This is a genomic window from Aeromonas rivuli, from assembly GCF_000820045.1.
GTDB classification, from domain to species: domain Bacteria; phylum Pseudomonadota; class Gammaproteobacteria; order Enterobacterales; family Aeromonadaceae; genus Aeromonas; species Aeromonas rivuli.
In genome coordinates this window covers 120,398-206,939 of the sequence record NZ_CDBJ01000054.1, presented here as the reverse complement: position 1 = coordinate 206,939, position 86,542 = coordinate 120,398, and the positions used below count along the sequence as shown (strand labels likewise).

At 58.7% G+C, this 86,542-nt stretch carries 83 protein-coding genes (1 of these 83 only partly in view); 50 read left to right on the top strand and 33 right to left on the bottom strand.

The window, feature by feature from the left end; genetic code table 11:
* Positions 1–29 precede the first annotated feature (29 nt).
* A complete protein-coding gene (gene rne, locus BN1130_RS13105; protein WP_042042501.1) occupies positions 30–3,311 on the bottom strand; it encodes a ribonuclease E in 3,282 nt (1,093 codons plus the stop codon).
* Between the two features lie 413 nt (positions 3,312–3,724).
* On the opposite strand from rne, the gene rluC reads away from it, so the two are divergent.
* Positions 3,725–4,669 carry a 23S rRNA pseudouridine(955/2504/2580) synthase RluC gene (rluC, locus tag BN1130_RS13100; protein WP_232301982.1) on the top strand — a complete coding sequence of 315 codons (945 nt, stop codon included), beginning with the start codon at positions 3,725–3,727 and terminating at the stop codon, positions 4,667–4,669.
* Positions 4,666–5,313 (top strand): HAD family hydrolase, encoded by a 648-nt coding sequence (locus BN1130_RS13095; protein ID WP_042042499.1) that lies wholly within the window; start codon positions 4,666–4,668, stop codon positions 5,311–5,313. Before rluC ends, BN1130_RS13095 begins: the two co-directional genes overlap by 4 nt.
* Before the next feature lie 186 nt (positions 5,314–5,499).
* On the opposite strand, the gene BN1130_RS13090 is transcribed toward BN1130_RS13095, so the two are convergent.
* Positions 5,500–6,081 (bottom strand): Maf family protein, encoded by a 582-nt coding sequence (locus BN1130_RS13090; protein WP_042042498.1) that lies wholly within the window; start codon positions 6,079–6,081, stop codon positions 5,500–5,502.
* 118 nt (positions 6,082–6,199) lie between these two features.
* On the opposite strand from BN1130_RS13090, the gene yceD reads away from it, so the two are divergent.
* From yceD to BN1130_RS13020, 15 genes are all read left to right on the top strand, one after another.
* A complete protein-coding gene (gene yceD, locus BN1130_RS21735; protein ID WP_084218212.1) occupies positions 6,200–6,721 on the top strand; it encodes a 23S rRNA accumulation protein YceD in 522 nt (173 codons plus the stop codon).
* Between the two features lie 19 nt (positions 6,722–6,740).
* The gene (gene rpmF, locus BN1130_RS21730; protein WP_005908717.1) at positions 6,741–6,908 is read left to right on the top strand and encodes a 50S ribosomal protein L32; all 168 of its coding nucleotides are present in this window, start codon (positions 6,741–6,743) and stop codon (positions 6,906–6,908) included.
* A gap of 9 nt (positions 6,909–6,917) precedes the next feature.
* Complete coding sequence (gene plsX / locus BN1130_RS13080; RefSeq protein ID WP_042042497.1) at positions 6,918–7,937, top strand: phosphate acyltransferase PlsX; 1,020 nt, start codon at positions 6,918–6,920, stop codon at positions 7,935–7,937.
* A 7-nt stretch (positions 7,938–7,944) separates the two neighbouring features.
* Positions 7,945–8,904: a beta-ketoacyl-ACP synthase III gene (locus BN1130_RS13075; protein ID WP_042042496.1), complete on the top strand. Its 960-nt coding sequence runs from the start codon at positions 7,945–7,947 to the stop codon at positions 8,902–8,904.
* Positions 8,905–8,984: 80 nt separating this feature from the next.
* Positions 8,985–9,920: an ACP S-malonyltransferase gene (fabD, locus tag BN1130_RS13070; protein WP_042042494.1), complete on the top strand. Its 936-nt coding sequence runs from the start codon at positions 8,985–8,987 to the stop codon at positions 9,918–9,920.
* Between the two features lie 13 nt (positions 9,921–9,933).
* Complete coding sequence (fabG, locus tag BN1130_RS13065) at positions 9,934–10,668, top strand: 3-oxoacyl-ACP reductase FabG (RefSeq protein WP_042042493.1); 735 nt, start codon at positions 9,934–9,936, stop codon at positions 10,666–10,668.
* A gap of 157 nt (positions 10,669–10,825) precedes the next feature.
* Positions 10,826–11,062 (top strand): acyl carrier protein, encoded by a 237-nt coding sequence (gene acpP / locus BN1130_RS13060; protein ID WP_042042492.1) that lies wholly within the window; start codon positions 10,826–10,828, stop codon positions 11,060–11,062.
* A 79-nt stretch (positions 11,063–11,141) separates the two neighbouring features.
* Positions 11,142–12,383: a beta-ketoacyl-ACP synthase II gene (fabF, locus tag BN1130_RS13055; RefSeq protein ID WP_042042490.1), complete on the top strand. Its 1,242-nt coding sequence runs from the start codon at positions 11,142–11,144 to the stop codon at positions 12,381–12,383.
* A 72-nt stretch (positions 12,384–12,455) separates the two neighbouring features.
* The gene (pabC, locus tag BN1130_RS13050) at positions 12,456–13,262 is read left to right on the top strand and encodes an aminodeoxychorismate lyase (RefSeq protein ID WP_042042489.1); all 807 of its coding nucleotides are present in this window, start codon (positions 12,456–12,458) and stop codon (positions 13,260–13,262) included.
* On the top strand, positions 13,252–14,253 hold the full coding sequence (gene mltG, locus BN1130_RS13045) for an endolytic transglycosylase MltG (protein ID WP_042042488.1): 1,002 nt from the start codon (positions 13,252–13,254) through the stop codon (positions 14,251–14,253). Before pabC ends, mltG begins: the two co-directional genes overlap by 11 nt.
* Complete coding sequence (tmk, locus tag BN1130_RS13040) at positions 14,253–14,879, top strand: dTMP kinase (RefSeq protein ID WP_042042485.1); 627 nt, start codon at positions 14,253–14,255, stop codon at positions 14,877–14,879. The genes mltG and tmk overlap by 1 nt, the downstream gene beginning before the upstream one ends.
* Positions 14,864–15,811 (top strand): DNA polymerase III subunit delta', encoded by a 948-nt coding sequence (gene holB / locus BN1130_RS13035; RefSeq protein ID WP_042042484.1) that lies wholly within the window; start codon positions 14,864–14,866, stop codon positions 15,809–15,811. The genes tmk and holB overlap by 16 nt, the downstream gene beginning before the upstream one ends.
* Positions 15,812–15,827: 16 nt before the next feature.
* Positions 15,828–16,607: a TatD family hydrolase gene (locus tag BN1130_RS13030; RefSeq protein WP_042042483.1), complete on the top strand. Its 780-nt coding sequence runs from the start codon at positions 15,828–15,830 to the stop codon at positions 16,605–16,607.
* A gap of 427 nt (positions 16,608–17,034) precedes the next feature.
* Positions 17,035–17,976: a site-specific integrase gene (locus BN1130_RS13025; protein ID WP_042042514.1), complete on the top strand. Its 942-nt coding sequence runs from the start codon at positions 17,035–17,037 to the stop codon at positions 17,974–17,976.
* A gap of 283 nt (positions 17,977–18,259) precedes the next feature.
* Positions 18,260–18,544, top strand: coding sequence for a RepB family protein (locus BN1130_RS13020; RefSeq protein ID WP_042042481.1), 285 nt, complete (start codon positions 18,260–18,262; stop codon positions 18,542–18,544).
* A 204-nt stretch (positions 18,545–18,748) separates the two neighbouring features.
* On the opposite strand, the gene rsmF is transcribed toward BN1130_RS13020, so the two are convergent.
* The 5 genes from rsmF to BN1130_RS22295 all read right to left on the bottom strand — a co-directional run bounded on the left by rsmF (position 18,749) and on the right by BN1130_RS22295 (position 24,631).
* Complete coding sequence (gene rsmF, locus BN1130_RS13015; protein ID WP_042042480.1) at positions 18,749–20,185, bottom strand: 16S rRNA (cytosine(1407)-C(5))-methyltransferase RsmF; 1,437 nt, start codon at positions 20,183–20,185, stop codon at positions 18,749–18,751.
* A gap of 168 nt (positions 20,186–20,353) precedes the next feature.
* Positions 20,354–22,906 carry an MlaD family protein gene (locus BN1130_RS13010; protein ID WP_042042478.1) on the bottom strand — a complete coding sequence of 851 codons (2,553 nt, stop codon included), beginning with the start codon at positions 22,904–22,906 and terminating at the stop codon, positions 20,354–20,356.
* A 51-nt stretch (positions 22,907–22,957) separates the two neighbouring features.
* Complete coding sequence (locus BN1130_RS13005) at positions 22,958–23,560, bottom strand: paraquat-inducible protein A (RefSeq protein WP_042042477.1); 603 nt, start codon at positions 23,558–23,560, stop codon at positions 22,958–22,960.
* A gap of 45 nt (positions 23,561–23,605) precedes the next feature.
* Complete coding sequence (locus BN1130_RS13000; RefSeq protein ID WP_042042476.1) at positions 23,606–24,244, bottom strand: paraquat-inducible protein A; 639 nt, start codon at positions 24,242–24,244, stop codon at positions 23,606–23,608.
* A gap of 63 nt (positions 24,245–24,307) precedes the next feature.
* Positions 24,308–24,631, bottom strand: a complete 324-nt coding sequence (locus BN1130_RS22295) for a hypothetical protein (protein WP_157014007.1) — start codon at positions 24,629–24,631, stop codon at positions 24,308–24,310.
* Between the two features lie 32 nt (positions 24,632–24,663).
* On the opposite strand from BN1130_RS22295, the gene BN1130_RS12995 reads away from it, so the two are divergent.
* From BN1130_RS12995 to BN1130_RS12985, 3 genes are all read left to right on the top strand, one after another.
* Positions 24,664–24,954 (top strand): YebG family protein, encoded by a 291-nt coding sequence (locus BN1130_RS12995; protein ID WP_042042475.1) that lies wholly within the window; start codon positions 24,664–24,666, stop codon positions 24,952–24,954.
* 496 nt (positions 24,955–25,450) lie between these two features.
* Positions 25,451–26,707 carry a tyrosine-type recombinase/integrase gene (locus BN1130_RS12990; protein ID WP_042042513.1) on the top strand — a complete coding sequence of 419 codons (1,257 nt, stop codon included), beginning with the start codon at positions 25,451–25,453 and terminating at the stop codon, positions 26,705–26,707.
* Positions 26,708–27,110: 403 nt separating this feature from the next.
* Positions 27,111–27,323 carry a hypothetical protein gene (locus tag BN1130_RS12985; RefSeq protein WP_042042474.1) on the top strand — a complete coding sequence of 71 codons (213 nt, stop codon included), beginning with the start codon at positions 27,111–27,113 and terminating at the stop codon, positions 27,321–27,323.
* 79 nt (positions 27,324–27,402) lie between these two features.
* Here the strand turns inward: BN1130_RS12985 and BN1130_RS22290 are convergent, their stop codons facing one another.
* Positions 27,403–27,555, bottom strand: coding sequence for a hypothetical protein (locus BN1130_RS22290; RefSeq protein ID WP_157014005.1), 153 nt, complete (start codon positions 27,553–27,555; stop codon positions 27,403–27,405).
* Positions 27,556–27,694: 139 nt separating this feature from the next.
* Between BN1130_RS22290 and BN1130_RS22285 the strand changes: the two genes are divergently transcribed.
* Together BN1130_RS22285 and BN1130_RS22280 are read left to right on the top strand one after the other, a co-directional pair.
* Complete coding sequence (locus tag BN1130_RS22285) at positions 27,695–28,030, top strand: hypothetical protein (RefSeq protein ID WP_157014004.1); 336 nt, start codon at positions 27,695–27,697, stop codon at positions 28,028–28,030.
* A gap of 483 nt (positions 28,031–28,513) precedes the next feature.
* On the top strand, positions 28,514–28,807 hold the full coding sequence (locus BN1130_RS22280) for a hypothetical protein (protein WP_157014003.1): 294 nt from the start codon (positions 28,514–28,516) through the stop codon (positions 28,805–28,807).
* A gap of 283 nt (positions 28,808–29,090) precedes the next feature.
* Here BN1130_RS22280 and BN1130_RS12975 read toward each other — a convergent pair whose 3' ends face one another.
* On the bottom strand, positions 29,091–29,273 hold the full coding sequence (locus BN1130_RS12975; RefSeq protein ID WP_042042472.1) for a hypothetical protein: 183 nt from the start codon (positions 29,271–29,273) through the stop codon (positions 29,091–29,093).
* A 126-nt stretch (positions 29,274–29,399) separates the two neighbouring features.
* On the opposite strand from BN1130_RS12975, the gene BN1130_RS22900 reads away from it, so the two are divergent.
* The 10 genes from BN1130_RS22900 (at position 29,400) to fabA (ending at position 37,188) form a co-directional block, all read left to right on the top strand.
* Complete coding sequence (locus BN1130_RS22900; protein ID WP_042042471.1) at positions 29,400–30,536, top strand: phage/plasmid replication domain-containing protein; 1,137 nt, start codon at positions 29,400–29,402, stop codon at positions 30,534–30,536.
* Between the two features lie 79 nt (positions 30,537–30,615).
* Positions 30,616–30,900, top strand: coding sequence for a hypothetical protein (locus tag BN1130_RS22275; protein WP_157014002.1), 285 nt, complete (start codon positions 30,616–30,618; stop codon positions 30,898–30,900).
* Positions 30,901–30,911: 11 nt separating this feature from the next.
* The gene (locus BN1130_RS12960; protein WP_042042469.1) at positions 30,912–31,205 is read left to right on the top strand and encodes a single-stranded DNA-binding protein; all 294 of its coding nucleotides are present in this window, start codon (positions 30,912–30,914) and stop codon (positions 31,203–31,205) included.
* Between the two features lie 64 nt (positions 31,206–31,269).
* Complete coding sequence (locus BN1130_RS12955) at positions 31,270–31,476, top strand: major capsid protein (protein ID WP_052448230.1); 207 nt, start codon at positions 31,270–31,272, stop codon at positions 31,474–31,476.
* 17 nt (positions 31,477–31,493) lie between these two features.
* Positions 31,494–31,802, top strand: coding sequence for a hypothetical protein (locus BN1130_RS12950; RefSeq protein ID WP_042042468.1), 309 nt, complete (start codon positions 31,494–31,496; stop codon positions 31,800–31,802).
* 72 nt (positions 31,803–31,874) lie between these two features.
* A complete protein-coding gene (locus BN1130_RS22270) occupies positions 31,875–33,113 on the top strand; it encodes a virulence factor TspB C-terminal domain-related protein (RefSeq protein ID WP_198135279.1) in 1,239 nt (412 codons plus the stop codon).
* Positions 33,114–33,383, top strand: coding sequence for a DUF2523 domain-containing protein (locus BN1130_RS12945; protein ID WP_042042466.1), 270 nt, complete (start codon positions 33,114–33,116; stop codon positions 33,381–33,383).
* On the top strand, positions 33,380–34,378 hold the full coding sequence (locus tag BN1130_RS12940; protein ID WP_042042465.1) for a zonular occludens toxin domain-containing protein: 999 nt from the start codon (positions 33,380–33,382) through the stop codon (positions 34,376–34,378). The genes BN1130_RS12945 and BN1130_RS12940 overlap by 4 nt, the downstream gene beginning before the upstream one ends.
* 196 nt (positions 34,379–34,574) lie before the next feature.
* Positions 34,575–36,551, top strand: a complete 1,977-nt coding sequence (locus BN1130_RS12935; RefSeq protein WP_042042464.1) for a Lon protease family protein — start codon at positions 34,575–34,577, stop codon at positions 36,549–36,551.
* Between the two features lie 76 nt (positions 36,552–36,627).
* Positions 36,628–37,188 carry a 3-hydroxyacyl-[acyl-carrier-protein] dehydratase FabA gene (fabA, locus tag BN1130_RS12930; RefSeq protein WP_042042463.1) on the top strand — a complete coding sequence of 187 codons (561 nt, stop codon included), beginning with the start codon at positions 36,628–36,630 and terminating at the stop codon, positions 37,186–37,188.
* 81 nt (positions 37,189–37,269) lie between these two features.
* Here fabA and rmf read toward each other — a convergent pair whose 3' ends face one another.
* The 14 genes from rmf to BN1130_RS12865 form a co-directional block, all read right to left on the bottom strand.
* On the bottom strand, positions 37,270–37,446 hold the full coding sequence (gene rmf, locus BN1130_RS21725) for a ribosome modulation factor (RefSeq protein WP_005905568.1): 177 nt from the start codon (positions 37,444–37,446) through the stop codon (positions 37,270–37,272).
* A gap of 162 nt (positions 37,447–37,608) precedes the next feature.
* Positions 37,609–39,258 (bottom strand): DUF3466 family protein, encoded by a 1,650-nt coding sequence (locus tag BN1130_RS12925; RefSeq protein ID WP_042042461.1) that lies wholly within the window; start codon positions 39,256–39,258, stop codon positions 37,609–37,611.
* An 8-nt stretch (positions 39,259–39,266) separates the two neighbouring features.
* Positions 39,267–41,180: an ATP-binding cassette ATPase Uup gene (gene uup / locus BN1130_RS12920; protein ID WP_042042460.1), complete on the bottom strand. Its 1,914-nt coding sequence runs from the start codon at positions 41,178–41,180 to the stop codon at positions 39,267–39,269.
* Positions 41,181–41,265: 85 nt separating this feature from the next.
* The gene (locus tag BN1130_RS12915; protein ID WP_042042459.1) at positions 41,266–41,490 is read right to left on the bottom strand and encodes a glutaredoxin family protein; all 225 of its coding nucleotides are present in this window, start codon (positions 41,488–41,490) and stop codon (positions 41,266–41,268) included.
* Positions 41,490–43,634, bottom strand: coding sequence for a bifunctional 23S rRNA (guanine(2069)-N(7))-methyltransferase RlmK/23S rRNA (guanine(2445)-N(2))-methyltransferase RlmL (gene rlmKL / locus BN1130_RS12910; protein WP_042042458.1), 2,145 nt, complete (start codon positions 43,632–43,634; stop codon positions 41,490–41,492). Before rlmKL ends, BN1130_RS12915 begins: the two co-directional genes overlap by 1 nt.
* Positions 43,635–43,903: 269 nt before the next feature.
* Positions 43,904–44,440, bottom strand: coding sequence for a cell division protein ZapC (locus BN1130_RS12905; protein ID WP_042042457.1), 537 nt, complete (start codon positions 44,438–44,440; stop codon positions 43,904–43,906).
* Positions 44,441–44,539: 99 nt separating this feature from the next.
* Positions 44,540–45,550, bottom strand: a complete 1,011-nt coding sequence (pyrD, locus tag BN1130_RS12900; protein ID WP_042042455.1) for a quinone-dependent dihydroorotate dehydrogenase — start codon at positions 45,548–45,550, stop codon at positions 44,540–44,542.
* A gap of 47 nt (positions 45,551–45,597) precedes the next feature.
* Entirely contained in the window at positions 45,598–50,439 is a 4,842-nt protein-coding gene (locus tag BN1130_RS12895; protein ID WP_042042454.1) for an NAD-glutamate dehydrogenase, read from the bottom strand.
* A gap of 272 nt (positions 50,440–50,711) precedes the next feature.
* Positions 50,712–50,933: a DUF2835 family protein gene (locus BN1130_RS12890; protein ID WP_042042453.1), complete on the bottom strand. Its 222-nt coding sequence runs from the start codon at positions 50,931–50,933 to the stop codon at positions 50,712–50,714.
* 106 nt (positions 50,934–51,039) lie between these two features.
* Positions 51,040–53,664, bottom strand: a complete 2,625-nt coding sequence (pepN, locus tag BN1130_RS12885; RefSeq protein ID WP_042042452.1) for an aminopeptidase N — start codon at positions 53,662–53,664, stop codon at positions 51,040–51,042.
* Between the two features lie 131 nt (positions 53,665–53,795).
* Positions 53,796–55,814, bottom strand: coding sequence for a carboxy terminal-processing peptidase (gene prc, locus BN1130_RS12880; protein WP_042042451.1), 2,019 nt, complete (start codon positions 55,812–55,814; stop codon positions 53,796–53,798).
* Positions 55,815–55,822: 8 nt separating this feature from the next.
* A complete protein-coding gene (gene proQ / locus BN1130_RS12875) occupies positions 55,823–56,464 on the bottom strand; it encodes an RNA chaperone ProQ (RefSeq protein WP_042042450.1) in 642 nt (213 codons plus the stop codon).
* A 102-nt stretch (positions 56,465–56,566) separates the two neighbouring features.
* On the bottom strand, positions 56,567–57,025 hold the full coding sequence (msrC, locus tag BN1130_RS12870; RefSeq protein WP_042042449.1) for a free L-methionine (R)-S-oxide reductase MsrC: 459 nt from the start codon (positions 57,023–57,025) through the stop codon (positions 56,567–56,569).
* 85 nt (positions 57,026–57,110) lie between these two features.
* On the bottom strand, positions 57,111–57,572 hold the full coding sequence (locus tag BN1130_RS12865; protein WP_042042448.1) for a hypothetical protein: 462 nt from the start codon (positions 57,570–57,572) through the stop codon (positions 57,111–57,113).
* A 289-nt stretch (positions 57,573–57,861) separates the two neighbouring features.
* Between BN1130_RS12865 and ccoN the strand changes: the two genes are divergently transcribed.
* From ccoN to ttcA, 11 genes are all read left to right on the top strand, one after another.
* Complete coding sequence (gene ccoN, locus BN1130_RS12860; RefSeq protein WP_042042447.1) at positions 57,862–59,286, top strand: cytochrome-c oxidase, cbb3-type subunit I; 1,425 nt, start codon at positions 57,862–57,864, stop codon at positions 59,284–59,286.
* A gap of 17 nt (positions 59,287–59,303) precedes the next feature.
* Entirely contained in the window at positions 59,304–59,918 is a 615-nt protein-coding gene (gene ccoO, locus BN1130_RS12855) for a cytochrome-c oxidase, cbb3-type subunit II (RefSeq protein WP_042042446.1), read from the top strand.
* An 11-nt stretch (positions 59,919–59,929) separates the two neighbouring features.
* Complete coding sequence (locus tag BN1130_RS12850) at positions 59,930–60,109, top strand: cbb3-type cytochrome oxidase subunit 3 (protein ID WP_042042444.1); 180 nt, start codon at positions 59,930–59,932, stop codon at positions 60,107–60,109.
* Positions 60,109–61,095, top strand: coding sequence for a cytochrome-c oxidase, cbb3-type subunit III (ccoP, locus tag BN1130_RS12845; RefSeq protein WP_042042443.1), 987 nt, complete (start codon positions 60,109–60,111; stop codon positions 61,093–61,095). Before BN1130_RS12850 ends, ccoP begins: the two co-directional genes overlap by 1 nt.
* Before the next feature lie 122 nt (positions 61,096–61,217).
* A complete protein-coding gene (locus BN1130_RS12840; RefSeq protein WP_042042441.1) occupies positions 61,218–61,706 on the top strand; it encodes a FixH family protein in 489 nt (162 codons plus the stop codon).
* Positions 61,707–61,708: 2 nt separating this feature from the next.
* Entirely contained in the window at positions 61,709–64,081 is a 2,373-nt protein-coding gene (locus tag BN1130_RS12835) for a heavy metal translocating P-type ATPase (RefSeq protein WP_042042440.1), read from the top strand.
* Positions 64,082–64,190: 109 nt separating this feature from the next.
* Complete coding sequence (ccoS, locus tag BN1130_RS12830; RefSeq protein WP_042042439.1) at positions 64,191–64,379, top strand: cbb3-type cytochrome oxidase assembly protein CcoS; 189 nt, start codon at positions 64,191–64,193, stop codon at positions 64,377–64,379.
* Positions 64,363–65,049 carry a sulfite exporter TauE/SafE family protein gene (locus BN1130_RS12825; protein ID WP_042042438.1) on the top strand — a complete coding sequence of 229 codons (687 nt, stop codon included), beginning with the start codon at positions 64,363–64,365 and terminating at the stop codon, positions 65,047–65,049. Before ccoS ends, BN1130_RS12825 begins: the two co-directional genes overlap by 17 nt.
* Before the next feature lie 68 nt (positions 65,050–65,117).
* Entirely contained in the window at positions 65,118–65,873 is a 756-nt protein-coding gene (gene fnr / locus BN1130_RS12820) for a fumarate/nitrate reduction transcriptional regulator Fnr (protein ID WP_042042437.1), read from the top strand.
* A 136-nt stretch (positions 65,874–66,009) separates the two neighbouring features.
* Positions 66,010–66,957 (top strand): universal stress protein UspE, encoded by a 948-nt coding sequence (gene uspE / locus BN1130_RS12815; RefSeq protein ID WP_042042436.1) that lies wholly within the window; start codon positions 66,010–66,012, stop codon positions 66,955–66,957.
* Positions 66,958–67,024: 67 nt separating this feature from the next.
* A complete protein-coding gene (gene ttcA, locus BN1130_RS12810; RefSeq protein ID WP_042042435.1) occupies positions 67,025–67,933 on the top strand; it encodes a tRNA 2-thiocytidine(32) synthetase TtcA in 909 nt (302 codons plus the stop codon).
* A gap of 101 nt (positions 67,934–68,034) precedes the next feature.
* Here the strand turns inward: ttcA and BN1130_RS12805 are convergent, their stop codons facing one another.
* On the bottom strand, positions 68,035–68,706 hold the full coding sequence (locus BN1130_RS12805; RefSeq protein WP_042042434.1) for a DUF2987 domain-containing protein: 672 nt from the start codon (positions 68,704–68,706) through the stop codon (positions 68,035–68,037).
* Between the two features lie 9 nt (positions 68,707–68,715).
* Positions 68,716–69,456 carry a DUF2189 domain-containing protein gene (locus tag BN1130_RS12800; RefSeq protein WP_042042433.1) on the bottom strand — a complete coding sequence of 247 codons (741 nt, stop codon included), beginning with the start codon at positions 69,454–69,456 and terminating at the stop codon, positions 68,716–68,718.
* Between the two features lie 302 nt (positions 69,457–69,758).
* On the opposite strand from BN1130_RS12800, the gene BN1130_RS12795 reads away from it, so the two are divergent.
* From BN1130_RS12795 to BN1130_RS12765, 7 genes are all read left to right on the top strand, one after another.
* Positions 69,759–70,376 carry a glutathione S-transferase family protein gene (locus BN1130_RS12795; RefSeq protein ID WP_042042432.1) on the top strand — a complete coding sequence of 206 codons (618 nt, stop codon included), beginning with the start codon at positions 69,759–69,761 and terminating at the stop codon, positions 70,374–70,376.
* Between the two features lie 201 nt (positions 70,377–70,577).
* Positions 70,578–70,997: a D-ribose pyranase gene (rbsD, locus tag BN1130_RS12790; RefSeq protein ID WP_042042431.1), complete on the top strand. Its 420-nt coding sequence runs from the start codon at positions 70,578–70,580 to the stop codon at positions 70,995–70,997.
* Between the two features lie 17 nt (positions 70,998–71,014).
* Positions 71,015–72,538: a ribose ABC transporter ATP-binding protein RbsA gene (gene rbsA / locus BN1130_RS12785; protein ID WP_042042430.1), complete on the top strand. Its 1,524-nt coding sequence runs from the start codon at positions 71,015–71,017 to the stop codon at positions 72,536–72,538.
* Positions 72,535–73,500 (top strand): ribose ABC transporter permease, encoded by a 966-nt coding sequence (gene rbsC, locus BN1130_RS12780; RefSeq protein ID WP_042042429.1) that lies wholly within the window; start codon positions 72,535–72,537, stop codon positions 73,498–73,500. Before rbsA ends, rbsC begins: the two co-directional genes overlap by 4 nt.
* 45 nt (positions 73,501–73,545) lie before the next feature.
* Positions 73,546–74,421: a ribose ABC transporter substrate-binding protein RbsB gene (gene rbsB, locus BN1130_RS12775; protein ID WP_042042427.1), complete on the top strand. Its 876-nt coding sequence runs from the start codon at positions 73,546–73,548 to the stop codon at positions 74,419–74,421.
* 104 nt (positions 74,422–74,525) lie between these two features.
* Entirely contained in the window at positions 74,526–75,449 is a 924-nt protein-coding gene (gene rbsK / locus BN1130_RS12770; RefSeq protein ID WP_042042426.1) for a ribokinase, read from the top strand.
* Entirely contained in the window at positions 75,449–76,450 is a 1,002-nt protein-coding gene (locus tag BN1130_RS12765) for a substrate-binding domain-containing protein (RefSeq protein WP_042042424.1), read from the top strand. The genes rbsK and BN1130_RS12765 overlap by 1 nt, the downstream gene beginning before the upstream one ends.
* Positions 76,451–76,565: 115 nt before the next feature.
* On the opposite strand, the gene BN1130_RS12760 is transcribed toward BN1130_RS12765, so the two are convergent.
* The 8 genes from BN1130_RS12760 to pheT all read right to left on the bottom strand — a co-directional run.
* Complete coding sequence (locus BN1130_RS12760) at positions 76,566–78,212, bottom strand: GGDEF domain-containing protein (protein ID WP_232301981.1); 1,647 nt, start codon at positions 78,210–78,212, stop codon at positions 76,566–76,568.
* Positions 78,209–78,700, bottom strand: a complete 492-nt coding sequence (locus BN1130_RS12755) for a putative pterin-binding protein (RefSeq protein ID WP_052448229.1) — start codon at positions 78,698–78,700, stop codon at positions 78,209–78,211. Before BN1130_RS12755 ends, BN1130_RS12760 begins: the two co-directional genes overlap by 4 nt.
* Before the next feature lie 138 nt (positions 78,701–78,838).
* Positions 78,839–79,612: a Sir2 family NAD+-dependent deacetylase gene (gene cobB, locus BN1130_RS12750; protein ID WP_042042423.1), complete on the bottom strand. Its 774-nt coding sequence runs from the start codon at positions 79,610–79,612 to the stop codon at positions 78,839–78,841.
* Positions 79,613–79,685: 73 nt separating this feature from the next.
* On the bottom strand, positions 79,686–80,333 hold the full coding sequence (locus BN1130_RS12745; RefSeq protein ID WP_042042421.1) for a GNAT family N-acetyltransferase: 648 nt from the start codon (positions 80,331–80,333) through the stop codon (positions 79,686–79,688).
* Complete coding sequence (locus tag BN1130_RS12740; RefSeq protein WP_042042420.1) at positions 80,334–81,575, bottom strand: response regulator; 1,242 nt, start codon at positions 81,573–81,575, stop codon at positions 80,334–80,336.
* Entirely contained in the window at positions 81,559–85,584 is a 4,026-nt protein-coding gene (locus BN1130_RS12735) for an ATP-binding protein (RefSeq protein ID WP_198135278.1), read from the bottom strand. The genes BN1130_RS12740 and BN1130_RS12735 overlap by 17 nt, the downstream gene beginning before the upstream one ends.
* A gap of 45 nt (positions 85,585–85,629) precedes the next feature.
* The gene (gene ihfA, locus BN1130_RS12730) at positions 85,630–85,929 is read right to left on the bottom strand and encodes an integration host factor subunit alpha (protein ID WP_005908994.1); all 300 of its coding nucleotides are present in this window, start codon (positions 85,927–85,929) and stop codon (positions 85,630–85,632) included.
* Between the two features lie 3 nt (positions 85,930–85,932).
* Positions 85,933–86,542 carry the final stretch of a phenylalanine--tRNA ligase subunit beta gene (pheT, locus tag BN1130_RS12725; RefSeq protein ID WP_042042418.1) on the bottom strand. The gene runs 1,790 nt beyond the window's last position, so the window shows 610 of its 2,400 coding nt (coding positions 1,791–2,400); the start codon falls outside the window, past its right edge; the stop codon is at positions 85,933–85,935.

Genomic DNA, 86,542 nt, shown 5'->3' with positions numbered 1-86,542 from the left:
CTATTTCAGGACTAGACACTAGCTAATTCTTATGGGCGGCCAGCCGGGCTATGGGCCTTGTTGACCGCAGCCGTGCTACCCGCGTGACGACCCGAGCTGTTCACATCGGTGCGCACCAAAGGAGCGCTGTCGACGTGCTCGGCAACCGGCAGGGCAGGTACCTCGGCCGGGGTGGCCATGGGGGCAGATGCCTTGCGAGCCTGGGCCAGCAGACCACCGGCGGAGCGTACCGCCGGTTTGGCAGCGGGCTTGGCTTGAGCCACAGGGGCGGCAGGGGCAACCACAGGGGCTTGCTCTGCGACCACAGCCACGACAGCAGGGGTCTCGACCTCGACGGGGGTCACCACTGGCGCGGCTTCCACCTGAGCTTCCACCTTGGTTTCCACCTGAGCGGCGACAGCGTCGGCGGTCACTTCAGCCTGAGCGGTCTCAACCATGGCCGGCGCTGCTGGCTGAACGATCACCTCATGCACCTCGGCAGGGGCCTCGGTCACAACCGGAGCCGCAACAGGAGTCTCAACCAAAGCCTCAGTGACGACAGGGGCGGCGGTGTCAGCCACCTCGACCGGCGCTGGCTCTGCCATCACCACGGGGGCGGCCTCGACCATCTCGACCGGGGCAGCCTCAACGACGGCAACTGGCGCTGCCTGCTCGATCACCGGGGCGGCCGGTTCGTTGATCACAGCCTTGCTGGTATCAACGAAAGGCACTTCCGGCAGGTGGTGATCGTTGTCGATCACGGTGTGCTCGACCAGTGCGGCAGAGGCCTGAGTCGCGGCGGCAACGGCATCATGGCTCAGGGGAGCAAGCTGGGTCAGGGGCTCATTGCTCTCGACCTGGGGCTGTTCCTCTTCGCGCTGGCTGCGGGCATCTTCGTTGATGCGCTTGCGACGCTGGCCTTCGCTGCGTGAGCCACGGGGGTTGCGACGGGAGCGGCGCTGGCCGTCCTGCTCATCACCCTGCTCGGCGGGCGCAGCATCTACCGATTCAACCGGCAGATCGCTCTGAGGTGCATCGACACGGATCTGCTTGCGCATCTGGCGACGCTCGCGACGCTCGGCAACAATCAGCTCCTTCTCCTGGTGGATCTCTTGCGGAGTCTCAACCGGGGTCTGCAGCGGCTCGGTGGTGTTGATAGCCTGAACCTCAAGCTCGGCGCGGGGTTCGCGGGGCTGGCGAGGTTCACGCTCACCACGAGGCTCACGGGGCTGACGTGGTTCACGGGGCTGGCGAGGTTCACGTTCGACACGGGCTTCGCGATCCTGACGTGGTTCACGCTCGCCGCGAGGCTCACGGGGCTGGCGAGGCTCACGTTCCTGACGCGGTTCGCGCTCGGTACGTGGTTCACGTTCGACACGGGGTTCACGCTCAGTGCGAGCTTGATCCTGACGCGGCTCACGCTCTTTGCGCGGACGACGGGCACGATTGTCACCCTGCTCGCCACTCTTGGCATCACGGCGCTGCTCATTGTTGTCGTTGCGATTGCGGTTGCCCTGGCCTTGGCGGGGGCGGCGCTCGTCACGCTGATGGCGATGAGGCTCTTCCTTGCGCGCGTCGGTCTGCGCCGGTGCCGCAGGTTTGGCATCGGTGGCAGCCGGGCTGCTGGCGAAGATGCCGGCAATGGCCTTGAACAGTTTGCTGACCAGACCCGCTTCTGCCACGGCAGGGGCGGCAACAGGTGCAGCAGCCTGAGGGACAACGGCGGCAGGCGCTGGCTGGGCTGGCTGGATGAAGCCTTGCAGCAGCGGCTGTTCCCGCTCGACCACATTGGTCTGCTTGGGTTGATAGACCGGCTTGGCCACTTCGGTTTTCAGCTCATAGCTCACGGCTTCGGCGATCTCATTCTTGCGAATGCGGGTCACTTCGTAGTGAGGGGTTTCCAGATGCTGATTGGGGATGATGTAGAGGCGAACCTCGTTACGCTGCTCGAGGCTGGCGATGGAGCTGCGCTTCTCGTTGAGCAGGTAAGCGGCAACATCCACCGGCACCTGGGCATGAACCTGTTCGGTATTGTCCTTAAGCGCCTCTTCTTCGATAAGACGCAGGATAGAGAGGGCCAGTGATTCGTTGTCACGGATCACACCCTGACCCTGGCAACGGGGGCAGATATGGCTGCTGGATTCGTTGAGGGAGGGGCGCAGACGCTGGCGGGACATCTCCAGCAGACCGAAGCGGGAGATGCGGCCCAGCTGGATGCGGGCGCGGTCCTGGTGTACGGCTTCACGCAGACGGTTTTCCACTTCGCGCTGATGGCGAACCGGGGTCATGTCGATGAAGTCGATGACAATCAGGCCACCCAAGTCACGCAGGCGCAGCTGGCGAGCAATCTCGTCGGCCGCTTCCAGGTTGGTTTGCAGCGCCGTCTCTTCGATATCGCCGCCCTTGGTTGCCCGGGAGGAGTTGATATCGATGGAGGTCAGCGCCTCGGTCGGATCGATGACGATGCTGCCGCCGGAAGGCAGACGCACTTCACGCTGGAAGGCAGATTCAATCTGGCTCTCAATCTGGAAGTGGTTGAACAGCGCCACGTCACCTTGATACAGCTTCACCCGATTGAGGAAATCGGGACGAACCAGTTCGATGTGTGCCTTGGCACGCTCGAAGATGACGGGGTTGTCGATCAGGATCTCGCCGACATCGCGACGCAGATAGTCACGAATGGCACGCACGATCACGTTGCTTTCCTGATGGATGAGCACGGGGGCGTTACGTTGCAAGGAAGCCTTGTGAATGGAGTCCCAGTGGTTGAGCAGGACGTTCAGATCCCAGGAGAGTTCCTCAGGGGATTTACCCACACCGGCGGTACGCACGATCAGGCCCATGCCTTCCGGCACGGTCAGACCCGACAAAGCCTCTTTCAGCTCGGTACGCTCATCACCCTCGATACGGCGGGAGATGCCACCGGCGCGGGGGTTGTTCGGCATCAGCACCAGGTAGCTACCGGCCAGACTGATAAAGGTAGTGAGGGCCGCACCCTTGGTGCCACGCTCTTCTTTATCGATCTGAACGATCACTTCCTGGCCTTCGCGGACCACTTCTTTGATGTTGGGACGACCCTGATAGGAGTAACCGGAGGGGAAATAATTGCGGGCGATCTCCTTTAACGGCAGGAAACCGTGGCGCTCGGCGCCGTAGTCGACAAAAGCAGCTTCGAGACTGGGTTCTACGCGGGTGATTCGGCCCTTGTAGATGTTCGCTTTCTTCTGCTCGTGTCCCGGACTTTCAATATCCAAATCATAGAGCTGTTGTCCGTCAACCAGCGCTACGCGCAACTCCTCTTCCTGAGTCGCGTTGATTAGCATTCTTTTCATTGAGTTCTCATTATTTTGTCATTTTGATTTCCTCCACAGGATCCCGCCGGCGCCGGCCTCGGGTCTTCAGCATACTTGGGCAACCTCCCGGTTGGGGTATGCATGAGGCGCAAACTAAGGGCGCTCTGGTTCAGCCTTCTCGAGAAGGGATGAATAAGGGATGCCGGTGTGGAGACAAATAGCCGATTTTGTTTGCGTTCTCCATGCGCTGTACCTCGCCCCCGGGAACCGTCATGTTCTTGTAGATACGGCGTTTTGGGATTGGGTGGCATAATTCTTGGCCACTTAGTACAAGGCTTGAACACAATGACAAAACCTTGTTTATTATCCCATTTAAACGGCTTTTATAGCAAGGTGCCATTTTTCAACAAAGCATGGAGCCAAGGGGCCCGTGGGGTGTTAAAATCCGCGCCATGACACAGATACAACAACAAGTGCAGCTGCTCACCATCGAAGCTGAGCATGAAGGGCAGCGCATCGACAATTTTCTCAAGACTCAGTTAAAGGGCGTCCCCAAGAGCCTGATCTATCGCATCCTTCGCAAAGGGGAGGTGCGCGTCAACAAGAAGCGCATCAAACCTGAATACAAACTCATCTGCGGTGACGAGGTGCGGGTACCCCCCGTGCGCGTTGCCGAGAAAAACGAACTGCCTTCGGCCAATCTTGGCAGCATCCAGCGCCTGGAGAGTCAGATCCTGTTCGAAGACGACGCCATGATAGTGCTCAACAAACCGTCCGGCATGGCGGTGCACGGCGGCAGTGGCTTGAGCTTTGGCGTCATCGAGGGGCTGCGGGCCCTGCGCCCGGAAGCGCGCTTCCTGGAGCTGGTGCATCGCCTCGATCGCGATACCTCCGGTGTGTTGCTGGTCGCCAAGAAACGCAGCGCTCTGCGCAGTCTGCATGAACAACTGCGCGTCAAAACCATGCGCAAGCAGTATCTGGCGCTGGTGCGTGGCCAATGGCAACCTCACGTCAAGGTGGTCAATGCACCGCTGCGCAAGAACGATCTGCAATCCGGCGAGCGGGTGGTGCGGGTCACGGCCGATGGCAAGCCCTCCGAGACACGCTTTAGGATCGCGCGACAGTTTGCCGAGGCCACCTTGGTTGAATGCAGCCCGATCACCGGTCGTACCCACCAGATCCGGGTGCATACCCAGCATGCGGGTCACCCCATCGCGTGCGATGATAAATATGGTGAAGCGGCCTTTGACGAGAAAATGCGGAGCCAAGGGCTAAAACGCCTGTTCTTGCATGCCTGGAAGCTCACCTTCACCCATCCGGTCGATGGTCGTGAGGTATTGATCGAGGCGCCGCTGGCACCTGAGCTCGACAGCTTCCTCAATAAATTGGCTCGCTGATGGCTATCCGGCTCGCCATTTTTGACTGGGATGGCACCCTGATGGACTCCATCGGGCGAATTGTCGCTTGTGTGGAGCTGGCTGCCAGCGACTGCGGCTTGCCATTGCCAACGCAACAGCAGATCCAGCAGATCATTGGTTTGAGTCTGGGCGTGGGGCTGGCGGGGCTGTTTGGGCTGGAGGAGGGGAGTGAGCCCTGTGATCGGTTGATTGACCGTTATCGCTATCATTATCTCCATGACGATACCCCCAGCCCCTTGTTTGCTGGCGCCACTGAGTTGCTCCATGACTGGCACGGGCGCGGCATCTTGCTGGCGGTCGCCACCGGCAAGTCACGGCGAGGGCTGGACAGAGTCCTGGACGAGACAGGGTTAAGACCCTTGTTTGCTGCCAGTCGGGGCGCCGATGAGGCGAACTCCAAACCCGATCCTCTGATGTTGAGTCAGATCTTGGCCGAATTGGGCGTCGCGGTAGACGAGGCGGTGATGATAGGGGATTCCATTCACGATCTCGGCATGGCCAAGGCGCTTGGCATGGCGAGTATCGGTGTGACCTGGGGTGTCCATGACAAGGCGCGTCTGGCCGAGTTTGAGCCTCTCCTGATGGCCGACACCATGGCGCAGTTGCGTGCAGCCCTCGATTAGGCTCACTTGGTAACGGGATTGAGCTACAACATGACCTATGACAAGAGAGCGCTTCGGCGCTCTCTTGTCATTCAGGTCGTCTCGAATCTCTTCTTCTTTATACAGCAGGACCCATGTCAACCGACATGATCAAGGCTGCAACGCCATCAATGATCAAAATGCGGTGATGGCATGAGTGACTATGGGTCAGGGGAGCGAGAGGCCGTGGCAGGCCAGCAGTTCAACCAGACCGATCAGCGGCAGGCCGATCAGCGTATTGGGATCGCGTCCCTCCAGTCTCTGAAACAGCACTATGCCCAGCCCCTCACACTTGAAGCTACCGGCGCAATCCAGGGGCTGCTCGGCCTCGACATAACGACGGATTGCCGCCTCATCGAGGGAGCGGAAATGCACGGTGAAGGGTTCGACCAAGCTGTGACACTGGCCCGTGGCCGCATCGATCACCGCCAAGCCCGTATAGAAGGTGACACTTCGACCTTGGGCTGCCAGCAGCTGCGCCACGGCGCCCTCGACAGTGCCGGGTTTACCGAGGATCTTGTCCTGGCAGACGCACACCTGATCCGAGCCTATGATCAGACCCTGATCATGCAGATTGGCGACGGCCTGTGCCTTGGCGATGGCCAGCCGCAGCACCAGTTGCTGGGCTGATTCTCCGGGCTGGGGAGTCTCATCGACCGCGGGGGCCTGGCAGTCGAAAGGGAGGCCTAGCTTGGCGAGCAGAGCCTGCCGATAGCGAGAAGTAGAGGCGAGTATCAGCTTTTGTGTCATAATCCGCAGCCGGTGGGGATGAGTTCTGCCATGTTAAGGACTTTTGTCGTTAAAATCATCGGTGGTAAGGACTTTTTCCTTTGACTATCCCTTGTTGGACCTATAATATTCGCGCCCTATGCAAAAGGTGAAGTTGCCCGTTAAGGTTGATCCAGTCCGTAATGCCTTGAAGCTACTCGACTATGTCGGAATAGTGGAAAAGTCGCAGATGCCCAGATTGGAAGCATCAACCGCAGGCTTGCGAAGTGATGTGGATGTAACACTGCACTTTGGCAAAGATGTCCAGAAGTTGACCGTTATGGAAGGCACTGCCCATGCCGAGGTTGACCTGGTTTGCCAGCGTTGTGGAGATACATTTCAACACCTTTGTGAAGCTGAATTTATCTACACTCCGCTGTTTGAGAAAACAAACGAGGAAGAACTGCCGGAAGCTTATGAGCCCATTGAGTTGGACGAAAACGGCGAGATAGATCTTCATAAAATCCTGGAGGATGAACTTATCCTCTCGTTGCCTCAGGTCGCCATGCATCCGATGGATGCTTGTCCCAGGGGAAACATGGAGATGACATGGGGTGATATCGAACCTGCTGATGAGCGGCCAAATCCCTTTGCAGTTCTTGAAGAGCTTAAACGTAAGTGAATCTAGGAGTTAGCCTACCATGGCCGTACAACAGAACCGTAAAACCCGTTCCCGTCGTGGCATGCGTCGTTCCCACGATGCATTGACCAGCGCAGCACTGACTGTTGATCAGACCAGTGGTGAAATTCATCGTCGTCACCACGTGACTGCCGATGGTTTCTACCGCGGTAAAAAGGTAATCGCTTAAGGATTGCCTTTGTCTACGCTCAACGTCGCGCTAGACATAATGGGGGGAGATTTTGGCCCCTCTGAAACAGTGCCTGCCGCCGTGCAGGCACTGTCTCTTCTGCCCCAGCTCAATCTGATCCTGGTCGGCAATCAGACCAGCGTCACTCCGCTTCTGCGCCAACACGGCCTGCTCAATCATCCCCGCGTTCGTTTCGTGCATGCCTCCCAAGTTGTTGGGATGGGCGATAAACCGATCGTGGCGTTGCGTACCCTCAAAGATTCTTCCATGCGGGTCGTGCTGGATCTGGTCAAGAGTGGCGCGGCCGACGCCTGCGTCAGTGCCGGCAATACCGGTGCCCTGATGGCCATGGCCAAGTGTGTGCTCAAATCCCTGCCCGGGGTGGACAGACCGGCGCTGATCAAGGCGTTGCCAACCGTGGCGGGCAAGCGCACCGTCATGCTGGATCTGGGCGCCAATGTGAGCTGCGATGCCGATACCCTGCTGCAGTTTGCGGTCATGGGGTCCGTCGTGGCCGAACGGGTGGAGGGTATCGCGACGCCCCGTGTCGCGCTGCTCAACGTGGGGGAGGAGGAGATCAAAGGCAACGATTTGGTCCGTCATAGCGCCGAGCTGCTGCGTCAGTGCCCGGCCATCAACTTTACCGGCTTTATCGAGGGCGATTGCCTGTTCACCGGCCAGGCGGACGTCATCGTCTGCGATGGTTTCGTGGGCAATGTGGCGCTCAAGACGGCGGAGGGGGTGGTCCGTATGATGGGGCAACTGGCCGGCTATCCACGTAAAAAACGCACATTTCTTGGCTTGATCGCTGGCTTTATGCTCAAACGGCGTTTTTCTTACCTGAACCCCGACCAGTATAACGGCGCAAGTCTGTTAGGATTGCGCGGCATTGTGGTAAAAAGTCATGGGCGGGCCGAACGTCGCGCCCTCTGTACTGCGATCCTGCTGGCCGCACAAGAGGCCAAGCATCAACTTCCATTGCAAATAGCAGATCGCCTTGAATCTGTCTTTTCCGACAGGGATCTATAAGAACTCTATGCATAGCAAAATTCTGGGTACTGGCAGCTATCTGCCGAGTTCAGTGCGTACCAACGCCGATCTTGAGCAGATGGTTGAGACCAGTGATGAGTGGATCGTGGCACGCACTGGCATCCATGAGCGTCGTATCGCGGGTGAAGGCGAGACTGTCGCGACCCTCTCACATCAAGCCGCTCTGCGCGCACTGGAAGCCGCAGGCATCCAGGCCGCGGATCTGGATATGATAGTGCTGGCCACCACCAGTGCCGAAAATGCCTTCCCGGCCGCCGCCTGCGAGCTGCAAAATCTGTTGGACGTACCGGGGATCCCGGCGTTTGACATTGCCGCCGCCTGCGCAGGCTTCACCTATGCCCTCGCGGTGGCCGATCAGTTCATCAAGTCAGGGGCGGCGCGCCATGTGCTGGTCGTTGGCGCCGATGTGCTGTCGCGCATGTGCGATCCGCAAGATCGCGGCACCATCATCCTCTTCGGGGATGGGGCTGGGGCCGTGGTGGTCGGGGCCAGCGAGTCTCCTGGCATTCTCTCCACCCATCTTCATGCCGATGGCCGTTACGGCGATCTGCTCAAGCTGCCGCAACCGCGCCGTGGCCTGACGGGCGCAGAGCTCGAAGCCTACATGTATATGAAGGGCAACGACGTGTTCAAGGTCGCGGTGACGCGCCTGAGCGAGATAGTGACCGAGACCCTGGCGGCCAACGACATTGAGCCCAGCAAGCTGGATTGGCTGGTGCCTCATCAAGCCAACTTCCGTATCATCAGCGCCACCGCCAAGAAGCTTGGCATGGGGCTGGACAAAGTCATACTGACCCTGGACCGACACGGCAACACCTCGGCCGCCTCCGTGCCTATCGCCTTCGATGAAGGGGTGAGAGATGGCCGCATTCAACGCGGTCAGCTGGTGTTGCTCGAAGCCTTCGGTGGCGGTTTTGCCTGGGGCTCGGCGCTGATCCGTTTCTAATTTTCTTGCAAGAGCAGGGGGCGACACCGGTTGATAAACCGCTCGCGCCCGATTGATGTTTTCGCGTAAAGGAATTCATGATGACCCAATTTGCCATCGCTTTCCCGGGACAAGGCTCCCAGGCTGTCGGCATGCTGGCCGAGCTGGCCGAGCAACATGCCATCATCAAAGAGACCTTCGCCGAGGCGAGTCAGGTACTCGGTTATGACTTGCTCGAACTGGTCCTGCAGGGACCGGTCGAAGAGCTGGGCAAAACCTGGAAGACACAGCCAGCCCTGTTGAGCGCCTCAGTCGCGCTGTGGCGTCTGTGGCAGCAACAGGGTGGGGCAGTCCCCTCCGTCATGGCCGGTCACAGCCTGGGGGAGTATTCCGCCCTGGTGTGCAGCGGCGCCCTGGGCTTCACCGATGCGGTCAAGCTGGTTGAACTGCGCGGCCTGGCCATGCAGGAAGCCGTGCCGGAAGGGACGGGCGCCATGGCGGCCATCATCGGTCTGGATAACGAGGCCATTGCCGCCAACTGCGAACTGGCCGCTCAGGGTCAGGTGGTGTCGCCGGTCAACTTCAACTCCCCGGGCCAGGTCGTGATCGCCGGCCACAAAGAGGCGGTTGAACGGGCCAATATTCTGATGAAAGAGTCCGGCGCCAAGCGAGCACTGCCGCTGCCCGTCTCTGTGCCTTCACACTGCGCCTTGATGAAACCGGCTGCCGAAAAGCTGGCCGCGGCGCTAGATGGGATCGAGATCAAGGTTCCAAGTATCGCCGTCATCAATAATGTCGACGTTACCTGTGAACAGGATCCGGCTGCCATCAAGCAGGCGCTGGTGCGTCAGCTATTCAGCCCGGTGCGTTGGAGTGAGACGGTCGAGCGGATGGCCAACGATGGTGTCACCCTCGAGATCGAAATGGGTCCGGGCAAAGTACTGACCGGCCTCGCCAAACGTATCGACAAGCGCGTAGAAGGCATTCATGCCAATGATGCTGCCTCATTCGAGCAGGCGCTGGCCCAGTCCAAGTAAACAGGAGTAGAGCATGAGTTTTACCGATAAGGTTGTGTTGGTGACAGGTGCCAGTCGTGGCATTGGTCGCGCAATTGCCGAGACCTTCGTGGCCCGTGGCGCGAAAGTGGTAGGGACCGCGACCAGCGAGCGCGGCGCCGAGGCCATCAGTGCTTACCTGGGTGAGCATGGCTGCGGTCTGGCGCTGGATGTGACCAGCCCCGAATCCATCGAGGCCGTCTTTGCCGCCATCAAGGCGCGCTTTGGCGACATCGATATCCTGATCAACAACGCCGGTATCACCCGTGATAACCTGTTGATGCGAATGAAGGATGATGAGTGGAGCGAGATCATCGACACCAACCTCACCTCCCTCTATCGTCTGAGCAAGCCGGTGCTGCGTGCCATGATGAAAAAGCGTTATGGTCGTATCATCAGCATTGGTTCAGTCGTGGGCACCATGGGTAATGCAGGTCAGGTCAACTATGCCGCCGCCAAGGCGGGCCTGGTTGGTTTTACCAAGGCCCTTGCCCGTGAAGTGGGCTCCCGTGGTATCACGGTGAATGCCGTGGCTCCCGGTTTTATCGAGACCGATATGACCCGTGCCCTCAATGAGGAACAGCGTGCCGGTATCATGAGCCAGGTGCCTGCCGCCCGTTTGGGCGATCCGAAAGAAATTGCCGCCGCTGTGGTATTCTTGGCATCTGATGACGCCGCTTATATCACTGGCGAAACCCTGCATGTTAATGGCGGGATGTACATGGTGTAATCAATTTGTCGTCAGTTCTGCTCAAATTTGCGATAATACGCCGAAGTTTGGCACTTTTCGTGGTTTGACCAGCAGCAAGCTACTTGCAAACTAACGTCAATTGCATAAACTACCCCAACCAGACGCAATAGCGTATTTTTAAAGGAAAATTCAGGTCATGAGCAACATCGAAGAACGCGTAAAGAAAATCATCATCGAACAACTGGGTGTTAAAGAAGACGACGTCAAGAACGCTGCCTCTTTCGTCGACGACCTGGGCGCTGACTCTTTGGATACCGTTGAACTGGTAATGGCGCTGGAAGAAGAATTCGATACCGAAATCCCGGATGAAGAAGCCGAGAAGATCACCACTGTTCAAGCGGCTATCGATTACATCACCGCTAATCAGGAATAAGTTCCTGAACTAAAAGAAGCGGCCCAAGGGCCGCTTCTTTTATATCTACCCTCCTAAAAAAACACCTCGGAGTACCTCAGTGTCTAAACGCAGAGTCGTGGTGACCGGCTTGGGGATGCTTTCCCCGGTGGGTAACACCGCCGAATCCAGCTGGCAAGCCCTGCTTCAAGGGCAAAGTGGCATCAGCCTCATCGATCACTTCGATGCTACCGATTACGCCACCCGTTTCGCAGGCCTCATCAAAGAGTTCGATCCGGAACAGTACGGTATCAACCGTAAAGAAGCGCGCAAGATGGACCTCTTCATCCAGTACGGTGTCGCAGCCGGCATGCAGGCGCTGGACGATGCGGGGCTCGAGGTCAATGAGCAGAATGCCGAACGCATTGGCGTGGCCATCGGCTCTGGCATCGGTGGCCTGGGTCTTATCGAACAGAACCACAACAGCCTGATCGCTGGCGGCCCGCGCAAGCTGAGCCCCTTCTTCGTGCCGTCCACCATCATCAATATGGTGTCCGGTCATCTTTCCATCATGCGCGGATTGCGTGGCCCCAATATTGCCATCACCACCGCCTGCACCACGGGCACTCATGCCATCGGTTTTGGTGGTCGCATGATTGCTTATGGCGATGCGGATGTCATGGTCGTGGGCGGTACCGAGAAAGCCTCTACCCCGATGGGGATGGGTGGCTTTGCGGCGGCCAAGGCGCTCTCCAATCGCAATGACGAACCTCAGAAGGCGAGCCGTCCTTGGGACAAGGACCGCGATGGTTTCGTGCTGGGTGATGGCGCTGGAGTACTGGTGCTGGAAGAGTATGAACATGCCAAGGCCCGTGGCGCCAAGATGTATGCCGAGCTGGTTGGTTTTGGCATGAGTGGTGACGCCTACCACATGACGGCTCCTCCTGCCGATGGCAACGGTGGCGCTCGCGCCATGACCAATGCCATCAAGGATGCCGGCATAGCCCCAGAGGCTATTGGTTATATCAATGCCCACGGCACTTCGACTCCCTTGGGGGATGTGGCCGAGCTGCGCGGCATGAAGCAGGTCTTTGGTGAACACGCCAAGCAGCTGATGATCAGCTCCACCAAGTCGATGACGGGTCATCTGCTGGGTGCGGCGGGCGCCATCGAAGCCATCATTACCGTGCTGGCGCTGCGCGATCAGGTTGCGCCGCCCACCATCAATCTGGATAACCCGGATGATGAGTGCGATCTGGACCTGGTGCCCCATGTGGCCAAGGCGGGTCACTTCGAGTACGCCTTGTCCAATTCCTTTGGATTTGGCGGCACTAATGGCTCCCTGATCTTCAAACGCGTATAATTCGCGCCAGGGCAATATTCAATAGGCCCGATACGATTTCGTATCGGGCCTTTTTTATCGGAGGGATCCCGCTTGCTCATCAATGGTGTGTCCGACACGTTAATATCGGCCCGGGATCGGGGTCTGGCCTATGGGGATGGTCACTTTACGACTCTGCTGATCCGGGAGGGCAGGGCGTTGGCCTGGCCCGAGCACCTGGCCCGGTTGCAGCAAGGTTGTGAACGGCTAGCCATCACCGCCCCTGATTGGCACCAGCTTGCGGCAGAACTCGACACCCTGATCGCCGATCAAGCCCTTGGGGTCGCCAAGGTAGTGCTGACCCGGGGCGTAGGAGGGCGAGGTTACGATGGCACCGATTGCCATCAGACCACCCGTATCCTCTCGCTGTCCCCCTATCCTGACCACTATGCAGGCTGGCAGCAGCAAGGGATCGCCATCGGCGTCTGCCAGCAGCGGATCGGCGACAGCCCGATGTTGGCGGGGCTCAAGACCCTCAACCGTCTGGAACAAGTGTTGCTCAAGAGCGAACTTGCCAAGCAAGGCGCGGTCGAAGGAATAGTATTGAATTGCCGGGGATTTCTGGTTGAGGGTGTCAGTGCCAATCTGTTCTGGCGCCGTGGCATGACGGTGTTCACACCGGATCTCAGTCATGGAGGGGTCGATGGCATCATGCGTCGCCTGGTGATGGCGGCCCTGCGCAAGATGGGCGTGGAACTGCGCATTGTCGAAGCACCGCTGGAATCCCTCTGGCAGGCTGAAGAGGTCTGGCTGACCAACACCCTGATGGGCGTGGTCCCCATTACCCGAATTGAACATAAAGAGTACAGCGCACCGCTGTTAGTGCGCCGTTTACAGGAGCGTTTGCTAATTGAAGTTTAAGCGGCTTTACACCCTGATCGCAGGAGCAGCCTTGACCGCCGCATGTGCTGGCGGTTACGTCTATTACAAATGGCAGCAGGTGGAGACCCTGACCAACAAGGGGCCAACCAGGCTGTATACCGTCGAGAAAGGTTCCCATGCTGCCGGTCTCATCACCGAACTGGCCGAGGGAGAGGTCACTCCCTGGGCACTGCGGCTCTGGCTGCGTGGTCACCCTGAACTGGTGGCCATCAAGTCCGGTACCTACGAGATCAAAGAAGGGGAGTCCCTCAAGGAGACCCTCTCCCTGTTCGCCTCCGGTAAAGAATTTCACCTGAGCCTTACCTTCGTCGAAGGCTCCCGCTTCGAGGATTGGCAGAAGCAACTCGCCAGCGCCCCCTATCTGGAACGAGTCACCCTGGAGCAGGATGAGACCGAGCTGGCCCATGAGCTCGGCATCGACAATGGCAAACTGGAGGGATGGTTCCTGCCGGAAACCTATGCCTATACGGTGCATGCCAGCGATCTCTCCGTGCTGCGCCGCGCGCACCAGGACATGGAGGCTGTCTTGCAACATGCCTGGGAGAAACGCCAGCCCAATCTGCCGTACAAGACCCCTTACGAGGCCTTGATCATGGCGTCGATCATCGAAAAAGAGACCGGGGTACCGGAAGAGCGGGCCGAAATAGCGGGCGTCTTCGTCAATCGGCTGCGTCTTGGCATGAAGTTGCAGACCGATCCGACGGTGATCTACGGGGTCAAGGATCGCTATGACGGCAACATTCGCCGCAGCGATCTCACCGATGTGAATCCTTATAACACCTATGTGATCGATGGCCTGCCACCGACCCCCATTGCCATGCCGGGCAAGGCCTCCATCGAGGCGGCCCTCAATCCCAAGGCGAGCGACTATCTCTATTTCGTCGCCAAGGGGGGCGGAGCCCATTACTTCTCCAAGAGCCTCGAAGAGCATAATCAAGCGGTTCGCCAATACATTTTGAAGAAATCCTGATGTCCAAATTTATCGTGATCGAAGGTCTGGAAGGGGCGGGCAAGAGCTCCGCCGTCCGCTATGTGACCGACTACCTCAAGCGCCACGGAGCAGGGCAGATCGAATCTACCCGCGAGCCTGGCGGTACGCCGCTGGCCGAACGGATGCGGGCCATTGTCAAAGAGATCCATGACGAGCGCCTGACCATCGAAGCCGAGTTGCTGCTGATGTATGCCTCCCGGGTGCAACTGGTCGAGACGCGCATCAAGCCGGCCCTGGCCGATGGCATCTGGGTGGTGGGAGACAGGCACGATCTCTCCTCCCAGGCTTACCAGGGCGGGGGCCGCGGCATCGCGGCAAGCCTCATCAAGGCCATCAAGCAGGCGGTCCTCGGCGACTTCAAGCCGGACCTGACCCTCTACCTCGACATAGATCCGGCTCTGGGTCTGCAGCGAGCCCGCCATCGCGGCGAGTTGGACCGCATCGAACTGGAGCAGATCGGTTTCTTCGAGCGCACCCGGGCTCGCTATCTGGAACTGGCCGCCGAGGATCCCAGCATCTTGGTGATCGATGCCAGCCAGACCCCGGACAAGGTAAAAGCCTCTATCGAGGCGGCCCTGGATGCCCGTCTATGTATCCCTGGCTGATCCCCCATTGGCGGGCGCTGAGCCAGAGCGCCGAGGCTGGCCGGTTGGGTCATGCCTGGTTGCTGCAAGGGGATGCCGGGCTTGGCAAGGAGCAGCTGGCGGATCGGCTGGCCCGCTTGCATTTGTGTCATCAACCCCAAGGGGGCGAACCCTGCGATCATTGTCACTCCTGCCAACTGATCGACAAGGGTAATCACCCGGATCTGGGGGCCCTGCCGAGCGAGAGCAAGACCATTGGGGTGGATGCGGTTCGGGAGTTAAGTGCCAGGTTGCAGCGCTCCGCACAATTGGGTCATGGCAAGGTGGTGATCATTCCCGATGCCGAGCGGATGACGGAGGCGGCAGCCAATGCCTTGCTCAAAACCCTGGAAGAACCCGCCGGCGACAGCTTGCTGCTGTTGATTGCCTCGCAAGTATCCCGCCTGCTGCCGACCATTCGCAGCCGTTGCCACAAGCATGTCTGCCACATCCCCCCGGAAGCCGTCACCCTCAACTGGCTGGCCGAGCAAGGTCATCAAGGGACCCTGGCCCAGGTGCGGATCTGCCAGGGTGCCCCGCTGCGGGTACTCCATTACCTGGAGCAGGATCAGGACAAGGCGCGCCAGGAGTTGCTCGGCGGCTTCGTGCAGCTCGTACAGGAGCCGACCAGAATAAGCGGGCTCTGCAGCCAGTTGGGCCAAGATACCCAGGTCAGGTTGCACTGGTTACAGCTGCTGCTGTGTGATGCGCTCAAGACCCAGGGGGGCTGTGGCCATCAGCAGCTGGCGATGCCGGATCTGGCCGCCCTCAGTCACGAGCTTGCCGAGCGCCACTCCAGCGAACAGTTGCTCGATGCCGAGCAGCGACTGGTCGAACTCAAAGCGGCCTGTCAACCGGGGCAGTTATCCAACCCGACCATACATTTGATGAACTGGCTCAGCCATTGGCTGTGAACAGAGGAAAGTATTGATGTTACTCGTAGATTCCCATTGCCACCTGGACAGGTTGAGCTATGGCAGCAAGCAGACTGACTTGGCCGATGTGCTGGCCAAGGCAGCGGCCCGCCAAGTGGGGTACTTTCTGTGTGTCAGCGTGACCCAGCAGCAATTTCCCGGCATGTTGGCAGCCATTGCACCCTATCCACAGATATTTGCCTCTTGTGGCGTGCACCCCCTCAATCAGGATCCCGGCGTCGACGGCCCCTTGCTGCTAGAGCAGGCCAGGGATCCCCGGGTGGTTGCTATCGGCGAGACGGGGCTCGATTACTTTTACAGCCCTGAGAACAAAGAGGTGCAGCAAGCCTCTTTTCGGGAGCACATTCGCGTCGCGCGCGCCCTCAATAAACCGCTGATCATCCATACCCGTGATGCCCAGGATGATACGTTGCGGATCATGCGCGAAGAGGGGGCTGACTCGGTGGGCGGCGTACTGCACTGCTTCACCGAGTCCCTTGACATGGCCGAGGCCGCCATGGCCATGGGGTTTTATATTTCCATCTCGGGGATAGTGACCTTCAAGAGTGCGGCGGCTCTGCAAGAGGTGGTCAAGGCACTGCCGCTTGAGCGGTTATTGGTCGAGACGGATTCCCCCTATCTGGCGCCAGTGCCGCACAGGGGGAGGGAGAATGAACCTGCCTTCGTGGTCGAGGTGGCTCAGTTTATTGCCGACCTGCGCCAGATCCCCCTGTTGGAACTGGCCCAAGTGACCAGTCGCAACTTCTTCGCGCTTTTCTCCCTGGCAAAAGCCTGACCAGCAGGCCCCAACTATCGGGGCCTGTTTCTTCAAATACCCGCTACATTGTCACAGATTGAAGAGAGAATAGCGGGCCGTTATCTCTAACTTTCTGTTGAACTATCTCGCAATCCAATGTCAATAGGTGCTACCGCCCTGACCATCAGGGGGAAAACGGATATATACCAAAAGCCACTTCTTTGTCGCATCAATGATGAAACGGGGGTTGATTGATGCCACGGAGTTGCCCTCATTAATGACTTTCCATGAGTATCGATAATATTCATTATCGATACTTGATGATGTGAGAAGATCCTGTAAGATCCCTGAAACTTCACATGAAATCATATGGTTATCAGTGGCTTCTTCTCTTTTGCCAACGGCAGCTCCCCAGGGATTACAATCCGTCTTCGATACTCGGCTCAACAGTCGGGCACGCCGCTTCCTGCGCAGCGCCAAGGCCGAAACCACCCTCAACGCCTATCAGGCAGACACCCGCATCTTCGTGTACTGGTGCAAGTTACAGGGGCTGGATCCCCTGGCCACGACGCATCTGGACATCATGAACTTCCTGGCGGATCAGGCTGATGGCGTATTGGCGCACTGGGTCTGGCTCGACAAGGAGCGGGGCAGGGGAGAACTGCGTAATGGTGAACCGAGAAAACCCGCGACCCTGGTTCGACGGCTGGCCGGTATTCGGTATGCTTTTCGTCAGAAGGAAATAGAGCCCATGCCGACCGAACACAGCGAAATCAAGGAGATGATGCGCGGCATAGTACGGCTTGGGGATACTCGAAAACGCAAAACCGGGGCCTTGACCCTGCAACCATTGGCACAAGTGCTGGACGCCATCGACACAGACACCCTGGCCGGTTTGCGGGATCACACCCTGCTGCTGCTGATGTTCAGCGGGGCATTGCGTCGTTCGGAAGCGGCCAGGGTAGAGGTTGACGATCTCGATTTCGTCGGTCAGGGGGTGAGGCTGCGGCTCAAACCCAGCAAACATCAGTTGCACGAAACCGAGATAGCCTTGATCCCGGGTCAGCAATATTGCCCCGTCAGGGCTTTGCGCCACTGGCTGGTGATGAGTGGTATCCAGCAGGGAGCACTGTTTCGGCGCATGACTCGCTGGGGGCAGCTCATGCAGGAACCACTGGGTCCGCAAGGCATCAATCTGATGATCAAGCGCCGTACCGGCATGGCCATCGATGATCTCTATGTCAGTGGTCACAGCCTGAGGCGGGGTTTTATCACCTCTGCCGTCACCGCGGGCAAACCCATGAACAAGATCATTGAGGTCACCAGGCACAAGGACATGCGCACCCTGCAGGAGTACTTCGACGATGCCAACAAGTTCTCTGATCATGCCCTGCAAGGGTTGCTCTGAATCTTTACATGGTCACTTCGTGACGCCATTTGTTATGTTAAATAACCAGTGATGGTAAGATTGTTGCAACGGCATCTGGCAGGGGAGTCCATGGGGCAACCCACATTTTCCATCGGTACTTTTCTCTGATCCCCATAGCCCTTACTATCTGAAACCCAGGCAAAGAAATTGCAGCTCCCGGATTGAGGTCCGGCCACGCCTCTCCATGCATTGGCACGATCACCGGAGAGCAATAGCCGTAAGTGAGAGATAACATTTACATTTTTGGAGTTTAAACCTACCCATGACCACACCAGTGAATCACCAGGATAAGCAGGCTGAGCCCCTGGATAATGCCCAGCGTCAGCGTCAACATGTGAAGCGAAAGCAGGAGACCCATAGCCGCCTGCAATGCTGGATCAGTCAACGTCATGCGGACAGGCTGGCCGAACTCGGTGTGCGCCTCGAAGACAATCAAGCCTCACTGATAGAGCAGGCGATCGATCTGCTCTATCAACATGAGTCAGCCCCCGTGTCGGCCGAGATGCCCCATGCCGAGCTGGCCGAGTGTGAACCCGAGTCGGCTTGAGGGGATGATAAAAATAAGTATCGGGGTGATTGGCAGATATCAAAGGGCAGAATAAAAAGAGCCAGGTACGAATTCCATGTACCTGGCATAGGGGAATTGGCTCTTTGCAGAGCCGTGCGCTAACTGGTCGCAGATAAAATAAAGCGTAGCCAAGGCAGATGGCTTTGCAAGATCTGGAAAAACTTTCAACCAGTGTGTAGGTTTTTAAGACTCAAACAGGTTTGTGTCACGCACCAGGTCTCGGGGCAGGGCATTCTTGATGCGGCTGCCGACCCACTTGCCCAGTCCCAGGGCATAACCCTGATACCTCAGGATCACTTCACCCTGGCCGCTCTCGCCATCCGGATGCAGATCCCGGCCCATCATGAACTCCCGCGCCTGTTCGCTGTCGAGCTCGACCCACCCCTTGCGGGCCAGATGTCCCTGGGCCAGGGCCCATTCATGAGTCAGTCGATATCCCTTCTTATGGGTCTGCGCCAACTTGAGGCCGATGCGATCCAGCCTGATCTTGTTCATCAGCCGGGGAGCGAAGGGCAGGGGGAACAGCCATATTTCGTCATCGCGCACGAACAGGCTCCCCTGTGGGATCAGGCCATAATCGCGGTCCAGTTCGGCGATCAAGGTCTCGGCATCCCGGCTGTCCATGGGCGTGAACGGGAACTTGCCCAGACGGCCCGGCTTGAACATGGGGTTGGCGACCGAGTGATGCTTGCGCAATCTGGCAACGAAAAATCCTTCACTATCATATATTTGTGGCCAGACATGCAGGTACCCCTCGGCGGTGGTGGCCTGCTCTGCGCCGGGGAAAAGATCCGCCAGCGATTCAACGCTCAGGGCATCCCCGAAGCGCTCGCTCATGAAACGGCAGATATCCTGATTCTCTTCATGGCTGAGGGTACAGGTGGAGTAGACAATGACGCCCCCTGGTTTCAAGGCATGGAAGGCACTCTCGAGCAGGGTTCGTTGCACCTCGGCAATGTCGTTGATGCTGGCCAGACTCCAATTGCGAAACGCCTGATCGTCCTTGCGCACCGTGCCTTCCCCCGAGCAGGGGGCATCGAGCAAGATGGCGTCGAAGGTCTCCGGCAACCACTGACCGAATACCTTGGCATCGAAGTGGCTGAGCCCGATGTTGCTCACCCCGCAGCGCTGAACATTGGCGGCCAGCACCTTGACCCGGCTGCTGGAAAACTCATTGGCCACCAACATGCCCCGGTTCTCCATCAGCGCCGATATCTGGGTACTCTTGGAGCCGGGGGCCGCCGCCGCGTCGAGCAGCAACTCCGCCTCCTTCACACCGGCCGCCGCAAAGAGTGCCGTTACCGGCAACATGGAGCTCGCCTCCTGGATATAGAAGAGTCCGAGCAAGTGTTCGGCCGTGTTACCCAGGGGCACGGTGTCTTCATCGGGGCGGGTCAGCCAGAAGCCTGTCTCGCACCAGGGGACGGGTTCGAGCAACCAGCCACGGCCCTGCATGCGGATCATGAAGGCATCTACCGTGATCTTGAGGGTATTGACCCGAATGCTGCGGCGCAGTGGCCGGCGGCAGCTCGCCACGAACTCATCCATGGAGAGATGTTCGGGCATGATGGCGGCAATGTGAGTCAAAAACGCGTCAGGAAGTAGGGTATTGTCGTGCACTTGGCATCTCGCTGGCCCAAAAACAGGGGCGACATCATAGCACAAGTCATGGCTGCAACCGAACGGCAGCGCCATGACGGCGATGCTATCATCTCGGCGATCAGGGCTACCCGCAGACCGCCAATAAAAAGCCCGGCACTGGGGCCGGGCTTGGATCCTGATCGCCGATCAGGGCAGGAGGCGGGGGCTCCAGCCTAGCCACTCTTCATCGGCCTTTTCATAGAGAGGGAAGCTCTGGCCGCTGCGCACGCGAGCCCCCACGTTCTTCTCGGGGGTCGTGAAGGCAATGCCGCCCGCCACCAGGCTCTGCAGGGTCTCCACCTGGATGCTGCCACCGGTCAGCCCTATGTCAGCCTTGACCCCGGACACATTCCAGAAACGGCTGTTTTCCCGCACCAGATAGGCGTATTCCGGCTCGACCTGCACCTTGACCCTGACCTCGCTACCATCGGGGGCGAGTGCCACCTGGCTCACGCTGCCGACCACCATCTTGCGAAACAGCAGCGGGCTGCCAACCGCCAAGCCATTGAGGGCCGGGCTCTTGAGGGTCAACATCAGGCCGGATTGCAGGGACTCATTCAGGGGGAAGCTCTGCTTGTTCGCTCCCTGGCCTGGCGCCGCTTCGATAAAGGATCCCTTCACCAGGGTATCGAGATTGGCCACGCCACCAAAGCCCAACTTGGCCTGCACCAGGGTAAAGCTGGCGCCAGATTGCAGGAAGCGGTCGGCATACTGTGCCTCGAGCTGAGCCTGGAAAATGACCTTGCCCAGGGCCGGATCCAATTTGACCGAGGCAATTTTGCCGATGTTGACCCCGCGATAGCGAATGGCGGAGCCAGCCCCGAGCCCGGGATTGCGATCGGCTATCAGGGCGAGGGGGCGCACCAGGGCCTGAGCCTGCTCCCTGTCTTCAAACAGCTGGCCATTGCCACGAGTTGCGGGAGAGTTCGCAAACTCTATGCCGCCACGCAGCAGGGTGGCCAAATTGCCCGCCTTGATCCGCACGCCATCCAGGCCGATATGGGTGTCGATGGCCGCTTTTTTCCAGAACTGGGTCTGGTTGCCGATGAGGGGGGCATAGATGGCGTCTATCTCAAGGCCTATGCGCACCTCGCCCTCACGGACCTTGAGCTGACTCACCTTGCCCGCCTGCAACCCCAGATAGAGCACAGGGGTGCCGAGGGAGAGGCCATCGGCCTGGCTGGCCGTCAACCACCAGGTCTTGGCCTTGGCCTTGGGTGAGCCGAGCAGAGCCAGTTGCTCATCCGGATAGAGCAGATCAATGCGCGGTCCCTGACTCGCCTGTACCAGCTTGATACCGCCGGCGAGCCAGCTGGCAGCTGGGCTGGTCTCCACCTTGATGCCACTGAGATCGGCCTGGATCTGCAAGGGCGCGGCCCGGTAGAAACGGGCACGATTGAGCAGCCCCTTGTATGGCTCCTCTATGGTCAGTTTGACTTGGGCATTGCCGCTGGCATCCAGGGTGAGGGTGCGAATGTTGCCCACCGTCAACCCCTTGTACCAGACGGGAGCCCCTTCGCTCAGACCGGACAAGTCATCCGTTTTGAGGGTCAGCGCCTGGCCACTGGCCGCCTTCTCGGCGCTCAATAGCAAGGTCCTGGCCCTGGGACCTGCCACATAATCGAGGCGGATGGCCGGGCCCGCCAGCAGGCGGTCACCATGTTCAAGCCCTGCCAGTGACAGATTGACGCTCTCCCACACCAGTCGGCTGGACTGAGTGATGCGAAACGCCTGCTCCGGGCTTATCAGGGCGCTGACCTCCCGACCATGATCGGTCAGACGAATGGGATCGACTCGGCCAATCTCTATTCCCTCATAGAGGATGGGCATCCCCTCTTTGACCGGCAGATCGCCCACCGACAAGGTGATGCGCTCGCCCCGGGCCGCCTCGGCCAGCCCCTTGTAGAGACTGAAAGTCTGACCGCGCTCAGCCTGGGGGGAGTCCGAGGGGGAGTCGAAGGCAATGCCTCCACTCAGGATGGAGGAGAGGCTGCCCGCCTCGACACTGACGCCAGCCAGGCTGAAGTTGCCCTTGATGCCACTGATGTTCCAGAAACGGGTATCGGCCTTGATCAGGTGCTCGAAGCGCGGCTCGATGACCACATCCAGCACAACCTGCTTGTCTCCCTCATCGAGGCGGGTATTGATGACGCTGCCCACTTCCAGACCGCGGAAATAGAGCTTGGCACCAATGCCGACTGAACCGAGGGAATCGGCGCTCAGGTGCAGGGTGCGTCCCTGAGCCTGATAGCCCGGGGGAGGGCCGTCGAGGGCATCGAACTCGTCATCGGGAGGATTGCTCTCCTTGCCCGGCATGACATTGATGTAATTGCCCGATACCAGGGTATCGAGTCCCGAGATCTCGGTCAGTGACGCCTTGGGGCTCACCAGCCAGAAGCCGGTGCCTTTGCGCATCAGCTCCCGTGCCCGGCTGTCGATTTTGGCAAGCACCGTTATCTTGCGGCCATCCTCGGCCAGGGCCAGCTCCTGCACGACGCCAATGGCGACCCCTTGATAACGCAGTTGGGTTTTGCCCGGCAAGATACCGTTGCCCTGCTCAAAGTTGACACGGATGAGCTGACCACTGCTCTGATACTGCTGATAGAGAAATCCCCCCGCCAGCAAGAGCGCGATGAAGGGGAGCAACCAGACCGGTGATAACCAGCGATGTTTCTTGATGACGGGTTCAGCCCCGACCATACCGACTCCTTATGGGCCGCAATGACGACCATCCAACGAAAAACTGACCCATCAACGCGCCGCCTTGTCCCACAGCAGCCGGGTATCCAGCATGCGGGCCGACAACATAGTGAGCAAGACAACACAGGCAAAGGCGGTGGCCCCCGGGCCTGCCCGCACATTGAGCAGCACGCCGCGATCGACCAGGGCAACCATGAGCGAGATGACAAACAAGTCCAGCATGGACCAGCGGCCAATGAAATCGATGATGCGATACATCACCAATTGACGACGACGGCGCACCGGCTTCTTGCGCTGCAATTGCCAGCAGATCCAGCCCAGCCCCAGGATCTTCATGATGGGCACGATGATGCTGGCGGTGAGCACTATGGTGGCGATGCCGGACATCTTACTGCGATAGAGGGCCATGATACCGCTGAAAATGGTGTCCGATTGCAATAACCCCTTATTGTAGAAGTGGGTAATGGGCAGGAGGTTGGCCGGCAACAGCATAAAGGTCGCCAGGGCCAGCAATCCCCATGACCAGAGCAGGGAGTGCGGGGTACGCACATGCAGGGCACTGTGGCAACGGGGGCAGAGATGACCCGCCTCGAAGCGCACCAGCAATCCGCAGTGGTGGCAGCGGCACATGCCGAGTTCACGGGCGCTGGTCATCGCTCCCCCTCGGCACAAAACTGCCTGGCAGGCATGCCCACGGATTCAAGGCTCCCCATCATGCTTGACCTCAGTGCGGGGCTTATCGAGCTCGACTTTTTCCCAGTAAGGGGCGGGATTGAACAGGATCAGCAGCGTCATGTTGAGCAACATCAGGATAAACAGGCTGAGCAGGCCACCGCCCAGGCGCACATCCGCGATGTCGATCAGCTTGAACAACGCCACCAACAGGCTGACCAGGTAGACCTCCAGCATGGCCCAGTGACGAAACACCGCCACCGCTTTGAGGGTCGGGGAAATGGTGCCAAGCCGTGTGGCCAGCCCGGAGGCGAGGGCAAAGATGCCGACCAGCAGCCCGGTCGGCGCCAGCACAGCGCACCAGAACACCAGGGATGCGACCAGATACTCATTGGCCTGCCAGAGCATATGAATGCCCCGCAGCAGGGTCGCCTGGGAGTTTTCGCCAGCGAGTCGCAAATAGAGCAGGGGTTCGAAAAATGCCGAGGGCAGCAGCAGCAACCCTGTGATGCTAAGCGCCATCAACTGGGAGGGACGAAACGCATAGCGACCATACAGATGCTGATGGCAACGGGGGCAATGGGCGTGACGGCGCAGCGGCAATAACTTACGTTCGATCAGTAAGTCACAGGCCGGACAGACGATCAGGTTATTGGGATCCGACATACGTTTTAACCTGTTGAAGGAGTTGGTGAAATTTACCCTAAAACCGGGTTGCTGTCTTGCCTGTCACATCAGTGCCACGAAAGTACCATCAAGGTCAGCCCACAGGGCTCCGCAGATAATCGAAGCCAACACAGGAAAGGAGCCATGATAGCCAGCCCATCCCTTCGGCCGAGAGCTTCTTGCCAGCCCCAATAATGTTGAGCTGTCGCCCATGGCCAACCCCACGACGCTGCGGTTCACCTCTCCTTGCTGGTGGACAGATGCCGTTGACGCTTTACGTCGGCTGAACCGGTGCAGGAGAGGGGCTTTTGAATCCAGGCTTTCCCCCCATTGACTCAATGAAGGCGCTTTTGGAAAGTCATGTTGCACCACTGTATATTCATACATATACTTTCCCTACCATCGATGAGGAGAAGAGCATGGCCGTTGAGATCAAATACGTTGTCACACGTGGGGGAGTAGAGAAGATGACCTTTGCCAGCAAGAAGGAGGCCGATGCCTATGACAAGCTGCTCGATACCGCGGACGAGCTGATGTCACTGCTGGGGGGCGCACCGATTGCACTCGATACCGCCCAGCAGGAGAGTCTGGCTTTCTACCTGGCCGAACAGCGAGATCTACTGCAGAACATATTGCGCGGCGGCAAGGCCCAGCCAGTCGTGACGAAAGAGGAGAAGAGCAAGGAGAAGCCGCTCAAGAGCGTCGCCTGACAGGATGGGGGGAGGGGGATGCTCATCTTGTCCCCCGCTACCCGCTCGAGAAGCGGCCCGCTTCCTCTCTCTTTTGCTTAACGCCCCTGCCGCTTAATGACTCACTCATTTGACACGCTGCCATGTCACACCCAGTAGCCAACCGGCGGGAGAGTCACCGGTGGCGAGCAGTAAACACTGAGCCACCCTTCGGCCAGGCCGGGAGCGCCCTCCCTCATGCCGCCGAACCAGGCCGCTCACCCATGACGATCAGCACGCGGCCGTCCTGTGGCAGCCAGTCCGCCCATTCGCAACCGTGAATATGCACACCATTGCATTTATCATCATTTTTAAAGCTATTTACCCCGAGAATTTTCTAACCAAAGCGCATTTATAATCACCAAGTTGCATATCAGTGGCACTCTGTTTCGCAGAAGCGGCTGTTCAGCGAGGGTTGGTTGTATTTCCGCTTCATTCAGGCAAAGACATGCAGATACCGATCCCACTCCCGCCCGCCATGCCCCTGTTCGACGGGCTCGCCTATCTGGAGGCGGGTAATGCCCAGGTAAATCTCCACCTGGCTCAGCTCAGTCTCAATCAGGTGCCAGATGCGGGCCTCGTCTACGAGCTTGCCGTCGACTGGCTGCTCGAACAGCGTCACAGTGAAAACAACTACAAGACCTATCGCAGCGAGCTCACCACCTTCCTGCACTGGTGCTTCAGCGAGCTTGCCGTCAGTCCGAAGGATCTGACCCGCCGCATCATGATGCGCTATCTCGACTACTGTCAGGCGCCGCCCCAAGCCCTGATCGCCTATCGCAATGTGGCGCAGTTTGTCAGCGACAAGGAGTGGGGGGAGCGGTTGCCCAATCCTCAATGGCGCCCCTTTCTCGGTAAACGTGAACTGGGCCGCGAGTTGCCTTACCGCCTGAGCGAGCAGGCCATGAAGACCAAACTCGCCATCCTGTCGGCCTTCTTCCAGTTCCTCATCCAGGAGGAGTACATGGAGAGAAATCCGGCCCTGCTGCTGCAGCGGGTCAAGCGTCCCACATCCTGCGATGCTGGCGAGCAGGCTCAGGCATTCAGCGAGTTGCAATGGTCCTATGTGATGCAGGCCGTCGATAAATTGGCCCAAGAGCAGCCCGATCAACACGAACGGACCCGCTTTCTGATCTGCCTGATGTATGCCTGCTATCTGCGAATTTCTGAAGTCGCGGCCCGGCCCGGCTTCACCCCGGTCATGAGCCAGTTTCGACGGGATACCAAGACGGGGGTCTGGGGTTACTTTATTCCCCGCAGCAAGGGTGGAAAACGGCGCACCGTGGCCGTCTCCCAGGCACTGCTTGAGGCTCTGACTCGCTATCGGCGCTTCCTGGGCCTGAGCCCTCTGCCCACTCCCGACGAGCAGATACCGCTCTTTGTGCGCCACAAGGCCGCCGCCCATGGCCGCGAACAGGGCGAGCTCAATGCCAACCTCGGCATTCGCCAGCTGCGCGATCTGGTCGATGCACTCATAGGCGCGGCGGCCGACTTGGCCGAAAATGATGGGTTTGCCCAAGATAGCGCCGAAATGCGCGTACTGACCGCGCACTCCATTCGCCATACCGGCATCACCCATGACATCAATCTCAATGGACGGCCTCTCTCCCATGTGCAAGCCGACGCGGGCCACGACAGCATAGATACCACCTCCAAATATTTGCATACCGCCAACAGTGAGCGCCATGAGAGCGCGGTGAGCAAGCAGCTCGACCGCCTGCAAGGTGACAAGTAGGGATGCACACAGCCGTGAGAGATAACCATTTCAAGCAATGGATACTGCAGAGCATGATGCCATGAGTGCAGATGATGAGATGGGTAGGGCGAACAGAGATGTCCGGCTGAGCGGTATTCGGTTTAGACGAGCCGTGGCAGGGAAGAGTAGCCACCTCCATCCTTTACCCTGAAAAATAGGCTCAAGGGTTTCGATGACTGGGGAAGGGGGAGCGCCACAGCGCCGCACAGGTCTAAGCCCCCCGGGAAGTAATACGGGGGGGAATTCAATCCTCACATGTTCAACTCAGCCACAGGGCAGGGGGGTTATCTTTTACCTTGTAGATTTTTGTTATTAAGGGGTTGTTTTATGAACAGCAATCCCAATATCCGTATGGAGCATCTGGCTCGGATAGGAGATACATATGGCCAAGAATATTCGCGGTAATGGGGATGGCCCGAACGGTGAAAACCAAACCTACACGATTCCTGGGCGAGGGGTTGTATCTCGCAGGGAGCTGACTAGGGAGATTGAGCAAGGGAAACATCCTGATTTTCACAATTACGAGCGTGATGGGATCGATTACGCCCGAGCAAACCCTGATGGGGCCAAGTCGAACAATATCGATAAGAAATAGCTCCGTTGATGCCGATAAATCCAGTTATCGGCGTTAAAAATCGAGGGGCTACCACAGCCCCTTGTTTCATTTTCCGATGTCAGGGGGGGGTCTTCAAGTCCTTCTTTTTGTTCTCCAGCATTTCTTCCAACTTCCGGATCTTCTTTTTCTGGTGCCAAAGGTAGAGCTTCATTGCGATTGTGATGACTGTTGCTATGGCTGCTGCAATCCTAAGCCAGCTCTCGATTGACATGTAATCTCCTGTTTAAAAAATGAGTGCACCTTTTAGTGCGCCATGTATTAGTGAGAGAGGAACGCATTGTGTTTGTTGTCCTCGTCTGGTTGTGCGGCAAACCTTGCCCACAACAATGCTTTAACCCAAGGATATTTCCATGACTACCAACTATACCGAACGAGACTCTAAGCTGACATTTTTGTTACCAGAAGCGTTTGATGTCAGCCGTTTCGGGCTTGTTGAATATCGCTCCACAACTGTGATAAATCGCACACGATACCCAGACCATACGCACGTTTTTACGTTTACACAGCTAGACGCACAGCCAGGCTCTCGGTTCAATCAGGCTTTGCACAACGCCATCCGTGACAAGACAATTGTGCAATTAAGAGTGACCCGCAATGGTTCAGTCATTCGTGATCTGAATGTTGTTGTGAGTGAATCAGCGACTGAAGAACCCAATGACTACCGCCTGAGCGTTGTGAAAGCGTGAAGATCAACCATCTAGGGGGCCTCCGGCCCCTTTGTCATACCCCTCAACCAGACTTCGCATAATGTCCTGTGGTTATGTTTAGCGCTGCCCGCCTGCTAAGTTGCGCAGCAGCAGGCGGCCCCAACGGGGGCGTTTAATATAACCCGCATTATGCGAAATCTTTTTAGTAACTGTTACCATATTCCCTTGCATTAATAGTAACTGTGACCCATAATCTATTTACGGTAACTGTTACCATAAATAGATGAGCGGAGGTTAATTATGGGTCGCGCTTGTTCTGTCTATCTTGAATGCCTTAAGACCACATATCGCTTTAATGCAGGGCAAATCTATTTCGTATATTACGAGACTGATACTCACTGGTTTAAGCAACATGAGACATGCGTTAGCCAAATTCGTAAATCTGATGGTGCTCTTGTTGGTTGCGACGATGAGCCCTTCATTGACAGGAACCAAACTTCATTCATCCTGGTGGATTCCGACATGAAAGACAAACACGACACTCAGACCAAAGAGCTCATTTCTACCAAGCGGGTCAGGGGTCGCCCCGTTACTGGCAAGGCCCTTACTCCAGCAGAGAAACAAGCCGCCTATCGTGCTCGCAAGGCTCAAAAATCCGTAACCGTTACCTTTAATCGTGATGCGGTCGATGTCCTTGAGAATCACGTTCGTGCCCTGGTTGCTGGCCATGATGTTCCGATGTCTCCGGATATGCTGGAATCCATCCTTGAATCCATCCGTTCTGCCACCCAGAGCCAGCTTGTTCAGGGGCGCTAGCCCCTATAAGGCGGCTCGCTTTCGTCCATGTTCGTGATGTAGGTGGGCCCGCCGCAACTTCTTTGGATTCTCTCCCTGTGGCAGTGTCCACCCCCTTCCTGCCAAACCGGTCTTTACTGCCCCGATAGAACGTCCACCCCTGAATCCTCCTGTCGTAGACAAGCGACTCTTCCAGGCTGCGATTTTTGGGCATGAAAAAACCCCAGCTTGGGGCAGGGGCTTTTGACTGGTCGAGGTCCGGGGGCCAGTGACACCCGGACTTTACCGTAACAACCTACGGTAATTACTTCCTCTTCTTCTTTAAGTACTCAAGATAATCATCCTCGGTTACGTTGGCTAACCCCTTAAGAATCAATATCTTAAGCACCTCTGTGTCCTTTAGAGCCGCCCTGGTTGTTGTAACTGCTTTGACAGTCTCAGTTTCAACCCTCCTCCATGTGGCGTCATCGATGTGTTTTGTTGGCATTTTGCTCGGCCTGTTGGTACGTCATCCCTACATTCTAACAAATTTGTTTCTGAGAACTCGGTTTTCTTGACTTATCAGAACTTAGAATCCAAGATTATCGCAATTCCTAATTTCTGAGAAAATCAGATGTTTTTTGACTGGTTAGCAATAGAACAAGATTTCGGCTTCCAGCTCCCACTGCTCGACGGGAACGCTTATGCCCGTCTTGTGATAGAGGAGGGGGAAGTGGTGGAAACTGGCTCGCTTTGCTCACCTGCCTACTCCCATAAAGGCTCTTTCTGCGACAGCGTCCTGATTAAGGTGAGTGGTTCATCTATTCGTATGTCTGGCAATCCCTCACGCTGGGGTCGCCTTGATAACGTCTGGGGCTTCCGCACCGTTGACGCCTGCGTCGCCGTATACAACCAGATTCTTGCTGATATTTATGGTCACTGTGACCGGATACCCAAATTCACCAAATGCACGAAGGTATTTTATGGACAAGGTACAGCACTCGAACACGTTGGCACCGATGGAGCGATTATTCGGGAATTACACATTACTGAAAATGTATCTGTGGGCGGTGGTAATGAGCGCGATTATATTAGCGGCCTTTCCACTCTTCGCTATCGCAACTCTATTCCTCGACTTCATAGCAATGGCTTTTCAGTAGATTGGCTCTCAAAGCAGGGCAATGCGGCCCTGATTTACCCAACCGTCTACGCAAAAGGCAATGAACTCGAGTTGCATTCCCTCGGTAAAATCGCCCGTAATTTCGGTGATGATTCCGACGAAATGCGCCATATACAAAACCTGATTTCATACGCCTATGCCGTTGGCATGGTACGGTTTGAACTCAAACTTAAAAATCGATTTCTCAAACGCGCAAACTTACTTTATTGGGGCTTATCAGACTACACCCAACTCGAATCACTTATAACCGAATTTACTCAAATAGACCAAAAGCTGAGTGTGACCGCCATGGACTTTGAAACTATATCAGGGCGTCTTCTTTCCTCTGGAATTGTTGAGACTACCCGCGCCGCAAACACGACTGCCATGTATGCCATTCAGTGGATGCACGGTCACAGCTTTGACATTGACAAGAAGGCTGTTCAAACACACCGCGCCCGACTCCGCAAAATCGGCATTGATATTGCGTCGCGCTGCAACGTGTCCAAATTCAGCCCGATATTTGTTACCGCTTGCCGTGAGGTTAAATCCAATATCCTCACCCCGCCGAGCTGGTACGAAATGCCCGTTACCATGAGGGCCGTAGCATGACCTCTCTCGCTATCTTTCTGCTAATCGGTATAGCCGCTTGCTTGCTTGTTGCTTTTATCAAACATAACGGGGAGAGAAAATGAACAGATATTGCAAATGCTGCCACCTCATTATTATTGGTAACGGTGACGATTATTGCTCCCGCCAGACCTGTGCCGATGTTCGCGCCGCTGCCGAGCATCAGAAACATATTGATGAACACGGTAAATACATTCTCCAGTGGGAAACCTATGACGCTAGAACGGAAATGCTCCGTTTTAACGACGAGGGCGAGTGTTATTACCATGCCTCATTAATCCGCGAACAAGTCGCCGACCTGTTCGTAATTAACCCTGACGGCTCGTCCGTTGAACTCCGCCAATAAGGTACTCGCACATGAAAATCGAAATCGTATCCGACAAAGTCACAGTCAAATCTGGTATCTCACAGCGCACCCAAAAGCCGTACAGCATCAACAAGCAGGAAGGTTTCTTCTTCGCTGCTGCGGACACTAAATATCCTGTTCGCTTCGAGTTCAACCTCGCCGAGGGGGCAACCGCCTTCGCGCCTGGCATGTATAAGTTCGACGACTCCAATTTCTACGTTGACCGCTTCGGCTCCCTGTCAATCTCCGGCCAGCTCGTTCTGCTGCCCCTGAATGCCAGCCAGCCCGCCACTCGCGTGGCCTGATTTACCCGTCTTTTGCCCTCGGTCAGGGCAGGGGACTTAACCAACCCAATAGGGAGATATGACCATGAAAAAATCCATCCTGTTCATGAAACGTGCCGCTGCTGGTCTTGCTGTTTCCGCTGTCTGCGCAACTTCCGCCCTGGCTGCCGTGCCCGCTGAGGCTGAAACCGCCATGGCTGATGGCCTTACTGACGTTCAGAAGTTCGGCGTTGCCGCGCTTCTCATCGTCATCGGTATCGCCGTCTATAAGTACATGAAGCGCGCTGTCTGACGCTTCTGGGGGTCTCCATGACATACCAGTACAAAGGGGTTTGTTATGGCGACCCCGATTCACTTCTAGCAGCGATGGCGTCCGATATGTCGGGCGTCTCCATTGGTGAAAACGGACAGCCTGTTTATTACCAAACCGCAGTTCAGGGCGAGCAGCTCATTACCTCTAGTACCGCTGGATTTTCGGTAACTGTTACCCCTCAACTTTATGAATGCCAGCTCGTCACTATTCAGGATGCCGCCATTTATAACGGTGGCGTAATTCTCATGTGGGTCACGGCTTTTGTGTATGTCGCCCTGGCTCGCTCTGCAAGCGCGGGGAATTGATATGACCGTTGACGCTATATACCTATCAATCGGCCTCCTTGGCGCTGCCGCAATTATTCTATGGAGGATGTGATGCGCTTATTACTCCTTCTTTTATTCACTTGCCCATCCGCATTTGCCGCATACACCACTATGACTATTGAGGGCGTTCAGCAAGCCAATGGCGTATGGACTGCCGCTGGCGTGATGGATACTCAGGGGTTTGTGCGCAAAACCGGACAAGTCGCCGTTATGGGGCAGACTCGCAACTTACCCGTTGCCCTGGCTGCTGATACCGCTGCCGCTGGCGCCTTACTTAAGGGGGCTGCTAGATTGGCTGGCCCGGTTGCCTTAGCTGCTGCGGCTTATGATGTTTATGAATGGGTCAATTCAGATGATGACATTGAAGCTTCTGGCGGGGAATGGGTTCAATCTTCTGGCACCGTTGAAAACTGGGGCTTTTACTGGCAGGCTAATGACTCTGTTCGCACTTGCCGAGAATCCTCGCATCAGCAAGCAGCTAATTGCCTTGTCGCTTTAAAAGGCTCTCATTATGAGACCCCAACCTGCGTTTACTCAACCCCCGATTCCTATTATTGCACTGCAAAAAACAAATTAAACCCTGCGGCACCAACAAGCTTTAATAGCAATAGAAAAACTTGTACCAGTTCAATTCCCACTGAATCTTGCGGAACACCTCCTTTAGCTGATGGTAATTGGTTTAATAACAAACTTGACCAACCCTCAATACCTCTTATTATTTCCGGCTGGAACAATATCCCAGCCCTTTCAACCCAACCAACCCCAATCACCTCCACTGATTTCACTCCTTTTTCAGACTGGATGGGGCAGCCTTATTTTAAAGACGGCAACTGGTTCCGAGATAGAATGGATGTTTCTCCCGCACCCACATCCAGCCAACCTAATCGAGTTCGTGTCGATATTGGCCCAATTAAACTTGATGGCATGACAGACCCCAATGTTAAACCTGATGACACACCAGCAAGTGGCTCAACTGCACCTAAAGAGCAAACCAAGTTTTGTGATGATAACCCTAACTCCATTGCTTGCGCTGAATTAGGGACGCTTGAGGACGAGCCAATTACCCCCGTTGAGATACCATTCCAAATTACACCACAGTCACCTTGGGGCTCTGATAACGCCAATTGCCCAGCACCAAAAGTTATTAGCCTTAGTACTGGCGGTGTCGTTGAAATTACCTATCAGCCAACTTGTGATTTTCTTGCAGGCATACGCCCTGCTGTACTCGCGCTTGCGTTTTTGGCGGCACTTTATATTGCGCTAGGAATCCCAGTAGGGAAGGGGGACTAAATGCCACTTGCAGCCTGGTTGCTTTCAATTGCATCACCGATAGTCATCCGGGTTCTCACTCAGCTCGGTATCGGTATTGTTTCATTTGTCGGTGTTGAGGCCGCCGTTAACCAATTTATTTCACTTGCACAAACCCATTGGCTTGGCTTGCCTGCCAACGTGCTCCAGTTCATGGCTATAGGTGGCTTTAACACAGCCCTTGGCATCATTGCGGGTGGCATTAGCGCTCGCTTAACCCTGATGGTATTCAAGAGGTTCACACTCAAATGATAACCCTCATTACAGGCGTTCCCGGTGCTGGAAAGACCCTTTACGCCGTTGACCAAATACTCGTTCCTGAAAGCAAAACTGAGCGCCCCTTGTTCATTGATGGGATACCTGACTTGCTCATTCGCCATGAGCCCGCACCAGACCCCTTAGATTGGCCTAAGTGGGCCCCTGAGGGCGCTCACATCGTCATTGATGAGGTTCAGCGCATTTGGCGTCCAGAGGCTGCTGGCAGGGCCATTCCAGATTCTATTGCCCAACTTGAGACCCATCGGCATAGGGGTCTCGATTTCACTATCATGACTCAGCACCCCAGCTTGCTACACAGCAACGTTCGTCGCCTTGTTGGTCGCCATATACACGTTCGTCGGACACCACTTGGCGTCTATATCTATGAGTATCCAGAGTGCATGAACTCCCCGGATACCGCTTACAAGAATGCCCTTACTAAGGTTCGTTGGCCGCACCCCAAACGCTCCTTTGGTGTATATAAGAGCGCATCTATTCATCAAAAGGTTAAATTTCGCATACCCAAGCCGCTAATTGTGCTCATTTTCTGTATCCTCGGATTAGCCTATTTGGGCTTCAGCATCTTTCAAGACCATTTTGGTGACAAGTCCGTTAAGGCTATTCACCCTCAGGCACAACCAGCTCAACCATCAATTCAAACCGCCCAGCCTTCACCATCAGCGCCCATTTCCACACCCGAAAAGGAGGTTGATATTCGAGAGCAATTTATCCCGCGCGTCCAGGGTGAACCTAACACAGCTCCAGCTTATGACCACCTTCGAAGCGTGGTCACAATGCCCGTTGTTGCCGCCTGTATTGCAGATGACCACCGTTGCATGTGCTACACCCAGCAGATGACCAAGGTTGAAATGGCAGATGCCCAGTGCCGTGAGCGTGTAACTCGCGGGTCGTTCGACCCGTACCGAGATGCGACGAAGGAGCGCGCGGTGCGGGGCGAACCCACCAGAGTAGAGCAAACGGAATCGTAGTGCTCTGTTATCTCTAACTTTTCACCCTGACGCCGATAACCCAACTTATCGGCGTCTTCTTTTTCGTGTTCCTGGCCAACTGGGTGAATGCGCATAATGTATATTATGTTAAATTGCATATTCCATTTCCTGTTACGTATATCTGAACTGTGTATAATGGCAACAATTGCTTCCTCTCTCCGACCGGATGTCTTAAGTGGCTGAATTAAAATCAGAACAACTGAAACCCGCTTTTGCGATTGACCGTTTTGTTCCCTTGAGCGAACTCGAACCTATTCCCTTCGCCGCCTTGCAACCCAGAGCCATCTCCGCCATCAAACGCCTGGCCAGTTTCGATGGCGATTGCCCGGTGATGCTGATCAACGGCTTCCCCGGCGCAGATTACGAGCAAGTGTGCCGCATCCTGATTGCCGATACCCATGGCAAGGATGGCGATCTGTTTGACCTCTGCTACACCGAGAATCTCAACAACCCGTACAAGCCTATCTGGCTGCGCCTGCAACCTGGCTCCGGGGTCGAGTTTTGCGAAATGGTTGGCGAACTGCTCAAGTTGATGGGCCATCATCTGGATGCCGAGCGCCTCGTCACTCGCATCATGCGCAAGCAGAAAAATGACCCCAAGATAGCCGATTTTCTCTCGGACTTAGCGGCGCATGTCGCCCTCGGCCTCGAATTTCAGCACCCTGTACTCATCAACCTGCTTATCCATCACGACGAGCAGCAAGCCCCCGTGGTCTATGGCCGCGATCTCAACTGGGACACGCTGTTTGGCTCCATCAACTATCAGACTGAGCAAGGCTCCGTCTATGCCAACCAGCACCTGCTGGAGCCGGGTCTGATGCGTGAAGCCAATGGTGGTTATCTCATCTTGCAACTCGATGAGCTGCTCGATCAGCCCCATCTCTGGTTCAAGCTCAAGAATGCCATCTTCAAGGGCGAGCTGGACTGGAATGCCTATCAGGAAGGCAAGACGCTGACGCCTTTCTTTACCCCTGAGGCCACCCCCATTCGGCTCAAGCTGATCCTGGTGGGCGACAGGCTCGAAGTGGCCGAGTTCCAGATGCTGGACAGAGACATGTCCGAGCGGATCTTCCTGCGGGCAGACTTGGTTTCCGAGGTCGAAATCGACGATGAACTGCCCGACTTTCTCGGCTATCTGGCCTGGATCCGGCAACGCTGGTCGCTGCTCGACTTTACCCCGGCAGCCCAGGCCGCACTCTGTCGCCATGCCAGCCGACTCTGCGACCATCAGGAGTGGCTCTCTCTCTCAGAGGTACAGCTCACGGCCCTGATGCGTCTGGCCGACAGCCTGGCCCGGGAGTTCGAGGCCCAGATCATCGACCATGACCATATTGTGCACGCCCTGGCCGAGCAGGATTATCGCCTCAACTATCTGGTCGAACAGTCCGATCAGGGGGTCATCGATGGCCAGATCCTGTTGCAGACCGAAGGGGAAGAGATTGGCCAGATCAATGGCCTCTCCGTCATTCAGGTCGCCGGCCACCCCTATGATTTTGGCGAACCAGTGCGCCTCACCGCCACCGTTCACCTGGGGGATGGCGATGTGGCGGATATCGAACGCAAGGCGGAGCTGGCTGGCCATATCCACGCCAAGGCGATGATGATCATTCACGGCTACCTCTCCAACAAGTTTGGTGCCGAGAACCCCTCCCCGCTGTCAGCCAACCTGGTGTTCGAGCAGTCTTATCATGAGATTGACGGCGACAGCGCCTCCCTGACCGGGCTCTGTGCCCTGCTCTCCGCCCTCGCCCGTCAACCCATCTATCAGCACTTCGCCGTCACCGGCGCCGTCGATCAGTTTGGTAATGTGCAGGCGGTCGGCGGGGTCAACGAGAAGATTGAAGGCTTCTTCCGGGTATGCCAGATCCACGGTCTCAATGGTAAACAGGGGATCTTGCTGCCGGGCACCAATGCTCAGCAGCTCAACCTCTCCGACGAGGTGATCGCCGCCGTCGAGCAGGGCCTGTTCCATATCCACCCGGTGGATCATGTGGAAGAAGCCATCGAGATGCTGACGGGCTGCGTGGCTGGCGAGCCGGACATGGCCGATACCCTGTTTGGCCGGATCCAGCAGCGGCTGGACGATCTTAACGGCACCTTGCCAAAAACAGGCATAATGCGCACCATACTGGGCCGTCTGTTTGGCCATTAACAAGTGATCGGAGTTGTTTAGCGCACAAGTGTACGCTAGATTGGCTCCGCTTTGACTCATATGAAGGATACACAGCGTGACCCAAGATAAAACCGCCTCCGCAGCTCCCCTCTCCCTGTGTGAACAAGGCAAGAGCTCGTTCTCTCGCGAAGAGCTGCTCGCTTGCAGCCGTGGCGAACTGTTCGGTGAAGGCAACAGCCAGTTGCCCGCCCCCAACATGTTGATGATGGATCGCATCGTCACTATCAACGACAACGGCGGCGAGCACGGCAAGGGTGAAATCGTGGCAGAGCTCGACATCACGCCGGACCTCTGGTTCTTCGATTGCCACTTCCCGGGTGATCCCGTCATGCCGGGCTGTCTGGGTCTGGATGCCATGTGGCAACTGGTTGGCTTCTTCCTTGGCTGGAAAGGTGGCCCCGGCAAAGGCCGCGCCCTGGGCGTGGGTGAAGTGAAATTTACTGGCCAGATCCTGCCGACCGCCAAGAAGGTCAGCTACAAGATCACCTTCAAGCGTGTCATCAACCGCAAGCTGGTAATGGGCATTGCCGATGGCGTGGTCGAGGTGGATGGTCGTCCCATCTACAGCGCCACCGATCTGAAAGTGGGTCTGTTCAAGGACACCACCAGCTTCTGATATCGCCGCCTTGCGCGCACGATACGCAATGCAAAGGGGCCTGTCGGGCCCCTTTCCTGTCTTTGAATGGTGATGAAGTCACTACTTCATGAAGAGTCCTGAACTCCGTCCTTCCATGGCATCACGCCACCCTCCCAGCCAATGGCCACGAGCGTCCAGACACTGATACGGACAAGATTCGCTATTTTTACCGACAACGCCTGCCTGATAACCGCGAGCGCGAGCTCTTTCCAGACGGTCCCGTTTTTGTCTCTTCATATTCTACAACCCTCTTCGTTGAACGAAAAAAGCGACCAATTTTTCATCGGTCGCTTTCATCATTAACGCAAGGGTAAAGGCAGGTCAAACAAAAATTCCGATGCTAATCAGGCCATGTGACACAAGACACTGAACTCCATTAAATTTTTATGACTCACTTTTTTAGCCTCGACGACGTAGCCAGGCAAAGGGCAGACCCAACAGAGTCAACCAGAACAGGCTGCCACCACCACCGCCCTCGTCACCATCCTGACCAGTCTGGTTGACGACCGGAGGATTGGAGACAACGCGATTCGCCGGTACACCTTCGTAGTTGGTGCTATCCGGGCTCATCTTGATGCTGACTACGCTCGCATTGATGCGGTTATTCAGATCGCTCTCATTGGCGTAACGGAAAGCCGTCGCCGCTATGGTGCCATCGGGGCTGATGCCGCTGGCATAAGCGATATGGTAATAGACACCATTCTGGCTGCAGCTCTTGCTGCCGGCATCATTCAGACCACAGATGAGATCGTTCAGGTACCAGTTGTTGCCATTGGCGGCGCTCAGCAGGAAGGCCTCCTGCATGCGGTTGGTACCGCCGGTCACCGGCTGGGTCTGATGGCGGGAGTCACGCCAGCCAACCACCATGTTGTGATCGTTGATGGCGGCCGCTTCCGAGTTGGCACCGTTGATCGGCTTGTCCTTGAGGGGCACGCTGGCGTTGCTGCTCGGGCTGTTCAGGTTGAAGACAAACATCTCGGTCGGGCGGTTCTGGCCCTTGTTGGTGCCAAAGCGCTGGTTACCGATGACGTAGCCATTGGCGTTGACGCCGCTCGCCCAGCTGCCGCGCAGGCTGGCATCGCTGTCATCAGGCTTGCCCTCTGACAAGGGGATGGCGGTGGTGGCGCCAGTACTCTTGCTGGCCAGATCCAATGTCCAGTAAGTGGCCAGATCCAGGCTGTGCTCCGACACTTCCTCGTCGGTGGCAGAGTAGCCCACGGCAACCCAGCTGCCATCCTTGAGCTTGACGGCCTGAGCGGCAGAGGCGGTCTGCACCATGTTGCTGTCATTGTCGTAATAGCTGCCCGGCTGGAACAGGCTCACGGCACCATTGTCCACCAGCCAGAAGGCGGCCTGGGTGTCGGTACCGGGGCAATAACGGTAGTCACCGAAGTTGTCGTCATCACCGTTGAAGCAATCTTTGTATTCGTCGGTGTCGACCTTGCGGTTTTTGCCGGTGGCCGCAGTGCCGGTGATCAGATACTGGCTGCCACTGACCTGCGCCACACTGGTGGCACTGCTCAGCACGTTGGTGCTGTTGACCTTGTAGTTACCTTCCAGAGCCACCTGATTGCCGCTATCGATAACGGCAAAGGCGGTGCGGCTATTGGCCAAGTTGTTGACCGCATTCTTGCTCGCCTTGTAGCCGACGTAGGTGCCGCTCTCCGGGCCCATGGCCACGGCAAGGCCATCGGTCTCGCTGCCAGAAACCCCTATGCTGTCGCGCTGGGAGGTGGCATCGAGGAAATCACGGCGCCAATCAAAGCCAAAGTTCGCGTTGTCTTCCCAGAAGGCGTCACAGACATCCCCAGAGAGGATGCAATCCTGCTCGAAGCGGAATCTGTCCACCAGGAAGTCGGAGAAGGGAGTGGTCGAGAAGAAGTTTCCCGCATCATTCTTCGACTTCACCGCCAGCACACTGTTGTCCGCGCTGATCCCGGTCGCATAGCCCTGCCCCACTTCCGTTATCTTGAAGAAGGGGTTCTGTGCCGCCTGCGCATTGAGGCTGGCGCCGACCAGTACGGCCAGTATGGATAATTGCTTTTTCATCTACGTCCTTAGTCCTGATGTTTCAACGCTTCCAACTCCTCCCAACGGGAGAAGGCCTGATCCAGTGCTGCTTCAGCAGCACTCAGGGCATTTAGCTTCTGCTGTGTCTGCTCGGCACTGAGCGAGAAGAAGCCGGGCTCATTGACTTCGCCCTGCAATGTATCAAGTTCGGCTTCAAGTTGCTCCAGTTTTGCTGGCAACTCATCAAGCTCCAACTGCACCTTGTAGGAGAGCTTGCGGGCCTTCTTGACGGGCTCGCTCGCCACTGCGACCGTCTCTGTCACCTGCGCTGCTTTACTCGCCGCCTTGGCAGGCTGCGCCGCTTGCAGGGCACGGGTATCCATCATGTCGGCATAACCGCCCACATAATCGCTGATGCGGCCATCCCCTTCAAACAACCAGCAACCGGTGACCGTATTGTCGATGAAACGACGATCATGGCTGACCAGCAGCAGGGTGCCGGGATAGTCCGCCAGCAGCTCCTCCAGCAATTCCAGCGTTTCGACATCCAGATCGTTGGTTGGTTCATCCAGAATCAACAAGTTACTGGGCTTGAGGAACAGTTTGGCCAACAGTAGACGGTTTTTCTCACCCCCTGACAAGGCCTTGACCGGGGTACGGGCCCGCTTGGGTTCAAACAAGAAGTCCTGCAGGTAGCCCAGAATATGGCGGGAGCGGCCACGCACCATCACTTCCTGCTTGCCCTCCCCCACGTTGTCCATCACCGTCTGCTCGGGATCGAGCTGATCGCGATACTGGTCAAAATAGGCCACTTCCAGCTTGGTGCCGCCCTTGACCACGCCGCGGCTGGGCTCGAGTTGACCGAGCAGCAGCTTGATAAGGGTCGACTTGCCACAACCGTTGGGGCCCACCAGGGCAATCTTGTCGCCACGCAGCACTTGCAAGTCCAACCCCTGGAACAGGGTGCGATCGCCAAAGTCCAAGCCAAGCCCTTCGGTCTCGAACACCAGCTTGCCGGAGCGATTGACGTCGTCCATCTGCAGCTTGGCCTTGCCCTGCAGCTCGCGGCGCTGACTGCGCTCCATGCGCATGGCTTCGAGGGCGCGAACCCGGCCTTCGTTACGGGTACGGCGGGCCTTGATGCCCTGACGGACCCACACCTCTTCCTGGGCCAGCTTGCGATCGAACTCGGCGTTCTTCAGCTCCTCGACCCGCAGCCACTCCTCTTTCCCGAGCAGATACTGGTCGTAGTTGCCGGGCCAGGAGGTGATCTCGCCGCGATCGAGATCGATGATCCGGGTCGCCAGCTTGTGGATGAACTCCCGATCGTGAGAGATGAACACGATGGCGCCACGGAAATCTTTCAGGAACTCTTCCAGCCAGTTGATGGCCTCGATGTCCAGGTGGTTGGTCGGCTCATCGAGCAGCAGCAGATCCGGATCGCAGGCCAGGGCGCGGGCCAGGGCCACTTTACGCAGCCAGCCGCCGGAGAGGCTGTCCAGGGTCGCGTCGGGGTCGAGGTTGAGCAGGGTCAGCACCTGGCTGATGCGGGTCTCGAACTGCCAGCCATTCTGGTAATCGAGCTGCTCTTGCAACTCGCTCATGATGCGAATGTTGGCGTCGGAGGGATCGTGGGCCAACTCCATGGAGATATGGTGATACTGCTTGAGGATCTCGCCGACCCCGGCCAGCCCTTCGGCGGTGTAATCGAACACCGTCAGATCGCTGGAGGCGGGGGGATCCTGCTCGAGGCGGGTCACCTTCAACTCCTGCTGCTGCACCATGCGGCCGTCATCGAGGGGCAATTCGCCGGCGATGACCTTCATCAGGGTGGACTTGCCCGCCCCGTTGCGGCCCACCAGACAGAGACGCTCACCGCGCTCTATGCTCAGTTCGGCATTGTCGAGCAGCGGGAAATCACTGAACGACAGACAAGCGCCGTGCAATGTTAATAAAGCCATGTCTTTTCCTTAATTCTTCATGAAAAAGCGGGACAGACCCGGTCTGCCCCACTCTCAATATCACAGGTACACAATAGTGATCCGTTTACGCCTTCACCCAGTCGTCAAGCTCGGTCAGGGTGAAGGGCCAGCCAAGCTCTCGGCCGGCCTCATCTCGCAGCACCGGGATGCGCACCCGGTAAGCGGCCAACCAGTCGGCATCCTCCATGATGTCGCACTGGCGGGTTTGCGCGGCCAATCCCGCCTCCTCCACCAGCTGCCAGGCCTGCTCGCACAGATGACAACCGTCGGTATGAAACAGGGTCAGCATCAGCCGGCATCTACCGGTGTGTCGGCGTGGGTGATCAACCAGCAGTTGTGGATGTGCACGTTGCGTTCGAAATCTTTTGGCCGGGTCTTGCTGGTGATGTTCTGCGCCTTGAGGCCCGCGGCTTCCAGACCGGCCAGATCCATCTTGAAGTGACGCTTGTTGTTGGAGAACACCAGGGTGCCGTCCGCCGCCAGCAGACGCTTGAGGTGTTGCAACAGCAGCAGGTGATCGCGCTGCACGTCGAAGCTCTCGTCCATCCGCTTGGAGTTGGAGAAGGTGGGCGGATCGATGAAGATGAGATCGTATTGTCCATCGGCCTCGGAGAGCCATTTCAGGCAGTCGGCCTGCACGAACTTGTGTTGACGACCGACCTGGGAGTTCAGACGCATGTTGTCCTGCGCCCAATCCAGATAGGTGTAAGACATGTCGACCGTGGTGGTCTCGCTAGCCCCCCCCAGCGCCGCGTGCACGGTGGCACTGCCGGTATAGGCGAACAGGTTCAGGAAGCGCTTGCCCTGGGCCATCTGGCCCAACATGCGGCGGGTCTGACGGTGATCCAGGAACAGGCCGGTATCCAGGTAGTCATAGAGGTTGACCCAGAGGCGGGCACCGTACTCCTGCACTTCCATCCGGTGCTGCTCGGTAGAGAGCTTCTGATACTGCTGCTTACCCTCCTGACGCTCGCGCACCTTGAGGATCACCTTCTCGCCGTCCATGCCGGTCACCTTGATGGCGGCCTGCACCATGTCGAGCAGACGCTGACGGGTCTTCTGGGCGGGGATGTCCTTGGGCGCGGCATACTCCTGCACCACCAGGTAATCCTGATAGCGGTCGATGGCAGCGTTGTATTCCGGCAAGTCCGCATCGTAGATGCGGTAGCAGTCGATGCCCTCTTTACTGGCCCACTTCTCCAGGGTCTTGAGGTTCTTGCGCAGGCGGTTGGCGAAATCCTGGGCCACCTCTTTCTGGGAGGCCACGGAGTCCAGGGCAATCTGGTAGTTGCGCAGCTGACACTCCAGCGCACCGTTGAACAGGCGATACTGCTTGTCGGCCCGCAGGCGCAGACAGCTCAGCAGCTCCGGCGAGGCAGACAGAATGGAGACGCGCCAGCCCTGGAAGCTGCGACGCAGGGCATCGCCCAGCGCCTGGTGCACTTCGAGCAGGGCCGGGAATTCACCCAGACGCTCGCCATAGGGCGGGTTGGAGATGAGCATGCCCACCTGACGGGCCTCGCCTTCTACCGCTGGCATCGGCAGCGGGTTCTCCAACGCGGTCACGTCGGCCTGCTTGAAGGTGATGAAATGATCCACCCCGGCCGCCTTGGCGTTGTCGCGGGCCTTCATCAATACGCGAGGATCGGCGTCACAACCAAACAACTTGACCTCGCAGCGCTGCATGCCGCGCTTGGCACGCACCTGGGCTTCCATCATCAGGCTCTGCCACAGCTCGGCATCGTGTTGCAGCCAGCGATCGAAACCAAACCGCTCGCGGCGCAGGGCCGGCGCCATGTCGGCGGCGACGAAGGCCGCTTCGATAAGCAGGGTGCCGGAGCCGCACATGGGGTCCATCATCGGCTCACCGGCCCAACCGCTGCGGGCTATCATGGCCATGGCCAGGTTCTCTTTGAGCGGCGCCTCGCCGGTGCCCTGGCGATAGAAACGCTGGTGCAGGGCCGGGCCCGACAAGTCCAGGGTGATATTGGCCTTGCCCTTGCCCAGGTGCGCCATGATGCGAATATCCGGCGACTTCTTGTCGATGTCCGGGCGCACATGGCCGCGCTTGGTGAAGCGATCGACGATGGCATCCTTGATCTTCAGCGCGCCATATTGGGTATTGCGGATGGCGGGGTTGGTACCGGTAAAGTCCACCGCTATGGTGGCGGTACCGGGGAAGTGCTCTTCCCAGGCAATGGTGTGGGCGCCCAGATAGAGATCCAGATCGTCATTCATCTGGAATTCGGAGAGCACCAGCACGATGCGGGAGGCAAAGCGGCTCCACAGGCAGGCCTTGTAGCCAATGACCAGTTCGCCTTTGAAATGGACGCCGGCCACGGTCTCACGGACCTGCTCTGCGCCCAGGGTGGTCAGCTCATCGGCCAACAGGTTTTCCAGCCCCTTGGGGCAGGTTGCAAAGAATTCTTTCATCACGCTCACGGGGATGCCATAAAAAGTGCCGTATTATACCTCATTCACGGCCAGCTTGGCGCCCCGATCATCGCCCCCTCCCCCTCAATTCATCACCAATCGCCCAGAAGTGCAGCAACGGCGACCGTCATATGCTCCGAAGCATCATCCGGAGCGCTCACTCAAGGGGGATGGAACCGTTCAGCGCGAGGGGGGATGGGGGCTATCGGGTGGCTGTTGCACCAAGAGAGCGAGTCATTGAGCAGGAAGCGGCAATGGGGGGATGTTAATCAACTGACCTGGCGCAGCGCCGGCGCGGCTTGATGGTAGTGACCGAAGCGATTGTTCATCACCTTGATCACCGCAAAGCGGGGCATCAGCTTGTTGCCGCTGAGCATCAGCTCCCCGGTGAGATTGAGGCAGACACTGGCCTGCTCCCCGGCCTCGATCACCATGAAGGTGCCTTGACCATCCTGGGTATGCATGATGACCAGTTCCCCTTGTTGCGGCGCCATCAGTTGGCCCAGTTCAATAAAGAACCAGCTTTGGGGCATCAGGGGTTTATAGAAGCGGTGCACAGCGATGGCATTTAATACCAGCTGCACCTGTTGAGGGATGCTCCAATTGAGATCGGCTGCATGATCCATCAGCTGGTAATAGAGGGACGCATCTTCGACACAAAAAGCTTGAGTAGCAAATGAGGCGGGCACCAACTGACGACCTTGATATTCTGTCGCGAATACCATGTCATCGCTCAGCTCCAACATCAGGCGGTCGGACTTCGCATCATAATGCCATTGCCATTGATCATTTGGTTGGAGAAACATGAGGCGCCCTTCCTTGCTACTGTAATTCGACTTTATTATATGTCGATAATTTCAGCAACGTTAATTCGGGGCGCCCTTATATTAAATTGACTAAATGCGTCAGATATTGGTCACGATCTCTTTGACCAAGGCCGGTCCTTTATAAATAAAGCCGCTATATATCTGAACCAGCGTAGCCCCCGCCTGCAGCTTCTCGCGGGCGGCCAGGGCACTGTCCACTCCTCCGACACCGATAATAGGCAAGGCACCTTTTAATTCCTGTGCCAATAGACGGATAACCTCGGTGCTCTTGTGTTGCAAGGGACGACCACTCAATCCACCCATTTCACCAGCATGGGGCATGTCATAGATCATGTCACGGGCTAGCGTGGTATTAGTGGCGATGACCCCATCGATCCCATTTTTAATCAAGGATCCTGCAACTTGCTTAATTTCATCCAGACTAAGATCCGGTGCAATCTTGACCGCCACAGGGACATACTTCTTATATTGTGCCGCCAGGAGCTGCTGACGTTCCTTGAGGGCTGCCAGTAGATCATCCAGCGCCTCCCCATACTGCAATTGACGCAGGCCAGGTGTATTGGGAGATGAAATATTGACCGCAATATAACCGGCATGATCATAAACCTTGTCCATGCAGATCAGGTAATCATCCTTGCCATTCTCAATGGGCGTATCTTTATTTTTGCCGATATTAATACCGATCACCCCCTGGTATTTCGCGGCCTTGACCCGCTCGACCAGGTGATCAACCCCCAGGTTATTGAAGCCCATACGGTTGATGATCCCCTCTGCCGGTACTACCCGAAACAGCCTGGGCTTGTCATTGCCACTCTGGGGCTTGGGGGTCACAGTCCCCACCTCGATGAAGCCGAACCCCATGGCGCCAAAGGCATCTATGCACTCGCCATCTTTATCGAGCCCCGCGGCCAGGCCCACCGGGTTGGCAAAATTAAGCCCCATACAGGTGACGGGGCGCGTTGGCAGGGATTGACGGAAGAAGATATCGAGGGGCGTGCCATGAAGGCGGGAGAGCTGTTTGAGAGAGAGTTCGTGAGCCTTTTCCGGATCGAGCTTGAACAACAAATGCCTGGCGAGGGGGTAAAACATCTTTGCTCCTTAAAAAAAGCCCCGGCAACTGGCCGGGGCTTTCATGGTTATGCCGATGCTCGGCAATTCAACTGGAGCAGGTTCAACTCCCGCAAGGCCACCGAGAACTTGGCGAACTCGTGAGTACTGGTGGTCTTGAAGTCGGCCAACATATGGGTCCAACGGGACAAGAGTTGCTCATGCTCCGCAATCCAGTTGGCCAGTATGGTATCGCATTCTCCCTGATCTTTGCACCCTTCCAATACCACTGAGGTGAGACTGCGTTGCTGCCAGTCCAGATCCTCGCGGAAGGAGGCCCGCGCCATCGCCTGCCAGTGGTTGCCCACCGGCTGATGGTTGACCTGCTCCAGGAACCAGTGCAGATCCAGCTTGGCACCGAGCCGGTAGTACACATTGGCCACCCGCAGTATGTCGCTGTGCTGATCCGCCGCAATCTGAGCCAGATCCAGCGAAGAGAAGAGGCTGCTCATGTGGGCGACCTGACGGGCGATATGCTCAGGCACCTGTTTGGCCACCAGGGTTTCGACGGCCTGGCGATGCTCGGCCACTTCGCTCTCCTCCATCACCTCGTAGAGGTGCTCGCCCAGGGTCTCGAAGGCGGGACGGAAGAAGGCGATGTTGTCGCTGATGCTCCAGCTGCGGTTGCGGGCACGCAGGAACCAGCGGGTGGCGCGGCGCACGATGCGGCGACTGGCAAACATCAACTCGAGCTGAGTCTCGGCACTCACCTGGTTATCCAGGGATTCGATGTCCCGCCACAGGGGGTCGAAACCGAACACTTCGCGGGCCATGGCGAAGCAGGCGGCCACTTCGGCCACCGAGGCGCCGGTCTCATCCTTCATCCGGGTCGCAAAGTTGAGCCCCATGTCGTTGACCAGCATGTTGGCCACGCGGGTGGCGATGATCTCGCCGCGCAGCGGATGCTGAGCCAGGGCCTCGCCGAAGCGCTGCTGCAACTGCTCGGGGAAGCTGGTGACCAGCATGCGGGCCAGGAAGGGCTCATCGGTGATCTCGGGGCAGTTGAGCTGCTCCTTGAGCACCATCTTGCCGTAAGCCACCAGCACCGCCAATTCGGGGCGGGTCAGCCCCTGCCCTGCCGCCATCCGCTCGGACAACTCCTCATCCGATGGCAGGAACTCCAGCGCCCTGTCCAGCTTGCCTTCACGCTCCAGCCCCTGGATGAAACGCTGCTGCTCTTTGAGCTGATCCGCCGCGCGGTAACTGGTAACCGAGATGGACTGGGATTGGCGATAGGCGTTGGTCAGCACGATATCGGCCACCGCATCCGTCATCTCGTAGAGCATCTGGTTGCGCTGCTTGAGGGTCAGATCCCCTGCCGCCACCAGCTGGTTGAGCAGTATCTTGATGTTGACCTCGTTGTCGGAGCAATCTACCCCGCCCACGTTGTCGGTAAAATCGGTGTTGATGTGGCCGCCCTGGCTGGCGTATTCGATACGGCCCAGCTGCGTGAAGCCCAGGTTACCGCCCTCACCGACGATACGGGCACGCAGGTCGCGACCATTGACGCGCAGGGCATCGTTGCTGCGATCGCCCACCTCGCCATCGCTCTCTTTGTGGCTCTTGACGTAGGTGCCGATGCCGCCGTTCCAGAGCAAGTCCACGTTCAGGCAGAGCAGTGCCTTGATCAGCTCGTTTGGCGCCATGCTGGCCTTGTCGGTGCCAAGCAGGGTCTGAATTTGCGGACTCAGCTTGATGGACTTGGCCGAGCGCAGGAAGATGCCGCCCCCTACGGAGATAAGCTCACGGTTGTAGTCGTCCCAGCTCGAACCCGGCAGCTCGAACAGACGCTTGCGCTCGGCGAAGGTGCTGGCCGTATCCGGGGTCGGGTCGATGAAGATGTGCATGTGGTTGAAGGCGCCCACCAACTGGGTGTGCTCGGAGAGCAGCATGCCGTTGCCAAACACGTCACCGGCCATGTCGCCTATGCCCACGCAGCTGAAGTCGGTGGTCTGGCAGTTGATCTCAAGCTCACGGAAGTGGCGCTTGACCGACTCCCAGGCGCCCCGCGCCGTGATGCCCATCTTCTTGTGGTCATAACCGACCGAACCGCCGGAGGCGAAGGCATCGCCGAGCCAGTGACCATATTCATGGCTGATCTCGTTGGCGATGTCGGAGAAGGTGGCGGTGCCCTTGTCGGCCGCGACCACCAGGTAGTAATCATCCTCGTCGTGGCGTACCACCTGTTTGGGCGGGATCACCTCCCCCTGGAGGATGTTGTCGGTGACATCGAGCAGGCCGCGGATAAACAGGCGATAGCAGGCCTTGCCCTCTTCCTGAATGACGGCGCGGGCGGCACCCACCGGCATCTGCTTGCAGTAGAAGCCCCCCTTGGCGCCGACTGGCACTATGACGGTATTCTTCACCTGCTGCGCCTTGACCAGACCCAGCACCTCGGTGCGGAAATCTTCCTTGCGATCGGACCAGCGCAGCCCGCCCCGGGCCACCTTGCCCCAGCGCAGATGCACCCCTTCTACCCGTGGCGAGTAGACGAAGATCTCGAACTTGGGCAGAGGCTGTGGCATGTCGCTGATACCGGACGGCGCCAGCTTGAAGGAGATATAGGGCTTGATGTTGCCTTGCGCGTCCGGCTGGTAATAGTTGGTGCGCAGGGTCGCCTCTATCATCTCCATGTAGCGGCGGATGATGCGGTCATCGTCCAGGTTCGCCACCAGATCCAGCTTGGCCGTCAGGGTGTCGTGTAGCGTCTGCAGCGCCGCGCCATCCTGGTTCAGTGCAGGATCTAGGCGAGCCTCGAACAGGGAGAACAGCAGCTGGGCCAGCTCGGGATAACGGGTCAGGGTCTCTTCGATATAGGACTGGCTGAAGGAGACGCCGGTCTGGCGCATGTACTTGGCATAGGCGCGCAGCACCGAGACCTGACGGCCGGTGAGGTTGGCGCCCAGCACCAGGCGGTTGAAACCATCATCTTCCAGGGCCTTGTTCCAGACGCTGGCGAAGGCCTGCTGGAAGCGCTGCTGGCTCTTGGCCAGGCTGAAAGGCTGATCGCCACGCAGCAGCATGGAGAAGTCGAGGATCCAGAACACTTCACCATTCGGGGTCTTGACCTCATAGGGAGTCTCGCCGATGACCCTCAGCCCCATGTTTTCCAGCATGGGCAAGACATCGGACAAGTGGATCGGCTCGGTACGGTGGAACAGCTTGAGGCGCACCCGGCGATCGTTCTCCTCTTCCTGAGCACGGTAGAACAGCATGCCAAGGGGCTCGGCTTCGCTCAGGTTCTCCAGGGCGATGATGTCGGCCACGGCGGAGCCCGGCAGCACATCTTCTTTATAAGCACGGGGGAAGGCATCGTTGAAGCGGCGGCTCAGTTCATTGCCCTGGGCCTCGCCATAGTGGGCAAGCAGCACCGAATCCAGGCGATCGTCCCAGCTGCGGGCGGCTTCAATCAGGTTGTTCTGCACTTGGTTCACGTCCACATCCACGTTGTTATTGTTCACTCGAACTATGTAATGGGTCCGGGCCAGCACGCCTTCGGAGAAGTAGACATTGAACTCCACCTCTTCGTTGCTGCCGAAATGCTGTTGCAGGATCTGCTGGGTCTTGACTCGCAGCGCCGTGTTGTAGCGCTCCTTGGTGACATAGACCATGCAGGAGAAGAAGCGGCCATAGACGTCACGGCGCACGAACAGGCGCAGCATGTCGCGCTCCTGCATGGCCAACACCCCGAGACCGGTGGCGAGCAGCTCCTCTTCCCGGGCCTGGATCAGCTCATCACGGGGATAGGTTTCCAGCACATTGAGCAATGCCTTGTAGGCGTGGGAACCCTTCTCATGGCCAGAGGCCACCATGATGCGCTCGAGGCGATGGCTGATGAGGGGGATCTGGGTGGCGCTGGTGTTGTAGATGGAGGAGGCGTAGAGACCGATGAAGCGATCTTCGCCTATCACCTTGCCATGTTCATCGAAGCGTTTGATGCCGATGTAATCCACGTAGGCCGGGCGATGCACCCGGGACTTGCTGTTGGACTTGGTCAGGATCAGCAGATGATTGGAGAGGGCCGCATGACGGGCACTGGCGGGCATGGTGCCCAGACGCTGGCCCTCGTCCTTGATGGAGTTCTTCATCAGGCCAAGGCTCGAATCGGGCTGGGGCAGGATCTCGTGATCCCCCTCTATCGCCTTGACGTCATAACGGCGGTAACCCATCAGGGTGAAGTTGTGGGCAGCAACCCATTTGAGGAAGGAAACCGTGGACTCCACCTCTTCCTTGCTCACCGGACTGTTGCGTTTTGGCAGATCCTCGATGATCTCGTTGAGGCGCGCCAGCATGGGCTGCCAGTCACCTACCGCCAACGCCACTTCCCCCGCGACCGAATCGAGTTCGGCGGCCAGGGCGGCCATCTGTTCATCCGAGGTCAGGTGATCTATCTCGATGAGGAAGGCGGTCTCGGCCGATGTCTGCTGCGCCGTCTGATCCAGATCCAGAATGGCCTCTATCTTGCCATCCTTGCTGCGAATGAGGTGCAGAGGTTGATGCAGCATCATGTGCGCCGTGATGTTGAGACGCTTGAGGGTCATGCGGATGGAGTCCACCAGGAAGGGGGAGTCCTGCAAGATGACTTCGACTATGGTGTGCGGTGACTGCCAGCCATGACGGGTCAGCTCCGGGTTGTAGACCCGGATATAGGGCGCCGTGCTGTCCCGCTGGTTGAGGGCATTCCACAGGCTCAAGGCGGCGCCATACAGATCGCTGTCATTGCGATCATGCAGGTCATCGCTCGCCATGTTGCCGTAGAACTTGGCAACGAAGCGCTCGACCAGGGAGGCACTCTTCTGAGGCAGTTTTTGATGGATCAGGTTGAGAACGTTTTCGAGCAGAACTGAGGTAGGGGCGTCTTTCAATGCCATTGCTATATTCCTTATCGGACCGACATCACCGACAGAGACATCCACCCTGGATGCCCACTGGTACAGAGTTGTGCGAAGTGTAATGGGTCGGATCCCGGAAGGCGAGCAAAGCTGATAATGGAATGTTAAAAACTAGCGGCAGATCACGGCTCAAGCTGTCATAAATTTTGCCATCGGCGTAAAAAACAGAAAATACCACTGATAAAATGCGTTTTAACCTGATAGTTAGTGACTTTAAGCAGATAATTACGCGGTTTACTGTTTGGTTTTTGTTAATTTATGCGTTCCAGGCCGATAAAGCGATGATCGTCCTGAGTCTTGAGCAAGAAACGACCATGAACCCCTTCCTGCCCGACGAAAGGGCGGATTTTATCCAGTCCCAGTTCCAGCGTCAGTCCCTGATCAGAGCGCACCACCAGGCGCCGGGCATGGCCCTGATACATCAGCAGTATCTCGTCTCGCGACAGATGTAATCCGAAGGTGAATTGCTTCATACCCTTGCCCTCCTCTACCACAGTTCAGCTCGCCTCGTCTGGAGGCTGATTCACGACAAACAACAGGGCCGGACATGCGCCCGGCCCTGTTTTTCTTAGCAACAACTTACTGGGCCAGCGCCTTGGCCACCTTCTCGTAGAGATCCCGGGCCAAGTCGGGCAAGGCCTGCAACCGCAGCAGTTCGGTACGGATCAGGCGCTTGCGCTCCTCATCCAGTCGCTTGAACTGGATAAGCGGGGTGATGAGGCGCGAGGCCACCTGGGGATTGATGCTGTTGAGCTCAATCAAGATGTCGGTCAGGAAACGGTAACCCGCGCCATCTCTGGCATGGAACTGCACCTGGTTGCCCATGGCAAAACTGCCGATCAGCGCCCGCAGTCGATTGGGGTTGCGAATGCTGAACATCGGGTGGGCCATGGCCTGCCTGATCTCGCCGAGTACATCGGCGGCGGGCTTGGCACCGACCAGACGCAACCAGTTGTCCAGCACCAGGCCATCTTTGGCCCACTTGCCTTCAAAATCGGCCAGCAGTGCGGCCCGGCATGGTAGCAGATGCTGGTTGGCAATCTGCAGGGCGGTCAGGGTGTCGGTCATGTTGTCCGCCCCCTGGTATTGCTGACGCACCAGCCGATCGGTCAACTCGTCATCCAGACGCGCCAGATAGCCCAGCACCACCCCCTTGAGGGCCCGTTTGGCCATGTCATCGTGGACCACCCGATAACCATCGAGCAGCAGGCTCTGGTAGCTGGCGAGCAGGCGATCGCCAAATGCCTGGGCCAGGGCTGTGCCTATGGCACCCCGCACGGCATGAATGGCGTCGATGTCGGCCACCTCGAACAGCTCGGCCAGAGTAGCCTCCCCCGGCAAGGCCAGGATCTCGGCCTTGAGGGCGGGATCCAGCCCGGCTTCGTCCAGGATGGCCACGAAGGCGGCAACCAGATCCGATGACAGCGTCACCTCTTTCCCCAGCTGATGCGCGGCCACATTGACGATCACCGCCTTGTTGATCAGCATCTGGGCGGCATCCCAGCGGGCAAACTCGTTGCGGGCGTGGCGCATCAGGAAGGCGAGATCCCTGTCGCTGTAGTCATAGTGCAGCTTGACCGGCGCGGAGAAGTCCCGCAGCAGGGAGATCACGGGTTTGGCAGGCACCTGATCGAAGACGAAGGTCTGCTCTGCTTCCAGCACGTCGAGCACGTTGCCGATGGCCTTGCCCCGGTTCTGCAGCGGGATCACCGCACCCTCGGCATCATACAACTCGATATCGAGGGGGATGTGCAGCGGCAGCTTCTGGGGTTGATCCTGAGTCGGCGGCGTGTGCTGGCTGACATGGAGGCGATAGACGCCGGTGGCGGCATCATAGTCGTCACGGACTGTCAGCTCAGGGGTGCCGGACTGACTGTACCAGCGGCGGAAACGGGTCAAATCGACCCCGGAGGCATCCTCCATCGCCTGCACGAAGTCGTCGCAGGTGGCGGCCGAGCCGTCGTGACGCTCGAAGTAGAGGCCCATGCCGGCCTGGAAGGCAGCTTCCCCCAACAAGACATGCAGCATGCGGATCACTTCCGAGCCCTTCTCGTAGACGGTCAGGGTGTAGAAGTTGTTCATCTCGATCACCACATCCGGGCGGATCGGGTGGGCCATGGGGCCGGCATCTTCGGCAAACTGGGGGCCGCGCACGGTGCGCACGTTGTTGATGCGGTTGACACCGCGCGAGCCCAGATCCGAGGAGAACTCCTGATCCCGGAACACCGTCAGTCCCTCTTTGAGGCTGAGCTGGAACCAGTCGCGGCAAGTGACTCTGTTGCCGGTCCAGTTATGGAAGTATTCGTGCCCTATGACCCGCTCGATGCCGTGATAGTCGCTGTCGGTCGCGGTCTGCGGATTGGCCAGCACGAACTTGGAGTTGAAAACGTTGAGTCCCTTGTTCTCCATGGCACCCATGTTGAAGAAATCCACCGCGACGATCATATAGATGTCGAGGTCGTATTCGAGGCCGAAGCGCTGCTCGTCCCAACGCATGGAGTTGATGAGGCTCTCCATGGCAAAACCGGCGCGGTCCAGGTTGCCCTTGTCGACGAAGATCTCGAGGGCCACCTCGCGCCCGCTCATGGTCACGAAGTGATCGCGCTGCACGTCGAAGTCACCGGCCACCAGGGCAAACAGGTAGCTGGGTTTGGGGAAGGGATCCTGCCACTGCACGAAGTGGCGGCCGCCATCCAGATTGCCGCTCGCCACCTTGTTGCCGTTGGAGAGCAGATAAGGGAATTTCGCCTTGTCGGCGGTGATGCGGGTGCTGTAGCGGGCCAGGATGTCGGGCCTGTCCAGGTAATAGGTGATGCGACGGAAGCCCTCCGCCTCACACTGGGTGCAATAGGCATCACCAGACTTGTAAAGTCCCTCGAGGGCCGTGTTGGCGGCGGCATCCAGGTCGGTGACTATGGTCAACACGCACTCGGCGGGCAGGTTGCTGAGCCGCAGCTGGTTGTCGGTCAGCTCATACTGCTCACAGGCTACCCCGTCGATGCTGATGCTCACCAGATGCAGATTTTCGCCATCCAGGATCAGGGCTTCATTGTGCTCGCCGTTGCGGCGGACTCGGGAAATGGCGGTGACCCGGCACAGGGGTTCCTCGAGCTGAAAGTCGAGATCTATGCTGTCGATCCAATAGAGAGGGGCTTGATAATCCTGGCGATATTTGGCCGTCATGGCCTGATGGTGATCGGTCATTATTATGTGCTTCCACGCTTGTTATGGGCGTAACGAGGCTGTCACAAGCCCATCCTTGGGTCAAATGGTTTACATTCAGGCAAGAAAAAGGGCGACTGTGATGTCGCCCTTTTCGTTATAGCTATGGGTCACTAACCGCGTTTTGGCTCCATCTTGACCAGGTCTGCCGTGATATTGGCAGACTCAAGCAAGAACTCATCCGGCGCCTCAAAATCGGTGGGCAACTCGTCCAGGCTCTTGATGGCAGGCTTGCCCATCCGCGCCAGGCGCTCGTTGGCCCGCAACAAGGCCAGTGCATCTTGCTTGTCCTGCTCGGCGCGGCGATCCGCTTCGTTCAGGGAGAGGGATTTCTTGTCCTTCTCGGCGCGATACTCCTTGATGTCCTGCAACACGTAGGCGAACTCCGGATCTGTCTCGATCCGCGCCTGGTGTGCCGCCGCCAACTTGGGCAACAAGCTGGTGAAGCTACCTATCTTCTGGTAGTCCGCCGAGGCTATCTTGTCCCAAGGCAGGGCGTGGAACTCACGGCTCTCCCCCGTCTCTTCCGGGGTGACCGGGGTCGGGAAGCTGATGTCCGGGGCGACACCCTTGTTCTGGGTGCTGCCGCCATCGATGCGGTAGAACTTGGCGATGGTGTACTGCACGTGACCCAGGGGATGATCGTAGAAGTCATACACCTTGGCCAGGCTGCGATGCTGCTGCACAGTGCCCTTGCCGAACGAGTTCTCCCCCAGGATCAGGGCACGGCCGTAATCTTGCATGGCAGCGGCAAAGATCTCGGAGGCCGAGGCACTGTACCTGTCGATCAGCACCGACATGGGGCCGCCGTAGTAGACTTGACCATCATCATCGCCATTGACCGAGATGCGACCCATGTGATCGCGGATCTGTACCACGGGACCGCTGGCGAAGAAGAGACCGCTCAGGGCAGAGGCTTCGGTGAGGGCACCGCCGCCGTTGCTGCGCAGATCCACCACCAGGCCGTCCACTTTCTGCTTGTTGAGGCTGGCCAGCTCCTTGATGACATCATCGTGCAGGTTGACATAGAAGCTCGGGATCTCGAGTACCCCTATCTTCTTGCCCTCGGCCTTGATCACCTTGGACTTGGCGGCCCTGTCTTCCAGACGCACCTTGTCCCGGGTCAGCTCGACCTGTTCTGTCTTGACGCTGGCACCCTTGCCACGCTGGATCTCGAGGCGCACCTTGCTACCCTTGGGACCCTTGATGAGTTCGACCACGTCATCGAGACGCCAGCCAATCACATCGACCACCTTGCCATCTTCCTGACCCACGCCGACGATTTTGTCATCAGGCTTGAGGTTGTTGGACTTGGCGGCCGGCCCCCCCGGGACCAGGGAACGGATCACCGTGAAGTCATCGTCCGCCTGCAACACGGCACCAATGCCTTCCAGCGAGAGGTTCATCTCGGTGTTGAAGCGATCGGCGTTGCGCGGGGAGAGATAACTGGTGTGAGGCTCGATGGCGCGGGAGAAGGAGTTCATGAACAGCTGGAACACGTCCTCGCTCTCGGTCTGGGACATCCGCTTGATGGCGTTGTTGTAACGCTTGCCAAGCAGCTCCTTGATCTCGGGCCACTCCTTGCCGCTGAGCTTGAGGCTCAGGGCATCGAACTTGACCCGCTGACGCCACAGCTCATTGAGCTCGGCTTCATCCTTGGGCCAGGGCGCCCCTTCCCGGTCAAAGATGTATTCATCTTTCTGGGTGAAATCGAAGGGGGTATCGAGCAGTTTGAGGGCGTATTCGAACCGCTCATAGCGCCGCTGCTGACCGAGATTGAACATGTCGTAGGCGGGCGCCAGACGACCACGCTCCAGATCGGTATCGAAGCCGTCGCGGTATTTGTCAAACCGGCGAATATCAGAAGCCAAGAACAGGTTGCGACTGAAATCCAGATTCTCCAGATATTTGTCAAAGACAACTTCCGAGAAGGCATCATCCAGCTTGAACTGCTTGTAGTGGGAGCGAGTAAACAGATTGGCAATTCGCTTGCTAGCCGTAGCATGTTGGCTCTCTTGAGCCAACACAGGCAAATCACTTTCCTTGAGCACCGGCTCGATGGCCTGTGCAAGCCCGGCAATAGCCAGGCTACAGGCGACGAGGGAGAAACGAATTACGCCATGCTTCAACATTTGTCTCCTTAGAGAACCAGATGCTCGAATTTGACGCGCAGCATCATGCCGGTCTGCAGCTGAACCTGCACATCATCCTTGGTAATTTCCTTGATGGTCGCCGGGACAGGAGACTTACCCAGTACCACATTGACGGTTTGCTCAACTTTCAGCTCACCCGCCTCGGCCTGACGATACTGCTTAGGAGCAGCGGCAGGTGCGGTCTCGGTCTTGCGCGGAGCAGGACGACGAGGCTTCTTGGGTTTATCTTCGCGCTTGGCATCGGCCTTGGCCTCGCCGGTTGGCTCTTTCTTGTCGTCTTTGGCACGACGGCTGGCGAAGACTTTGTCTTTGCTCTCTTTCAGCGCTTGCTTGGCGTGCTCGATATGCTCTTCGGTCAACAATTCGCCCGGGTTACCATCGAGGTCGACGCGAGCCTGGCCAGCTTTGAGGCCGTGCAGGTAACGCCAGCTGGAAGTGTATTGACGCAGAGCAGAGCGCAGCATGGTCTTGGAGACCCTCTCGTCGTCAGCAAGACGCGCTGCCAGATCCTGGAAGATGCCAATCTTGAGTGGCTTGGCCTCTCCTTCTGCGATGAAGCAGGCCGGGAATTTCTCGACCAGGTAGGCGACGATCTCTTTACTGTTCTTCAGCTTTTCAGTGTTTTCCATGTATAACCTTGGCTTTCATATAAACGCACGGGCAACCCCGGGCACAACAAAGGCCCCATTATAGAGAGCTTGGGACCTTTTGCGAACCATCTCGCACTTAACTTACAGCAGGCGTTCCAATATTTTGACCGTTTCTTCCAGTCCAAGCCGGTCAATTTGGTCAAAACGGTTGAAAACGGGACTGTCAATATCCAATACCCCGATGATGACACCCTCACGACGCAGCGGGATCACTATCTCCGAATTGCTGGCCCCATCGCAGGCAATGTGCCCTTCGAATTGATGAACATCATCGATGAGCTGTGTCTCGCCTGTTGCCACCGCAGTGCCACAGACCCCGCGGCCAACCGGGATCCGTACACAGGCGGGCTTGCCCTGGAAGGGCCCCAGTACCAGGGTCTCTCCCTGCAACAGGTAAAAACCGACCCAGTTGATCTCGGTCAGTTCCTGATTGAGCAGGGCGCTGAGGTTGGCGAGAGTGGCGACAAGATCCGGCTCCCCTTCCAGCAGTGCCTGGGCCTGCTGGTTGAGCAGTCGATAAAAGTTTTGTTTTTCAATCATGATGAAATGGTCTTGATTCCCTTAATAATCAGAGCAAGGTACCGCCCTGCCTGAAAAATTCAAATTAAATTTGCGACAGCTCCCCCTAACGGGTCACCGAGAGCGCCATCTGCTGGCGCTGGCCATTGCTCCATTCAATGGTAAGCAGCCACACCATGCGGTGGCTGGTGCAGGCCCCCACCTGCGTGCTGGCCTGCCACTGCCCCTCCCCTTGCTGGCTGAACAACACCGGGATGCGGCCCATGAACATCTCCTGCCCCTCCAGCCAGCTTTTGATGGGTGTCACCCCCGAAGCCACCCCACTGAGTTGCAACTGGAAGTCATGTTCGGGGTGAATGGGTTGGTCCTCAAGTGACACTGTCAGCGACGAATCGGCGATGGTGGCGCGGCAGGGGCTGTGGGACAGATCACAGATCTGATCATTTTTCTGGCTGTCCGAGGCGGCTGGCGCCCCATCAAACCAGGTGCGATAGGCCATCAGCCCCAGCAAAATGGTCATCACTATGAGTAGATGAGCAAATTTGCGTGAAGTCAGTCTCTCTTTCATTAAAAAACAACCTTGTAAGCTAACTTTTAAATGCCATTTTCGTGATCTTACTCATGGTAAAAACGACACGATGCGACTCCGGGCGGAGCCAAATATATCACTGTTTATACTGTTATTTTACCTGCCGGTTCAGTATCATTCCCATCGAATTTTTCATTTAGCTACTTTTTGCTTTTCCTTTCGTTAACAGACATTAACAACCGGAAGGCAGTCGCTGATGAATTTAGTTGTCAGTCCTTGTCACAGGACAAAAATCAAACAACAGCAGCATCGGAAGCGGAATACAACGATGAGCCATACAACAAACCACCCTGAGTACAACTACAAGGTTGTCCGTCAGTTCACCGTCATGACTATTGTCTGGGGAATTGTCGGCATGTCGGTAGGGGTACTGATTGCAGCCCAACTTATCTGGCCTGCCCTCAACTTCGATACCCCCTGGCTGACCTACAGCCGCCTTCGCCCCCTGCACACCAACGCGGTTATCTTCGCCTTCGGTTGCAGCGCCCTGATGGCGACCTCCTTCTACGTGGCACAGCGCACCTGCCAGACCCGGCTATTTGGTGGCCCCTTGGTCGGCTTCGTGTTCTGGGGTTGGCAAGCCATCATCATCGCCGCTGCCATCTCCCTGCCCATGGGGTACACCAGCTCGAAAGAGTACGCCGAACTGGAGTGGCCCATCGACATCGCCATCGCCGTGGTCTGGGTCTCTTACGCCATCGTCTTCTTTGGCACCCTGATGAAGCGCACCACCTCCCACATCTATGTGGCGAACTGGTTCTTCGGCGCCTTCATCATCACGGTGGCCGTGCTGCACATCGTCAATAACCTGGAGATCCCGGTCAGCGGAATGAAGTCCTACTCCGTCTACTCGGGCGCCACCGATGCCATGGTGCAGTGGTGGTATGGCCATAACGCGGTCGGCTTCCTGCTCACCGCCGGCTTCCTGGGGATGATGTACTATTTCGTGCCCAAGCAGGCCGGTCGTCCGGTCTACTCCTACCGCCTCTCCATCGTGCACTTCTGGGCGCTGATCTCCCTCTACATCTGGGCCGGTCCGCACCACCTGCACTACACGGCGCTGCCTGACTGGGCACAGTCATTGGGGATGGTGATGTCCCTCATCCTGTTCGTGCCCTCCTGGGGCGGCATGATCAACGGCATCATGACCCTGTCCGGCGCCTGGCATAAACTGCGTTACGATCCGGTGCTGCGTTTCCTGATCGTCTCGCTGTCGTTCTATGGCATGTCCACCTTCGAAGGCCCCATGATGGCCATCAAGACCGTCAATGCCCTCTCCCACTACACCGACTGGACCATAGGCCACGTCCACTCCGGCGCCCTGGGCTGGGTTGCCATGATCTCCATCGGTGCCGTCTACCACCTGATCCCTAACCTGTTCGACCAGGGGCGGATGTACAGCGTGCGCCTGATCAACATCCACTTCTGGCTGGCCACCGTCGGCACCGTGCTCTACATCGTCGCCATGTGGATTTCCGGCGTGATGCAGGGCCTGATGTGGCGTGCGGTCAACGATGACGGCACCTTGACCTACAGCTTCGTGGAGGCACTGCAGGCTTCCTATCCCTTCTACTTCGTGCGCTTCCTGGGTGGCTGTTTCTTCGTCACCGGTATGCTGCTGATGGCCTACAACGCCTATCGCACCATTACTGCGCCCAAGGGTTCCCTCGAACCCATCGCGCAGCCAGCCTGATCTGAAGGGGTTAAAGCATGAGCAATAATAATCGTCACGAAATCTTTGAAAAAAGCGTCCCCATGCTGGTGATAGGCATCATCTTTGCCATCAGCCTGGGAGGCCTGGTCGAGATCACGCCGCTGTTCTTCCAGAAGCAGACCAATGAGCCGGTGGAGGGCCTCAAGGCCTACACCGCCCTGCAGATGGAAGGTCGTGATATTTACATCCGCGAAGGCTGTACCGTCTGTCACAGCCAGATGATCCGCCCGTTCCGCGCCGAGACCGAGCGTTACGGTCACTACTCGGTCGCCGGAGAGAGCGTCTGGGAGCACCCCTTCCTGTGGGGCTCCAAGCGTACCGGCCCGGATCTGGCCCGGGTCGGCGGTCGTTACTCCGATGACTGGCACCGCGCTCACCTGATCAACCCGCGCGACGTGGTCCCCGAGTCCAACATGCCGAGTTTCCCCTGGCTTGAAACCAATGTCTTGAGCGGCGAACTGACCGGCAAGAAGCTGGCGCTATTCCGGGATCACTTCGGTGTGCCCTATACGGATGCAGACATCGAGGGTGCCAAGGACGCGGTGAAAGGCAAGAGTGAGCTCGATGCCCTGATCGCCTATCTGCAATCACTGGGCCATGCCTTGAAATAAGGAGTATGGAAATGGATTACGGCACTTTTCGCGGACTCTACACCCTGCTGCTGATGCTGATGATGTTTGGCATCATCGGCTGGGCTTACAGCAAGCGCCGCAAAGCCTCCTTTGACGAGGCCGCCAACCTGGTTTTTGCCGACGACGAGCAACCCAGTGCTGATAACAAGAACGCAGGAGCGAAGCAATAATGAGCACTCTGTTAAGCATTTTTGTGACCTTGGTGTCACTGGGTACCATAGTGGGCTGCTTCTTGCTGCTCATGTGGTGTCGCAATGACAAGATGGGTGTCGAAGAGGGCCAGTCCATGGGCCACGCCTTCGACGGCATCGAAGAGCTGAACAACCCACTGCCCAAATGGTGGACCTACATGTTCCTCTTCATGATAGTGATTGGGCTGCTCTACCTGCTCGCCTTCCCGGGACTGGGTAACTGGAAGGGGCTGCTGGGCTGGCAGAGCTCCCACCAGGACATCCGCTCCCTGGCGCAAGGCAAGGCCGCCGCCGAGGCTGCCAAGAGCAATGGCAGTGCGGTCGAGTATGACCGTGAGCTGGCCAAGGCGGATGCCGTCTACGGCGCCAAGTTCAAGGAGTTGGCCTATCAGGCCGATGGCAAGACCTATAAAGCCATCGAGGAGATAGCCGCCGATCCTGAGGCTCGCAAGGTTGGTCAACGCCTCTTCTTGCAAAACTGCGCCCAGTGCCATGGCTCGGATGCCCGCGGCGGTCGCGGCTTCCCGAACCTGACCGATGCCGAATGGCAGTGGGGCGGCAAGCCGTCCGACATCAAGACCACCATCATGAATGGCCGTCAGGGCATCATGGCAGCCTGGGGAGATATCCTGGGCAAGGATGGCGTCAAAGAGGTGGCCTCCTATGTGCTGAACCTGTCCGGTCGCAAGGTCGACATGGTGGAAGCCAAGAAAGGGGAGACACGCTTCGCAGTGTGCGCCGCCTGCCACGGCCCGGATGCCAAGGGTGGCACCGCCTTTGGCGCCCCGGATCTCACCAACACCACCTGGCTCTATGGCGGTTCCCGTCAGGTCGTCGAGGAGACCATCACCCATGGTCGTCACGGCGTGATGCCAGCCTGGAAAGATATCCTGGGTGAAGACAAGGTGCAGCTGCTCGCCTCCTATGTGTACGGTTTGTCCCACACTGGCGAAAGCGCGCAATAACAGCAGTAACATGTGATAAACACGTGATTACTCAGCAAAAAGCCTCGACTCTTCGAGGCTTTTTGTTATCTTGTTTTGTCTAAAAATCCTCAGTTTCGTTAATCATAGGTTTCGGTAGCACTATGACTCAACCCTGGTATCGCCAATTCTGGCCCTGGTTCATCATCGCCCTTCCCGCCACTGTCGTCGTCGCCGGCATTGCCACCGCCATCATTGCCAGCAAGGATGGGGTCAATCTGGTGGCGGAGGACTATTACAAGCAAGGGAAAGAGATCAATCAGGATCTCAGCAAGTTTGACCGTGCCGAGGCGCTCAACGTCCACATCGCGTTGAACCTTCAGGAGAGCGAACTGACCCTCAAGCCGGTGAGCGGCGATCTGGTCCCCAATCAGGCCCTGCGCCTTTCTCTGTTCCACCCGACTCTGGCGGGTCGTGACAGCGACTATCTGCTCACCAGCGATGCCAGCGGCGTCTATCGCTTGCACCTCGACCAACCCCTCACCGGCAAGTGGCATATCCGGGTCGATGCCTTCGACCATGAGTGGCGCTTGCAAGAGACAGTACATTTCCCCCTGGCAGCGCCGGTCGAACTCGATCCCAAGGGACGCTAGTCATGACGGGCTGTTTCCACTGTGGCGAGCCGGTACCTGCCAACAGCCAGTATGCCTTCGAGATAAAAGGCATTCTCCGCCCCATGTGCTGCCCTGGCTGCCAGGCCGTGGCCCAGACCATCATGGAGTGCGGCCTCGCCAGTTATTACGAACACCGCACCGCCCCCGGCGCCAAGGGGGAGCTGATCCCCGCCGAACTGGCCGCCCTCAGCCACTATGACTTGGCCGAGGTACAGCAGGAGTTTGTCACCGACTCCGGGACGCTGCGGGAGATCCAGCTCAGTGTCGAAGGGCTCAGCTGCGCCGCCTGTGCCTGGCTCATCGAACGCCATCTCAACACTCTCGATGGCTTGAGCTACATCGTGGTCAACAGCACCACCCACAGGGCCCGCATCAAGTGGGATCCCTTGCAGCTCTCCCTGAGCGACATCCTCAAGGGGTTCGCCCGGATAGGCTATCGCGCCTACCCCTTCCAGACCCATCAACAAGAAGCCCTCTATGCCCGCGAGGTGAAGAGCTACCTCTATCGCATGGGATTGGCGGGTCTGGGGTCCATGCAGGTGATGATGTGCGCCGTAGCCCTCTATATGGATCTCTTCATCAGTGTCGAAGAGGAGTTCATGATCTACTTCAAGTGGATAAGCCTGCTTCTCTCCACCCCCATCATGATCTACTCGGCCCAGCCATTTTACCTGGGCGCCTGGCGCAGCCTGCGCCAAGGGCAGCTCTCCATGGATGTGTCGGTATCCCTGGCGCTGATCGGTGCCTTCGTCGCCTCCATCTGGGCCACCGTCTTCAACACCGGTGAGGTCTATTACGACTCCATCACCATGTTCGTCTTCTTCCTGCTGCTCGGCCGATTTCTCGAGTTGCGGGCCAGGCGCAAGGCCTCGGAGTCGAGCTCCAACCTGGCACGTTTGGTACCCATCATGGCAACCCTGGTCGATGAGCAGGGCGACCATGAGGTGGCCGCCAAGACCCTCAAGGTAGGGGACAGCGTGCGGGTGCTGGCCGGTGCCACCCTCCCCGGCGATGGCATCATCGTCGAGGGAGAGGCCAACGTGAACGAGGCCATGCTGACCGGAGAGCAGTTACCCCTGTGCAAGCGCCGTGGCGACACCGTCTATGCGGGCACCATCAATACCGACGCCCCGCTGCTGGTGCGGGTCAATCAGCCCATCGCCCAGTCTCGTATCGCCCAGATCATGCGCCTGCAGGATGAGGCACTCATCGACAAACCGGCCATCGCCGAGCTGGCCGATACCCTCTCCCGCCACTTCATCCTGGTGTTGCTGATCATTGCCGCGCTGGTCTGGACTTACTGGCACCTCCATCAACCGGATCAGGCCTTCTGGATAGCCCTGGCGGTCCTGGTCGCCACCTGCCCCTGCGCCTTGTCGCTGGCCACACCGACCGCGCTCACCTCGGCCACGGCCCACCTCACCCGCACCGGCATATTGCTGCGCCGCGGCCATGTGCTCGATATCCTGACCCGGGCCAACCGGGTGGTGATGGACAAGACAGGCACCCTCACCACCGGGGAGGTGCGCCTCGCCGCCATCCAGCTGCTTGGCAATCAGGATGAGGCTCGCTGCCTGGCCATCGCCCGGGCGTTGGAGTCCCAATCCGAACACCCCATCGCCCGCGCCTTTCGCGCCCCGGGAGAGGTACTGCTCGCCACTCGCGACATCCAGCCGGTGATCGGCCACGGCGTCGCCGGCCTCATTGCCGGGCAGTCCTATCGACTCGGCAGCGCCCGCTGGCTTGGTATTTCACCGGATGAAGAGGTGCCAGGCCTGAGCGTTTATCTTGCCGATGACAAGGGCCCCCTCGCCCGCTTCTTGTTGGAAGACAGCCTGCGCCCGGATGCCCTGGCCCTGATCCAGGCCTTCAAGGCCGCCGGGCTCAAGACCACCATACTCACCGGCGATGGTTCCGCTCAGGCCGACGAGGTGGCACGTACCCTGGGGGTGGACGAGTTGGTGAAGGGCGTGACCCCGGATGGCAAGCTGGCTTATCTCAAGGCGTGCGAAGCGAGGGGTGACATCAGTATCATGGTGGGGGACGGCATCAACGACGCCCCCGTGCTGGCCGGGGCGCACGCCTCTTTTGCCATGGCGGGGGGCACGGATCTGGCGAAAAACAGTGCCGATGCCATCCTGTTGGCCGATGATCTCACCCGCATGCTGGAGGCCCGCACCCTGGCGCTGCGGACCCGCAGGATCATCAAGGAGAACTTCGCCTGGTCCATCGGTTACAACCTGCTGGTATTGCCCCTGGCGGCCAGCGGCTGGCTGCCCCCCTATCTGGCGGCGGCAGGGATGTCCCTGAGCTCCCTCATTGTGGTCACCAACTCCATGCGCCTGAACCGGTGAAGGAGATTGCCCATGCAAATGCAGTTTCACGACTCACTGCGTCAAGCAGGATCTTGGCTGACAACTCGTTTACCATGACCCCGGCCACTCCCATCGCAAGGCTTGCCCCATGAACATCATCTTCATTCTGATCCCCATCGCCATCCTGTTCGTGGTCATCGCCGTGTTCGTCTTCTTCTGGGCCATACGCTCGGAGCAGTTCGAGGATCTCGATCGCCAGGGCTCCAACATCCTGTTTGATGAAGACGCCACGTCAACCACAACCAGCAAGCGCCCATCCGATGACCACCAACCTTGATCTGCTGGGGGCTCTGCTGGTCGGACTCGCCGGGGCAGGCCACTGCATCGGCATGTGCGGCGGTGTCTCGGCTGCGCTCTCCATGGCCATTCCGCCAGCGCAGCAGCATTTCACAGGCCGGCTCAGCTATCTGCTCTATTACAATCTGGGTCGCATCCTCAGCTATGTGATGGCTGGCGCCCTGGTGGGCGGTCTGCTTGCCACCACGGGGGAGTTGGGGGCGGGCAAGCAGGCTCTGCTCTATCTGCGCTTGTTCGCCGGGGGGCTCATGATAGCCCTGGGGCTTTATTTGGCTGGCTGGTGGCAGGGAATATTGCTGCTCGAGCGGCTCGGCGCCCGGCTCTGGCCCAGGCTCAGGCCACTGGCAGGCAAGTTCCTCCCCTTCCGCCATCCACTCCAGGCGCTGCCTTTTGGCATGGTGTGGGGTTGGCTGCCCTGCGGCCTGGTCTATTCCATGCTGACCTGGAGTGCGGCGGCAGGCTCCGCCACCAAGGGCGCCCTCATCATGCTCTGTTTCGGCATAGGCACACTGCCCACCCTGTTTGCCCTGGGTGGCCTGGCGGACAGACTGCGATATTGGCTCACCCTGCGCAGCCTGCGTCTCACCGGCGCTTTGCTGTTGATTGCCTATGGTCTGCACACCCTCTGGGTCGGCCTGGCATCCCTTTGAAACCCTATCCAAAATGGATGGGTTGGTGGTAGACTTGATTGATATAAATCAATTATTCAAATGAGCCTATGATCCCGGACAAGAAACCTGGCAGACGTATTCAGAGCGGTGGCTGTGCAATTCATTGCCAGGATTGCAGCATCAGCCAGCTCTGCATTCCCTTCAGCCTCAATGACAGCGAACTGGATCAGCTCGACAGCATCATTGAGCGCAAGAAGCCTATTCAGAAAGGTGAAGAGCTGTTCAAGGCTGGCGACGAGCTGAAATCCCTCTACGCCATCCGCTCCGGGACCATCAAGTCTTACACCATCACAGAGCAAGGGGACGAGCAGATCACCGCCTTCCACCTCGCGGGTGATCTGGTCGGGTTTGATGCCATCAACAAGCACATCCATCCCTCCTTCGCCCAGGCGCTGGAAACGGCCATGGTGTGCGAGATCCCCTTCGATGTCCTCGACGATCTTTCCGGCAAGATGCCCAAGCTGCGCCAGCAGATCATGCGGTTGATGAGCAACGAGATCATGGGGGATCAGGAGATGATACTGCTGCTCTCCAAGAAGAATGCCGAGGAGCGCCTCGCGGCCTTCCTGAGCAACCTCTCCCAGCGCTTCTCCGAGCGTGGTTTCTCCGCCAAGGAGTTTCGTCTCTCCATGACCCGGGGCGACATCGGCAATTATCTGGGGTTGACCGTCGAGACCATCAGCCGGCTGCTGGGTCGCTTCCAGAAGTCAGAGCTCATTGCGGTCAAAGGCAAATACATTACCGTGCTCAATCACAATGCCCTCGCCACCATGGCCGGCACCCCTCGCCAGCCCTGCGCCTGATCACAGACTCTTCTCTTGCGCCGGATCAAGTTGACCCCAATAATTTGATCCGGCCCACGTCATTACTGCTTCTCCTACGCTAAGCTATAAAAGCTAAAGGCCTGTCATCATTGGTCTTTTGTCCAAGGAGGAGCCCATGGTCAAGTACCGAAAAATCCTGGTAGTTATCAACCCGGAACAAGAGCGCCAAATTGCACTCGAGCGCGCAGTCAAAGTAGCCGAGCTGGAAACAGACGCACAGCTGACCCTGTTATTGACCATCTACGACTTCTCGTATGAGATGACCGCCATGCTCTCGAGCGAGGAGCGTGACGAGATGCGCGCCGGCGTCATCAGTCAACGTCAGGAGTGGCTGGACGAGATCCTCACCCCCTATCGTGCCAGGGGCATGCAGTGTGAGGTCAAGGTCATCTGGCACAGCCGTCCCTTCGAGTCCGTCATTCAGGAGGTGCTCAACGGCAAACATGATCTGGTGGTCAAGGCGACCCATCACCACAACTTCCTGCAGACCTTCATCTTCACCCCCACCGACTGGCATCTGCTGCGCAAGTGCCCCTGCCCGGTATTGTTGGTAAAAGAGGGTCATTGGCAGCGGGGCGGCAATATCATCGCCGCCATCAACTGTTCGAGTGATGACAAGGAGCAGCAGGATCTCAATGATCGCATCACGGAGGAGGGGATGGGGGTCGCCGACCTGCTCGGCGCCAGCCTCTATCTGGTCAATACCTTCCCTGGCACCCCTGTCAATGTCGCCATCGAGCTGCCCGAGTTCGATCCCCACGCCTACAACGAGGCGATCCGCCGGCATCATGAGTCCCTGCTGCTCGCCCATGCCGACAAATATCAGATAAACCACCTCTGGACCAAGGTCGCCGAAGGCTTGCCCGAAGAGGTGCTGCCGGATCTGGCCGAGGAGCTCAAAGCGAGTCTGATGATCATGGGCAGCGTTGGCCGTACCGGCCTCTCGGCCGCCTTGCTCGGCAACACGGCCGAGCAGGTGATAGACCGCTTGCCCTGCGACATCCTGATCCTCAAGCCGACCGACTATCAATGCCCGGTCGAGACGAAGTCGAGCCAACCGTAACGCATCCTTGCCCTCCCCCGGGACATGGCTATAATAAGCCGCTTATTTTTGTCCCGGGTTTGAGGTCATGGTGCAAGAGCTGAACACCAAAGATAAATACAGTTTCAACAAGCTGCAGAAGCGCCTCAGGCGCAACGTAGGTCAGGCCATCGCCGACTTCAACATGATTGAAGAGGGTGACAAGGTGATGGTCTGCCTCTCTGGCGGCAAGGACAGCTACGGTATGCTCGACATACTGCTGAGCCTGCAGGCCAGTGCCCCCATCCATTTCGACCTCATCGCCGTCAACCTGGATCAGAAGCAGCCAGGCTTCCCAGAGCACATACTGCCCGCCTATCTGGCTGAGCTGGGTGTTCCCTTCGAAGTGGTCGAGGAAGATACCTACGCCATCGTCAAAGAGAAGGTGCCCGAAGGCAAGACCACCTGCGCCCTCTGCTCACGACTGCGTCGCGGCATCCTCTATCGCCGCGCCCTGGAGCTGGGTTGCACCAAGATAGCCCTCGGCCATCACAGAGACGACATTCTCGAGACGCTGTTCCTCAACATGTTCTACGGTGGCAAGCTCAAGTCCATGCCGCCCAAGCTGGTGAGTGACGATGGCAAGAACGTGGTCATCCGCCCCCTCGCCTACTGCAAGGAGAAGGATCTGGCGCGCTACGCCGAGATCAAGGAGTTCCCCATCATTCCTTGCAACCTCTGTGGCTCCCAGGAGAACCTGCAGCGCAAGGCGATCAAGCAGATGATGCAGGATTGGGATCGCCGCTTCCCGGGCCGTATCGAAACCATGTTCACCGCCATTCAGGATGTGGTGCCGAGTCACCTGCTCGATCACAAGCTGTTCGATTTCAAGAGCATCAACCGCGACTCCGGCATCATAGATGGCGGCGACAAGGCATTCGATCCCCCCGAGCTGCCGACGGCTCCCCTGCTCAACATCGACGAGATGGACAGGCTGGATGTGATTGAGGTTCGCTAGGCGCGGCCCTTGGCACTCACGCTGTTTCAGAGCAGCATCAGCCTGTCAAAAAGGAGCGCCGAGGCGCTCCTTTTTTACTCTCACAACTCACCGGGCCATGGTCAGCCCTTGTGCAACCAGGGAGTGAGCCGGATCAGTTCACCATTGGGTTGCAGGGTGCCCCCTTCGAACGCAGACAGCTGGGCATTGCCCAGCAGCAGAGAGCCCTCTTTCCAGGGCAGAGCCAGCTGCTCACTCCCCTTGTCCAGATAGGCGGTGCCGCTCACAGGTGCAAGGGATACCCGCACGCCAGCCACCTCGGGCAGAAAGTGTTTGCCGACCATACCCGCCATCTTGTCGAGCAGGGCCTGCATGTCCCGCTGGGCGGCCGCGATCTCGCTCAGGGCAACCCGCCCTTCACTGTCAGGCTTGAGACTGGCCATCACCTGTACCGACAGATCGCAGCGCTCATGGGGCGCGTCCATCTCGAGCAGCACCTTGCCCTTGTCGAGATAGACCTGCTCATCAAACGGCAGAGTCAGGCCACCGTCGGCTGCGACCTCCGCGGGCCTGTCCCTGTTGTCGCTGTGGATGCGTACCGACTGCGCCAGACAGGGTTGCCCCGTCTCCGAGTCCCGCAAATAGAAACCGAGTCTGGCCAGGCCGAAGTCAGCCTTGCGCTCCGTCTTCATATGGCCATAGAAGGTGCCGTAATCGAGCACCAGGGATTGCGCCAACAGCGGCGCTGGCAGCAAGGCTCCCCCCACCATCAGGCACGTTAAAAGCCTTTTCATGTCAAATCCTTATGCATTGAAATGATCCGCCGCCGTGGGCGCCTCGCTCACTTCCACCGCGACGCCGCACAGCTCCCGGTAGAGGATGCCTTTGCAGTTGAAATAGAGGGGGGCTACCCAGATAAGCCCCAATCCCATGGGGATCATGGCCAGCAGGCAGAGTCCCAGCATGATGCCGTGGAGCAATAACAGCGAGGGCCAACCGCGCGCAAACACCTTGAGCGACACCAGGATCGCCTGAGCCGGACTCAGACCCCGCTCCAGCACCAGCGGCACGGTAAACAGCAATCCCATGCCAACCAATGCGGAGGGGATAAGGGCCAGCATCATGGGCAGTCCCAACAGATCGAACAGGGGGCCAAACAGACTGGTCAACAGGCTGCCGAGCAGGCTGAGCAAGGCTAGACGCAGAAAGTGACGGAAGAAATCGAACACCTGGCTGGCGCGGGCCCGCACCCCGATCGCCTGCTGCAGCCCCAGCATATCGAGGGCCGAGCTCATGGGTGCCATCACCACTGTGATCAGCAAGCTGATAAACATGGCGCTATCGAGGCCCTCCTTCTCACTCTCGAGCAAGGGGGCGAGCAGCACATTGCTGAGCAGGATCCAGATTGCCATGACGCCCATGATGGCCAGCAACATCCCCAATCCATTGCTGCGGGTCTGTTGCCAACTCTCTTGCAGTATTGCCCTTACATCGAGCCGATACCCTTTGCTCATGGACTCCTCGAGAGAGCCGCCGATCCGCATTCTATTACTCAATTGACTATCCAACATCGAAAACCACTGATCCAAGGTGGCACATTATAGCGATTTGACCGGGCATGCGTAGCCGTTTTTCCTGTTATCTGCCGTTCATAAAGCCATTGATTTCACAGGCCAACGGCCGAGCGGCTCACCATTTTGACCGTTCGATGATCAGCCAGATTAATGGTGTTCGTCAGCGCCGACTTGGCCCCTGCCCGGCATGGGGGTAGCATGCCCAAGACCCATTTGATGGTCGGCGTCCCCCAGCCTTGTGCGCCCAGCCCCCTAACCCAAGGAGAACAGCAATGTCTGAACTGACCCTCTATCTCGCCCCCGGCACCTGTGCCATGGCGGTACGTATCGCCCTGGTGGAAGCCGGTGCCCCACACCAGATCAAGCAGCTTGATCTCGCTGCCGGTGAGCAGCGCAGCCCAGAGTATCTGGCCATCAACCCCAAGGGGCGGGTGCCGGCTCTGGTCACCGAGCATGGCGTCTTGACCGAGACCCCGGCCCTGCTGCTCTATGTGGCGCAGCGCTTCCCAACCGCGAAGCTGGCACCACTGCAGGACTTTTTCCTGCTGGCCAGGATGCAGGAGGTCAACCTCTTCCTCGCCGCCACCCTGCATATCTCCCATGCCCACGGGCGCCGTGGCAGCCGCTGGGCCGATGACGAGCATGCCATCGCCGCCATGAAGGCCAAGATGCCGCAAAACATGCGCGATGGTTTCGCCGAGATAGAAAACCACTATCTGGTCGGTCCCTGGGTGCTGGGGGAGCAATTCAGCCTGGCCGATATCTATCTGTTCGTGGTGGCCAGCTGGCTCAAGAGCGATGGCGTGGCCATCGATGAATTTCCCAAGGTGGCGGCGCACAGTCGCCGGATGCTGGCCCGCTCTGCCGTGCAGCAGGCACTTGCCATCTGATCCCCAGCGCGGGAGCCTGCGTGCGGGCACCCGCTTTTTCACCTCGAATCCCCCACCATTGAGATCGTTTTCACACTTTCGTTACTGATCACTGGATCCAGCAACGATTAACGCCTACCTTCCACCCACCACGCAACCGGTTGCGTAACCGGTTGCCTACTTCAACACAGAGACGCAGGCTCTCGCCTGATGAGGTGCTGTATGAAACGAGGCAAGCTGCTCAATGCCCCCCTGAGCGCCCTGGTGGCCCGGATGGGGCATACCGACGAGATAGTGGTGTGCGACGCCGGACTCCCCATTCCCCTGGGCCCGGAACGTATCGACCTGGCGCTGATCCCCGGCACCCCGAGTCTGGAAACCGTGCTCGGCGCCCTGCTCACCGATCTGGTGGTGGAGCGAGTCCTGCTCGCCAGCGAACTCAAATCGGTCAGCCCCCTCACCCATCAGGCGCTGCTCGATCAGCTGGAGGCCCATGCGCGGGATCAGGGCAAGCCCATCACCATCGACTACCTCTCTCACGAGGCGTTCAAAATCCGTAGCCAGGCCAGCAAGGCGATAGTGCGCAGCGGCGAGGTCACTCCCTACGCCAACCTGATCCTCTGCGCCGGCGTCGCCTTTTGACTGCCCAAGGAGCCAAGATGAGCACAACCCCTATCCCCATCCTCGAGCTTGGCGGCATCGTCAAGACCTTCCCCGGAGTACGGGCCCTCGACGAGGCGGGGCTCAAGGTCTATCCCGGTGAGGTGATGGCCCTGCTCGGCGAGAATGGGGCGGGTAAATCCACCCTGATGAAGGTGCTGACCGGCATCTATCAGGCCGACAGCGGCACCCTCAGTTATCGCGGTCAGCCGGTACGTTTCAAGGGGCCCCGCGACTCCCAGGATCAGGGGATCAGCATCATCCATCAGGAGCTGAACCTGCTGCCGGAACTCTCCATCGCCGCCAACATCTTCCTCGGCCGCGAGCCCCGCACCCGCTTTGGCAACATTGACCATGGCCAGTTGCGTGCTCGCGCCGGCGCCCTGCTGCAGCGGCTCGGGGTCAAGCACAGGCCGGACACCCGGCTCGGCAACCTCTCCATCGGCGAGCAGCAGATGGTGGAGATAGCCAAGGCCCTGTCGTTCGATGCCAGCGTCATCATCATGGACGAGCCCACCGACGCCCTCACCGACACAGAGACGGCGCAGCTGTTCACCGTGATCCGCGAGCTGCGCGCCCAGGGCTGCGGCATCGTCTACATCTCCCATCGTCTCAAAGAAGTCTTCGAAATCTGTGACAGGGTCACGGTACTGCGCGATGGCAAGTGGATTGGCGAGCAGCCGGTGAGTGAACTCGACGAAGACAGGATCATCGAGATGATGGTCGGCCGTCGCCTGGAAGAGCAGTACCCGCGTCTTAGCCGCGATCTTGGCCCCGTCAGCCTGATGGTCGAGGGCGTGGCGGGCCCCGGGGTGCGCGAGGTGAGCTTTACCCTGCATCAGGGTGAGATCCTCGGCTTCAGCGGCCTGATGGGATCAGGGCGCACCGAGCTGATGAAGCTCATCTATGGCGCCAGCCCTCTGAGCGCCGGCCAGGTCGAGGTCGACGGCCAGCCCCTCCGGCCCCGCAGCCCGGCCGATGGTCTGGCCGCGGGCATTGCCTATATCTCGGAGGATCGCAAGGGTGATGGCCTGGTGCTGGAGTTATCGGTACGGGAGAACATGAGCCTGTGCGCCCTTGGGGAATTCAACAAGGGCGGCCGCATCGACGGCAAGGCCGAGCGTCAGGCGGTAGAGGACTATGTGCGTCTGTTCAACATCAAGACCCCGAGCACCGAACAGCTCATCAAGCTGCTCTCCGGTGGCAACCAGCAGAAGGTGGCCATCGCCAAGGGGCTGCTCACCCGTCCCAAGGTGCTGATCCTCGATGAGCCGACCCGCGGCGTCGACGTCGGCGCCAAGAAAGAGATCTACCAGCTCATCAACCGCTTCAAGCAGGAGGGGATGAGCATCATCCTGGTCTCCTCCGAGATGCCGGAAGTGCTCGGCATGAGCGATCGCATCCTGGTGATGCACGAGGGGCGCATCAGCGCCGAATTTGATACCAAAGACGCCAATCAGGAGAAGCTGATGGCGGCGGCGGTCGGAAAACAGTGGCAAGTAGCACAAGAGGCGATTTCATGACAACCCAGACCCTGACCCGCACCGGCTTCCTGAGCAAGCAGTGGTGGATAGAGAACAAATCCCTGGTGGCGCTGCTGGTGCTCATCGGCGTGGTCTCCTTCTTGAGCCCCAACTTCTTCACCGCCGACAACCTGCTCAACATACTGCGCCAGACCTCGGTCAACGCCATCATGGCGGTCGGCATGACGCTGGTCATCCTGACCGCCGGCATCGATCTGTCGGTCGGCTCAGTCCTGGCTCTGTGCGGCGCCCTGGCCGCGACCATGGTCGCCATGGAGCTGCCCATCGCCCTGGTCATCCCCCTCACCCTGGGGGCCGGTGCCCTGCTCGGCGGCGTCAGCGGTCTCATCATCGCCAAGGGCAAGGTGCAAGCCTTCATCGCCACCCTGGTCACCATGACCGCCCTGCGCGGCGTGACCATGGTCTACACCGAGGGGCGGCCCATCTCCACCGGCTTCAGCGAAGGATCCGATCACTTCGCCTGGCTCGGCACCGGCTATCTGCTCGGTCTGCCGGTGCCGATCTGGCTGATGGCCATCGTCTTCCTGCTCGCCTGGTACCTGCTCAACCACACCCGTCTGGGGCGCTACATCTATGCCCTGGGCGGCAACGAGTCGGCCACTCGCCTCTCCGGCATCAATGTGGACAGAGTCAAGCTGGCGGTCTATGCCATCTGCGGCGCCCTCTCCGCCCTGGCAGGCCTCATCGTCACCTCCCGCCTGTCGTCGGCACAACCCACCGCGGGCATGGGGTATGAACTCGACGCCATCGCCGCCGTGGTACTGGGGGGCACCAGTCTGATGGGGGGCAAGGGGCGCATCATGGGCACCCTGATAGGCGCGCTCATCATCGGTTTCCTCAACAATGCCCTCAACCTGCTCGACGTCTCCTCCTATTACCAGATGATCGCCAAGGCCAGCGTGATACTGCTCGCCGTGATGATCGACAACAAAAGCAAATAACGACAACCACACGCACCCATAACAAAAAGCACAAGGAATGAAACGATGAAAAAGCTCAATACCCTGCTCGCCGCCGCCATCATGTCCGTGCTGGGCACCGCCCAGGCAGCCGATCACTCGTTGGCCATGGTGGTCTCCACCCTCAACAACCCCTTCTTCGTCACCATGAAGGAGGGTGCCGAGGCCAAGGCCAAGGAGCTCGGTTATGACCTGGTGGTGCTCGACTCCCAGAACGATCCGGCCAAGGAGCTCGCCAACGTGGAAGATCTGACGGTGCGCAAGGTGAGCGCCATTCTGATCAACCCCACCGATTCGGACGCGGTCGGCAACGCCATCCGCCTGGCCAACAAGGCCAATATCCCGGTGCTGACCCTGGACCGCGGCGCGGCCCAGGGTGAGGTCAAGGCCCACATCGCCTCCGACAACGTGGCCGGTGGCAAGCTGGCGGGCGACTTCATCGCCGAGCAGCTGGGGAACGGCGCCAAGGTGATCCAGCTCGAAGGGATCGCTGGCACCTCGGCGGCCCGGGATCGCGGCGAGGGTTTCGCCCTGGCGGTGAAGGGTCATCAGCTGGATGTGCTGGCCTCCCAGCCTGCCGACTTTGACCGTACCAAGGGTCTGAACGTGATGGAGAACTTGCTGGCGGCTCACCCGACCGTCCAGGCCGTGTTCGCCCAGAACGACGAGATGGCGCTGGGTGCCATTCGCGCCGTACAGGCCGCCGGCAAGCAGGTGATGATCGTCGGTTTCGATGGCACCGATGATGGCAAGGCCGCGGTCGCCCGTGGCAAACTGGCCGCCACCATCGCCCAGCAGCCGGCGCTGATCGGTGCCATTGGCGTCGAGACCGCCGACAAGGTACTCAAGGGCCAACCGGTAGAAAAATCCATACCCGTTCCCCTGCAAGTGGTCAGCAAGTAACAGTGGCTGGGGGAGGCTAGCCTCCCCCTCTCAGTCGAACACAATCAGCGGTGTCTCTCGCCTTGGGCAGTCCCAAGTCAAGATGCATCAAGGGAAGCAACATTATGAATCGTCTCGTCGTTCTGGGCAGTGTCAATGCCGATCACGTGCTGCGGGTGCCGCACTTTCCCCGCCCGGGTGAGACCCTGGCCGGTCACAGTTACCGAGTGGTACCCGGCGGCAAGGGCGCCAACCAGGCGGTCGCCGCCGCCCGCCTCGGCGCCGAGGTCTCCTTCATCGCCCGCATAGGGGCAGACGCCATAGGCCGCGAGATGCGCGCAGGCTTTGCCGAGGATGGTATCGACGTCGGGGCGGTGGAAGAAGATGCCACCCTACCCACCGGCATCGCCATCATCTATGTGAGTGATGAGGGGGAGAACAGCATAGGCCTCTCCGCCGAGGCCAATGGCGCCCTCTGCCCGGCCATGGTACAGCGCCATGGTCGCCTCATCGCCGAGGCGCACACCCTGCTGTTGCAGCTGGAGGTGCCCCTGGAGAGCGTCTTCGAGGCAGCCCGTCTGGCCCGCGCCGGTGGCACCCGGGTGGTGCTCAATCCGGCGCCTGCCCAGCCCTTGCCTGCCGAGCTGCTGGCGCTGGTGGATCTCATCACCCCCAACCAGACCGAGGCCGAGCTGCTGACCGGGGTGGCGGTCACCGATGAGGCGAGCGCGGCTCAGGCGGCGGCCCGCTTCCACCAGATGGGGATCAGCGATGTGATGATCACCCTGGGCTCCCAGGGCGTCTATTGCAGCAACACCCGGCAGCAACAACTGATCCCGGGCTTTCGGGTCGAGGCGGTAGACACCACGGCGGCCGGGGATACCTTCAATGGCGCCCTGTTGGCCGCCGAACTGGCGGGGTTGGACTTTCCAGCGGCGGTTCGTTTCGCCCATGGCGCCGCGGCGCTGTCGGTGACCCGGCTCGGCGCCCAGAGCGCCATTCCCCACAAGGAGGAGGTGACCGCCTTCCTCGACGGGCAGCAAGGCTGATGGCCAACATCAAGCAAGTCGCAGCCCAGGCCGGGGTCTCCACCACCACGGTGTCCCACGTCATCAATGAGACTCGCGTCGTCGCCGATGCGACCCGCGAGCGGGTCTTCGCCGCCATGGAGAGCCTCAACTATGCCCCCAGCCTGGTGGCCCGCAGCCTCAAGGTGAAAGAGACCAACAGCATCGGCATGCTGGTCACTACCTCCAGCAACCCCTTCTTCGCGGAAGTGGTGCGCGGGGTGGAGCGCTACTGCTTCGAGCAGGGTTACAACCTGATGCTGGGCAACACCGAGGGCCAGACCGAGACCGCGCTCTCCTACCTCAAGATGATGCTGCGCAAACGGGTGGATGGGCTGCTGATCATGTGCAGCGAGGGGCAGCAGGAGGTGTTCAACCAGCTCGACTGGCTGGATAACCTGCCGGTGGTGGTCATGGACTGGGGGCTGGACAGCGACAGAGTCGATCTCATCGCCGACAACTCTCATCTGGGTGGTTACCTGGCAACCCGCCACCTGATAGGGCTGGGTCACAGGGACATTGGCTGCATCATGGGCCCGGCCGGACGCGCCCCTGCGACCCAGCGCCTGGCCGGTTTCGAGCAGGCGATGGAAGAGGCCCAGCTGGCCGTGCGCCCGGCGTGGCTGCAAGCCGGTGAGTTCGATTGTGCCAGCGGTTTCAATGCCATGCAGACCCTGCTGGCTCAACCTGAACGGCCGAGCGCTCTGTTTGTGTTCAACGACATGATGGCCATGGGGGCCATCAGCGCCATTCATCAGGCCGGGCTCAGGGTGCCGGAAGATATCTCCCTCATCGGCTATGACAATGTCGAGCTGGCCCAATACCTGTCACCGCCGCTCACCACCATCAATCAGCCCAAGGAGGCGCTGGGCCGTCTCGCCGTGACCCGGCTGTTGGCTCGCATCAATGGTCAGCAGATAGAGAACCGCTTGATCACCCTGGAGCCAAATCTGGTGATCCGTCAATCCTGCCGCCGCCTCTAAGGCCCATGCAGCCAAACAACAGAAAGGGAGCTCAGGGCTCCCTTTCTGTTGTTCCGGCATATCTGTATTCCCGACATAGCAAGCCGCTTACTGCCCCGGCTGGGCGGGACAGCTCTCACCGCCGGGCAGGCCTGAGGGTCTTGAGGCCAATGGCTTGCACCAAGGGCTGCAAGGCCGCAGCCTCCTCTTCGCCCTCACGGCACGGAGTCCAGTAGGCCAGCGGCCAGCCCCCTCTTGCCAGGGCCAGGGTGGCGCTGCCAATCTCCTCTAAAGCCAGCACCAGGCCTGCCTTGAGCACCTGCTGCTTGAGCTCGGCATCGTCTCTGGCCAGATAAGGCAAGCCTGCGATGAAGCAAGCCGGCGTCAAGGTCACCAGAGGGCTGCGCAGCAGTCGAAGGAGCTGCGTCTTGCTCAGCCCCAGCAGCAAGGGCTGCGACGTCATGGTATGCGCCTGGGCCAGTACCCGGGAGAGCACCTCCTCGAGCAGGCCGGACTCCTCCAGCCAGTTGAGGCTGCATGCCTCTCCCTGCCCCCAGTTGAGGCTGAGCCGCATCGCTACCGGTTGAGGATGATGGGCCTCCATCATGGGTTCCAACACCAGGGTCAACGGCATGCCCAGCCCCCGCTCCAGCCAGATCTGCAACCCTCTCACCCGGTTGTGGCGCAGTTGCAACTGGCCGAGCATGGCATGGCTGAATTGCACCAGATCCCCCTGCTGGCCCCCCTTGGCCTGATTGAGGGCCAGGATGCAGTGATCGATCAGCCTGTCTCTGTCCTCCCCCCGCTGTGCCAGCGCCAGGCCGAGGCGACAGGCGAGCTGGAAGCTGCTCTCCCTGGTGCGAAACTCGAACGCAAGCAAGGCGATCAGCTCCTCTGCCCGGGCGAGGTAACTCCCATCATCGGGACACTGGTCGAGCACACAGGCAAACTCGTCACCGCCGAGGCGAAAGGCATCGCCATGGGGCCAGGCATCCAGCTTGTCGGCAACGACCTGCAACAGGCGATCACCGACCTGATAACCCAGCTGATCATTGACGAGTTTGAAGCGTTTGAGATCCAGAATGACCAGTGCCACCAGCGGGGCCCGGCTCAGGCTGACATCGAGCCGCTCGTGCATGGCGAGCCGATTGCCAAGCTGAGTGAGGGGATCGGTGCGAGCCTGACGACGATTGAGCACATTGGCCCGCACCAGCGCAGCCACCAGCAGCACACCGGCGACCAGCAAGGTGAGTTGCCAGACCTGCAGCAACAGCATATTGCGGCGGATCTGGGTGATGGAGGCCTCCCTCGCCTCCCCGGTCAGCACCACCCGGCTGATCTGCTCGAGCCGTTTGGTGCAAGCGATCAGATGCTTTTGCATGTGATCGAGCTCGGGCCCCTCCACCAGCTTGCCTGCATCCATTTGTGACTCGATCAGCTTGAGATCAGCCAGCAGGTCATTGGCGATACCAGCCAGACCAAGCTGGCCACGCACGACCCGGGTCTCATCGCTCACCAGGAAGACATCGATCCGGTTCCAGAACAGATCGTACTCGAGGGAGAGGGTCGCCATGTCCCCCACCCCGGCGCGGTAGAGCTTCAACTCATAGAGGAAGCGCTGTGAATCGAGCAACAGCTGGTGAATGTTCCAGTGGGAGCCGCGATAGAAGTAGTCGACCAGCCGTTCATGCTTTTTCTGCAGCATCAGCCCCCAGATGAAGGAGCCGATAAACAGCAGACAGACCCCTATCAGTAGCGGGTTTTGCAGCGAGCGCCGTGTCAATCCAATACCTCTAACCGGACAATCTGCCACACCATCGAGGCCTGCACATTGGGATCTTCACTCAATTTGGGATGATCGGAGAAGGGCACCAGCAGCCAGAGCGGCCCTTTGTTGCGGCGGGTCAACATCTTGCCATTCTCGCTCATGGCCAGGATCAGCGGGTAGTCGGCATAGTCCGAGAGCCTGACCTCATGGCTGTAATTGTTCAGGGCCACCACATTGACCCGGTCGGCATTGGGGCTGACCTGCCTGATCAGGTCGCGCAGCAAGGGGCCGCGATAGCCATGCTTGCCCTTGGTCCAGGGGGTCTCCGTTTCGAAGGCAACCTGAGGCAGGGATCCCAGTTCGCGGAGCCCATACTCTTTGCTGACACCGCCAGGGGCGGTCAACGTCAGAATGGGGCTCTCCACGGCCTGCGCCCATGGCGCCATCACACCGCTCAACAGCAAGGCGGCGACCAGCCACCTGGTGAATATGTGTCTTTGCATCCAGCATCCCTCTATTGTGACATCCATCAACACTGTCTCATTCGAGTGTGCTGACTTATCATCTGGAGTGCAACTTTATTGGCTTTGCTTAATTAAAACAGTGAGATAAATGATTAGCACCGAGCAGTGGATCCAGGGTCAGTGGCGATCCCTCATCTCCATCCAATCCTCCCCGGAGACGGGCTTGGGTTTGTGCACCCCGCAACGTTGCAGCAACTCGTCAACATAGGCTGGCACCAAGAGGGAAGCGGGGCCATAGCGTTTCTCATCGAACTGGCTCTCCAGTTCGCTCGGCTCCAGGTTGAGCTCTATGGTGTGGGCACCATTGAGGCCTGCCTCATGGACAAAACCCGCCGCCGGATAGACGGCCCCCGAGGTGCCGATGGAGATGAAGAGATCGCATTGTGCCAGGGCGCCATAGATGCGATCCAGACCCAGAGGCATCTCGCCAAACCAGACCACATGGGGGCGCAGCGGCTGGGGAAACTGACAGCAGGAGCAGAGTTCCTCCTGATGCAAGTCACCACGCCACTCGATGACTTGTCCCGAGACGGGGCAACGCGCCCTGAGCAGCTCGCCATGCATATGGATAAGCCGCTGGCTACCCGCCCGCTCATGCAGATTGTCGATGTTCTGGGTGATCAGGGTGATCTGTTCGGGATAGAGACGCTCCAGCCGCGCCAGTGCGTAATGGGCCGGATTGGGATGGATCTGCTCTTGCTGCAACTGTTGGCGGCGGGCGTTGTAGAAGCCCTGCACCAGGACGGGATCCCGATGGTAGCCCTCAGGGGTGGCCACGTCTTCCACCTTGTGCTCCTCCCAGAGGCCATCACTGGCACGAAAGGTCTTGATACCCGACTCGGCCGAGATACCGGCCCCGGTCAGTATCACTATGTGTTTGGGCGCTTGCATGCACAACTCCTTGACGCAGCCGATGGGGAGACCTTAACACAGGCGTCCTGAGGGGGCCTATTCGCCCTTGGTCTTAGAACCGCGCGGTGGGGGCAGTCCATCGACCAGCACCCGGCAACCCCAGCCAGGGATCCAACACACTGAGATCGAGCCGCACGAAGATGAGTTCACGCCCCGTCACCAAGGTGAGCGGCAGCCCCAGACTCTTGAGCAGCGCCAGCATGGGTCTGTTCTGGGCCAGCACCTCGGCGGTCCACTCGCGAATGCCCTCCCCCCGCGCCAATATGGCCAGGGCCAGCAACAGGCGACGACCCGCACCCTTGTGCTGAAAATGATCGGCGACGATACAGGCAAACTCGGCTCTGTCCGGATGCAGGCGACGACGGATTGACTGAGCCTGAGCCAGGGGGGCGCCCCGGCTGTCGCTGAGCAACAAGGAGATCTGTCTATCCCTCGGATACTGGAGGAAGAAGGCCACCTGCTCGGCGGTGGGATGCTGCTTGGCGCGCATGAAGCGCAGGTAGACGCTGTACTGACTCAGCTCCTCGAACGCTTGCACGATGCGTGTCTCATCGGCGGGCCCCAACTCCGTAAGGTGGCACACCGTCCCCCCCAGGGTCATTGCCAGCGGCAGATCGGCACGGGTCAGCGCCGGCTGCCAACCGGCGAGTCCGCGCGCAAGCCGGGCCTCGTCCTGGGGCCAGCAGAGATAACGGGTCACCTACCAGTATCCCGCCGCACCCCGGGTGCGCCAACTCTCCTCATCCAGCAACTTGACGCTGTCATCCAGATAGATGTCGATGCCTATCTCACGAACCCGCTCCATGAAGCGGCCAAGCAGAGAGTCTGGCGCCGCGCGCTCCCACTCCTGCAAGAGAGGCTGGCCGAGCAGCAACTGCTGAAACGGCAAGCGCTCGAGCAGATCGAATGGCAAGTGCTCGCCATTATCGAGCAACAGTGCCAGCTTGACCCCCGCCAGACTGGCTTGCAGCACCAGGGCGAAGGCGGCCTGATCCCCGAGCAGGGCATCCCGGCGCTGGATCACCAGGGTGAGCGCCTGAGGCGTGCGATCCAGGCTGTCAAGCCAGGCTTTGAGTACTTGCCAGTCAGTTGCGCAGCCGGTGAAAGGCAACCAGTGCGCTCCCTGCAAGGGGGGATTGGATTTGAGAGAGAGTGTGCCTATCCCTTGCCCCTGCCAGTTGCGCACGGTGCGGCGCAGCCCCTTGAGCCGCCGCAGCCGCTGGTTGCCAAGATAGAGCCCCTTGAGCTGGCGCAGCAGCTCTTCGCCCTGGAGCGGCTTGGCGAGGGCGGCCAGCACATTGAAACCGGCGTCATGGAGCAGACGACGGCTGCCATCGAGCAGGGTCTGCTCATGGGCGGAGAGCAAGATGATCGGCAAGCTCTGATATTGACGGTTGGCAAGCAACAGACTGATGGCATCCTGCTCCGCCAGACTCAAGTCACAGAGCAAGAGCCGGGTCTTGCCCTCGGCCAGGAGCGCCAGGCAGCTGGCGCCATCTTGCACCCAGCGGCACGGCAGACCCAGCTGCTGGATCTGTTGCTGCAACTGGGCACCTTGAAAAGGGTGGTCTTCGAGCAGCAGCAGCTCGAAATCTGCCAGCCAGGCGAGCCACTGCTGCTGACGCAGCGCGAGGGCCGCCTGCCAATCCTGGCTGAGACGGCAAACCCCCTCGTGATCCTGCGTCATGGCGGCAAAGTACTCCGTGCCAGCATGCTCGCCTGGGTCATACAAGGCGATGGCACCGGTGGCAAACAACCCTGTCCATTGCCAGCTGGCATCGGGTCGGGCACGCCACAGGGAGACATAGTCGGGTAACCCCGCAGCCTTGGCCGCCTCATAAGCGTTATTATCCAGGGCATACAGGGTCAGGGTATGAAAACCGGACTCCTGTTCTGTCGGGGATTCCAACAGAGCCATCAGCTCTTCATCTGTGATGATCATCAGTTTGTCTCTCGGTCAGCTGGTGCGCCGTCTCATCCAGGGCCTGGCGCAGCAACAGGATCAGGGGTAGCTCGGGCTCCCTGTGCCAGCGAGCCATCGCCTGCAGCAGAGGCTGGGCCGCGACCATTTTCGCAGCCCCCCTGATCTTGTGTAAATACGCATCTCTCTCAGTGGCTTGTTGGCCGGCAAGGGCCTCGGCCAACTTGTCGATGTCTTCGGTGGTGGTGGTCAGGTAGAGAGCGATCAACTCATCGCTCAGGAGTGGCATGGCCAACCGACCCTCAGGGATAGGGCTCTGCCTGTCCGGCGCAGACCCGGTCCGGGATCCCGGCTCATCCCCAGGGGACGGCAATGCCCGCGGGATCCGGTGCAGCAGCGCGGCCAGGGTCTCCAGACGCAGGGGTTTTTCGAGGCGACCAGTGCAACCGCAAGCCGTCAGGCGCAGCGCCGCCTGCTCACTCACATCGGCGGTGACGATATAGATGGGCAGTGCCTTGTGCTCGGCAGTAGCCCTGAGTTGCTGGCAGAGCTCGGCGCCATCCATCAACGGCATCTGCAGATCGGTCAACACCAGATCCACGGGGTGTTCCCGCAGCATGTCGAGGGCCTGCAGCCCATGGTTCGCACACCACACCTGGGCGCCGAGCTGACGGAGCTGCATGCTGATCAGCGCTCTGTTCATGTCGTGATCCTCGACCAGTAACACCCGCAGTCCCGCCCCGGCCTGGGTCAGATTGACGCTCATGGTCTCGCTGACGTTCTCTTGCAACAGGCTCACCAGGGTGCCGGGTATCCAACTCTTGCCCTGCCAGCGCCAGGTCAGCAAACCATGCTCATCGAGCTGCGTGCCAAGGCAGGGGATCCCCTCCTCCGGTTCGACCGGCGTCAACCCATAACGGGCCAACCAGGGATCCACCCCCTCGCGCTCACTATCCGGCAAACTGATGGCCAGCCGCGTGACGGTGCTCTCCCTGGCTGCCTCCATATCCGATACGAGCAGAGGCACTTTGCCGATGAAGCGGCTGCCGCCACCCAGACCCGGGGTCATGGCAATGGTGCCGCCCATCTGTTCGAGCAGTTGGCGACAAATGGCCAGGCCGAGTCCGGTACCCTGCGCCCTGAGTTGACCACTGACCTCCCCCTGTTCGAAGGGCTCGAACAGTCGCGCCAGCAACTCTGCCGCAATGCCGGGTCCCTGATCGTCAACCCCGAGCCTGAGCCAGGATTTACCCCCATCGAGTTGCAGATCGGCCCACAGGCAGACAGTGCCCCGGGTGCTGAACTTGATGGCATTGGAGAGCAGGTTATGCAGCAGCTGCTGCACCCTGTGGGGATCAATCTCGAACCGGTTGGGCAAGTCAGCGCTCAATTTCAGCCTCAGCTGCAGGCCCTTGTTACGCGCCTTGGGCCAGTGCACCGCAATGACACGCTCGCACAACAGCGCCAGATCCGTCGGTTGTGGCGCCAGGCTCAACTTGCCGCTCTCATTGCGGCTGAAATCGAGCACATCATTGAGCAGGCCAAGCAGCTCATCCCCGGCCTGACGCACACTGGTCACGGCCCCCTGCTGCTGATCGGACAGAGGGGTGGTCGCGAGCCACTCCAGCCAGCCGAGAATGGCATTCATGGGGGTGCGTATCTCATGGCTGATGGCCGCAAGGAAACGTCCCTTGGCCTGCATCGCCTGCTCCGCCCTGGCATGGGATCGTTGCAGTGCCTGCTCTTGCGCCACCCGCATGGTCACATCCAGCACCACGCCGTAGACCCGCCAGCCATCCTCATCCAGGCGCCGCCCCCGGCCATGGAACTGCAACCAGCGCAGCCCTTCGGCGGGATGTTGATATCGCAGGACATAGGAGAAGGGCTGACCCGCCTCCAGCATGGCGGGCATATCCACCTGCAGCTGATACCTGTCTCTGCCGTTCAGGGCGGCCAGGGCATCAAGGGGCTCACGGCGCAGTCGATTGTTCGATACCCCGAGCAGCTCGAAGCTGCCACGACTGACAAATTCCAGCTCGCCGAGGAGACCGTCGCGCAGCAGGAACTGCACCACCATGCCGGGCACCGTATTGGTCAGCGCCCGCAAGCGACGCTCCGCCTGGCGTGAGAATCGCTCCCGCTCGCGCAGTGAGCTGATATCGGAGAGCGCAATCAGCTCCCCGGCGGGCCCCTGGTGGCCGAGGCGCAGCGGTATCTGGGCGTAGGAGAAGACCCGCTCTCCCAGGGTCAACTCCCCCTCGGTGGCACCCTGTTCGGGGGCCGGCAGGGTCAGCGGGCCTGGATGACGGGCCTCCAGCCGTTTGCCACGTTTATTGCGCTTGATGATGTCGCCGTTGCCATCCCGCAGGAACACGGGGACCGGCAGGGCCTGGAACAGGGACTCACGAAACCGGCTCTCGACGGCCAGAGCCTGTTCCGCCGCCAGACGCTGGGCCACCTCCTTGGAGAGCTGCTGGCGAGAGCGCCAGATCAACATTATCACGGCGGCGCTGATCAACAGCGCCAGCAGCACCGAACCGAACAGCACCCAGTAGCTGACGCCACTCTGCTGGGTGAGAGTGAGCCTGTGCCAGCGCTGGGTCAGCTCCGCCATCTGCTCGCGGTTGAGGGTCATCAACCCCTGATCCAGCACGCTGGCCAGCAACAGATGCTGGCGGTTGACCGCAAAGCTCAGGGCAAAGCTGTCATCGAGTTCACGCACATTGAGTTCGGCCAACTGATTGCTGCGCAGGGGGTATTGCAGCTGGTAGAGCTCGCTCAGCAACCAGTCCGCATTGCCACTGCGCAGTTCGCTCAGGCCCTGATCCACATCATCGACCCGCACCCAGGCGGCATTGCCATAGCCGGAGAGCATGTCCGGATCATAGAGGCTGGTCGGCACCAGCACCCGCTCGCCGCTCAGCTCGCTCAGTCGCTTGATCTGCCTGGACTTGAGGGAAACCAGGGCGAAACGATTCTCGGCGATGGTGCGGGTAAACTCGAACTCCTGACCAAGACGAGGGGATTCGAGCAGGCCGGCCATCATGTCGGCCTCCCCACGCCTGAGTTTGTCCAGCGCCTCTTCCCGGCTGGCAGCGGGCACTGTCTCAAACCGCAAGCCGGTCTGCTGACCCACCCAGCGCAGCACATCGCCACTCCAGCCCCTGAGCTGGCCCTGATCATCGACGCCGCTATAGGGCATCAAGTCCGGGTTGATCACCAGCCGCACCCGGCTCCCCCGTCCTGCCAGCCAGGCCTGCTCCTCATCGGTAAAGTGCACCGGGTTGATGGTCTGCTTGCCATCGGCCAGATAGCGCTCCAGATCCTGATAGAGGGCGCCCGGGGTCAGATAGCGAATACCGGTGTCGACCAGGCGCTTCAGCTCGGGCTTATCCCCCATCTCCAGCCGGTAGCCAATGACCCAATCATCACTGCGCAGTCGCCTCAGCCGCAACCCTTCGGCCGGGTTTTGCCGCATCAGATGGCGCAGTTGCAGATAGTCGCCCAGATAGGCACTCCCCTCGCCGGCCTTGAGTGCCTCAAACCAGCGATCGGGATTGGCGAGGGTCAGCTGAGTGGCTCTGGGGTAGAGCCGGCTCAGACGTTTGCTCTGCTGCCAGACGGGGGATACCAGAAAGATGGCGTTATTGAGTTTGCCACGGTAGAGAATGGCGGACTCGGACTCGAGTATGGTGCGGCTATAGAGGTAACCCGCGCGGGGTGTCGGGGCAGGGCCTATGCTCGGCACCAGATCGCATCGCCCGGATCGCAACCCGTCCCGAACCGCTTCCCAGCTGTCGAGTCGTATTTTGATCAGGGGGATCGGCAGTGTGTTGGCCAGCCTGTCGAGTTGATCCATCAAAAAGCCACCCTTCTTCTCCAGATAGGGGGAACGCACCAGGCTGGGATAGCAGAAGGTGAGCTGGTCAATGGACGAGACATAGTGCTGGGTCGAGGGGGGCAACGGCAGCACCATGGCGTGAGCCGTGCCGGCCAGCAGGCTGGCCAACAGAAAAATCGCGCGGATCATGACATAGCAAAAGCCAGGCAGACGCCTGGCTTTTCGTTAGTTAACTCAAGACTCATTGGGTTCGACCGTCTCAACCCTGGCCTTGAGTTTCTGGCCGGGGCGGAAGGTCACCACCCGACGGGCGCTGATGGGAATATCCTCGCCCGTCTTGGGGTTACGTCCTGGACGCTGGTTCTTCTCACGAAGATCAAAATTACCGAAGCCCGAGATTTTGACTTGTTCGCCGCGTTCCAGCGCCTGTCGGATCTCCTCAAAGAAGGCTTCCACCATATCTTTGGCTTCACGCTTGCTCATCCCGAGCTGGGTGAACAGGTGCTCTGCAATGTCGGCTTTGGTAAGCGCCATAGATCAATCCCTCAAGGATGCATTCAACTCTTCACCGAGGGCCCGCACGACATTGTCTACGGTCTCGGCAATCTCTTTCTCCTCCAGGGTGCGCTGGGTGTCTTGCAATACAAGACTGATGGCCAGGCTCTTCTTGTCCTCTGCCATACCAGCACCCTGGTATACGTCAAACAAGTTTATTCCAACTAACTGATTTCCGCCAACTTTTTTAATTACTGCGAGCACATCACCGGCCAGAACCGCAGCGTCGACCACCACGGCGATGTCGCGACGGTTGGCCGGGAAGCGGGACACTTCGGCCGCAACCGGCACCTTGGCAGGGATCAACTTGTTCAACTCCAGCTCGAACATGATGGCACGGGTCTTGAGACCCAGCTTCTTCTCGAGGCTCGGGTGGATCACGCCGATGTGGCCGATCACCGCGCCGTTGCGCAGTATGGCCGCGCTCTGGCCCGGGTGCAGGGCACTGTGTTCGGTACGTGCGAAGCTGAAGCTGGCCCCTTCGGCGGTGAGATCCAGTACCGCTTCCAGATCCCCTTTCAAATCAAAGAAGTCGCTGCCGCGGCTCTTGATGTCCCAGTGCTCATCGCTCTGGTTGCCGGTGATGATGCCG

What these genes read in the sequence shown, in the direction of transcription:
- holB (WP_042042484.1), top strand. Translation starts at nt 14,864, where the DNA reads ATGTATCCCTGGCTGATCCCCCATTGGCGGGCGCTGAGCCAGAGCGCC.
- rmf (WP_005905568.1), bottom strand. Translation starts at nt 37,446, where the DNA reads ATGAAGAGACAAAAACGGGACCGTCTGGAAAGAGCTCGCGCTCGCGGT.
- BN1130_RS12995 (WP_042042475.1), top strand. Translation starts at nt 24,664, where the DNA reads ATGGCCGTTGAGATCAAATACGTTGTCACACGTGGGGGAGTAGAGAAG.
- BN1130_RS12990 (WP_042042513.1), top strand. Translation starts at nt 25,451, where the DNA reads ATGCCCCTGTTCGACGGGCTCGCCTATCTGGAGGCGGGTAATGCCCAG.
- BN1130_RS12905 (WP_042042457.1), bottom strand. Translation starts at nt 44,440, where the DNA reads ATGTTTCTCCAACCAAATGATCAATGGCAATGGCATTATGATGCGAAG.
- BN1130_RS12895 (WP_042042454.1), bottom strand. Translation starts at nt 50,439, where the DNA reads ATGGCATTGAAAGACGCCCCTACCTCAGTTCTGCTCGAAAACGTTCTC.
- BN1130_RS22295 (WP_157014007.1), bottom strand. Translation starts at nt 24,631, where the DNA reads ATGTATGAATATACAGTGGTGCAACATGACTTTCCAAAAGCGCCTTCA.
- fabD (WP_042042494.1), top strand. Translation starts at nt 8,985, where the DNA reads ATGACCCAATTTGCCATCGCTTTCCCGGGACAAGGCTCCCAGGCTGTC.
- BN1130_RS12850 (WP_042042444.1), top strand. Translation starts at nt 59,930, where the DNA reads ATGGATTACGGCACTTTTCGCGGACTCTACACCCTGCTGCTGATGCTG.
- rbsB (WP_042042427.1), top strand. Translation starts at nt 73,546, where the DNA reads ATGAAAAAGCTCAATACCCTGCTCGCCGCCGCCATCATGTCCGTGCTG.
- rbsK (WP_042042426.1), top strand. Translation starts at nt 74,526, where the DNA reads ATGAATCGTCTCGTCGTTCTGGGCAGTGTCAATGCCGATCACGTGCTG.
- BN1130_RS12915 (WP_042042459.1), bottom strand. Translation starts at nt 41,490, where the DNA reads ATGCTGACCCTGTTTCATACCGACGGTTGTCATCTGTGCGAGCAGGCC.
- BN1130_RS12865 (WP_042042448.1), bottom strand. Translation starts at nt 57,572, where the DNA reads ATGAAAGAGAGACTGACTTCACGCAAATTTGCTCATCTACTCATAGTG.
- BN1130_RS13075 (WP_042042496.1), top strand. Translation starts at nt 7,945, where the DNA reads ATGCATAGCAAAATTCTGGGTACTGGCAGCTATCTGCCGAGTTCAGTG.
- BN1130_RS12765 (WP_042042424.1), top strand. Translation starts at nt 75,449, where the DNA reads ATGGCCAACATCAAGCAAGTCGCAGCCCAGGCCGGGGTCTCCACCACC.
- BN1130_RS12890 (WP_042042453.1), bottom strand. Translation starts at nt 50,933, where the DNA reads ATGAAGCAATTCACCTTCGGATTACATCTGTCGCGAGACGAGATACTG.
- rluC (WP_232301982.1), top strand. Translation starts at nt 3,725, where the DNA reads ATGACACAGATACAACAACAAGTGCAGCTGCTCACCATCGAAGCTGAG.
- pyrD (WP_042042455.1), bottom strand. Translation starts at nt 45,550, where the DNA reads ATGTTTTACCCCCTCGCCAGGCATTTGTTGTTCAAGCTCGATCCGGAA.
- BN1130_RS13000 (WP_042042476.1), bottom strand. Translation starts at nt 24,244, where the DNA reads ATGTCGGATCCCAATAACCTGATCGTCTGTCCGGCCTGTGACTTACTG.
- BN1130_RS12805 (WP_042042434.1), bottom strand. Translation starts at nt 68,706, where the DNA reads ATGAAAAGGCTTTTAACGTGCCTGATGGTGGGGGGAGCCTTGCTGCCA.
- BN1130_RS12800 (WP_042042433.1), bottom strand. Translation starts at nt 69,456, where the DNA reads ATGCGGATCGGCGGCTCTCTCGAGGAGTCCATGAGCAAAGGGTATCGG.
- ccoO (WP_042042446.1), top strand. Translation starts at nt 59,304, where the DNA reads ATGAGCAATAATAATCGTCACGAAATCTTTGAAAAAAGCGTCCCCATG.
- BN1130_RS13090 (WP_042042498.1), bottom strand. Translation starts at nt 6,081, where the DNA reads ATGACACAAAAGCTGATACTCGCCTCTACTTCTCGCTATCGGCAGGCT.
- BN1130_RS12975 (WP_042042472.1), bottom strand. Translation starts at nt 29,273, where the DNA reads ATGCCAACAAAACACATCGATGACGCCACATGGAGGAGGGTTGAAACT.
- rbsC (WP_042042429.1), top strand. Translation starts at nt 72,535, where the DNA reads ATGACAACCCAGACCCTGACCCGCACCGGCTTCCTGAGCAAGCAGTGG.
- rbsA (WP_042042430.1), top strand. Translation starts at nt 71,015, where the DNA reads ATGAGCACAACCCCTATCCCCATCCTCGAGCTTGGCGGCATCGTCAAG.
- BN1130_RS12925 (WP_042042461.1), bottom strand. Translation starts at nt 39,258, where the DNA reads ATGAAAAAGCAATTATCCATACTGGCCGTACTGGTCGGCGCCAGCCTC.
- rpmF (WP_005908717.1), top strand. Translation starts at nt 6,741, where the DNA reads ATGGCCGTACAACAGAACCGTAAAACCCGTTCCCGTCGTGGCATGCGT.
- BN1130_RS22280 (WP_157014003.1), top strand. Translation starts at nt 28,514, where the DNA reads ATGAAAGACAAACACGACACTCAGACCAAAGAGCTCATTTCTACCAAG.
- ccoS (WP_042042439.1), top strand. Translation starts at nt 64,191, where the DNA reads ATGAACATCATCTTCATTCTGATCCCCATCGCCATCCTGTTCGTGGTC.
- ihfA (WP_005908994.1), bottom strand. Translation starts at nt 85,929, where the DNA reads ATGGCGCTTACCAAAGCCGACATTGCAGAGCACCTGTTCACCCAGCTC.
- BN1130_RS12735 (WP_198135278.1), bottom strand. Translation starts at nt 85,584, where the DNA reads ATGATCCGCGCGATTTTTCTGTTGGCCAGCCTGCTGGCCGGCACGGCT.
- BN1130_RS12940 (WP_042042465.1), top strand. Translation starts at nt 33,380, where the DNA reads ATGATAACCCTCATTACAGGCGTTCCCGGTGCTGGAAAGACCCTTTAC.
- cobB (WP_042042423.1), bottom strand. Translation starts at nt 79,612, where the DNA reads ATGCAAGCGCCCAAACACATAGTGATACTGACCGGGGCCGGTATCTCG.
- BN1130_RS22270 (WP_198135279.1), top strand. Translation starts at nt 31,875, where the DNA reads ATGCGCTTATTACTCCTTCTTTTATTCACTTGCCCATCCGCATTTGCC.
- BN1130_RS12755 (WP_052448229.1), bottom strand. Translation starts at nt 78,700, where the DNA reads ATGCAAAGACACATATTCACCAGGTGGCTGGTCGCCGCCTTGCTGTTG.
- proQ (WP_042042450.1), bottom strand. Translation starts at nt 56,464, where the DNA reads ATGGAAAACACTGAAAAGCTGAAGAACAGTAAAGAGATCGTCGCCTAC.
- BN1130_RS12835 (WP_042042440.1), top strand. Translation starts at nt 61,709, where the DNA reads ATGACGGGCTGTTTCCACTGTGGCGAGCCGGTACCTGCCAACAGCCAG.
- rlmKL (WP_042042458.1), bottom strand. Translation starts at nt 43,634, where the DNA reads ATGAAAGAATTCTTTGCAACCTGCCCCAAGGGGCTGGAAAACCTGTTG.
- msrC (WP_042042449.1), bottom strand. Translation starts at nt 57,025, where the DNA reads ATGATTGAAAAACAAAACTTTTATCGACTGCTCAACCAGCAGGCCCAG.
- BN1130_RS22285 (WP_157014004.1), top strand. Translation starts at nt 27,695, where the DNA reads ATGACTACCAACTATACCGAACGAGACTCTAAGCTGACATTTTTGTTA.
- uup (WP_042042460.1), bottom strand. Translation starts at nt 41,180, where the DNA reads ATGGCTTTATTAACATTGCACGGCGCTTGTCTGTCGTTCAGTGATTTC.
- BN1130_RS22275 (WP_157014002.1), top strand. Translation starts at nt 30,616, where the DNA reads ATGAACAGATATTGCAAATGCTGCCACCTCATTATTATTGGTAACGGT.
- ttcA (WP_042042435.1), top strand. Translation starts at nt 67,025, where the DNA reads ATGGTGCAAGAGCTGAACACCAAAGATAAATACAGTTTCAACAAGCTG.
- BN1130_RS13020 (WP_042042481.1), top strand. Translation starts at nt 18,260, where the DNA reads ATGACCACACCAGTGAATCACCAGGATAAGCAGGCTGAGCCCCTGGAT.
- BN1130_RS13005 (WP_042042477.1), bottom strand. Translation starts at nt 23,560, where the DNA reads ATGACCAGCGCCCGTGAACTCGGCATGTGCCGCTGCCACCACTGCGGA.
- tmk (WP_042042485.1), top strand. Translation starts at nt 14,253, where the DNA reads ATGTCCAAATTTATCGTGATCGAAGGTCTGGAAGGGGCGGGCAAGAGC.
- BN1130_RS12825 (WP_042042438.1), top strand. Translation starts at nt 64,363, where the DNA reads ATGACCACCAACCTTGATCTGCTGGGGGCTCTGCTGGTCGGACTCGCC.
- BN1130_RS22900 (WP_042042471.1), top strand. Translation starts at nt 29,400, where the DNA reads ATGTTTTTTGACTGGTTAGCAATAGAACAAGATTTCGGCTTCCAGCTC.
- BN1130_RS12985 (WP_042042474.1), top strand. Translation starts at nt 27,111, where the DNA reads ATGGCCAAGAATATTCGCGGTAATGGGGATGGCCCGAACGGTGAAAAC.
- pepN (WP_042042452.1), bottom strand. Translation starts at nt 53,664, where the DNA reads ATGACCGATCACCATCAGGCCATGACGGCCAAATATCGCCAGGATTAT.
- BN1130_RS12960 (WP_042042469.1), top strand. Translation starts at nt 30,912, where the DNA reads ATGAAAATCGAAATCGTATCCGACAAAGTCACAGTCAAATCTGGTATC.
- BN1130_RS12955 (WP_052448230.1), top strand. Translation starts at nt 31,270, where the DNA reads ATGAAAAAATCCATCCTGTTCATGAAACGTGCCGCTGCTGGTCTTGCT.
- prc (WP_042042451.1), bottom strand. Translation starts at nt 55,814, where the DNA reads ATGTTGAAGCATGGCGTAATTCGTTTCTCCCTCGTCGCCTGTAGCCTG.
- fnr (WP_042042437.1), top strand. Translation starts at nt 65,118, where the DNA reads ATGATCCCGGACAAGAAACCTGGCAGACGTATTCAGAGCGGTGGCTGT.
- BN1130_RS13010 (WP_042042478.1), bottom strand. Translation starts at nt 22,906, where the DNA reads ATGGTCGGGGCTGAACCCGTCATCAAGAAACATCGCTGGTTATCACCG.
- ccoP (WP_042042443.1), top strand. Translation starts at nt 60,109, where the DNA reads ATGAGCACTCTGTTAAGCATTTTTGTGACCTTGGTGTCACTGGGTACC.
- ccoN (WP_042042447.1), top strand. Translation starts at nt 57,862, where the DNA reads ATGAGCCATACAACAAACCACCCTGAGTACAACTACAAGGTTGTCCGT.
- BN1130_RS13030 (WP_042042483.1), top strand. Translation starts at nt 15,828, where the DNA reads ATGTTACTCGTAGATTCCCATTGCCACCTGGACAGGTTGAGCTATGGC.
- rne (WP_042042501.1), bottom strand. Translation starts at nt 3,311, where the DNA reads ATGAAAAGAATGCTAATCAACGCGACTCAGGAAGAGGAGTTGCGCGTA.
- rbsD (WP_042042431.1), top strand. Translation starts at nt 70,578, where the DNA reads ATGAAACGAGGCAAGCTGCTCAATGCCCCCCTGAGCGCCCTGGTGGCC.
- BN1130_RS12795 (WP_042042432.1), top strand. Translation starts at nt 69,759, where the DNA reads ATGTCTGAACTGACCCTCTATCTCGCCCCCGGCACCTGTGCCATGGCG.
- yceD (WP_084218212.1), top strand. Translation starts at nt 6,200, where the DNA reads ATGCAAAAGGTGAAGTTGCCCGTTAAGGTTGATCCAGTCCGTAATGCC.
- BN1130_RS12740 (WP_042042420.1), bottom strand. Translation starts at nt 81,575, where the DNA reads ATGATCATCACAGATGAAGAGCTGATGGCTCTGTTGGAATCCCCGACA.
- BN1130_RS22290 (WP_157014005.1), bottom strand. Translation starts at nt 27,555, where the DNA reads ATGTCAATCGAGAGCTGGCTTAGGATTGCAGCAGCCATAGCAACAGTC.
- acpP (WP_042042492.1), top strand. Translation starts at nt 10,826, where the DNA reads ATGAGCAACATCGAAGAACGCGTAAAGAAAATCATCATCGAACAACTG.
- BN1130_RS12840 (WP_042042441.1), top strand. Translation starts at nt 61,218, where the DNA reads ATGACTCAACCCTGGTATCGCCAATTCTGGCCCTGGTTCATCATCGCC.
- fabG (WP_042042493.1), top strand. Translation starts at nt 9,934, where the DNA reads ATGAGTTTTACCGATAAGGTTGTGTTGGTGACAGGTGCCAGTCGTGGC.
- BN1130_RS12950 (WP_042042468.1), top strand. Translation starts at nt 31,494, where the DNA reads ATGACATACCAGTACAAAGGGGTTTGTTATGGCGACCCCGATTCACTT.
- BN1130_RS12945 (WP_042042466.1), top strand. Translation starts at nt 33,114, where the DNA reads ATGCCACTTGCAGCCTGGTTGCTTTCAATTGCATCACCGATAGTCATC.
- uspE (WP_042042436.1), top strand. Translation starts at nt 66,010, where the DNA reads ATGGTCAAGTACCGAAAAATCCTGGTAGTTATCAACCCGGAACAAGAG.